Consider the following 115343-nt stretch of genomic DNA (forward strand, 5'->3'; position numbering starts at 1 on the left):
GTGATCTCATTGCCTTCCTTATCCGTGCCAATCGGATCATGCAAAGAAACGTCCTTTCGAGTTTTCTTCAATGAACGCAGATGCATAAGTATTTCGTTCTCAATACAACGAGCCGCAAACGTCGCGAGCTTCGTGCCTTTCCCGGTCTGAAAGCTCTCAATCGCTTTGATCAATCCAATTGTTCCAATCGAGATCAAATCCTCGAGATCCTCCCCGGTATTGTCGAATTTTTTGACTATGTGAGCGACTAATCGGAGATTGTGTTCAATAAGCAGGTTACGGGAACGCTGATTACCTTCTGCCATTAATTGCAAATGCTTGGTTTCTTCCTCCTCTTGAAGAGGCTGGGGAAACGCGTTGTTTTTGACATAAGAGACGAGCAATGAAAGCTGCTTAATGAAAAGCGCTATCGCTGAGAATAATCCAGGCATTGAACCGTACACCCCCACGTTGTATTTACTTAGTCAATAAGCTCGATTCAAGCCATTTTCTAAGCAAATTGAAGTCTGTTCTTTAGTGTATGTGGGTAATAGCCTATTCGTGCATGTACGCTTGAATCGAGACGGAATTCACATCATGCTTCATCCTCTTTATCTTTGTATCGCACTACTTACAGTAACCCTCACTCCATTAAATCCTCATCTGCAGCCTAAGTATGAATGCAAAGAAAAAACGACCAGCAAGCCCAAAAGGGAATGACGGTCGTCTCTCTTTGTTATTCGAATTTATTTCGACAGTTTATTCGATGCCTTGCTCTTTCGCCTTCGCGTTCACTTCTTCGATCATCTTATCGAGGCCCTTGGACTTATAGCCGTCAACGATTTTCTGCCATGATTTCTCTACGGAATCCTTAGACAACATTACATTCAGCAGGTCGTCGTGATCGAACACCGTGAAGCTGTCCTTAGTCGGAGTCGACATATACGTCAGGCGAATATCATATTCCGGCACTTTCGTATTGTTTAGAACCCAGTCGACGTACTCTACTGCATCTTGTCGGAGACCCTCGTCGCCAATGGACGGGTTGCTTAGGTCGTAACGGTCAGCTGTCTCATATGCAACCAAGTCTCTTAAAAATGCGATAGCGGGATACTTTTCGTTAAGAGATTTTGTTTCCAGCATGGTCTTCTTGTCGCCCTCTGCCTTGTAATCGACACCTTCGATACCGTAGGTGAGCAGCGTTTTCCCTTCGGGAGACAGGACGTAATCATAAAGAGCTAGAATACGCTCAAGCTTCTCTGGAGCGATTTTTCCGCTGAAATAGCTCTCCGACCAATACGTTTTGAAAATAGCGTGATGACGCTCTCCGTCAGCACCAGCCAGCGGTTTCAATACCTTCACGGTTTCCGAGACATTTTTGTCCGGATAGCTGTTGGCCCAGCGTTTGCGATAGATGTTCGCGTCAAGGTTAATAAATCCTCCACCCGAAAGCATGGCCGCGGATTTGCCCGAAGCGAATTTGTCGTACGCGATTTCCGGGCTGGTAAGCGCGATGTCCGGATCGATCAGATTTTTATCTTGCATATCCTTCATGTTCTGAAGGGCAGGCAATGCGTTCTTCGAGAATACGGCAGGAATGAACTTGCCGTCTTCCTTGATCCATTTAAAATCCGCACCGCTGCCGTCGCTTGTGGCAACCGGGTTGCCGTATAGCCAAAACAATCCACCCAGCATTTTCACTTGCGCCGAGGTTAATCCGGAAATTTTCTTGCCTTCGGGATCGGCTTTCACTATCGCTTCAAGCATCGCTTTGAATTCGTCCCAAGTCTCCGGCTCCTTCGTAATGCCGGCAGCCTGCGCCAAATCCCAACGGTAGTAGACCACGCGGTCGAGCGCGCTCCAGTCTACGCTTGGGAACATCCTTCTCGGAATTGTGTATTGCTTGCCATCGACAGCCAGTCCGGCAATATCCGGAGCTTCGAAGTATTTCGCGAGATTCGGATAGTTGGTGAGGTCCGGAAGAGGGGCGACGACGCCTTGCTCAACCCACTTCCGCTGATATTGCGTGCCGATCGCGTCAATCGCGAATACGTCCGGCAGCTGTCCCGACGCTGCCCACATTTGAATCTTTTGCCCATAGTCGTCCCAAGTCGTATTGACAGGTTTAATGGTAATATTGAATTTGTTCAAAATGTCCTGCACGATCGGATCATTCTCGATCTTTGCGACTTCCGCTTCTACGTCCCAGAAAGCAACGGAAATTTCCATCGGCTCCTCATACGGGTTACTCGCTTCTCCCGTACCCGAATTCGTCGTAGCGGGTTTATTGCTCTCGGACGGTTTCTCATTGCTGTTGCCGCTGCAAGCCGCGAGCAACCCCACGAACATGGCCATGCAGGCTACAATAATGCTGAAATTCTTCATTCTTTTCATCCTTGATTCCTCCCTTTTGTCATTGTGAAGCTTTTACTAGGATAGGACAAGCATCTATTTGAATTTCCTTATCCTTTAATGGAGCCTACTAATATCCCTTTGGCGAAGTGCTTCTGAAGGAAGGGATATACCATAATGATAGGCAAGCTGGAGATGACAATCGTCGCCATCTGCAAAGCAGGCGTATACACCTTGCTGGAGTTGCTGTCCGCCGCTTGCTGAGCCAGCGTATTCAGGAGCTGATTGCTCGTGATAAGCGTCTCCCTCAAGTAGATTTGGAGCGGCGTTTTGGCGGAATCGCTAATGAAGATGAGCGCATACCACCACTCGTTCCAACGCTCCACCGCGAAGAACAAGCCGAAGGTGGCAATGAACGGCGCGGAGATGGGAAGTATGATTTTGAGCAAAATGTACAGGTCGTTAGCGCCGTCCAGCTTCGCGGATTCCTCCAAGCTTTCCGGCAGCGTGCCGAAGTAATTTTTCATAATAATCAAGTAGAACGTGTTCAAGCCCGCAGGGATAATCATGACGAATATGCTGTTCACGAGCCCTAGCGATTTGATGACCAGATAGAACGGAATAAGCCCGCCATTGAAAAACATCGTGAACAGAATTAACGTCAGCATCGCGTTCCGGCCTGGCATCCCTTTCTTGGAGAGCGCATAAGCGCCGGCAACCGATATCGTCATGCTGAACAATACGCCGACCACGGTTACGATGACCGTGTTAATAGAGGAGCTCCAAAACTTCGCATCGGATAAAATAACCTCGTAAGCCGTCAAATCAAAGGACAGGGGCAGCAAATACAGGTTAAACTGGCTGATGACCTCGAATTTGGCGAATGAAATGATAAGGACGTTGTAGAACGGAAAAAACGTGATAAGGGACAGCAGTCCGAGCACAATATATACGATGAGGTCGAAGGCGCTTAGCCTTGCCCGCTTCTTCGCATGCGTTAGCTTCATCTGTCGAATTCCTCCAAGCCGTAGTTTAATAGAGTCCTTCCTCGCCCAATCGCTTCACGACCATGTTCGCCAAGACGAGCAGCACCAAGCTGATGACGGACTTGATAAGTCCGGCCGCCGTCATATAACCGAAGTCTCCGCCAACCTGGAATGACGTTCGGTAAATATAAGTGTCGATAACATCAGCAACGGAATAGACCGGCGAGCTGTACAAGTTGAAGATTTGGTCGAAGCTTGCGCCTTGCGTTAGAAGCTGACCGACATGAAGAATGAGTAGGATCGCAACCGTGCTTTTAATGCCCGGCCACGCGATGTGGAGCAGTCTTTTGAAGCGGTTAGCGCCGTCCATCTCGGCAGCTTCGTACAGTTCGGGATTAATGCCAGCCAGCGCGGCCAAGTAAATAATCGAATCCCAGCCGACTTCCCGCCACATGTGCGTGATATAAAGAAGAGGCCGGAACGACGAGCTATCCGTTAGCGGGGCAATGGACTCGAAACCGAGAGACATGATCGTCTGGTTCACGACGCCGTCGCGGCTGAGCATGATCGTTATAATCCCTGCGAGCACGACCCAAGAGATGAAATGAGGGAACGTAAGCACGGTCTGGAAAAACCGTTTGGCTTTATTTCTGGAAAATTCGTTTAATAGAATAGCCAAGACGATCGGCATCGGGAAATTGATGAGAAGCTTCATCATGCTGATAATAATCGTGTTTTTGAATGCCGTATGGAAATCGGCGTCGGACCAAATTTTTTGGAAATGCTCGAGTCCGATCCAAGGGCTTCCTAGAATGCCGCCGCTGTAATCGAATGTCTTGAACGCGAGCGTCACGCCGTACATCGGCGCATACGCGAACAGCGCGTACCAAATGAGGACCGGCAGAACCATCAGATAAAAGTATTTGTGCAGAAGCATCGTCTTCCAAAGCCTCTTCGTTGATCTAACGCTCGCCCCGCTCTGCATTAGAAGTCACTCCTTGCTTATCTAGTTTTGTGATTCCAGGATCCTTGTTCACTTTATTAGTATAGAAGGGACGCCGAATGCGGAGTATGGATATAATCAACCTTCTATGTGGACGCAATAATGAAAGTGCTTTCAGTCGTTTTCAATCACATAATCCGACATAGGCGTCATAGATAAATACATAGAGAAAATAAAGAAAGCCGGCGCCTCATGCGCCGACCTTCTACTCCCCTTGCTGATCCCTCCAAATTCGGTATTCCTCGGCATGCAGCGGCCCGCCTTCCTTCATGACCGTCCATAACGGATCGGTATCGCAGTCCATCGTCGCCATCATGTCGTCATGCCAAGCGTTCAGCAGATAGACGGCTTCCTTGCACACGTCGCGCCGCTCCCCCGACAGGTTTCGCTGCTCATGAGGATCGTCCTTCAGATTGAACAGCATTTCCTTCGGAAAGCCGTGATAGCCGTCGTGATACGACCGAATGTAGAGCCAATCTTGAAACCGGACGCTGCGCTGGCAGACATGGGCGCATTGCGTCAATACGAGATAGTCTCTGCCCCCATTGGATGCGCCGGTTATGGCGTCCGCATAGCTAATGCCGTCCCAGCGCTCCGGATGCTTCGCGCCAACCAGATCGGCAAGCGTCGGAGCTAAATCCAGATGGTAATGCAAGCCTTCGTTTCTCGCGCTTCGAGCGCCTCCCGGCCAGCGGAAGATCATCGGAATGCGGCAGGTTCCTTCGTCGGCTGTGCCATGCTCCGAATAAATGCCAAGCTCGCCCATGTTCTCTCCATGGTCCGCGCTGATCAGAATCGCCGTCTCCTCCAGGATGCCGAGCTGCTCCAGCTGCGATAATACTTGTCCGATATGGTCATCCATGTAGCGGATCGCGCAATCATAATTGTCGATAATTTGACGGATATCTTCGTAGGACTCGATCTGATGGCCGTGCCTGCTCCACTTTCCGTAATGCGATTTCGCCAGCTCGTTCATATTCGCGATACTGTGCTGTCCCTGCTTCTGCAGATGTGACCGGAATACCTCCTCTGTCAGCCACTCAGGCAGAGGCTCGCTCGCGAATGGATGGCCATATTCATCCGGCGTCCGATAAGGCGTATGGGGATCCCAGAAATTCAGATGCAGGAACCATTGGTCCGACCGTCCGTTATCCTCCAGCCACTTCAATGCGGCAGGCAGCACCTGATGCGCCGATTCCAAGCCATTCTCTCCGATGTTGTGCACCTCGTTGAAGCCTGCATTGAAGGTCCAAGCGGAATGCCGGTCGGCGAACGTACTGATCGTCGCCGTCTTATAGCCTGCTTCCCGCAATACGAAGGGAAGACTCTCCCGCTTCAATCTGTCCTCGAATCCCCTTGTCGCACCGTCCCGCCTCATATCAGCCGCGGTGCCGCCGTGGCCCGCAACGCCGGTATGAATGCCGAATCTACCCGACATCAGCGCGGTTCGAGAGGGCATGCAAGGCGCGTCTGAGCAATAATAATTGGTGAAGATGACACCTTCCTCCGCGATACGGTCAATGTTTGGCGACGTATTGCGATGGTAGCCATAGCTGCCCAGATGGTCGGGACGGAGTGAGTCTAGATCGAGATAAAGTATTCTCATGTCGCATCGATCTCCTTTTCGAATGGATAAAAGTCATCATGTCGGTTTAGATTCCCGCAAGAACAGAAGGCGTGGCGATCGCATGCCACAGGGAGACGCTAATCACGTTCGTATCGCTCTCCTCCCGCGCGTCGAATGTCAGGATCGGTTCCTCCAGCTCCTCCAATGCTTGAAGCTCGCCTCGCACGTATTGACCGATTCGATAGATGGCGGTATTGATCCGCTGCTGCAATCCCCCATTCGCAGGTCGAACACGTCGAAGCCGAATATTTTGTTTTCTTTCATCCACTGGGTCCGGTAAGCCTCCATGAATCGCGAAGCTCTTGCCTTTATTTCCGGCAGCAGCGACTCGGCGAATTTCCCGAGCTGCTCTTTATCGCCGCTGCGGTACGCTTCTCGGATAGCGATTCCCGCTGACGCCTTCATCTCCAGTAGACGGCATAACGCAGCCTGCGTCTCGAAGAGCGAACACCATTCCGGATTGCGTTCCGCAGCCGCTTCCAAGTACGCCGCGCTAAAGCCGTAATGCTCCTTATACGTTTCCGGCTGCACATGCTTGTCGAACAGCCCGTACAGTACGTCCTGATAAAGCAAATATTTGCTTGGGTTAACCTGATTACCCATGCTTCGGCCCGGTGATGGATTATCGGGCACGAGATTGGCGAGATCCAAGGAGATGAAATCTTGGTAGTTGCCGCCCGTGCAAGTCGCGAACCGCTCCTGCAGCATGCCTTCGTCTTCCGAGTTTTTATAGCAAAGCTCCGCCCACAGCTGCAAAGTCGGGAGAATTGCATAGAAGGAGCATTCCGCCCCATTGTCTCCCCAAGCCGTGACAAGCGTCTCGCGTATCCCGTTCGCGATGCAGCTCTCATGCGCCATTACTCCGATATGGCGGCTGAACGCATTGTTCGGGGCGAACCCCGTCCATTTCCAAGCGCCGCCAGCGAATACGATATGGTCACTCAACTGCTTATGCTTACTCATCATGCCGTCGTATTTTCCAGGCTCCTCGGAATAGTAATCCCAATAAACCAGCTTTAGATCATCCGGAATCCATGCTGCGATATCTTCCCTGATTGGGCTGTCCGGGTCATAATATTCGCCGCCGCTCGCTAGCCGGAAGAAATATCGCTCCACATCATCGGCTTGTACCCGTACGAGCGGGCTATCTCCATCACCCTGCCAAAGTGCTTGATCATTAGCGCCGAACGGTCATGATAGCCGTGCTTGTCCAAATATTTGCCGAGTCCCATCATATGCGCCTCGTCCATCCCGATGTTAATCGTCCGGCTGCTCAGATTGTCCGCCATCGTTCGGAACATCTCATTTATCAGTTCGTACGTCTTCTGCTCGTCGATCAGCAGAATATCGTTGCAATCCACGAGCTCCGAGTGCGCTGCCCACTTGAGCGCGGGTCCGAGATGCGCGAGCGTCTGTATGCAAGGAACCAGCTCCACGCCGAACATCGCCGCGTAACGGTCCATGCTCTTCCATTGCTCCGCCGTGTAGCGCCCTCTCAAATAGCCGAAGTAAGGATAAGCCTCAAGCTCGTATGTGTCTTCCGTATACAGCTGCACGGATGTATAGCCCATAAGCGCCAACCGCTGGATGATATTCTTGAATGCATCCATATGCAAGACAGCATTGCGGGAGCAATCGATCATAACGCCTAGACTGTCGTACCATGGCGTCTCTTTCACGCTAAACGGCTTGCCTTTCATTACTCCCTCCACGGTTAATCCGAAGGCCCGCATGAACTCGGGGCCGCCGCCGCAGGAGATGACGGCCGATTGACCGTCGTACCGAACGGTGATCCCGCTATCGCCTTCACTGAATTGCATGGCGATGCCTGCCTCCGACAGCGTGACGCCGAGGCAGCCAGCCGCTTCGGACAGCGCTTGATGTTGATTCTCCGTTAAGCCTGTTGCATAAATATCCATATCCTCCCACTCCCTGCTTCGTAGTTAACATTCTGGCTCTAACAGCTTGGCAATCCGGAAGGAAGAGGCATCCCGAAAAGCTTAAGAGTTGGCTTATGATAATCTTCCATCATGCATTCAGCCATATTATAATGAACATTTAGACATGCACAGTATAGATAAAATCGTTATTTTCGCTGTTATTTATTATGAAAGTGCTTTCTAGCTCGCGATTCTTGGTTTTGTCCATATTAATCTTATTTTTTTCTATACGAATCCGCGATGATGCTCGGGTACGATTGCTGTAAAGGAGGCGTTTCTGTGTATAAAGCAGTTATCGTCGATGATGAACGATGGATTGTGGAAGGTATTAAAGCCGGCGTGCGCTGGGAGAAATACGGCTTTCAGGTCGCGGGGGTGGCGGAGAACGGAAAAAAAGGGCTGGAGTTGATCGAGAAACTGCGGCCGGACTTCGTGCTGACCGATATTAAGATGCCGCTCGTTAACGGCCTTGAATTGATTAAGCGGGGCAAGGAAATCTCCCCAGGCACGGTATTCGCCGTGCTGAGCGGGCACGCGGAATTCGCTTACGCCCAAAAAGCGTTGAACTACGGGACCTTCGGCTATTGCCTGAAGCCGTTCGAGATTGATGAAATCGAAAGCATGCTGGCCAAGCTCTCGCAATCGTTGAAGCAGCGAAACGACTTGGAGCCGGAGCGTGATGCCCAAGAGCTCTACGAGGTATTATGCTCGGGAAACGAACAGTTGCTTGCAGAGAAGTTGACGTCTGCCGGCATGCCGGTAAGCGCAGCACTGCCCGTCACGTCGATCGTCGTGCAGGGCTACCTGCCCGCGCCGTACCGGGAAGACATCCAGCATATTCGCTTCCGCATGAACAAGAGGCGCTCGGGTCTGCTCGTCTACAGCCATCTGGCAGAGAGCCTCCTGAGCTCACTCTACTTATCAGGCAATGCTACGGAATACAGCATTGGCATTGGTCCTTCCTCCGCCGATCCTGCCGGTTTGGAAGCGTCGCTTGAGGCTGCCTCAGTGGCCTCGTATGGCTGCTTCTCGACAGGAAAAGGCGGCGTCTATCGGTCGATGGCACCTAAGGAATCGAAGGTTGACGATCTGCTGTCAGAGCTGGCCGGCGCCCTTGCCCAGAAGGACCGAATGCGGTTCGTCTCGGTCATGGAGTCCTGCAGGCCGTTGTTTCGCAGCAATGCGTTAACGATCAAGGACGCGTATCTAATCTTTAATACCGTGATGTTTCTCTTCACGAGGGAAGGCGTAAAGGAGCGCGCAAAATTTCTGGAAGGCTATGACCAGCTTTTTTACGACTATGGCCAATCCGATGCGATGATCGACTATTTGGTAAAACATACGCTTCATCATTTATCCGACGAGCTCCCCTCCCGGCTCGCCGGCGTGACGCATATTCGTATTAAGGAAGTCCTTACGTATATCCACCACCATTTTAATCAGGAAATTTCGATCCAGAGCTTGTCCGAAAAGTTTTATCTAAGCCCCACTTACTTGTCTCAGCTGTTCAAGAAAGAGGTCGGCGAAAACTTTGTGGAATATTTGTCCCGTCTGCGAATCCAGTACGCATGCAAACTGCTCGCCGAGACGGATATGACAGTGAGCCAAATCGGGGAAAAATGCGGCTTCAATGACTACTTCTACTTCACCCGCATCTTCAAAAGGTTGAACGGCATGACGCCAACGCAGTACAGGGAGGCGCGATGAGATCGTTTAAAAAGCTGTCCATACGGACGCAAGTGCTGGCAATCGGTGCGATCCTTCTTGCCGTCATCCCGCTTGTCAGTCTTATAGCCTTCCGGCAATCCAGCGAAGTAATCGTAAATCAGAACACGCAATACAACATGGAGCTGGTGTCCAATCTAAAGCAGCGGGTTTCCGATAATTACACCAAAATTTCAGGAATCATGGTCAATTTAGGCTATGACACGACCGTACAGGACTTTCTGGCGGAGAGTGATAATTTACGCACATACGAACTGTCGAAAAAAGTAAACAGTTTAATGAGCGTTATCAAAAGCACCAACCCTGATATCATTGACATTATTATCGTAAACGCAATGGGCAAGTACACCTCGTTGAACGGCAAAATCAGAATGGCGCAGAAGTTGATGAATCAAGTTAGCGAACGGGAAGCCAACGTCTATTACGGCGGTTTCGTCCATGATGATCCCTTGCTAGTCAATGATATGTTTCTCTTTGGCATGAACCTGTTCGCCTCGCGCGACACTTACCGGTATGGAGAAAAAATCGGCTTCATCACGGTCGTACTGGATGCCGAATCCATTCAATCGGAAATCGTTAAATTTCCAAGGCTGTCAGGCACAAGCATCTATCTCAGAACAAACGATGAGCTGGCCTTCGCGAATGCAGGCGGCTTAGCCCTCAATCTGGACGAAAAACGGCTTACCCTCTTTTCCGATTATGGAGAAAAAGCCGTCATTGGGAAAATCGGGGGGAAATCCTATGCGATACAATCGTTCGCTCTGCCGGAAATTAACGGCGATATCATATCGGCCGTTCCGATCGGCAATCTGATCAAAGAACTAGAGGGTTTGAAGCGAACGAGCTACGTGATGCTGATCGTTACTCTCACGCTTGTCACGATTCCGTATTCCGTTCTGATGATGAATATTTTAAGGCCGCTCGGTAAGCTGATTGCATTCATGAAACGGCTAAAGAGCGGCAATTTGGAGGTGCTGCATTCGAAGGTAGAGCTGGAGGGCTACGCCGAGATCGAGGTGATCTCGACGCAGTTCAACACAATGCTTAACCGGATCAACGATCTGACTCAGCAATTGCTGGAGACGACGGGCGATCTCTATCAGGCCGATATCGAGAGGCAGCGCGCGGAGATGTCGTTCCTGCAGAGTCAGATCAATCCGCATTTTCTCAGCAATACGCTCGATGCAATCAAAGGCATTGCCATCGTGAAGGGGAACCAAGACATTTATGAAATGACCGCTGCCTTAAGCCGGATGCTGCGCTACAGCATTAAGGGATCGAACGAAGTACGGCTGGAGGATGAACTGAAGATCGTCGCTTCCTATATTACGATTCATCAGGGCAGATTCCCGGGAAGAATCGAGTTCGTGCAATACACCTCGGAGGAGCTGCATGGCGTCATCATTCCCAAAATGATCATTCAACCTCTCATCGAGAATGCGATGACTCACGGCCTGGAGCCGCATGCCAGCGGCGGAAAAGTCGTCGTCCAAGCGGAGCTTCGGGAAGACGGCCACATGGAGATTAGCGTTACGGATGACGGTGTCGGCATGGAACCGGAACGTCTTGAGCAGCTCAGAATCACTCTTCGCTCTAGAGACCGCGAGGCCAATCAGCATATCGGCATCAAAAATGTGAACGACCGGATTCGCCTACATTACGGGGAAGGATATGGCATCGAAATCAATAGCTGGCTCGGCAGCGGCACCGTTGTTCGGATACGTCTGCCGCTCTCGTAGACTTCAACATTCGATCCCGGTGCATCATCCGAAATGAAAACAAGCAGGAAGGAGCGACTAGCAGCAGTCCTCCCCACAAGCGTAAAAAAAGCCGATCCCATCATGCGGGACGGCTTTTCCTAATTGAGCAGTATTCCGTGGATGTCCCTGCTCCAATATCTTGGAGGCTAACGCCGCAAGAACTTCAAGGCCGATTTGTCCATCGTCGTTAATATCTGCCTTCTTTCATTGCTGCCAATCCGGTCTTGTTGTATTTATTCGTGCTTTTAACGATGTAAAATATGGCGAAGACAAGTGACCGGTTCCCGGCCGACAACGAGCTTGCCTTCCCTGACATAACCTTCCTCCCGGCCGTCCAGCTCGCAGACGAGGCGTTCACGCCACAATTGTATACTGGCCGCATACGATTCCTCTCCCGCCAAATTTTTCAGCTCATCCGGATCAAGTGCCAGATCAAACAACTGCTCTTCTCCCGTTTGCGTAAACCAGATATATTTCTGGCGGCCGTCAGTCAAATATTGATGCGATAGTTCGCCGTAAGCATGCTCGCCGTGAATATACGGCCGCCAATTCCCGTCTTGAGCGCGCTCTTTGACGCGAAGCAGGCTCTCGCCGTCCAAAGCCTCTGGAATGTTCGCGCCCGCGCAGTCGAGCAAGGTTGGCATAATGTCACGCAGCTCCACGACCTCCTCTACGGTTACCCCTTGACGGACGCCAAGCTTACCGCCGGGATCGGCTACAATCAGCGGAACCTTCGCACTGCCTTCATAAGGCAGCGCCTTGCGGAACAGATGATGATCACCGAGCAGCTCCCCGTGATCGGAGGTGAAGATGATGATTGTTTGGTCTAGTACCCCGTTTTCTTCTATCGCGTTTATAAGCCTGCCCAACTGGTCGTCAATATGGGAGATGAGCGCATAGTAGGCGGACATCGCACGCCGCAGGCGCCGTCTCGGCACGACGCCTGACCGGGTCACGGGATCGAGACCGCCGCGAGCCGGATCGTCCTGCGCCGCCCATTCGCCGACGACCGGATCCGGGAAGTCCGCCTCGACATACCGGTCCCAATAAGCTTGAGGCGGATCAAATGGCGGATGGGGCCGAACGAATGAACTCCAAAGGAAGAAGGGCTTGCGCGGGTCGCGCCGGCGCATAAAGTCGATCGATTGCGTCACGACCCAGTTCGTCGGATGGAGCGACTCCGGCAGATGCCAAGGCCGGGCAACGGTGGAGGCGTTGCAGTCGAGACCAAGATCAATGAGATCCGTACCGGCCCCCGCGCGCTCCCTTAGCCAAGGCAAATAATCGTCGCAGCTGTCATGCGATTCCGTCACCGTGTTCGTATGCTTGAACCGGTTATGATGCAGGTAGCCATCGTGCAGCACAACGTTATGAAAGCCGCATAGGCTGCGTGCCGGATCGACGTGCATTTTGCCCACGCATTGCGTATGGTAGCCTGCCTTCGCCAGTTCGCCAGGCAACGTATGCTCGTAATTCCACGGCACCTTTTCCTCGTATCCAACGCGGCCGTGCGAACGCGGGCTCATCCCGGTAAACAGCGCCGCACGAGCCGGCACGCAGGTAGGCGTCGAAGAATATGCATTTCGGAACAGCATGCCCTTGCGCGCAAGTTGATCCAAATTCGGTGTCTCGACGACCGGATGATCGAGGATGCTTAGACAATCTCCTCTCATTTGATCGACGGTAATGAGCAGCAAATTCGGCCGCGAATCGCGCATGTCGCCACCTATCCCTTCCATTTTATCGTCATGCAAGCCGAATTCCGGCAGTCTTGCCGCGTCTTGCCTATCCGAGATCCGGAGCTTCGATTAGCTCGATTTCCGGCTTGTCCGTTCCGTGCAGTTCCAAAACAATGATCTCATTTGATCCTTCGCGAAGCAGCGGACCCGGCAGATACAGCGTTTTTTGCGGTCCCTTCTCCCAATAGCGGCCTAGATTGAAACCGTTGATCCAAACGACTCCTTTCACCCATCCATCAAGTCGCACGAACGTATCCGCAATATCGTCGACGATTAGCTCGCCTCTGAAGAACATCGGATGTTCAGCGGTCTCGGGTTGAGCGGGGAGAGGAGTGAACGGCAAAGCGTTCAAGTCGGCAAGCGGCAGCGGATAGATTTCCCAATCAAACAGAAATTGATTGTCGAGGCGCACGCCTTCGGTAATGCCCTTAGCATCTTTTAGGCGCGGTCCATAATTGACTCTTCCCATATTCTCGACAAGTATGTCGAGCGTCGCGCCTTCCGCCGGAATATCCACGACAAGCGGCTTTGGGTCCCAACGCTCAATCGTTCCGATGCAGCGGCCATCGAGGAACACCTGTGCCCGGTCGTGCACATCCTGCAGGTGAAGCTCCTGCGACTTGCGCGGACCGGATATCTGTGTACGGTAGAGGATAAAGCCGTAGTTCTGTCCGAGCTTCTCCATCGGCTCCGGGCAGCGCCGGCGTTCGGAAGCCGTCAGCGTATCGAGATGATCGAACAAGCCTGCCGCTTCCGTCATAACTACCGCTCCGTAGCGCTTCTTGCGAGAATGCTCCGGAAGACCCTCCGAAACATTGGCGCCGTGCTTGCGCAGCACCTCGCGCACCGCCATATACTTATCTGTCACATCTCCGCATTCGGACAGCGGCGCATCGTAATCGTAGCTGGTGACGGTGGGCTCATATTTCCCTTGGTCATTCGCACCGTTATAGAACCCGAAATTCGTTCCGCCATGGAACATATAAAAGTTGACTGAAGCGCCGGCAGCAAGCATCTGATCCAGCACATCCGCGACGTCTCCGCCGTCCCGTGTGTGGTGGGGCTTAAGCCAGTGATCGAACCAGCCGTTCCAATATTCCATGCAGAAGAGCGGCTCCTCCGGGCGGTACTCCCTAAACTTCGCGAACTCCTGCTCAGGCCTCGATCCGAAATTCACGGTTGCGAGAACGTCCGGCAGCGTTCCGCCCTGCAGCATTTGATCCGTCGGTCCGTCCGAGGTGAACAGCAGAACATCGATTCCCCGTACCTGCAGTCCATTCTTCAGATAAAGCAAATAGTCCTTGTCATTGCCGTAGCTGCCATATTCGTTCTCGATTTGCACGGCGATAATCGGTCCGCCGTGCGTGCCAAGAAGCGGCACAAGCTTTGGAATAAGCACGTCGTAATAGGCGTCTACCTTTCGCAAGTAGCTCTCGTCCATACAGCGCAACCGGATATCCGGATCGCTCAGCAGCCAGGCTGGCAATCCTCCGAATTCCCATTCCGCGCATATATACGGGCTTGGCCGAACGATAACGTGCAGGCCGAGCTCCCCTGCGAGGGAGATAAACCGTTCAATATCCGCCAATCCATCGAAGCGGAACGCTCCTTCCTTCTCCTCGTGCATATTCCAAGGAACGTACGTTTCCACCGTATTAAAACCACAAGCCTTTAGCTTCAGCAGCCGGTCCTTCCAATACTCCGGGACAACGCGGAAATAATGAATCGCCCCGGACAATAGCTGGATCGGTTCCCCGTCCAACAAAAATTGCGAGTCTTTCACTTCGAGTTTGGCCATGATAACCCCTCCATAACAGATTCCGTCTGCTTCATTATCCGTATTGCCTGCTTAGGTCACAATCGCCAAATGGTGCATTTTCTATACCATTTGTACCAATTCGTTCTCATTGATTATGGATGTGATAGTATAAAGGAACAACAAGGATGAAAGAGTGAGGCGCCATGCAAAACGTGATAGGCTTTCCGAATATGACTTCTACGCTGCAGGTGACCGGCATTCAAATTGGAACATTTCCGCCCGGCTGGGAATATCCGCGGCATCACCATCATTTGTACGAGCTCCTTTGCTGCTTGGGCGGCGAGGTAGAACAAGAGATAAATCGAACGACCGTCACGCTTAAGCTTGGGGACTTACTGTTGATTAACGCCGGAGAAAGACACAAGACCACCAATGCTTCCAGCATGGACTACGAGTTTTTTAATGTGCATTTCGATCTGGACGATCTGGACATCCGCAGCCTGCTCGGCACAGCTTCTTATCGACTCATATCTGCCTCGGAAGCAGCGCATTCCGGCCGGCTGAGTCGTTATATCGGGGAGATTCGCGAATTAACAGAGCAAATGCCAAGCGAGAAACCAAGCGATGACGGAGCGCGGCTGGAAGATAAGCTGCTCTTGCAAGCGAATATCTTGCTCATTATCCGCGAGGTGCTGGCGCTTATCCGCAATCAGGGCGAGGACAGAATGAATGCAAGCCATGTTACGCCGCTTGCGGCCGATGCGGCACATGCCATAGAAGAGAGGCTATCGCTTGGCCTTGCCGAGAATCTCTCGATTGCGCAAGTAGCGAAAGAACTGAACATGAGCCGCAGCCAATGCACCAAGCTATTCGTCAAGGTCTACGGTTTGTCGCCGCGGCAATACATAAGCCGTAGAAAACTTATGTTGGCGAAGGAACTGCTCGTTACTTCCTATTTGCCAATCTCCGAAATTGCCGAGCGGCTCGGTTTTCAGTCGGCCAGCCACTTCTCCCGGCAATTCCGGCGCTGGACCGGCCATTCTCCGACGGCGTTCAAGCCCAAGCACCAAGGAAACGCGCAAGAAAACCCGGATTTGACCTAATTGAGCCTTTCGTAAGGAAGGCAAAAAAGCGCCACCCTTTTCAAGGTGGCGCCTCTCTTATCACTTCTTAACCCTTTAAACGCATGGCAGCTATATCTGGATATCCGCCACTACTCGAAAACCGCAATTCCCAGTCGAACTATCAGGAGTGTTGGAGCTTCGAGCCGCTACCCGATAACGGTTGCAATAAGAGCGATGGCACAAGTATGAACCGCCTCTCATCGACCGATTCCCAGTCTCATGCGAATAACGCGGATTAACGTGCGAAGTTTGTCTGTGATAATCGGGACTGAACCAATCCGCGCACCACTCCCATACATTGCCTGACACGTTGTACAAGCCATAACCGTTTGGTTCGAATGACCGTACAGGAGCCGTTCCGACAAAACCGTCGCTTGCATTGTTTTTAACCGGAAACTTCCCCTGCCAGATGTTGCACATATGCTTGCCGTCTTGCTTTAGCAGATCGCCCCAAGGATAGGTTTTGCCCTTTAAACCGCCGCGTGCCGCATATTCCCATTCCGCTTCCGTCGGCAATCTTGTACCGGACCATTCACAGAAAGCCATTGCGTCATGCCATGAGACATGGACTACAGGGTGATCCAGCCGATTCTCGATGCTTGAATCAGGTCCCTCCGGATGATTCCAGCTTGCTCCCGCTACGACTAGCCACCATGGCACATGCTGTGGTACGTTCTTGACATTATTCATCGTTTCAACGGAGACAAGCAGGTGAAACACAAACGACCACCCGAATTGCTCTGCTTCCGTACGGTAGCCAGTTGCCTTCACGAAAGCTTGAAACTGAGCGTTCGTCACCGCGCACGTTGATATCTGGAACGAGCCGAGTTCGACGCTTCGAACAGGACCTTCCCCATCACTTGAAAACCCTTCGTTTGTAGTCGTTCCCATATCAAAGCTTCCAGCAGGGATGACGACCATGTCCAAATTCAAATCCAGACCCAATCCAGCATCGGTAGCTGATAAACTCTTTGTAGACAACAAGTCCACTGTCTCTATACGTTCCATGTCTACAAGCTGCCTATTTGCAGCACAACAAGGTTTCATTTGATCCATTTATACCTACTCTCCCGACAGTAATGAATTCAACCTTCATTCAGAATCATTCTTTTAATATAGGATAATTCCTGCTGCTCCTGCTGCAAGGAGGACAACAATCGGATAAAGCTTATACTTGAGCATTGCATACAAACAGCCGAAGCATATCAAAAGCGTAACGAATGTCGTCCACGTGAAGCCGGTCTCGTCCCCGCTCAGAAATCCATAATTGATGGCCGCATACACGATGAGCCCCGTAATAATCGGTCGAAAGCCATAAAAAACCGAACGAAGCCACTTGTTATTAACAAATCGAAAAAATACGGAGGCAAGTAAAATAACTGCGATGAGCGAGGGAAGAATCATACCTAACGTCGTCACCAACGCCCCAGCTAAGCCTGCCGTTTTATACCCGACTAAAGTCGCGCTATTCGTAGCAATCGGACCAGGAGTCATGCCGGCAAGCGAAATCGTTTCCTGCAATTCACTGCTCGTCATCCAGCCATTGGATTCGATTTCATATTGAATCATCGGAATTACGGCATACCCACCTCCAAATGAAACGGAACCGACCTTCAAGAAGGTAAAGAACAAGTCCCATAGCATCATTCCATCCCCCTTTCTTCAAATAAAATATTCAGGCTCCAGCAAAGTCTTCGTACTGCTCCCAGCTTTCTCCGTGTTTACGCTGAGGCCGACCAACTCCTTGCCCCTTACGATGACCAAACCTATGACTAATCCGAAAAGAATCACAAATAGCGGATTCTTGTGCAGCAAAAGCATGGCGAATAGCGCCGCGGCCATTACGCATGCTGTAGAAATGTCAAATACCGATATCTTGGCCATGCGATAGGCTGCCATTAAAATCATTGCAATGACAGCAGCATGAATGCCTCTAAGCGCAGCTTCCACCTTAGGTTCATTGCGCAAATAAAGATACGCATAGCTAAGTAAAATGACAATAAGAAATGTGGGCAGTGTCAGGCCTGCAATGGCAGCAATGGCACCTGTGATGCCCGCTTTCCGATAGCCGATGAGCGCAGCCGCATTCACGGCTACTCCTCCCGGGGCTATCCCTGCCATAGCGAGCATATCTGCCATTTCCACCTCTGTAAACCATTGGCGCTTTGCAACGATTTCCCGTTCTATCAGGGGCATCATCGCATAACCTCCGCCAAAACTAGCGGGAGCGATTTTGAAAAATGCGAAAAAAAGTTGACCCGATTGTCTAATTGTTGCAAGGAAAGTTTTCACTATGACCGCCCCTTTCCCATTCATCTTATCATCTTTAACCCATTTTGGTGTAAAGTTTTTTTTATGATAGAAATCAATTACATTTATTAATGCTTATTTTTAGCAATCCCATAACACCACCCTGTTTACTATTGAAGTAACTGCTGTCTAGGACAAAACACTATAAGATCTACAAGATGGGATTGGATTCTGGTCGCCATTATCATAAGTATCAACGCAGTATCTACGCCGCCTGCCACTGACTTGATCATGGCAAATTATATCTCTGATTGCCTACGGAAATGAGTAGCACATGCTTAGTTTCTTCCTCCAAAATACGCTATTCACACGAAAAAAGGCGCCTTCGCCATCCAACGGCAAAAGCACCTTCTTTTAATTTTTTAAATTTCGTCGTTTTTCGTTGTGACTCATATTGATTCATATTGATTCATATTGATTCATATTGCTTCATTGTGACTCATATTGATTCATATTATATTCGTTTTAAATCCTAATTCATTCACTCTTAAATCCTTACTCATTCACTACAACTACGCTTATACGCAGCTCATGCTCTTACTTCTTATCCACCTGAAGCAATCGCACGGTCTTTGTTGCGTACGTATCCTTTATCCGCTCCTCCGTAATGACATTCAGCTTGAGCAGACTCGCGATTTTGGACGTATCGGGCTTCGACAGCATCCGCCAGAGCTCGGGATCAGGCAGCGCTTCATACAGTTTATTCTCATCGAATTCCTTGCGCTCCTGTACCACAATCTTAACCTTGTGGCTGCCGATCTCCAGCTCTCCCGCCTCCTGCTCAGTCAAATAAGCTAATATTTGATTGCGCAGGTCAGAGAGCTCCTGCTCTATTTCTTTTTGCTTTTGTTTTTGCTGATAATATCTGCGTACAATCTTGTCCATGTCGATCACGCTCCTCTTCTACTACATGCATATGAAGAGAGCCGGCCATTTAGGACAGGACAACATCGCCAAATACGGTTAATAAATGTCTTTTCGCATGAAAACGGTAAAGGAAACGAGCAGCGAGCCCAGCATCCATACGGCCAGCACGGACAGCGAGAAGCCCAGCGTCATGCCGTCAATCGGAGGCGCCGAGCCGCTGACATAATCCATCAAGCCGAGATTGACCATGAACAAATATTTGGCCGACTCCCATGAGGACACCATGTTGCTTAGAATAGCTCCTGATATTAAACAAGCCAGCATTGTACCCATGCCTGCCGCGCTGCTCCGCATCAGAATGGACAGCATGAACGACAGCGTGCCGACAACGACGGAAATAAACCAAGCGAGCCCGAACTGCTGGATAATATATTGCCACTGGGATACGAGGCGCACGCCTGAAATATCCAGCTCCCCGCCTTGCGAGGAGAAGCCCGTCAATACGGGAGCCGCCCAGCCTTGGTTGCCGAACATGACGGCAGAAACGATGTACGAAAGGGAGCCAAATAAAAAAATAACGACCGAGACCGATAAAATAAGCGCGATATATTTGCTCAATAGAATTTTGAATCGGCTCACCGGACGGGTTAGAAGCAGCTTAATGGTGCCCATGCTTCGCTCGGACGACACGATGTCTACCGCGATAATCATGACGAGCAGCGGCAGGAACAGCTCCGCGGAGTTTTGCACGAACCCTCTAATAAAGGTTGGAGCACCCGGCTCCGAGGGATTCACGTCATTGTCCAAATAATACTGGGATTGCTTGATTTGAATCTGGATTTGCTCGCGCCACTGGCCCGCGCTGCTGAGCCGATTCTGCATATCGACGATTTGCTGCTGCAGCTCCGTGCGCCAGTCTACCGTGCCAAGACGCTCCCGAATGGATTCGGCTTCCTTCGCCTGTGCATAGGTGAACATCGACAGCAATACGACGATGATGATGGCAATGACCACGAAGCGGCGTTTCCCAACCAGCTTTGTCATTTCATTCTGAACCAGATTAATCAATCGACTCGCCTCCTGTCAGCTCAAGGAACAGATCCTCAAGCGCCGGCAGCTTGCGGTTCATCTCCAGCACGCTTACTCCGCCTTCAACCAGCCTTCGATTCCATACTCCAACCTCATGCTCATTATACGGCGTTGTGACCGTATCATCTGTTTCATTGATAATGGATGCAAGCTCTCGCAATATCGCTTTGCCCTGCCCAATCGGCGCCAGTCGCCAGACGAGCCGCTCTTCACTCGACAATAGCTGCTGCACCGAATCGACGCGAATGATTTCGCCTTTTGAAATAATCGCAACCCGGTCGCACATCAACTGAATCTCATGAAGCAAATGGCTCGATACGAGCACCGTTAGCCCTTCCTCTTCCGCCAAAAAACGGATAAAGGCGCGCATCTCCCGAATGCCGGAGGGATCGAGTCCATTCGTCGGCTCATCGAGAATGAGTACATCCGGCTTGCCCAGCAGCGCCTGAGCAATGCCAAGACGCTGCCGCATCCCTAGCGAATACGTGCTTACCTTGTCATTCATGCGATCCTGCATGCCGACCAGCCTCACAACCTCATCAATCCTAGCCTGCGTAATCCCGCTTATCATCACCGCGAAATGGCGCAGATTGTCCATGCCCGTTAAGAATGGATAGAGCTCCGGGTTCTCGACAATGCAGCCCAAATGCCTCATCGCCTTCGTAAAATGCTTCGCAATATCCAGTCCGCATATATGTATCGTGCCTGAGGTCGGCTTGATCAATCCGACCAGCATTCGAATCGTCGTCGTTTTCCCCGCGCCATTCGGCCCTAGAAAACCGAATACTTCTCCGCGTTTTAGCTCGAAGCTCAAATCCTTGATAATCGTCCGTTTGCCAATGACCTTCCGCAGCCCCTGCACCGATAATGTAATGTCGCTCATCGTCGTCCTCCTTCTCCGGCTCCGGCAATTAATGCGGCTACCCGTTCCGCCATTAGCGCGTATCCTTTTTCGTTCGGGTGGAAATGATCCGTAAACAAAAAGTCGTTTACATTCTGCTGGAACAGATCGTACGTAGGAACATAAACGGTTTTAGCATCCTTAGCCAGCAATTCAGCCGCTTTGAAATTCCAGCCTCGAACGACGCCGGACAACAGCTCCCCGTTCTCAAATTCGACGAATGGATTATATAAACCAAGCAAATACACCGTTGCTTCCGTATTCACTGCACGCACGCCATCGAGAATGGTCTGCAGCTGCAGAAGATAAGCATCCTCGAGGCCTGTAATACTCGCTTCTGAGACATCGGACAGCGTCTGCCCGCCCAGAAAGAGGTCATTGCCCCCAATGGTCATAAGGATAATATCCGCTTGTCCAAGCTGGCGTCCGATTTCCTTCTCCTTCATTTGCTCAGCGAGAAGCGGCGCGGTTAATCCTTTAATGCCCAAGTTGATCAATGATATTTCCTTGCCCGCTTCTTTAAGTCGATCGCTCACATAGCCGACATACCCTTTACCTTCAATATCGCCCGTGCCTCTCGTTAAGGAATCGCCCAACGCGACGATTTTCAGCACGCTGGTCTCGTCCGCCTGCTCCTCCTCAGCGGAAGACAAGGGAGCCGAGCTAGGCGTACCAAGCATATAATCCTTTAACGTCCAGCCTAATCCGAACAACCATAACAGACATGTTAATAGCGCAAAAACAGTTATAAAACGAACCCTTTTGCTGTGCATCCTCCATCATTCCCCGCTTTCCAATATGAACCTCTAGCTGCCAAACCAGTCGTTAACCTTCCGCTGCATCGTTTCCTTGTGCTGCTCGAACTGCTTTTTGCGGTGGCCGTTGGCACCCGAAGGATGCGGCATATCAAACAAGCAGCGTTCTCCGTTTAACCAGTCCTTTGAGACAAAGGCTTGTACAACCTCCGATACGGCTTTGCCGAGGGGAATGATTAGTGCATCCTTCACCTCCTGAAGCTCTGGCAGAAGGATGTTCTCGGCGTAAAGGTAGAGCAGCTCCGATTTCAGAATTGACGGGCTATGCCCGGTATAGTTTTTCCCCTGCTGGAACACCGGATAGCGAATGGCTGAGGTCGTATGCAGCAAATCTCTCCGTTCCTCGAACAACGCGCGGCAGCTCGTTATCCCCAGTTGATTCGAGAGGGCAATTCCATCAAGCATCTCGATTAGATTGCTTCTCATCGAGCCCGCAAAGCTCCCAAGCTTCTTAGCCCGCTGATCAATGCGTGCAAGCGGGACTCCGCTGAGCAGATCGTCGCGCGCGCTCCGTATCGCGATCTCCATCTGGGTGAAGCCAGGCGTAATGCCGATGATCATGACCTTCGCCTCGGCATTTACATATTCATACGGCACGTAATAAATGGACATATTCGGCTGCTCGTCAAGGAGCAGCTCCTCCACAAACAGCTGCTCCTTAGTCAAGCTGCCTCGAGGGAGCGACATGAGGAACGCTTTGTATTTTTCGATTTGAGTCATCTGCTCCCTCTCCCTTCCCTAACCTCGCCATTACATTTTAACCTCTACTAAATTATGGGCGCGTGCCGGATAATCGGTAATAATGCCGTCAATCTCGAATTTAAGCACTTCCCTTAAATTCCGCTCGCTGTTCACCGTCCACACCCATACCTCTCGGCCTTTTTTATGCGCGCGCTCAACAAATGCCTCGGTCAGCATCACCTGCTCAATCGTGTAGAAATCCACGTCAAGCAGGGAAAGATCACCCACCGCGAAATAAAGAATTTGCCCGATCTTGATATCTGGATTCAGTGATCTTATCTGCTGCAGCGTCTGCCGATCGAAGGATTGAATATAACAATCCTGGATCATATCGAATTGTTCAATCAACGTGACGACCGACTTAGCCAGCTCCTCGCCAGCGCCATATGGCTTCAAATCTATGATCAGCTTCGCTTTTCCCTGCACCTCCGCCAATACTTCAGCCAGCATCGGAATCCGGTCGATTTCATCGCCTTCTTCGCTGCCCGGTCCGATGCTTAGCCTTGCTACCTCATCATAGCTTAATTCGCTCACCTGCTTGGATACGCCAGCCATACGCCGCAAATTATAGTCGTGGTGAAGAACGACAACACCATCCTTCGTCAGCTGGACATCGATTTCAACGGCATCAATGCCCTGTTCAACCGAGCTTCTGACTGCTCGAAGCGAGTTCTCCGGCGCAGCCATGGAATCGCCGCGGTGCGCCGATAAGAGCACGCTCCATTTGACATAAACCAGATTATCATTCGCTGCATAGCTGACTACAAGTGCCAATGCCAAATATATCGCCGTTACGGTGAGGTATAAGACACGCGTACGGCTTCTTCTCTCTAAGTAGTCAAACAAACGCTTCTCTAGCGGTCCGAACCAACGGCTCTTATACAAGCGAAGCTGATCGAACGGTTTAACGCCAGGCTGACGATTGAACTGGTAATACAGTCTGGTGAGGAAAATCATATTAATGGGCACGAGCAGCAGCGTAAACATATAAGTAAGGACGGTCGAAAGCGTTAATGAATATTGATTCGTGATGACCTTCAACACATTGTTGTCAAGCCAAGAAGGCAAATACGCGATGGATGAGATGGTCATAAAGCCGAGTGAAAATACGAGCGCATTGAGCAAAAATAAATTAATGAAAATCGACAGCCTTTTGCCCTTCGTCAGCACCAGACTGCTTCTGATCGCCGCGCGAATGGATTTATTCTCGATCATAATGAAGTGAAGAACAAAAATCCAACGCAGCACGGTGTACAATCCAGCCAATAACAATGCGCCATACAACGCGAGCATCATCATTGATGAGCTCATAATGCGGCTATTGAAGAAGATGGGAACGTTAAACTGTGCGTAAAGGGAAGCTGAAAGCGGTGAATCGATGAACGGGAAAATAAACAGCAAGAACAACACGAGCTGGATAATACCGAATCCAAACAGCTTGGGGGTTTGCCGAAGCGTCGTTAGAATCGCGTCTGAGATGAGCACCTTTTTCCCAAAATAATGCTGCTGGGCGATCGTGATAATGACGCCGAATTCAATAAACAGCACGAGCATCGCCACGAAGCAAATGGCAATTAATCCGCCGACGCCAGCATAGCTGAGGCCGATTTTGTAAAACTCGCCGTTCAGCACCGAGCCCGAACCAACCACCCGTATTATCCGGTTAAATATAAATGAGATAATCGGGATAATGACAAAGCTGGTAAGCAGCATGAACAAATATTCGAATACCAAATGTTTTTTGTACGTGTCTCGGAAATCCCGAATACTTCGACCCAGCCGTTGAAGCATGGACATTCATCCTATTCGTTTAGTTGTCTAAGGCATAGAGGCAAACGGCATATCCAAATGTCTCCACTTCCTATTATAGCGATGACCCCACCCCCGCGTCGAATCGACGCCTGAAACAGTAAAAAGCACCCAGCTTCTTCGCAGTGAAGAAGCTGGATGCTTGATGCTTTACCTACTGTCATGACAGAGTTATGACGCTTTCCTCTAGGAAGCCGAGGAGGTGCAGTAGAAATGTGGTTCTCCGCTATTTCTAAGAAATCGAAAGCTGAATCAGCTTGTGAATGATGACTGCAGCCTGCGCCCGAGTCGCTGTATCCTTAGGAGCGAATAGGCTGTCGCCTACTCCTTGGATGATACCTGCTGCCTGCATAGCCTTTGCCGCATCCAAAGCATAAGCGTCGATGGCTGCTTCATCCGCAAATGCTGTACTCGGCGCCACGCTGCCAAGCTTCAGCTCCAGCTGCTGTGCTGCGCGAAAGGCCATGACCGCCATATCCTGTCTCGAAATCTTGTCATTCACGCCAAAGCTGCCATCCGCTTTGCCTTGCACGATCCCAAGCTTCTGAGCGGCAGCGATCGAGCTGTAATACCAGCTTCCCTGCTGCAGATCGCGAAGCGTGCTCGTTTCATTGGCGTCTGCAAGATCGAACGCATGCATGAGCATTTTCACAAATTCCGCTCTCGTCACATACAGTCCGGGCTTAAAGATTTCATTCCCAACTCCATTGATAATACCTCTAGCAGCAAGCGATTCGATACTGTCCTTCGCCCAGCTTACATGACCGATATCCGAAAAGGCTGCTTTCGCGTTTGAGATCGTATATTGGCTGAAATGGCTCGGAGCAAATACAACCTTGCCGGATGCCTTCTCGTATGCTCCGTTTTTAACAAGTTGGAGCTTGCCTTGCTCATCCATGTGATAAACGACGACAAAATTCGGATTCTCGCCAGCTGCCAGTACATAATTCAGCTCCACCTTTAGGCTGCCGCCGAAATCATCGATTTTCTTGCCGCCCACAAGCAGATTCAAATCATACACGGGCTGCGCGGCTGCCGTGCTATTGGCTTCCTCAGGTCGTGCAGCTGCTTCAATGATGCGAACCGACAGCTCGAGCTTTGCCGATTCGTTCGTCACGAGTGATTCGAACAGCTTCTTGTTGATCGTTATTTTGGCAAGGCCCAGCCGCACCTCGAACTGATCAATCGCTTTGACGATGCTGTCCTTTAAAGACTGTACAGGCATACTGACTGTAACTGTTTTGGCTGTTTGATTAGATATAACCTCAAGTAAAAGTGTATTTCCTACAACCGAGTCCGCAGCCTTAGCGATATCGGAGGCTTTGAAGTCAGCGAAGGCTTCCCCGTTTTTATCCGCTGATACGGTCAGCTTCACGTGCCCGGAGCCTACAGTTGTCGTCGGCTGCTCGGTTGAACCGCCGCTTGGCGTTTCCGTTGCCGCATTTTTGATCGTGTATGTCCATTCTCCAGCAACGCCAGAGCCATCCTTAGCCTGCACACTGACTTTCACCTTTCCCTGTGCAGCCGCAATCAGAAGCCCGCTCTCCGAGATCGTTGCGAGTGTCGTTGCCGAGCCGTCTTCGTTGTATACAGACCAAGTTACTGACTGATCCGTTGCAGCAGCAGGCGTAAATACGGGAGAAAGCTGAATATGCTGCCCGACGGACCATTCGTTGGACGGAGCGGAGATGCTTAGATCCACAGCCTTGATTGCATTCGTTCGAATATTCGGCTGAGACGGCGCTTCCATCCCCGAGCCTAAGAAAAAGCTCGTATGCGGCGGCTGGTTATAGCCTGTATTCTGCCAAGCGATACCCGTACGATAAATAGGATCATGCATCAAGGTAGGAATGCGGTGCTCGGTCACATGTGTCGTCGTATAGATCCGCAGCGCGCTGCTATCCTCCGTGCGCACGATGACCTCTTCTCGCCAGTCGCCAAGCAAGTCGGCTTGAAGCACCGGGTTGCCCTTTGTATCATTGTTTGAATAGGTTCCGGTGAACTTCTCGAGCGGAACAAGCGTATTATTCTCGTAATCCCACTTGTCGATTTTCGGAATGCCTACCCGCAACGTATCGCCCTGCCATTCATGATCCAGCAGCTCGCGGCTAAGATCGCCATCCCACCATATCGCGAAGTTGGAGCTCGGAATTTGATTGCCTATTTTTTCCCCTTGCGCGGTGAACAAGCCGCCGGTTGTGCTGTTCCATGCACCGTCGATAGCCCATCCTTCCTCACCCGCATAACGAGGATCAACATCCGCGGACAGTCCCCTGCCTGTATCAATTCCTGTTTGCAGTTGTCCCCGCAGCACTCTGCCCGTTCTAGCATCCTTGACATCAGCCGAGTATTTGACTGAGGTATCCTCCTGAACGGCAAAGAGCTCAAGACCTAACCGATTCGGATCCAAATCTCCCAGATGCATGGCGTCGCCATGACCGAGCCGGGAATTCCACAGCCCTTTCCCGTCATCGTCGATGGCCGTTGCACCCGTAATGATCTCGTCTTTGCCATCTGCGTCCACATCGGCGACACTAAGCTGATGATTGCCTTGACCTGCATAGCTTTCATTGCCTGGCGTTTTCGAATCGAACGTCCACAGCTTGGTCAGCTTGCCGTCCCTGTAGTTATATGCTACCAGCACCATTCGGGTATAATAGCCGCGCTGCATAATGACGCTCGGGCGTTCTCCATCCAAATACGCAATGGCTGCCAGAAACCGGTCAACGCGGTTGCCGTAGGCATCTCCCCAATCCGCGACATTGCCTCGTTCGGGCTCGTAGGCTTCCGTAGCCAGCGCTTTGCCCGTGGCACCTTCAAAGACAGTATGGTATTCAGGTCCTGTTAGAATATATCCGCCATCATTCCGGAAGTCCGCATTGGCATCGCCAATCACATGACCTTCTCCGTCAATCGTTCCATCCGCGGTTCGAAAGGTTACCTCCGCCTTGCCGTCACCATCCAGATCATAAACCATCACGTCGAGGTAATGGGCACCTGCACGGATGTTTTTGCCCAGATCGATACGCCAGAGCTGCGTGCCGTCCAATTCATAAGCGTCCACGTAAAAGTTGCCCGTGTAGCCGCTTTGGGAATTGTCTTTGGCATTGGTTGGATCCCATTTCAATACGATTTCATATTCGCCGTCTCCGTCCAAATCCGCGATGGACGCATCATTCGCGCGGTAGGAATATGCCTCCCCTTTAGGTGTCACGCCATCCGCAGGCTTCTGGATAGGCACATCCAGCGAGTTCGTATCCCATACGTCAACGGATTCCGATTGGCGCTGCTCGGTGCCGTCTACGACTGCCCGCACGAAATAAGTGGATGCTGAGCTTCCGCCCGCATCTTCGAAGTTCGTGCTCCCCGTAATTGGACTCGCATTGACTTTACCGCCGTCACGGTAAAGGTTAAAGCTGATCGAAGTCGGGTCCGTGCCGAGCAGCCTCCAGCCTACATACACATGACCAGCCTGCTGCACAGCCACTAAGCCGCGGTTCAAGCTTTCCATTTGCCGCGCAGCATGCTTGACGGGCACTGCAGTAACCGTCTCCCCGCTGGACTCGGTTATTTCTTCACCCTCATAGGCAAAAGCGCCCTTAATGACAAAGGTGTATGGCGTATCATTGGTTAAACCGCTAATCGCCGAGATATAACGTCCTTTTTCCACGGTGTCAACCAATACGAGAGATTGCTCATCGCTCTTGCGATAGATGCGTGCTTCAAGGTAGGCTGGATCCGCAGGCTCCTCCCACCCGAGCAGCACCTTGGCATCCCTGCCCTCCGCAGCAGGATAGTTCACGTTCGGTGACTTATCCAGCTTGTTGACCGTTACCTTGTACGTTTTGGCAATATCGCTATACGCATTGGATACTACGCTAACGTTGAAGCTCGTGGAGCTGCCGGTTAAAGCAACTGCCTGTGAAGCCCCGCTTTCCAGACTTGCAGCATCCACCTGGAGCGAAACGCCGCTCGGGTTGCTTGCTGCCGGGTTTACTTTTACCTCCGACACGTTATAAGGAACCTCAAGCGTATAGCTGCTCACCTTCGGGTCGAATGGCGGTTGAAGGCTCAGAGCGTTATCACCAGCTTGAATGTTCAGGCTATTCAAAGCCAAATCAAGTGCCGTGACCTTCACATTGGCCAAATGAAAAGCCCCGCCGGCATTTACAAAAAATCCGAAGCTGCTTATTCGCTCGCGCGCGCTGTAGAACGCATCCGGCCATACGACCGTCGAATCTGTCGTCATATCGGTAATGGATACCGAATATTTTTTTTGCGGCGCATTAAACACCATTTTGAACCGGTACCAATGGCTCGGATCATATTGCATTTGATTCTGGGCAGCGGCATTATGACGTTTAATGATACCAGCATCCAGCTGGTAGCGAAGCGCTGCCGCATTCGTCGCATTGACCTTGCCATCCATCACCCATAAAGTTCCGCCATTGTTCGATGGCATTCTGACATCGAATTCAATGACAGTCCCGCCGTCCTGTGCGGCAAATCGCTGCCCGAAATACGATGAACCGGTAGTTGCGTGGTGAATAGCCGCATATGTGGAGCCCGTCACCGTATCCGTCTGGAACTGTACAGTGGGAGCCGTTCCTTCCTTTGTCCAATTGTTGCCTACGCCTATCGCGAAGTCCTCATTCGTGTAGCTGCTGAAATCATCGGATATAAGCGCCGTATCCGCAGCTTGAACGGATGAAAGGTGAAGCGGCATTAGCAGTGACATAACCAGCATACAGCTGAGAAGCTTGGAAAAGAGACGCTTCCCATTCCTTTTACCTGTGTTTTGCATTTCGAAATGTACCTCCCTGGAAATCTGATTGTGCGTTCACGTTTCAAATTCGGTTGGTTCTTTTCAAGCCCGCTATTGCCTCCTCCCTTACGATGTAAGCGATACCATACCAATTATATGGAAATCTATGAAACAAACCATTTAAAAACTAGAGCAAACTGTTTAAAAAATAGAGTATTTTTCCATCCATACTTTATCGCTCTAATAAAAAGCACAAAAAGAAACGGCTTGGCCGTCCTCTGCAAGAGGAGGTATCCGTTTCTCGTAGAAAGAGAAGAATCCTTTATCGCATGAAACATATAAAGTCTTATAATTCAAAAAAACCCCGGCGATAAATCGCCGAGGCTTTCATAGGAGCCGCTTTACGGCTTCAAACTATTATTTTTAAGCGTATCATTTTTTTTCTGCAGCAGCTTGGCCGTGTATAGCGTGTTGTTCTCAATCAGGTAAGCTGGTGCGCCCGTTCCCGCATATAATGTGGCAATGCCAATGGCGGCCACGTTCGTTTTTATCGTATTCCCTCTTATGACTGCTTTGAGAACATCATGTTTCTCCGTTCGCTTCCAATAATCGTTGATACGGATTATTTCCATCTTATTCGAGGTTAGCTTCTCCGCTTCAATCGTATTGTTTTCCAGTAATACATTTTTGGCAGACTGGATGCTGATTGCCTGCGCGTTGCCAAGCAGCTCGAATTTCGAATTTTTGATCGTCACATCTAGCTTCGGATGATCGCCATGCAGCATTGTATTCAGTGTTTCCGGGGATTGAAAGCTGCAGCCGTCGAATACATATTTGCCTGCTAGGGTGAGATTAATCGAGCCAAACTTCCCGCTGCTAGCTGCACCTTCGAATACGCATTGGTTATAGGTAGCGGGCGGCAGCGATAATCCATAGTCCGTATTGAAACCGATTACCTTTAAGTTATCGAATACTGACCCCTCAGATGCTCCGCCAGAAACGACACGCAGCTTGCCTTTGCCGTTTATCGTTACGTTTTTTAGACGAATGGGCTTGCCCCATATCGAAAGCCCCGAGTCGCTTTTCTCATTATTATTAATCGTCACGTTCGACACGCTTACTCCGAACGCTTTGCTAGCGCTGATGCTAAACAACGAATCGGTAAATGTCATTCCGTCGATGGTAATATTCGGTCCGTTAATCGTCGTAGAGGAATCGTTCATTTTGTTGCCGATAAACACTGCGTCATGCGCAGCAACAATGCGTGTTCCATCGAAATGATTGTCTTTAATCGTCGCCCCAGTGAATGGCTCGGATATAGCGAGACCGATGACGCCTTTGGATGCAAAATGGTTCCCTTCTACAATCGCATCTTTACCATCATATAGAATGAGATCATAGGAGGCATTATCATAGAAATGATTATTTCGAATCGTCACGTTGCTGTTGCGGTTTCCATTTTCTCCGAAGCCCCCTTCGAGGTCTATGCCTGACTGGGGCATCGTGCCCTTTATATGGTGAAGCTTATTATTCTCTATGAGTACGCGGTCCGCTCCCCCGACAGTAATGCCTTGTCTGCGGTTATAGGCGAACTCTGAATTTTTCACTACGACATCCTTGCTCACAGACCGATTCCAAAACTCCACATAGGCATTTTTCTTGCTCGCTTGCTCGAACACGATGTGGAATTGCGTCGCTCCTGCGGGAATTTGAATCAAATCTCTAATTTTGACCTTTTTTAGCTTTTTAATAAAAGTACCATTCGATTTATAAAAAATAATATCGAACGTTTGGGGCAGCTTTATTGCATTGGTAAGCTCGAACATGGTTTCCGTTTTGAAAATAGCGTTTGCAAAAGTCAGCGGCTTTTTCGTGCGAATTTTCTTCGAATTAGAGATGTTTTTCCCTTTATCATCAATATCGCCGAATATGAAATGTCCTTCGTATAGGTCCTGGGCAAGCGTATTTTTTCCGCCAAGTATGAGTCCGTCACCCGTGAAATTAATCGCTTTGACACCGTCTATCGTAACGTTTTTAGCACCTTCAGTTAGAATGCCATACCCGCCTTCATGTGTGCCGGGCGTATAGCTGTGTTCTTTTTTGGAATAGTCATGCGTTTCTCTGTCTCCGGCATAAGTGCCGCCTCTCAACGTCACATGATCAATGCCATAACCCAAATACATAAGCGTATAGCTCTCTTTGGCGTTCGTTTCCTTCTGCAGCACCGCATCCATTGGAAGCTCGAATACCATATGGCTGACCATATTGATTCGGCTGGCTTTATCGATCAAATAGGTTCCTGGCGGAAGGGACGTTGTGGTTTTCCCGTTCTGAGCCGCCCATTGCAGCGCTTTATTAATCCCTTTTGTCGTTTCTACCGGATGAGTGCCGTCATTGTGAATGCCAAACTTGGAAAGCTCAATTAAATAATAGGCTTGCGATACGGGCACATCCTGCTCTGCGTTTGCCGTGATTGATGCAGAAGGCAGCAGCGACAGCGGAATGCTAAGCAGCAAGGTCAGCAATATTTTGATGATGTTCAAATCCAACCACCTCGTTTCAGTTAAAAAAGTCCACTTTGGGAAAATCGATGACTAATCCAATCTATTAAATATACCATCATCGAAATTCTTAATAAAGAACATTTTCGTCATTATCGTTCGTCACATTAAAAATAGTTCTAATTTCCCAGGCAATAAAGAGTGATTTTAATTCCAAGAAAAAAAGCTGCCCCGCAGCTAAAATAGCTAGGGACAGCTTTCCATTATTTTAATTCATGTAGTCTAATGATCGTTACTGCAGCCATTTCTCTTGTAACTAGTGCTTGTGGATTGAACATGCCCTGGTCGCCAGTCATTAATCCTTTTTGATAGGCTACGTTAACAAAAGGTACTGCCCATGCTGATACAGCATCTTTATCTTTAATCGCTGCTTGTGGTGCTTGGTCGTCAACCAAGTCCTTAAGTCGAACAAGAACAGCAGCCATCTCTTGTCTAGTAATCGGAGCATTAGGAGCAAATGTCGTACCGGTTACACCTGACATCAAGCCTTTCTCTTTTGCCGCCGCTACATAGCCATAGAACCAATTCTGCTTGGTTACATCCTCAAAGCCGGAATCAGTTTGTACTTGTTCAGCACCCGAATATTTCACAACAAGAGCTGCGAATTCAGCTCGAGTCAACTGTCGTTTAGGCTCGAATTTCGGATTAACTGTGCTTGTACCATTCATGAAACCAAGCTCCGTCGCTTTCGTTACAGCTGCTGTTGCCCAAGCAGAAATTTCCTTTTGATCAGAATATTCCGTTGGTGTCTGCCCAGGCAGTTGTCCGCCAGTTTCCTCTGAATCATTAGGTGCTCCAAGATCCTCACCTAAATTTGTCGTGTATTGCCAGCGCAATACGTCGCCATTCTTTAATGTGTATACGCCTGCGCTAACTTTAGGAAACACTCCGTTTACAGAATACATCCATCCGCTTCCGGTACCTTTATCAAATTCCGCAAGTCCACCGATTGCTTGCACATAAATCGTAGCACCAGTGCCTGTATATTTCAAAGACACGCCTTTTTGGTCTACTGCTTTTTTGAGAGCCGTAAATGCTGTGTCACCTTCTGTAATTGTGAAAGCATACGGCGCAACGAAATCCCCTTCATTTATGGAACGTTTCTCTACCGATAGCGTGATGCTTTGCGCAATCGGGAGACCGCCTCCACCACCCATTGATAAAGCAGATGTAGTATAGGCAAGGAACTCAGTAAAATGTTTTGTTTTAATGATTAGATCGCCATTTTGGCTATATGCGTAAACATCATCGGTTTGCACCGTTGAATCGGCATATTTTTTTATTGTCGTAAATACGCCCGCATGGTCAACGAAACCCGCCTCTTTACCGCCTTGGCCCTTGATCGTCAAAGTCACATGCTGGCTGAATTGGATATCTCCATTACCGCCTACTTGCAGGCGAGCATCTACGGAATCGATTTTCTTGTTGCTTGAAGCCAACACCGTATTTAATTTCGTATTTAAACCACTGTCTTCCATGCTCAACGCTTTTGGAAGCAATAGCTCTTTATTCCATATCGATGTGACGACAGTATTTGCTGGAATTTCAAGCCGTGTATTCCCACGTTCAGCTATGATTTTCGGCAAAGCAGCTGATTCGAATGTTAGTTTCACATGGTTTGTGAACTGCCCTGTACCTGAATCCGAAACAAGCACTGAGTTTTCATTCTCATTTATCGCAATTGTTTGATCATCACTGCTGCTAATGACTCGAGGAACAATAACAGAAATGGATTCACTGTCATTCCCTCCTACTAACGCAGTACCCAATGCTTTTAATGTAACAGCTCCACCTTTTGCCGTACCATTGAAAGAAATGGAAACTTTGTTTCCGTCTTTAACAAGTGAGCTTACTTGCAGCTCCGTACTGCCCGTGTTAATTTCCCAATTGGCGCTATCATCGGCAGCTGCTGTATATTCATCACCTACTAGAGTCACTTCAACGGACGGATTCGTTGCTCCGTTTACGATTTGAGCAGCCGTAGAAATGGCTGGCCATCTGCTGTAGTAAAAGCGCACAACATCATCATTTTCCAGTTCATATGCGGACGCCCCGATACTTGGAGCCACGCCATTCACTTCATACACCCAGCCGTCCCAGCCGCCAAGCGTGCCTGCTGCTTCTCCATTTATCGAAGAGACATAAGCACCGAAACTGCTGTCCACGATTTTATAGTTGATTTTTGGAACAGCTTGATCAAGGGCTTGTTTTAACAAATCCAATGCGGTTGCTGGTTTTTCTGTATTTTTGATCGTCACATTCTGAAGACTGAATATCGAACCAGAAATCCCATCAACTTGCAGCTTAGCTGCAATTGCTGGATTAGGCAGTTTCGTTTCAGCGAAACGGTACCATACGCTTTTCTGGTACTTGATGTCATTTAATGCAATGAGCGCTTGATTAGTAGCCATTGGATTATCTTCGGTATCCGATTCCATCCATTTAAAAGAGCCGTTCTGCAGTTGAAACGCAGAGTAGGAATCAAGTACGCTTTTACCTTCAGCCATCCATTCATTCGAGAGAAGGTCTTCGTCAATCGCCGTTAGACCCGAGACAACTGCCGACATACTGTTTGAATTATCTCCGTACATAACAAGCTCATTGTTTAATTGTTTCGTTTTCAAGAATGACTTTATTCTTGCAATGGATTGCTGGACGGCGCTGTCATTCTGGTAATTCCCGAGTGCAAGCAGCCCCATTCCTGACATGTCTGGATCTGAGACGGAGCCATAAAATGCAAAGCCGCCATCTGCAAGTTGTTGATTAAGCAAGAAGTCGATCGCTTTCTGTTTAGCATTTGTATTCCAATTGCCAACATCGCTTCCTAGCTTTTCTCCTGTCTCAAGGGCATGCATTGCCCACATGTGTTTGTTTGATGTGCCAAAGGCGCCAGTACTATCGTTTTGCTGAGCAGCCAGCTCCGCATAGAGATTACGATCCGTCTCCCATGCATGTGCCGGGTCTTCACCCATAGCAAGCAGCGAATAAATGTAACGAATATGATCAGTTCCTGGTTCATTAGGATCCAGCTTATACTCATCTGTTGGTTCTGTTGTTTTCCAGCTGGGAAGCTTCCAGACCCCATCATTCAAATTTTGACCTGCACCCCAAAGAGCAACGATATCCCACCAGGATTCTAATACTTCATTTTTAGTTTTGTAATAATCAACTGTTTTAGCAATCATCTCGTTAAGAGATGCATTCGCAGTATGATCAGCCGCCTTGCTTACTTGCGGTGACCATACACTAAAAATTAAAACAAAACTTAAAATGGCAGGCAAGCATTTACTCATAAACCTTTTTAATGTTAACAATGTTTTCTCTCCTTTTCAGTTCCGTTTTTTGACAACAAAAAAAACATCTTTCGCTTCTGGAAGGATGTTTGGGTTGTTATGTGCGTAAATAAGCATAGGTCTATGCCTAACGCCGAAGCACAAATAAACATCTCCCTCCCATCCTCGTGAGAATTATAGAGCGCTCTTATGGCAGGTCTCCTGGCTTCGCTTCATTGCTGTACGAGCTCCTTCCCGTCCAACCAGACAGTGGATAAATGAATCGTCAGCTCTGCGTTACAGTGGCGGGACCGCGTCGGATTTTAACCGAACTTCCCTATTAAGCTGCTTATGAATCTTCTTTTCATGGCAGCACCATACTAGCTATTCTATGAAATTATATGTTGTTGACTTGTGAATTGTATCAAAAAATTGATGATAAGACAAAGGTTCTGATACAATTTATTCATACTTTTATATGAAAAAGGAGAAACCCCACTTGTTCATCACCATCATTCTCTTCATCCTCGCCGGTCTTGCCGAAATCGGCGGTGGTTATATGGTTTGGCTATGGCTCCGCGAATCAAGGCCGCTTTGGTTCGGCGTTGTCGGGAGCCTCATACTTATCGCATACGGCATCATCCCCACTATGCAGAGCTTCCCATCCTTCGGACGGGTATATGCTGCCTACGGCGGTGTTTTTATTATACTGGCTGTTCTTTGGGGATGGCTTGTCGATAAAAAAACGCCGGATGCTTACGATTGGCTGGGAGCAGCAATCTGTATCATCGGCGTTTCCATTATGCTTTGGGCTCCTAGAAACTAAGCCCGTTTTATTTATTCCAATTTAAATCGACCAATCGATTTCCTCAATTCCTCGGCAAGCTCGCTAACCGATTGTGCCAGCTGCTCGGTTTCGATGGCAAGCTCGTGCTGGCGGTTCGTGCCCTCTGCCGATTGCGCAGCAAGGGAGGATGTGTCCTTGGCTACCATCGCCATCGTTTCAACCGATGCACTCACTTGCTCGCTGCCTGCCGCCATTTCCTCCGCAGATGCGGATACATCCTGCACCTGCGAGGATACGTGGCGAGATTCCTGCCAGATAAGATCAAAGGACTGCTTCAATTCATGTATGATGGTCATCCCTTGCTCCATTTCCTGTTCGCCGTTCCTTACAGCCGTTACCGCTTCGGAAGTAGAAGTCAGCACATGGTTGATCGTATCTGCGATATGGCGCGCATTTTCGGATGCCTGCTCCGCCAGTTTTCTGATTTCTCCTGCTACGACAGCAAATCCGCTTCCATACTCTCCCGCATGCGCTGCTTCAATAGCAGCGTTCAGAGCGAGCAGATTCGTCTGACTTGCAATAGCCGCAATCGTGCCGGCCATCTCTTGAATCTGCGCGGATTGTTCATTAAGCTGGCCGATCACTTGCGCTACTGAAGAGTTTGCTTCGCCAAGTCTCTCCATCTGGGCAACCGCTTGATCCGACTTTTCATTACCTACCTCAGCCGCATGCAGCATATCGCCTGCTGCCTCTGACATAATCGAAGAAGAAGCGGCGATTCTGCCGACGCTTGCCGCCATTTCTTCCATAGAGCGAGCGACCTCGGCAGCCCCATCCGCTTGATTCTCTGCCCCAGCTGCCATTTCATCAACGGAGGAGGCAAGCTGGAAGGACAGCTCTTTGCTCTGATGGGAGCCTTCACTGAGCGTAATGGCAAAGTCTGATACGGAAGCGGCGTTGCTTCTGATTGTCCGCATTAAGCTTTGCATATGCTCGATAAAACGATTGATTTCAAGACCCAGTATGGCAATTTCATCTGTGCCCTTGTTCGCGATTTGATAGGTCAAATCTGCTTCGCTGGAATTAAGGTTCACGGCTGCCCTAACGATTTCCCTAAGCTTTCTGCCTAACATGATTTGCGAGAGGAAAAATAATATAACGAGAACAACCGCTACTAATGATCCAAATTGAAGCAGTACCTTCATTCTCTCGGCAGCAATCCGCGCTTCTGCCTTCTCTTTGGACAATGCGACTCGAACGGCTCCCCAATGCTCGCCGTCAATGATAAGCGGGTAGGACACATCCCATGTCTCAACGGTCTTCCCATCTATGATCCGATCATACTTTTGCAAATATACGTCATCCGTATTTACATTCATGACCGCATTGTAACCTGTCTCATCATTAAATATGCGGTTCGCTCGATAGTTTTGGCTGAGAAACCCTTTTTCGCCCCAAGCGTCGGCAGATTGTTCCCCTTCTGGACTATAAATACCGTTGTGCGTGGAGATATAGCCAGCCCAGTTTGGATTATCCGAATAGGCGGCCGCCATGGCGTAAACTACGTTCTCCTCGTTCAAAAAGCTATCGATGATGCCTTGCCAGCGATTATCGGTATATTTATCATATGCGCTGTCATATTTCAGCTCATATTCGTGCAAAGGTATCGATTCACCATTATGTAGGATTACTTTTTTTGCTGCATAATCGGCGTCCTGCGCCCGCGTCTCAGCCGCCTCTTTGCTTTGCTCATTAACGGTCAGCTCATCATGAAAAAGATCATTTCGCAGCTGATCCCCCGCCCATTTCGTTCCGTCTTGCAATACAACCCCCGTGTTCAAATCTTGTTCCGTCAAATGCTCCAGCGTATGGGCGAGTGACAAGGAAAGATCACGCCCTTTATCGAGTAGTCTTTTCTCTACATCCGTTCGTATAGACTGCCATTCAAAAACCATAATAACGCTAACAATTAAGATTAAAGCAGCAGCCATCACCAGCATGAATTTATTCGTTAACGAGCTTTTTCCGAGCTTCATATGAAGCAACCCCCATTGCAGTTTTATCAATAGTAAACCAGATTAAGTATGCAGCGTGTGATTTAAATCACATTAGGAGAGGTTTCATTCCTTTTGTAAAATAAAGCGACAATTCCGTTCAATATTTTTACAATAATCCATTCACTCTTAAAGAATTAATAAGTTATTTTAAATGCAATGCATCAAAAAACACCCTAACCCACTTAGATTCGGTTTAAGGTTTTGGATTGTTGGCTCCTTCATAGTCGAATGGCGCGCAGACCACGAAGCATTAAGAAAACTGTATTTGTTTAGCTATTTTTGTTTAGCTGTATTTGATTACTGACCTTGCCCCGAATAGATGGACACGAAGAAAACCTCTATAATAAATCACGAAGGGGTTCAAATGGGACAAGGAAAGAAATACGACAAAGCATTTAAGGAGCAGGGCGTCCTGCGTATTATGGCTGAAGAATCAACCGATTCGGAAGCAGCCAAGGAGATAGGTGTGCATGATACAACGGTTAGAGACTGGGTTAAGGTTTATAAACAAGATGAGCTATATTGGAGACTACGATGCAGAAAGTGCAATAGAAACCTCACATGTGCTGCCGCCTGAGGGGCTACGTTGTACAAAGTACAACGAAAACCGGAAATTCCGTTGAAACAAACTAGAATCTGCTGATTTCATTGCAGAAACTGCAATGTAGAGGGGTGATGGCGTGCTAACTGGTCATTCTACTGCAGAAACTGCAACGTAGGGCGGGTGTTACTTGGGGGAGGGGGAGTTACTTAGTGTTGTTCGCGCTAAATTGGAACCACGCTGCAGAAACGCAACATAGCTCAGACGTTACTTGGGGGAGAGGAGTTACTTAGTGTTGTTCGCGCTAAATTGGAACCACGCTGCAGAAACGCAACATAGCTCAGACGTTACTTGGGGGAGGGGGAGTTACTTAGTGTTGTTCGCGCTAAATTGGAACCACGCTGCAGAAACGCAACATAGCTCAGACGTTACTTGGGTTTTGGAGTAACCTAGTATAGTCTGAGCTATCGCGGAAGTTACGCTGTAGAAAGTACAATAGAAACCTCACATGTACTGCCATCTGAGGGGCTGAGTTGTACAAAGTACAACGAAAACCAGAAATACCGTTGAAACAAACTAGTATCTGCTGATTTCATTGCAGAAACTGCAATGTAGAGTGGTTGTTGGCGATCTAAATGGTCATTCTACTGCAGAAACTGCAACGTAGGGCGGTATAGTTATTTAGACAAACAGTTGTAACTGAGGGTTTCTTGCTGTCTACGATTTCATGGCAGGCCATACACTCAGTCGGGCCATACCTGTGGTTTATTACATTAAACAGCGAAATACCCTCCGGGACCGCAAATCTTGCGATGCCGGAGGGTATTTTTGATGGGATTAAAAGAAATGTGAATGTATGATTTTAATCAAACATCCCTTAAATCCTTCGTAATTAGTCACGGTCGTCATCATCGTAATCATCATCATCATCTTGGACATCGTCATGGTCATCGTGATCGTTGTTATCGTCGTGGCTGTCATCGTCATCATTACGGTCATCATTACGGTCATCATCATAATCAATATCAAGCACTTTCCCGTTTGCAGCAGCAATGTCTACTTCAGCTCTGCCTGCAGCTGTTTTCAGCTTGACCTCGTACTTTTTAATACCGTCGTCCCAGTCCGTTTCCACTCGGATGATATCGCCATTCACCTTCTGCTGAGCCAGCTTGCCTGCCTGCTCTTTCGTAATCGACTTTGTCGCTGTACTTGTGCTTGTTGCGCTTGTTGTGCTTGTTGCGCTTGTTGCGCCAGTAGAGTTCGAGGCTGCCGCTTCGCTAGCAGCTGCATTGGCGGCAGCGTTAGCGTTCGGAGCAGCTGTCACACTTGCTGTATAATCATCGTCATCATTTTTGATGCTCAGTACCTTGCCTGAAACGGCCTCCACATGGACATCAACCTCCTGGAAGGTATCTTTGCGATCGATATCCACCTCATAGTATACCTTGTTACGTTTATGCTCCAGCTCAATATCTGTTACGCTGCCAGGTGCTGCTTTTAAGGCAATCTGCTTCGCTTTATCCTTGCTGATATACGAGCTAGCCGCTTCTGCGGCTACGACTGCACTCGTTCCTCCAAGTGCTACTACAAGTCCTAATCCGATAATCCAGCCTTTTTTATTCATCATCTTCAACATCTCCTTTAAGATTCTCTTGTTTGTGATCTGCAGGTGTCTTTGCTGCTATATCTATAACTTACACCTGAAATCTAAGAGAACCATTACAGAAACATTAGAGTTTGATGATAAACCTAATCTTCGTCGCTTTCATCGTCCCATGTGACGGATACGACCGCGCCAGATGCCGCATTCAGCTGAACGTCCGCCTCGCGACCATCATTCGTTTCAATTTCAACAAAAAAATACCATTTCCCGCCCTCGTTTTCCTTATCGATATCCTTAACCTTACCGGGGATTTTCTTGAGCGCCAGCTCGGATGCCCGCTGTTCGGAAATAATAATGGTTGGCATGGTTGTCGGCTTGACCGTCGTTGCGGGTACGGTAGGCTTTGGCGTTGATTCCGGCAACTGCGTCTCTGCGGGAGATGCCGCTGGTTTACCAGACGGAAATTCCGAGGGGTTCTGGGACGGTTCATCACTAACCACCTCGCTGTCCGTTGGCACAGGCGATGCCGTCCCTGGCGACGCACCAGGATCGCTAGAGCCGAACCGCTCCAGACTTCGAATGCCGGTGATCCCCGTAGGCTCAACCGTCAGCTCATATAAACCTTGCGTCGATTGGAGCTGTATGACATAACCCTCTCCCTGCTCCTTGCTGCCAACGATTTCTCCCTCATAATGCCCGAGCACCTCTTCTTCCGCCGCAGCCAGCGTCAGTCCATGGGAACGGTCAGCTCGTGACAAAGCGATAAATGTCGCCCATGCAAGGATAACGCCTATTGCTATTACAGCTGCAGCTACGCTTATTCGCCATTTACGATTGTGCATGGTGTCCCTCCACTTATTCCTATCCGTCTTGCGTTCTAGTATAAATGACGATTCTTACAATTTGCTGAGAACAATCGGCTGAACCTGCCGCTCTGTATGCTCGCGTCATTTGCATGACAGCACCATTGACATCCTTCATGGGATCCGAATCGTCGCCGTCGTCCCTTTGCCTTGGATACTTTCCAGTACGAGCTTTACCCCTATCGCATCTGCCAGCTCTTTCCCAAGCGATAGACCGAGCCCCGTACCGCCTACTGGCTCCTGATCTCTGCTGCGGGATTTATCCACGCGATAGAAACGTTCGAATACTTTCGAGAGCTCCTCTGCCGGAATGCCCACGCCGTGATCCTTTACGCGTAGATAACTGTCCTTGTCTGAACGCCCCAGTTCGATCTCGATCCTGTCATTGCTGTATTTGCGCGCATTGTCCAGCAAGATAAAGAGCACCTGCTTCAGCTTATCTTGATCTGTAATAACCGTCACACTGTCATTCCCCTGCAAGACCACATGAATCTCACGTCCATAAGCACTGCGAAAAAATGCTGCAGCCTGCTCGGCGAATGGCAGCAAATCAAGCGGCTCCCGTTCAATCTTCCACTCGCTGCGTGACATGGCAAGCAGCAGCAGCTGCTCCGTCAAGCCTTTCATCCGTACGGCCTCCGAATGAATCGCCTCGATCGATTCCTCGAGCAGCTCCGGCCGGTCGCGCAATCTTCGCTTAAGCAGACTGGCATAGCTTTCGATAATGGTAATCGGCGTCTTAAGCTCATGTGAAGCATTCGATACGAATTGCTCCTGTCTCATAAAGCTCTCTTCCAGCAATCCGATCATTTCATTGAAGGTTTCGCCCATCTCCACTAATTCATCACGTGATCTGCCTTCCTGCTTCAACCTCATAAATTGACCGCTGCGGGTAATTTGGCGCATCGTCCGCGTCATAGCCGAGATCGGGCGCATGACAATCCTGCCGAGCAACCCGCTGGAAATAAGCACGGGTACAAGCACCGCCGCCGATACGCTGACCAGAACAAGACGCAATATTTGAAGCAGCTCCATAAGCTCTTCCAGGCTCGCTGTCGCCTGTACATTGGCCACATCTCCATTTGCTCCAATGATCGGAATAGACACAAAGCTATAGCTTTTATCTTCTATTTTCAATTGCTTCTGCGTTTGCTCTGCAGAATAAACCGCTGTATGACTGCTCAAGTCTGTCTCTGATGCAGAGGTTACAAGTATGGCGCTGCCATTCTCGACCTCAGGCACCCATTGAAGCATGCCGTCCAGCGGCACATAAGCGCGAAGCAGCTCTGTCGTTGCAGCAGGTTGGTCAGCCTGACGCAATGAGGCGGCAGCCTGCTTCGTTTCCGCAGCAAGCTTATCCAGCTCGCGCTCCAGCATCATTTTCGAGAAAACCGTATATACCGTCGCATTGGCAATTACCAACAATACCGTAAACAACACCGACGAGTAGAGATGAATCTTGCTGCCCAGCTTCATGTCGCATCCTTAATACAATAGCCGATGCCGCGAACCGTATGGATGAGCTCGGCACCAAAGCCCTCGTCTACCTTTTTCCTGACATAGCGGATGTAAACATCCACGACATTGGTATTGCCCGCATAATCGTAGCCCCATACTTCAGCAAGCAGCTGGTCCCGGCTGAGCACCAGCTTTTTGTTGCGCAGCAAATAAGTGAGCAGATCGAACTCGCGCTGCGTTAACGCGATCGCTTGACCGGCACGCTCTACTTCGCGTGTACGTTCATTAAGCCTCAAATCGGATGCCGTCAACCACTCGCCTGCGTGCTGCTCCTCACTGGCGCGAGACGATCCTTTACGGAATGAGGCCCGAATTCTAGCGAGCAATTCCTCCATCTCGAACGGTTTCGTCATATAATCATTAGCACCAAGATCGAGACCGGTAACTTTGTCCGATAAGGTACTATTCGCTGTCAACATAATAATTGGTGTGTCACTGTCTACGGCTCGTATGCGCTGCAACAAATCCAGCCCGCTAATCCCCGGAAGCATCACATCTAATATAATAAGCGCAATGCCCCCTGCCTTATACTCGCCCCAGCCCTCTACGCCATCAGATGCCAGTCGCACCTCATAACCTTCGCTTTCGAGCTCAATCTGAAGCAGACGAGCTATCCGACGCTCGTCCTCTACGACCAATATCGCTTCATTCAATGGTTGTTCCCTCCCGGTATGCAGCTTCCTTCACTTAAGCATAACGAAAAGAACAACGTACGTCTAATCGGCAGAAACGATAATACGAAGATTATGTCTTAACAAAAAAACACCCTAAGCGATGAAAGATTCCGCTTAAGGTGTTTGGATGACTGTTATCGACTGCTATGAGTAGAAGTCTAAGGTATTTTAATCTGTGGCTGCTATCATTTGGAGCCCTTGCTGTTTCGATAAGTTCTTTTACTAAAAGCTAATAATTAGCTCAATCTGTGACTGCTATTACTAGCAGCCTTAGATATCTTGATGGTAGCTTTTAAAAGAAGACCCCATCTGTTATTTCAAAGACTCGCGAACCTCAAGCGTCCTTTTATTCCATTTCTCCGTTTCCGGAATAAGGCGGTTAATATCGGCGCCATCGAAAATAATTTCGTTCAAAATATTGTTCCAGTTGTATTCGGACCAAGCCGGAATCGTAACGCCAGGCTGGATCTTCGCGTTTTCCTTGGCGATTTTTACCGCTTCTTTATTTTTGCCTTCCCACATTGGCGTCTCATCGTAATATGCTGTCAATTCCGGATCGATGACCGAAGCATTCGCGCCTTGGTCGATTTTCCACTTCTGCGCTTCCTTCGAGAACTGGAAGCTGATCCAAAGGAAAGCTTCTTCCTTATGCTTCGAACCGCTAAGCAAGGCAAGCGGTCCGTAGATGCTGTACCCAGGCTGGCTTACTTTTCCTCTTGGGAAAGGCAGTACATCCCACTCGAATTTAGCGTCCTTCTTGAGGCCAGGCAGCACCCAGTCTCCGCCGATTGCAAAGCCGGTCTTGCCGTTAATGAATTCTCTTGTCACATCGCCTGTTTCAGCAGCTTTCGCATTGCTTTGCATTGAGCCGTCCTTCCAAACGAAGTCCGACAGCCAACGTACATCGTTCATAACGTCAGGCGTATTCAGCAAGCTTTGCGTCAAATCCTCATTCATATAATGGATGTTAGCCGCATGGCCATCCGCAATCGCTTTCGTGCTCAGCACGCGCATTTGGAACTCAGGCTGCGTAGTCAAGCCGTACTCTCCCGCTTCGGGATCCGTAATTTTTTTGGCAACATCACGGAAGTCGTCATACGTCCAATCGTTAGCAGGCATTTCCACGCCATGCTTGGCGAGAAGATCTTTGTTGACCAAAATCCACATCGGTACGTCTACAAAAGGAACGGCTAGCTTCTTATCCTTGTACGTCATCGTGTCGAAAAAGCCTTCAGGAAGCTGTACGTCTTGGAACGTCGGATCCTTGTCAATATAAGGCGTAAGATCCTCAACAAGGCCCGCTTGGTCGAAAGTAATCAAGTCGCTGTCGATCCAAGTTAAATCGGCAGGCGTTCCCGCCGCTTCTAGCGAAGCGATAATTTCCATAATCGGCTGGCTGTTAACCGGCACCTGCTCGATCGTAATCCAAGGGTATTTTTCATTGAATTTTTTGTAAAGCTCTGTGTAGGAATCCGACCAGGAAATTAGCTTCAATGTAACCGGCTCTTTGTTCTCTTCAGGCGCTGGCTGGTTATCCGTCGTTGCCGGCGGATCAGTTGCTTCAGCTGCATTGCTTGGAGCGTTGGTGCCTCCATTATTGCCTGAACAAGCGGTAAGAATAACCGAAAACATAAGTACGATACACAACATCCAAGTAAAGCCGCGTTTGTTTTTCATTCTTTTAACCTCCCAAAAGTTTTGTGTTACAAATACTCATCACATGAGTATTTAAAGCAAAACTCGCCTCGTAAGCATAAACCTAGTTTTGTGTTACAAATACTCGTCACGAGTATTTAAAGGAAAACTTGCTTCGTAAGCTTAAACTTAGTTTTGTGTTACAAATACTCATCACGAGTATTTAAAGCAAAACTTGCTTCGTAAGCTTAAACTTAGTTTTGTGGTACAAATACTCATCGCATGAGTATTTAAAGCAAAACTTGCTTCGTAAGCTTAAACTTAGTTTTGTGGTACAAATACTCATCGCATGAGTATTTAAAGCAAAACTTGCCTCGTAAGCATCTGCTCCGTCTTGCCTTCTGCTTTCGTAAGCGCTTACCGCTTCTCTGTCAAGCAAACGCTGCTCCATGAGCCTTCCCCTCGTGTTTCCATGCCGCTTCGAACTGATCGCCGCCGCATCACCTCCTCAGCATCCCGCATTCCCTACTCGACAATGCCCGTTCTCTCGATTCCGCTTACGAACCAGCGCTGCAGAAACATGAATACGAGAATCGGCGGAAGAATAATGAAGAATGCAGCCGCCATTTTGGTGCTTTCCGTAATCGGATTCACAATGGTGCGTGTGTTGCCTAGCAGTGATGGATTAAGCACTTCCTCCAGCATATCGAGGCGAATCGACAGCGGCGTAAAGCCTTTGCTCAGAAACATCGACGGCTCGTAATACATGTTCCAATACCAAATAAACGAGAAGAGAAAGACGACGAGGCAGGCCGATCTAGCAAGCGGAAGCATAATTCCAAAAAACAATCTTGCCGTCGATGCGCCGTCGAGCTTCGCCGCTTCCTCCAGGCTTGGCGGCTGCGCCTTGAAAAACTGCCGGAAAATCAGAATGAATAGCGCCCCTTTGAGCCCCTGCCCGAATAAGGCTGGAATAAGAAAAACAAATAACGAATTCAATAACCCAAGCTTGCTGAAAATGACATATAGCGGAATGATAATGACCTGCGGCGGAATCAAAAAGGTCAAAATGATAAGGGCGGTGAAAAGTCCCTTGAACGGCAGCGCCAGCCTAGCCAGCGCGTAGCCGGTCATGGCGCAGATGATGACCTGCACAAGCGAGCAGGTAACCGAGATTAACGCCGTATTGCGAAGCGCTTCCGGATATTGCAGCCCTTTGAGCGCTTTCGAAATGTTCTCCCAGGTAATTTCACGCGGAATCCACTTCACGGTCGGATCGAGCAAATCGCTCATGTTCTTGAACATCGTGCTGACCATGTACAGAATCGGCTGCAAATATAGGTAAGCAACGATGGACAGCAGCAAATAGATGACAAGCTTGGCGAGCAAGCCGTCGGAGAGGCTTCGGCCGAGCACAAGCATTTTCGTTTTTTGCGCCTTTCGGCTCCAAAGCACGCCTCTTATGCTGCGGCTTGCTTTGGACAGCTCTGACTTCATTGCGGTAATCATGAATGCGCCCTCCTAGTCTTGAGGCTCCGGCTGAACAGCCATAATACGATGGCGATCAGCGCGAAAATAATGCCAAAATAAATCCACGCGAGCGCACTGGCGTAACCATAGCCGGTATCGACCTTAAACATATTGTCTTTGATGTGCTTCAAAACCGGATTAAGCGGGAAGGTGAACAGATCGATAATCGTATACAGCACATTCAAGCTGATGAAAGGTACACATGCCGGCAGCGTTATTTTCCAAAAGCTGTCCCAAGGCGACGCGCCGTCGATGCGTACAGCCTCGTATATGGTCGGCGAAATCGTCTGAAAGCCTGCGATAAAAATAAGAATCTGCACGCCTGAATACCACAGAATAAGAATCGCTTTGCCAAGAACAGCCATGACCGTTTCCGCGAATTGCTTGCCGACATACTCCTCAACCAGCGGCAGCAAATTATACTGCTCGAGAAACGGAATATCGCCCGCGCCTTGCAGGAACAGCTCGGAGAGCACCTGCCCTGTCGCGAATATGACCGGCAAGAAAAACAATGCCCGATAAATGAATCTGCCCGGAAACTTTTGGTTGAGCATCAAGGCGATCAGCAGTGCGAATATGACGATAATGGGTACCATCAGCAGCATTTCCTGAATATACGTAATCAGCTCTATCGGGAAAACATTATCCTTGAGAAACGCGTCGCGGTAATTGCGCATGCCGATCCATTCATATCTGAAGCCGCCGACGGCCACTTGAACTTTGTTGAATGACATGAACAAGGACCAGCTGATCGGGATGAGCACGAACAAAGCAAACCCGATGATCCACGGCAGCATGAACAGCAGACCCATGCCGTAGCCCTTCCAGAGATAGAGGCGCGCAGCGCGTCCCTTAGCTTTTGCTTGCATTAGACGCCCGCCCCCTTCTCTACCGTGAATGTGTTCGTACCGTAATCGACAACGACGCGCGTGCCGTCCTCATAAACCGTTGCGAATCTAGTCTCCGACAGCTTCTCATGGTCTACGATCGTCTGTGAGAAAACAGGCGCAAGGGAATCAAAATCCGCATATTCCTTCAGAATGCGTGACGTCCATTTCTCGTATTTGCTGCTGAACAGGAAGCTCGCCGAGGTGTACTTGAGCGTTCTGGAATCCTCATGGGTCAGAAAGAAGGACGGTATCGCTCCGTACTCGATTGCTTTCAGGAACTCGGCCTCCACATCGTTCCTCAAATTCCCGTCTCCGAACGAATACGAGACATAGCCATGCAGCGCAATCGGATAAAAAGGTACCGTCTCGTCTACCATGAAATCGTAGCTGGATTCCGATGGAAGCCCGGCAATATAATCGGTTTGGCCGACTGTATAATCGTTGCCGCGGTAAACGCCTGCCGAGCCTAACGTCTTCTGCGCATAAGCAAGCAGACCGTCATACACGGCAATGGTATCCTCACGGGTGGCGATGCCTGACGGGTCATAATCGTGGAAGACCATTTCGCCCAAATAGTTGAACAGCATGCCGGATACGCCAATTTTCTTCAGCTTCTCAATCGTCTGATAAGCCATCGCAACGGTCCGCGCCGGCTTGCTGATGAACCAGCCCTCGTCGATAAACACCGTTTCATCGATGCCGCGTATGCCATTCGTCTTGCCGGATAAATCCGAGTTCTCCGAATCGATCCATACGAAGTCGTCCTCAAACAGCACATCGACGCCTTTCCCTTTCATCTCGGCTAAGAAATCCTTCGCTGCCGCTTCACCGCCAAGCGACTCCTCGATCGGAAAGCGGTCATACAAATCGTATTCCCCTTGGTTTTGCCAGCCGTAGTAGACGACCTTCATATTAGCGACGCCTTCCTTGCGAAGATCGTTGACGATGCGGGCCGCCTGTGCGAAGGTGGTTGCGGTCATATACTTGATTTTGCTAAAAGCTTCGGTATAGCTGCCTCCCATAATTTTCAGGTAGAGCGGCGTATGCTCCACTGGCTTCAGCTTTTCCTTCAGCTTGCCTGCTTCCGTCAAATAGTCGCGGTAGGCTGTCGCCATGCCCACATAATCGGCATCCTCATCGTTCAGAAATCGATATTCAATCTCCCTGTCCGTTTGCAGGCGTTGCTTCTGCACTGCCTTGAGCGGCGCCGCGAGCCGGCTCATCCGGTACAAATATTCCTCGCGGTAGATCTGATTGGTGTACACGTTGTAGAGCCCCGATTTGAGTCCAGGCGGCATCGCAGCGATGTTCGCGGAATCGCCACCCTTAGTCAGCACGGCCATAAAAGCATTACTGCCTCGCTTCATTCCGAACACCGGATACGCGATATTTTCCCGTCTCTCTCCCGAACGGCTCCAATTGCCCGTATTGGTTAATTCGAGGCCGTATACTTGATGGATATAACCTCTGGATACCCCGGCACGTTCACTATCGAAGCGAATCAGCCCGCCTGGGCCGTCCGGTACGAAGATATAGCCGTCTTCCTCTGTGGTTGCTGCGCCGAAATACGGGAGCAGGTCCACCGTAAAGACCGAATATTCCCCTTCTTCTTTAATGCCTGCACTTGGAATCCGTGCTTTTAGCCCCTGCGGCGTAAGCTCGTATTGAATCGTAAAGCCAAGCTGCTTTTCCGTGAACAGGTACGAAACCTGCAGCCCTTTTTCGTTTCTGACCAGCGTCGTTTGGACCTTGGGATCGCCAGCGTTAAGCACCTCGCGAATCGTCTGGTCCTTCCCTTGCGTCCTGACGTAGGTCAGCACGAACGGCGATTTCAGATTGGCCAGCAATACCCCCTTAACCGTTTCGCTGCTAAGCTGTTCCTCGGCAGGATTGCTGCTCCATCTGTAGCCGCTCCGTTTGTCTACCAAAGCAATTTGCGTGCTGGCAGGATGGATGTAAAGCGCGAAATCATCGTTTTCCAGCGCTTCGGCGAAGCCGTCCGTTTCCGGTTGCGGCTTCCAGGCTTCCCCTTCAAAGAGCGGAGAAATCGTGGCCGAGGGCTCCTCAATTCCAGCAAGCTCCAGTGCCTTGGCAGGCGACAGCTCGTTGCTCTGAAAAAGGACGATAACCGTTGCGATAAGAAGCAAAAGAAACACAGTTGCGGCAAGCTTTACCCGAAGGGAAGTGCGCTTGATGAGCTCAACCATAGAAGGTCACCTCCTTGTAAAGCTGATAGAAGAAATCGTATAAATTGTAAGACAGGCCAAACACGAGGAATGCAAACAGCCATATCGTGCCGATTGTGAACACGGTGATCGCGATATTTTTGAGCGTCTCCAAAAAGTCGAAGTTATGGATAACCTGCGTCATCACGATCAGCATGACGCCCATCCATAGAAACATGACCGTATTCAGCGAATCGACGATAACCCGCTCGTCAAGCGTGACCAAATTGGATAGGATCAAGGTCGGAATGGAGAAAAACAGGTAAGGTGCGAGCGCATACGTGCTGCCTTGGATAACCTCCCTGAATTTCCCCTCCCCATCCTTCACGCTGCATACAAGATAATTGGCAATAATCCAGGTCAGCCAAGGAACCACGAACAAGCCAAGGCTACCCCATATATTGATTTGCGACAGCTCCACGGGATGGAAGAGAAAGCCCGTAAGATAAATCGTTCCGACCTTCACAGCGATAACGGCCGCAAGAATAAAGGCAATGATCCAAGCGGATACCTTCGCTTCCTTCAGCTTGTAGAAGCCTTGATAGGGATGAAGCATGACGAACCATAAATTGCGGATATCGGCAAGCGGACGCTGCCATGCATCAGGCAAGGGACGGCGCTTGAACTGTTTGCGAATAGCCTTGCCGCCATAATTCAACAAGAGCAGAACCGCAGCGGCTGCCGCCGCCAGCCCAATCAAATGCTTCTGCAAATAGTCCAGCCGGATTTCCCAGAAAGCCTTGGAGTAGCCTTTCGTATCAAATGCCGTCTTTAGGAAAGACAAAGCAGCCTCATGATTGTTATCATGCAGATAGACTTTGCCAAGTCCTTGAAAGACCCCATTGTACATATCGTTGCGGGCGTAGACCCGGTCCCAATATGGCTCGCTTTGCTCGTATTTGCCTGCCAAATACAGCGTGAGTGCCTGCATCACGTCGCTACCGAACTCGGTCCGGACAAATTTATGGATAGTTCCCGTACGGCTGTCGGCTATCCATACGCCAAACTTGGAATCTACGCCAATGCTCGTCGGATATCCAAGTACGCCGTATTGCTGCGTTTCATTGTCGATGAAACCGAAGGCGAACAGCGCTTCCGCATTCTGGTCATAAATGTTCACGCGGCCAGATTCCATATCTACGTTGTACAAGAAACCGTTCGAATCGCTTGCGACATCAACAATGCCATGCCCGTTCACGAGTGTTTTGTTTTTAAAAGCGTCAACGCCCCCTGCATTCAGCTTGCGGATAGCGCCTTGCCCGAAGCCTGCCGCCGTAGCCGTAAAGATGAATCCGTCTGAATCCAGTGCGACATTCGAGATCGGCCGAGGAAGGCTGGCAAGCTCCTTGGCGAGCTGTTCTTTGTTAAGAATGAGCTTCTTCAGCCAGTTCAGCACCGTTTGCTGAGCCTTATTAGCGCCAAAGTAGCCCATAAATTCGCCTTCTCCGTTCATCCGCAGTAACCCCTGATAGGAGGAATTCAAGCTGATATACATGACGCCGCGGCGATCAACGACCAGCTTTACGGGTACAAAATGCTCCTGCTCCAGAAACGTCGACGCCGGCTTCTTGTAGTCGCGAACGAACTTGCCGTCTGCCCCGAATACGGCAATACGCTGATTCCCCGAGTCCGCTACGTAGATAAGTCCTTCCGGCGTTACGAACAAGCCTTCAGGCGCGCTAAGCATGCCCTCTCCCTCTTCTGCGCCGATGGAGAGCAGCAGCTCGCCTTCCGGACTCAGCACGGCGATTTTATTTGCTCCTTTGTCCGCCACATAAACCTTGTCGTCCGCTCCTACTTGCAGGTCAACCGGCTCAGTGAATCGCGGACCCTTCGTCTCCGCCGGCGCATATACCGGCTGAATGCGCAGCCAAGCCGCTTGATTGCTGTCATAGTACGTTGTCCGGTAAGGGAGCTCCGCATAAATCGCTTCCGGCGCGGCAAGCATGCAGGTCGCCGCAAGAAGCAGGAATAGTAGAAATCTCTTCATCGTTACGACTTCCTTTGCTTAATGGAATTACTTGATGCCGGAATGAACCATCGTCTCGAGCACTCTTCGCTGGAAGAGCAGGAATATAATTAGGTTGGGCACGAACATGAGCAGTCCAGCGGCTGCGGCAACATTCTGGCCCGCGACGCTGTTCTGAAGTCCGCTCAGCAGGCTGTTGACATAGAAGGCCAGCGTCCTCATCGTTTCCTCTTGCATGAACAGCGTGGAGGTTTCCACATCGCCCCATACGCCTTGAAAAGTGAAAATGGAGATCGTTGCTATGGCTGGCGTGGACAACGGCAATACGATCTTGGCGAATATGCCGAGATGGCTTGCGCCATCGATCTTCGCTGCCTCCAGCAGCTCGCCTGGAATTTGGGATATGAAGCCGACCAGCATGAACACCGCGATCGGAGAAGCCAGTGCCGGCAGGATATGGCCGAAATACGTATTGTTTATGCCTAGCCCGCTTATGATCAAATACCGCGGTATCCCGACCGTCTCCGGTGCGAACATCAAGGATAACGTAATGAGCGCAAGGATCAGCTGTTTGAAATGGAATTGATATTTGGCAAGCACGTACCCCGCCATCGTGCTCACGATAATGACAGCGCCAAGCGTCAAGCCCGCAACGATAAGGCTGTTGAACAAATACCGGGTGAACGGTACCGTTGCATTCGACGCATGGAGAATGAGCGATTCGAAATTGCGCATCGTCGGATTCTGAACGAGAAACCGCGGCGGGAACAGGAACAGCTCATTTTGCGGCTTGAACGCATGGTTGAGAATGAAGACGATCGGCAGGGACATGAACGCGGCAAGCGCGGTAAATACGGTCACCAGAATGACTTGAAACGGCGTTATGTTGCGAAATTTCCGAAGCATCGTTTACAGCTCCTCCTTTGATCCGAACAGCCGGTAAGCGAATCTCATGGCGAAATAGCTGAAGATAAGCAGCATAACCGAGACCGCGGAAGCGTAACCGAGCTCGAAACGGATAAAAGCGTAATCGTCGATATGGTTGATGATCAAATGCCCGGAGTAAGACGGCGTAATTGCCATCCCCGTAAGCTGGGTGGAAATGCCGCCCGCCTTCAGCGTGCCGACGATCGACATGACGGCGCTGAACAGCATCTGCGGCTTCATCGACGGAATCGTAATGTAGAACACTTCCTGCAGCCTGCTGGAAATGCCATCGATTCGGCCCGCCTCGTACAGCTCGCGGTTCACCGTCTGAAGTCCGGCCAGCATGGCTAGAAAGCCGACGCTGAAGCTTACCCATAGCGACACAATGATCATAATGTTGAGCAAATATTTCGGGTCCTGCAGCCAGATTACCGGGCTGTCGATCCAGCCCATTCCGAGCAGGAAGTTGTTGAAATAACCGACGCGGTCGCCGCTGAAGGCAGCGATCCATACGACCGACAAAGCAACTCCTCCCGCCATCGAAGGGGCATAGAAGGCAAGCGTGTAGTAGTCGCGAATACGAATCGGCAGCTGGTGAATGAGCCAGGCGAACACAAAAGCCAAAATATAGCCGCCAGGCCCAACGATCAGCGCGAACAGAAACGTATTCGGAATGGCCTTCGTCAGGAAAATGATATCCTGCGTGAATAAGCTGATATAATTGGCTACCCCAATAAAGCGCAGCGAGCCGAATCCGTCATAGGACGTAAAGCCGAGCGTCGCCGCCATAATGACCGGAATGACGATGAAGAGCAGGAAACAAATGAGGAACGGCGCAAGAAACAGATACACAAAGGCATCGCGCCGTATCTCTCGCCAGAATCGATTCCATTTCGCCCGCAACGCCGTCGCTTTCGGCTTCGGCCTCTCTAGGCTGGGAGCAAGCTGCGTATTCATTTCTGCAATTCCTCCCATTCGTAAGGTTTCGTAATTTGCGGAATATGAAGATCATCACCGGCCTTAATGCCGAAGTTGCCCTGCCTCCGGTCCATCTCCCGCTGCAGCGACAGTTGCGCCTGCTCCAGCGATTCCTGCGCCGGAATTCCCTCCATTACGGTTCGGTTCCATGCAAATTCCATCTCGCGCGTCAGGAAATAATAGCCGGGTACGTAAGGCATGTTTTTCGCCCACCTCGCCTGCTCCTGAAGCGCTGCCAAGTCCTCACTCGGCCAGGTTAGCGCTCTCATCGCATCGGTATTGGCCGTGTTCCATCGGAACTCGATGCCATAGAACGATTCGATGTCCTTCGCATACTGCGATTGCACATTCTCGGATGTCCACCACTCGAGGAAGGCCCATGCATCGTCCTTCCGCTCGCTTTTCTTCATCATCATCGCGGCGGAAATGCCCTGCGGCGACCAACGCGCCACTTCGCCATCGCTTTGCATCATGCCCGGAAGCGGCGCAATCTTCCAATGCCCCGTAATTTCCGGAGCTGCAACGAGCAGCTGTACATACGTATTGAAGTCCGAAATGCCGATCGGGATATCGCCGTCGCGGAAATGCTGGAAAAACGCCGGGATATCGATAGGCAGATTATATTTGCGGTAAAGCTCCGTCCAGCGGTTGAACGCCTGCTGGCCGGCATCGCTGGACAGCGTTCCCTTGAGCCCATCCGGCGTATAAGCCTCTGCCCCATTCTGGAAATAAAGAGTGGAGAAATCGCTTTTCGGATAGTTCATGGTCATCCCGTTTTCCTGAAGCGTCGGCAAGATGTCGAATACATCCTCCCATGTATCCGGCGCCTTTAACTGCAAGCCTTCCAAAATATCAGTCCGGTAAAAAAGCATTTGGAAGTTCTGCACCTCCGGCAGTCCATATATGCCTCCGTCATAGCTAAGCGAGCGGCTAACGCCAGGAATAAACCGATCAAAAACAGCTTCGAATCCAGGAAATCCGGAAAGCTCCTGCGCGGCATCCCTCATGGCAAAGTCGGCTGGCGTCGATTCGCCCACGCCAAGCGCAAGATCCGGCACATCCCCGGCTGCATTGCCGAGTATGAGCATATTGGGATTCGTCATCAGGTTAATATTGACTTCTATTCCGGTCCGCGGCGTGAAGTCCTGATCCACCATCTCGCGCAGCAGCTCCACGTAATCGCGTCCGCGCTGCACCCAAATGGTGAGCGCCTCCTTGCGGTTATGCTTGCGCGTATCGTAATCCATATAGAAGGAGCGTCCAAAGTCGGCAATTGAATAAGGAATGCGAGACAGCGTGCTTGCCGTCTTAAGCCCCGTCTCCGCTTCCGGCGTGCGCACGACGATATAATCGAGCAGCAGCGGCTGCTGCGTCAGCGTCGCCATCCAAGTTCCAATATTATTCTGAATCGTAGAGAAGTCATTGATTTTGTTCGGAATCTCGTTGACATCCTCGAGCATATCCTCAAGGATGGCGACGGAGCCCTTAATCGCTTCCGCCAAATCGGAATCCTTTTTGTTCAATCCGTTTATATAATTGCGGATATCCGTAAGCTGGTTCACAATGCCGGCCATCTTCTGCTCGACATCCGGTTCAAGCCTGCGCATATCCCATGTCCGCGTGGAATCGGTATTGGCATCAAAGCCCGATTTGCTGTAATTGCCCGTCAACAGCCGGATATGGCGATCGAATGCGGCAAGCTGGCCCAGCGTCTCCTTTAGTGCCAGATAGACTGGCTGGACCATCGAAGAATCGACTGTCATGCGAAGCGTGTGCGATCCCTTTTCGAGATAAAAGCGAAATGGCGTTTCTTCCTCATTGGCAAGCGTTCCGATGACGAATTCTTTCTCTGTCGGAATGCCGTAATGAAGCAGCTCTTGGAAAGGTATTTTCCCGTCGATCGAGATCGTCCGGTACGCCTCGAAGCCGTTTCGATAGTTTTGGAACGTTTTGAGATCGAGTTCATACCAGCCGTCAGCCGGCACATTCAGCTCCCATTCCACCCATTCACCCGGCAGACGCCATCTTTGCCCGCCAAGCACGTTATAGGTAATGCGTCCTTTCGGATCGGGCGAAATGTAAGGCTCCGACCAGAAATCCGTCTGGATGGCCAAGCTCGACTTCTGCTTGAACTGCTCCGCTTCAATGATGCTGGACCAGCCTAAATGCTCTGCGTCAGCTGGCAGCTCCGCTTCAGGCGGATGTAAGCGCTTGTAGTTTTCGTAACTCGGTATGTCTTCCTTCGGCTTGAAGGTTAGCACACGTAGCGCAACCGGCTCTCGCACGCCAACCAGCCGCAAGCGATGCTCGCCCTGCTCCAGGTGATAGAGCAGCGGCTCCGATGACGCGGATAGTACGCTTGCCGCTTTCATGCTCCACCCTGCCAGCTCTTGTTGGGGCGGTCTGATTTGCTGACCGATTTCATTGCGGTCATAAGGGAATTTCGAATCCTTCCATAGCCGCTCCAGCTCGATGCGTCCAGATTCGACGAAGGGATATTGCCCATCAATCTGAACGCCGCGTACGACGGAGGCATTCCCCCCCGCAAGCGGCTTGTAATCGACATGCAGCTCATACCAGCCGGACTTTGGTGCTAGGAACGCCCATTCGATCCAGCCCTGCTCATTCTCCCATCGGATAGCTCCTTGCTCCTCCGTATCCTTATGGAGAACCGCCTCGTCCGCCGCCGCTGCATACTCCGCCGCCTTGATCGCTATCGGCTTCAAGGCTTCATCGACCGCTGCTGCATCCGGATGCTCCAGCATCAGCTTCGCATAGGGCAGCTCCTCAGGCTTGCTCTCGAAGGATAACAGCTTCTCCGTGCTGACGGAGGTTGCATGCAGGACCGGCTCGCCTGCCGTTATCCAGCGCAAGCCTGCGAATAAGAGCGCCAGAGCCAGAGTCAAACGAAGCAAGGTGCTCAGCATCCTCATCCTCTTCATGCTTCCGTTCCTCCAGCAGCCAAGGATACTCCGGTTTCCTCATCGAAGAAGTGAACCTTGTTCATGTTGAAGCCGATGACCAGCTTTTCTTCCTTCTCATACACCGTTTCGGGCTCCGTTCTCCCGATCACTGTCTTCTCGCCAACCTTGACGTACACATAGGAGTCTGCGCCTGTTACTTCTGTCATCTCTACCAAGCAGCGCGAGAACTCATCTTCCTGCATGCCCTGCTCCTCGCGCTTCAACTGCACATGCTCCGGGCGTACGCCCATCACGCAATTGCGAAGCGAGCCCGGCTTTGCAGTGAAATGGCGATAGTACCGTTCAGGAACGAGCAGCTTTAACCGTTTGTTCAGGAAATAATAGCTTCCGTTCTCCCGCACGAGACTGCCTTCCAAAAAGTTCATTTGCGGGGAGCCGATAAATCCGGCTACAAACAGGTTGGCCGGCTCATCGTAGAGCTGGCGCGGCGGTGCAACCTGCTGAATGACGCCGTCCTTCATGACGACAATCCGCGTCCCCATCGTCATCGCTTCCACCTGATCATGCGTCACGTAAACCATCGTCCGCTTCAGGTCGCTTTGAAGCTTGATGATCTCTGCACGGGTTTGGGCGCGCAGCTTGGCATCGAGGTTGGACAGCGGCTCATCCATAAGGAACACCTGCGGTTCCCTGGCAATGGCGCGGCCAAGCGCCACACGCTGCTTTTGTCCGCCCGACAGCTGGCTCGGCTTGCGTTCCAGCAAATGGGAGATCTCTAATATTTTGGCGACGCGATTTACCCGCAGCTCGATTTCATGCTTCGCTGTTTTGCGAAGCTTAAGTCCGAGCGCGATATTCTCGTATACGGTCAGATTGGGATATAGGGCATAATTCTGAAATACCATTGCAATGTCCCGATCCTTAGGCGAGACATAATTCACGAACTTCTCATCAATGTACAGGTCGCCTTCGGTTATTTCCTCCAGGCCCGCGAGCATTCTCAGTGTTGTCGATTTGCCGCAGCCGGACGGACCGACAAGCACCAGAAACTCTCCTTCCTCAATCGAAAGGTGGAAATCGTTGACCGCCGGACGCGACTCCCCTTTATAGTGCTTGTAGACATGGCTGAACGTAATGCTTCCCACCCACACTCACCTCTCGTAACTTTTTTCTTCCTCTTGCTACCACTAATGTTAACGCATCGCGCTTGCGGCAAATATGAGGCGATATTTTCTTTTACAGTCAAAATTTAGCCTGTAAAGGCGGATTCTCATGATCTAACACCCTCTATAAGTAAGCGCTTACGGTTTAGCTCAATTTGCTTGTGCCGCCTATCATAAATAACGATCCCGACCTTGTTGTTCCAGCAATCACAAAAAAGGAGGAAAAGGCAGTCTTGCTCGCCTCCTCCTCTTATCTCTTCTAAACCTGCTGACTTGGTTCTACGGTATCCGCCCAAGAATGCTTGGGACGCCAGCCAAGCACGTCCTGCGCCAACCGGTTGCTCACAATAGCGGTCCGCCCTTCAAAGGAGCTGCGAAGATCCGCAACCTCCGGATAAAACTTCTCAAGCAGCCGTACGGTTTCCCAGTCGCTAAGCGTATCGCTGCTCGTAATATTGAGGCTGATCGCCCCGCGGTCCTCGACTTGCAAGGCCGCAATACATGCGCTCACCGCATCGCGTATATCGATATAGCTCCACATAATATTTTTAAACGCTTCCGGCTTACTGATTGAAAGACGCTTGTAATCGTCAGGCTTCGTTATCATGGAGAAGCGCAGCGAGATCGTCTGCTGCCCGTTTCTGCGGTCGAACATCTCAGCGGTCAGCTCATTCACTACCTTGGATAAACCGTAGCATTCCTGCGGCTGCTGAGGGTGTTCCTCATCGAGCGGCAAATAATCGGGATCGAAGGGCTGCGGCGCCCAAGCAAAGCCATAAGAGGATTCGCTTGAGCCCATGACGACCTTTCGAATGCCGAGAATCGAAGCCGCTTCCAAAATATGATAGCCCGCAATCGTATTGTTCGCGAAGATATACGGGGTAGTGTGAAAGAGCGGGGCAGGAATAGCCGCCAAATGAATGATGGCATCCGCACCATGAAGCGCAGCCACGACCTGTCCGAAATCACTCATCTCTACCTTTATCTGCTTGCAGCGCAGCTCATTCGATCGCTGGTTGTCCAGTGACACAACCTGGTAGCCCTGCTGCTGCAGCGATTGAATAACCGCGAATCCAAGCTTCCCGCTTCCGCCCGTTACTGCAATTGTTTTCATGCTGAATAACCCCTCCGTATATCGCTCATAGTTACGGACGTACCAAAGTGCCGTCCGCCTTGCGGTCTAGATGATAAGGATTATGATAGGCAGACCGGTTCCAGTCTTCGCCGACGAGAAGCCGTGCTTTCAGCTCATCCAGCTCTATGCCAAGTCCCGGCTTGTTGGAAGGATACAGGTATCCGCCCTTCCTTACGACATGCCCTTCGAAAGCATCCAGCTCCTCCGGCCTGAAGTGGTTGACCTCTTGAATCCCGAAATTCCAGACCGCCATATCCAAATGCACGGCGGCTGCTTGATTAACCGGATCGTTCTCCCCGCCTTCCTGCCAGGCTGTCCGTACGCCAAAAGCTTCGCATAGCGCAGCAATCTTACGGCACGCACTGATTCCGCCAGCCTTGGAGACGCGAACGCGGATGAAATCAATAAGACGTTCCTTAACAAGCTCCATCCACTCCTGCGGATTAACGAACAGCTCGCCTACCGCCTGCGGTGTCGCGCTTTGCTGACGCAGCTGCCGGTACCAGCCGATCTGCTCGGGAGCCAGCGCATCTTCCAGGAAAAACAAACCATACGGCTCGACGCGCTTCGCCAGCTGTATGGCATGAATCGGTGAGAGATGTTCATGCACATCATGCGTGAATTGGATGCCCATGCCGAATGCTACCCGAAGCTGCTCGAACATAGCCGGAATGGCATTTAAATAAGCATGCTCGTCAAATACTGGCCCACTCGTCCATGGACGCTCGGGAAGATTCGCTTTGCCCGCATCAATGAAGCCGCCTCCCCCGTAGCCGCCCATTTGAACGCGAATAACTGAATAACCTTCCTCCATATACCGCTGCACATCTTCCTTCAGTTCGCTGATATCCGAACCTCCAGCATGCCCGTAACAGGCAACTGCAGCACGGCTGGCTCCCCCTAGCAGCTGATAGATCGGCAATCCCGCTTCCTTGCCTTTAATATCCCATAAAGCCATATCGATGCCGCCGATTGCGGTATGCAGAATCGCACCGTTCCTCCAATAGCCGCTCATATACATCGTCTGCCATAAATCCTCAATATTAGCTGCGTCCTTGCCGATCAGCAGCGGCGCCAGCAATTGCTCGATAACCTGTACCACGGCCTCGGGATTGTAAACATCGGAAGCTGATCCGATCCCATAAAGCCCGTCTTGGTCCGTCTGAACTTTCACGATCGTCCAAGTACCGTTTTTACGCGTGCGTATGCAGGAAATCCCCGTTATTTTCGCCATGCCCTCACCATCCCTTTTTCGTATCACGTATAGTGTAAGCGAATGATGAAACGTTCCAAATGAGGCATCTTTAAACTTTCTGTCCTATTATTAGCCATTTCGTTACAAAGTCAGCTTCGCCTTCTCCCTCTCGTTGCGAATGATAGGCTCAGCCTATCGTTAGTTCCAAAACTCCTGAATCGTTTCGGACCAATGGAGTGTATTTCAATTTATTCCATTGATGAATTTTTTTACACGTATGACTCTCAGAGCCTGTTTGGTGACAAGTTGATGGCAGCCAAAACAATTCAAAAAACGCTTAAATCAGAGCTCGGTTTACCAACAGCCATAGGAATCGGACAGAACTATTTTCAGAGTATGAGCTGTCTTGATTGCATAAGTAAGCATAGTGAAGAGACTGGATATATCGCTGAGGTCACATACGAAACATTCCCTGACCTAATGTGGAAATTTCCAATTCGTGACTGCTGGGGAGTAGGACGACAAATGGAACGTAATCTTAACCGATTAGGAATTTATACGATTGGTGATTTAGCAACTGCCAATCTTCCCTAGATGAAAGCGAAATTTGGTGTCATTGGAGAACAACTCGTTCTTCATGCACGCGGAATTGATTTAACTAATCCCTATTTCAAACCTGAATTAGATCAAAATTCCATCACTCAGAAAGGTGTTGGGAGCGGCATTACTTTAATGCGTAATTACGAGGGTGAAGATATCCGTTGCTGGGAAGGAATCTTTCAATATCCCGCTTCAATCGATCATAAACATCCAGATTAAGCATTAAAGAGGTTTTACTATTTGATTAAAATTAATAGAATAAGGTAATTGAAGTGTTGCAAGGCGCGACAGCACTCAATGCAAAAGAGGCCTACTCTAAAATGTAGGGCTCTTTTTGTTATGTACAGTTATACGAAGGATAACCATTAAACTTCTGAAATCTCATCCTGCATTCTTATTAACCTCCAAGATATAAGGTAAATATAAGAGAAGGAGGGATATTTAATGTGTGGTCGGTTTACAATACGGAATCCAGGTCAACATCCTGGATTCCGTTTTCAATTCATTCTTCCATGAAAAATCCCTCTCGGTATTCATTCTGAGGAGGATTATCTCATAGGCAGTGAAGGGGACGTAGACGGGGAGGACTTAACGCTTACTGATTGTCCTCCGACACAAAATGGCATCTTGTTATAAACTGCCGTTGTTGTTCCTACACCGTACAAATTGCTTAATAATCCCATTCCGTCAAATCTTGCATTAGGTTTCTCGCAAAATTGAGCTGTTCATCTGTGTATTTATCCAAAAACTTCATAAAGCGCTCTTCAATTTCAAGATGGATTCGGTTGTGAATAAGATGAACTTTTTGGCCTTTTGGAGTCAAGCTATAATAAACTTCTTTTTTATTATCGTTAATCTGCTGTCTTTTTACCAGTTCAAGCTTCAACAGCTTTTTACTAATTCTTGTGATGGAGCCTTTCGTTAATCCGGTTTTTTCGGAAATGGAGGTTACATTGATCGGGGAGAAATCTCCGATACATGCAATTAGGTGAATATCCGACAGAGTCAGATTGCTCTTTTCGCCAAACTCCTTTTCGAAATTTTGCATCTCTTCGCGCATTCGGACTGCGAACTTGCTATCCCTCATTTCCTGTTGGCTAACAAGATGTATAAAGTTTTTGAATATCCACTGTTTAGATAGATCCGTTGGCTGCATCCGTTTCGTCCCCTCTATGCATGACTCTCCTCTCCATTATACATTATTGTTTCGCATAAAACATTCAGGGCGCCTTGATTTCGGAGTCCTCGTCGACAAGATAATCCCGCAAATGGTGACAAGGGCGCCAATTAGCTGAGCCGTACCTATTCTTTCGCCCGATAAGGCAGATATAGCCATTGTTGAGATGGGAACGATATTAAAGAACAAAGACGTTTTATTAGTGCCGATACGTGATATACCTTGATTCCACCATAAATAAGCTAGTACAGAGCAGAATAAAGCCATAAAGATCACGGCTAGCCATGCTTCCATGACCTTAGCTGAAGTGGCTTCCCCCGTCGTAATTGAAGAGTAAGGCAGAAAGAACAATGCACCTACTGCCATTGTTATGGCAGTTGTTGCAAGAGGTGAACCGTTGCCGACATATTTTTTACCGAGGATTCCATACAAAGACCAGAGTGCAGTTGCAAGCAATACGTATAAGTCACCTTTCGAGATTAATCCCAGTTCAGTCAGCAAACCATTCGTAAGCACTAATAACACTCCCAAGAAAGAGATCACGATTCCTCCAAGTTGACGAAAGTTAATTTTCTCCTTCAATATGAAAACAGACAGGCAAATCGTAAGCATCGGATTGGTAGCCGTTATTAATGATGTATTGATGGGGCTTGTAGCCTCTAACCCTTTAAACAAGAAAATATTCATTAAAAAGATCCCGACGATCCCCATTAGGAGATAAATCAGAGCATAGGGTTTGATCAATGACCAAGTGGGTCGCTCCTTTACCCAGTACAAAGCGAGAATGACCACACCAGCTATAATAAATCGCCAAGCTGCCACTTGTGTCGGGCTCATCACTTCTACAGCAATCTTTCCGGCGTTAAAGTTTGCTCCCCAAAAAATGGCTGATAATGTGAGAGTAATGTAAACGACAGGAACTTTCTTCATAATGACTCCCCCAATTAAAAAGCTTCTGCCCGGAAAGCTTTGTTAAAATGCTTCCGGGCAGAATATTGTTTCCCCAAAAACAATATAGGCAAAGAAAGGTTCAGCCTCTGCTGATTTGCTCAATTCCTTGCTCCATTCGGTTAATTAAATCGGCTTCGGTTGCAGAGATTGCCCATGCAATATATCCGTCCGGTCGAATCAATGCAGTGTGAACATTTTCCCAGCCTATGGCTTGTTCAGCCAAAGTTGCACTTACGAATTTGAAATGTTGGTGCTGCAGATTACTAACGATGTCTTTTGTAATATTATCCGAAGCTAGATTCAATAATATATACTTACCATCACGGAATAGCTCATAACTGCTGAAGACATCGCCATTCTGTGAAAGTAATTTTATCTCTGCAAATCGGCTGCCATTTAGAAGATGTGACGATACATTCTCTTGTTCGTTGTAATGAACATCCATGGCCGCAATTTGACAGGCTAAGCGATAGTTTGCATCCGGACTTTGTAACAAATCCGAAATCATTCTGCGAAGGTGAATCATTGTAGGTGAAAAATCGGTGCCGAACAATAGGGTTTGTACTCTTGTATTTCGAAGTAATGCCGTATTAACGGGGAAGCGTTCCGTATGGTAACTGTCCAGCAACACCTCGGGAGCCCATCCTTTCACTTCGGCAGCTAGTTTCCATCCAAGATTCATTGCTTCTTGCAAGCCCACATTCATTCCTTGTCCGCCGGCTGGGAAATGAATATGAGCGGCGTCCCCCGCAAGGAACAGTCTTCCTTCCCTATAGCGCTCCGCTTGACGGGTTGCATTGCCGAAACGAGTCATCCAGTTGGGATCGGAAATCCCGTAGTCATCCCCTAACATGCGGATCATACCCGAGCGCAATTCTTCCAAAGTAACGGGCTCGTCCTTCGGTATTGAATTTCTTTCCGGATCGATAAAGACGACACGGTGCAACTCCTTCGAGACGGGGACAATCATAATCATTCCTTTTTCATTAAAGCTGGAAACGACGCTCGTTTTCGGCGGATTTTTAAATACGACATCCCCTTGAACCGCAGTAAGTGTTGCATCCGTTCCGTTAAAGGCAATGTTGGCCTGCTTTCGTACAATACTGCCTGCTCCGTCGGCGCCAACCGCATAAGCTGCCGTTAATGTAATTTGACCGCTAGCTCCGGAAGCAATAACTTCGACAGAATCGGAGCTCTGAGTTACCGATAATACTTCCATTCCGCGGCGAATATCGGCGCCAAGTTCCTTCGCTCTCTGTTCTAGCACCTTTTCCGTTTCCGACTGGGCGATAAACAAGGAATAATTAGAGGAAGAGTCGATGACTGTAAAGTCCAACCGAGTTTCCAAACCTGCAAAATGGCCTGTAGGGAGAGGTTTGCCAATCTTCAACAATTCCGATTTCAATCCCCGCAAGTCCAACATCTCTAATGTACGGGGATGGATGCTAAGTGCCCGCGAGTAAGGCGTAGTGGCTTCTAGTTTTTCCAATACGCAAACCTTAACCTCAGCCAATGCCAGTTCCTCAGCCAACATCATTCCAACGGGTCCTCCACCAATTACAATAACGTCATAATTCATTCTTATTTGCTCCTCTCTTAGTGTGAAATGGATACGATAGCATCGACTTCAACTAACCATTCCTCAAAGCCAAGCGCCTGAACGCCTATAAAGGTGCTTGCCGTAAGCGGCCACTGGTCGCCGAATACTTCAAAGCCTGCTCTAAAGATCGAATCAACCAACTCGGGCTTATGGTTCACGACATGAATTTTCATTTGTACGATATTCTCCGGCCCGGTCGCAATTGCTTCCAATGCGAGCTTTACGTTAGTAAACACTTGCTTTGCCTGCAGCCCGTAGTCCCCCTCTCCGATAAGCTCTCCTTTTTCATTTAACGCGACTTGCCCGGAAATAAAGGCTAGCTGAGAAACAGGAGCAACGACGATTTGCGATATCAGACTCGTCACTGTACTCGTAAGGGTATCGGGATTTATTTTCTTCATATGAAATCCTCCAATTTATCGTTATAGCAAATAAGTTAAATCCTGTTCCACCGTAAACTGCCTAACCATAAAATGCTGATTATCCGTCTGTTGCCAGACATAATGATGAATGGCTTGCTCCTCTCCCTTAACCATCCGATATATGAGCGAACAAATGTCTCCATATTCGGATATTCCTAAAAATTCGATTTTATTCAGACCGGGAAGTGACAACTTCTGTTTTTTCAATTGGAGAACTTTATGAAGAAGTTGCTCTCTAGAAATAAGGATAAGCTGTCCCTTGAGATCGGTTCGCACGCTTTCGAATTCAGAAGCATAAATACCTTCAAGCATTCGTACATCGAGTTGAATGCTCGCAGTAAAATAATCCTTCATCCTAAACGTAACATTCTTGTTTATCATTTTCATTTATTCTCCCAGAGAGCGATCGAGTACTTTAGAGCGCATATCTCGAAGTACCCAGGTTAAGGAATCATCGGGAATCAGATATCCCCCCACTCCGTCTGTAAACAAGATGTCATAGATACGGCGGCAAGCAGCATCCAATGCCTCATTGCCCGTATCTTCCTCTATGGGCGATGGAAGGAGGAGCGTAATGGTATCCGGTTCTTGGGAGATAATTTCAATTCGAAATTCCCCTTCAGGTACCGTGCCTGATCCAAAATACTCATCCAATCCTGCTTTTGGATCACTCATTAAGCGCTGGCGGGCAGCTTGATCTCGTTGAAGCAATCGGTAATGACCGGTAAAAATATCATGTTGATCCATTAGGGGTTATTCCTCCTGTAGCTTTGTCGCATCGCCAAGAGTTGTACTTTCAGCTTCTGAGGCATGATCCAGACGAACAACTCGGCACTCTGCCATAGATCCATTTGATTAATGACCGTATCGGCCTTTTCCGGTTCCTCTGAATAAGGCGGAATAACGTAGTATAGGGTGTCTCTCCTTTGTCTCCGAATGTCAAGCTTAACATTTCCGGGCACTTCTACCCCTATTTGCGCCAGCGCTCGATGCGGATCCGTTTCAATCATTTCAGCAAACAAAGGGTCTCTCCATGCGAGTTCGGTAATTTTCCGTTCAAGACTGCTATTCATGGTTTTAATTAGTCCTTTCCGACAATTGTTATTAGCTATTTTGAATAGCTTCGTAACCGATAACATTTGGCTTCAATTCGCCGATCACCTTTACGGGCTCATGAACGGATTTATCGAAAGTTAAGCTTAAGAAGCCGGGAGTGGAATAATGTCCCGCATGATCGATCAGGAATTTACCGGGAATGATTTGTTTGAGATCGATGTCCGCATACACGATACCTTCCTCGTTATGCTCTAGCGTATTGCTGATCACATGACCGTTCGGCCCGATGATCTTCGCGAAGCCGTATCCAATCTTCATATAATTTCTTTGGTACTCGGTTTCTCCGAGCATATCTCTCATTTCTTCTGTCCAAATCTGGGAAGTCAACAGACAGAAGGTTTGATTAGATATCGCGTAGTACTTCGTTGCAATTTCGCACACCTCGATGCTGAACAAATGGCCATCATATGGCAATCCTGTTGGCCAGGAGGCAACATGCACTTGTTCATTCATAGAAGCCATTGCCGAGAGATTTAGTGGGATGAGGTGCTCCCAACATTGCAACCCGCCGAGATTCCCATACTCCGTCTCGAACACGGACATCATGCTTCCATCGCCGTCGCCCCAGATCATCTTCTCCGCATTCGTTGCTTTTAATTTACGGTGTTTACCGATTAAGTCACCTTTAGGATTAAACCATAACTGCGTCAGGTATAAGGAACCGCGGTCTTTCTCGGTGACCGATACGCAGAAATAAACCTTGTTGCGTTTGGCCGCTTCAGATAACTTCCGAATAGATTTGCTTGGGATTTCAACGGAGTTCTCGAACAGCCTAATGTAATGCTTCATTCCATAGTCGGCATTGCCAAGCCATATCCACCAAGGGTATCCCGGTACGAACGCTTCCGGAAAAGCAATAACCTTAGCACCGTTAGCTGCGGCCTCATCCACGAGCCTGCACGTTTTATCAATCGTCGCATCCAGATCCAAATAGACGGCGGCAGCTTGAACGGCAGCTGCTTTGAAAGTTTGATTCATTTTTGAACAGCTCCTATTCTTTAGTTTTTTAGTTCACTATAAGTGAACGTTATACACTATTAGTGATCTGAGCCCATTATAATTTAACTTTGTTTCTCATGCAAGGAAAAGTTACATAAAAAAAAGACACTGCGGTCGATGAGCGCAGCGTCTTTTTTCCCTATGTCAGTTGATTGGTTATTTGATTAGCTTTTTCCTTGAGCTTGAGTACATTTATTGAGGATGGACTAGTATCGATTTCGCCAGTAAATCCGATGAGACAAAGTGCGGCAACCATGTTTCCCGTGTAGTCAAAAATCGGACTTGCTACTGACATGCTCCCAGGTATTCCGCCAAACAGCGTATTGCGAAAGGAAACTCGTTCCTCTCGAATCGTCTGCAATTCCTGCTTCACCATCTCCTCGTCAAGTTGATAGTTGTCGATCTCCCGTTGTATTAATGGCTGAACCTGCGAGAACGGAAGAAAAGCGGCAAAACACTTACCAAGGGCCGTCATCAACAATGGAAAGCGATAGCCGGCTTGAATTTCGACCTGTATCGGTTTATCGCTTCTTTCATATTCAGCAATTATCGGCCCTTCCTCGCTCCAGATGGCAAGCGCTACGGAATGATTGATTTGTTTGCTGAATTCTCGGATATGAGGTTTGGCGATTTTGACAACATCGAATTGTTGGAGCGCGACCAAGCCTAACTCGATTAAGGATGGCCCCATGGCGTAAGTCGAGTCTTTTTTATTCTGAATAAGAGCGCCGACTCTTGTAAAACTAACCAGGTATTTATGAATTTTATTCTTCGGCATATCCATTCTTTTGGACACTTCCGATACGGACAAGGGGGCTTTCGCCTCTTTAAAACATTTTAGTATAGAAAAAGCGATCTCTAGAGATTGGATTCCCTGAGAGGAGGAAATTAATCGATTTGGAGCTTCCATCTCTTTCATGCATTCACCCTGCCTTAAAGTAGTGTTCTAACCCATACATTTGTTGATGTTGTCTAAATAGTAATAGATTTGATATTTTTTCGCAAGGAAGGGACAAGGACGTTTATCTAGGCAACGCGCGGTGCTTTTCACCCCTCCCCTTTATTTGTGAACTAAGTTGACATCTGTTCTGAAAATAGTTGCAAAATTGATAAACGTCGTTATAATTATGTTAAAAACATTCACATATAGTGAACATACACACTAATGGTGAACAATAATAGGAGGGTGAACGTACTATGTTTTACGATGCAGAGATTTCAGAGAATCCATCGGTTGTCCTCATTCATGGTTCTTGGTTAGGGGGATGGAGTTGGAGAGAAGTCGCCAATCAATTGGCTGCCAAAGGGTATCGTGTTCTGGCTCCGACTTTAACTGGGCTTGGCGAACGCAAACATTTGCTGACTGGGGACATTAATTTATCCGTGCATATCGAGGATATTGTAAATCTTATATTGTTCGAGAACATTACGAACGTTGTGCTGGTCGGTCACAGCTATGGAGCAATGGTTGCTGCGGGAGCAGCAGATCGTTTGTTCGGTCGAGTCAGTTGCGATATCGTAATTGTAGACGGTTTTATTACCGAATCAGGCGAGTCTGTCGTAGACCATTATCCAGAAGTATATTCCCTCATGCAGCATTTCTTGTCATGGAACCCCTCCTTAGTTGAGCCGCCGCCTGTAGAGACATTTGGATTAAACGATACCGAAATCTCTGCAGCCATTACTCCCTTCCTAACCAGAATGCCGCTATCAACACATATGGAGAAACTCAACTACTCCTTGGAAAAACAAGCACAAATGTCTCGTTCTTATATTTGTTGCATGGAATTCCCAATGTTTCATCAAACGGCTTCTGAAGCAGCCGAACAAGGTTGGCGCAGTTTTGAAATTAGCGCAGGTCATCTGGCTCCAATTACTCATCCGAAACAAATTGCTGAATTAATCATTGCATCGATCCAATCATAACTTTATTTTCTCTGTTTTTTTACATGTAAGAAGAAACGCCTGACGGCGTCCATACTATAGACGCCATCGTTTCAGCGAAAAGTATAGAGAAGGGATGAATACAATCATATCCTTACCTATACGTCAAAATAAACCGCTGGGCTACTCACCCAGCGGTCCATATTAGTTTTGGCCGCGCAGCCTTGAAAGGAGCTCCAATCGCTGCTCCGCTAGCCCACCCGCATTATAATCCGCATATTCGAACGGCTCTGCGAATCTGACGTTCCCAGCCTCTTCAATTCCGTAATCCCGTTCAAGTGCCGGAAGCATTTCTTTCGATACTTGGAAGAACGTCGACCACCCTTCCAATATATACTGTCGCTTGCCTCCCCAATCATGCGGCACCGGTTTCGTCATCCCCTGCTCGAACGGGGCAAACTCATAGAACTGAGTAGCATGAGAGTGACATGCAAGCAGCTTCATCTCCAGCACTTGATCGATATCGATGACAATGTCCGCCTTATACGATGCGCGCATGGAGTAATCCGGCATCAGCAGATACAGCGGCGGCTCATCCAAGCAAGGCGTTTCAGGAACGATATTCGGCACTTTGGCTACGAATGCGGAAGCATCGGCGACGACCCGCCCCGCATATCGATTATCCGTATGCGTTCCACCTTCCGGATGAAAGGCAATAACGATATCCGCCTTCCATGAACGAATTCTCTGAATGACTGCTTCCCTTAGTTCCAACGTTGGAAGAAGCGCTCCGTCATGGTTGTCAAGGATCTCATATTCGGCAACGCCTAAGTGCTTAGCCGCTTCCATCGCTTCGGCAGCTCTTCGCTTGGCAAGCGCTTCGCCTGACATCTCATAGTGTCCAGCATCCCCGTTGGTCAAGGAGAGATATTTCACCTGATGGCCTCTTCCGGTCAACAATGCCGTCGTGCCCCCAGCGTAAATTTCGGGCTCATCCGGATGAGCCGCGATAACTATGACTCGAAGGACGTCCTTCACACGATCACCTCTTCCGTCAACTTCTCAATAAACACGCGAACCCGCCCTACTGTCGAACCTGAGTTGTAAGACGCGAGCTCGAACGGCTCAGCGTACTGAAAACGGCCCGCCTCCAACTCCCCGTACAATTCCACGAGTGCTGGTGTCATCTCTTTCGAAACGTGAAGAAAATCCGATAGGTCTCGCAGCAGCCACTCCCGTCTATCCTTCCAAACCGCGGGTACCTCATCAAGCCTTCCTTTCGTCCAAGGCTGATATTCGAAAAACTGCGACTCATGCGCGCCGCAGCCAAGCAGCTTGCTCTCTAGTGCTTCGTCGATTCCGACGACAATATCCGCGCTGTATTTCTTCTTCATGGAATAGTCCGGCATAAGCAAATAAAGCGGCGATTTGCGTAAGTATCTCGTATCCGGAACAACATTCGGAACAAACGCTACGAACGCCGCCGCATCGCTTACCGCCTTGCCTGCATACCGGTTGTCCGCATGGGCGCCCCCTTCCGGATGGAATGTAATGACGACATCCGCCTCCCATTCCCTAATCCGTTTAATAATGGCATTGCGCAGCCCAAGCGTCGGCAGCAGTGATCCGTCCCGGTTGTCGAGAATTTCGTAATTAGCAATGCCTAAGGCGGCTTGCGCTTTCAAAGCCTCCTCCGCTCTACGAAGCACAAGCTCCTCCCCCGATAATCGAAAATGGCCTCCGTCTCCGTTAGTAAGCGACAGAAACTTCACCCGATGGCCGCGCCTTGCAAGCAGAGCTGACGTGCCTCCGGCATACTTCTCACCCTCGTCTGGATGCGCGAATATAACAATCACATTTAACGATTCACTCATTCATAATAGCTCCCTTCAGATTCGAACGGTAATCGCTCGGCGTAACGCCTACTTCTTTTTTGAACACGGTAAAAAATGTGCTTCTTGATTGGAACCCCGATTGTGCAGCAATCTCGGCAATCGTCTTGTTGGTTTGGACGAGCAAATATTTGACGAGCTGAATGCGCTCATTCAGGATATAACCCGCAACCGTAATCCCAGTCCGCTCCTTGAATAGTGTGCGGGCATAATTGACGGATAGTGATACATGATTCGCCATTTCATCGATCGTTAACATGGGATTGTGAATGTTAAGCCTCAAATATTGAAGCATTTCCTCCACTCGCTCGTCTCTTCTGTCACCCGCGCGGCACTCATACAAGTTGCCTATAATAACTTCAGTATCTTCCTTCAGCTTATCCATCGCTTCATCCAGCGTGTTAAATCGATCCAGCTCCGAGCGAATGCCGTTCATACTAGAGGAATTCATTACTTTGCCAAATGCCTTGTACAAGTGATAGATCAGGAATGTCAGTTGCAGCTTACACTCGTCATAAGACATTTGGCGCAGCCTGTTCCCAGCTTCGTCCAGCAAGTGCTTCGCCTTATCGGTCTGTCCAAGCCGAATGGAGTCAATGAGCCCTGGTGGAATTGCGTTATCCGGTAATGGTATCGAGCTTCTTGCTTCGTTTTCGTAATCTGATTCTTGGTAAATACGGCTTTTTCCATCGATAAAGCTAAGCGTTGCAAGCTGAAAAGCCTTGTCGTAGACAGCTTTCATGTCGCAGTCCCGCTTCTGGAGCTCACTTAATCCAACGGTCAGATTTAGCTTCAGCCACTTGTGCACACGGTCATTAATTTCTTCGAAGCAGTGAGGCAGCTCCTTCTTATACCCTTCAGCACTGACTCCGATAATAAAGACGAGGTGATTACCACCAAAATCAATGCTTTCTACCTTCCATGCCTTGTGGTCAAAGGTCTCGCAGGCGATATTGACGATCGTGCCCTTAAGCGTTTTGCGAGAGGAGAAATCATATTTCTCGGATAACGCCATATAGGAATCGATTCTGCATACAGCAACAACGATGCTGGTGTAATCCAGAATCGTACTAGATTCTTGAAGCCGCTTGCGGGCCGGGCCTTCCAGCTTGCCCTCATTGACCCACTCGCGCAGGTCATCTTCCTTCTGCCTAAGCCGTCCATCCTGAACCGACTGGCTTAACTGCTCAATCCTCTCCGAGAGAATTCCGAAGCCTTGCTGAATTTGATGAACCTCGTTCTTCGGCAGCAGCCTTCTTCTCCAGCCGCTGTCCGCAGCCATTTCGACCATGCTGGATATTTGCCTTGCCAACTGGCTGACGGGACGATGATAGCTTCTCGCATTCCAAAACAAGATCACGATAAGCGATAGCAATAACCCGAGAAACGAATACAAAATTTTGTGCTTGAAAGATTCCACATTGCGGAACCAGTCGTCCATTCTTGCCGAGTAATATATCGTCCAGTCTTCAACGCCTGCCAGATCATAGGAGACGATCCACTGGCTGTCTTGGACGCTTGTTCGGAATGTTTCTTTGCGCTGTTTCTTGCCCTGCTCACTCAGCTGATGGAGCAGTCCCACGTCGGATTGGCCAATAATGGGCTCACCATTGCCATCTGCCACATGAATGAATACGCCGCTATCCTTGTTTAGCTGCAGCATCGACTTCTGAATGGCATCGCTGTTCAACCGAATAACCAGAAAGCTCTTCGAACGGTCTTTCTCAAGTCCGAACGGCAGCAGGATAGCAAGACCTTTGTGTCCTTGGAACAGCAGCTTTGTCATACGGAAATAATTCGGGGATTCTCCTTGCACGAACTCTTCCATGCCATCAATCAGCATTTCATACGCCGGAAGCATCCCCGTATCGTAATCAAATACGCGTCCCAGATTGGCATTGTACACAACAACGGATTCGATGAAAGGCTCATTAACGAGCCTTTTCTTTAGTAATTGCACCATGCCGTTGAGCACGAAAGGATCTTCTTCCCGCAATTGTACCCATGTCCTGATTTCCGGCTCTTCGTATAGGCTTAGCGTTACCCGCTTTAGGCGGTCGAACGTAAAGACGAGATTTTCTTTCGTTTGTTCCAGCTTATAACGGTCATTTCGCTCAAGCTCCTGCGAAGCATACTTGGAATACTGGTTCGATAAATAGAAGGAGAAGGGAATAACGGTCATGCTGAACAAAATCACCAATATAAGAAATACGTGCAAATAAGCCTCAGCTTGGATGTATTTACGCATGTGTTCCTCCCCTCTCCCTCTGTTCCACTATGACGCTACTTGTTCAGGAAATCGTCGATTTGTTTTTGCCCTTCTTCCTGAATTTTTTTGAGCGCAGGGCCGGCCTTCTCGGCAAACTCCTTCCAATACGTATCCAGATCAACCGCACCGTTGTATATCGGCAGCAAATACTGATTTTCCAACGCGTAAAATTGGGACAGCTCGTTCTGAACGGCACTGGTATCAAAGTTAAAGCCTGTCAGCACATCGACCGTAAAGTTGTCCGCATTCATAATAAACCGATTTAGCTCGATAGCGGAGGGCTCTTGGCTGGCGTCGAGCCGGTCGAATTTCGGATTCCAAATCCAGTCATACGGGAACCATGGGTATTTGTCCGGCGTCAACATCCTATACTGCTGATCCCCTGCATCTTCCCAGTTCACGCCCTTGATTCCATACGCAAGCAGGTCATAATTTTCTTGAGAGGCGTTAGCCCAATCTAGAAATTGAATCGCTTCTTTTTTGTGTTTGCTCGATTTCGGAACGGTCATGAAATTCCACTGCTTGAACGTTGACGAATTTTTACCCGGCGTCGGATCGAATAGTGTGTACGATTCAAGATCCGAACCTGGCAAGTTAGAGAGCAGCTTCTTGGCCAGATCAGCTTTTAAGCCAAAATCCGTCGCTAAGTAAACTGCCGTAGGATGAGTCGTCACCCAGTTATCGGGGTCCTTGATCGCCATCACGTCTGGATTAATAATTTTGTCGCGATAAAGATTGCGTGCATTCTCGATCGCGCTCCAAATCACCGGGCTAGGATCGTCCAGCATATTGCGAATAATCGGCGAATTCGGAGCCCTATAGAGGATGAAATCAGTCAACATCGGCGTCATCATAACATCTGTTCCTTGCGCTAATCGGAAATGCACCTCGGACATTGGAATTTGCGTTTGCGGCGTCATTGGTGTGATGTCAGGGAACTGCTGCTGTACCTTTCTAGCGAACGAAATAATATCATCATAAGATTGCATAGGCGGCAAATCGAGCTTCTCTCTTAAGTCTTTGCGAATATAATAGGTCGTCGGTTTGTAGAACGAATTTCCGAGCGGGATCGCGAGCACTTGGCCGTTAATTTTGTTTGCGTCCCACATTTGCTGCGGGCGCGCCGCCACTATATTTTTGCCGTATTCGTTTAGCAACTCCTCTAGCGGCTCATAATAACCTGCTGACGCCATGCTGTCTAGATGCATCCAAGGGGCTTCGAACATCAGGTCGACCGGCTCACCGCTCGTAAGCATAATCTGCGTTTTCTGATGAATGTCCGACCAGGAGGAGAAGATGACGTCGAGCTTTACATTGAGCGTACCCTTAATTCTATTCTCGATTTCCGCGATAACCTTATCCATATCGGCAGGACGATCGCCTGGCATCACAATCTTCAGCGTCACGGGATCTGAAGAAGCCTTCTGTTCATGATTTCCGTTACCGGGCTCTTCCCCCGTATTACGCGAGCAAGCGGTAATGAGCAAAGTGATGATAAGAAGCAGAGCACTTAGTTTGGGCCATTTTGTCATATCGTTAACCTCCACTGGTTTTATCCCAACATCTATTAACCTTTTACCGAACCAATCGTTAATCCTTTTACGAAGTACTTCTGAATGTAGGGGTACAGGAATACGATTGGACCAATCGTCAAGCAAACCGTCGCGAGCCGTACACCTTGATTTGGCAATCCCCCTCCATAAGAGCCGGGGCTGCCTTGAATGTATGACAAGATATTGAGATTGGAAATGAGCTGCCTAATCATGAGCTGAAGCGGCTGCAGTTTGTAATTGTCGACAAACAGCAATGCCAGCCACCAGTCGTTCCAATAAAAAATCGCATAAAACAAACTGATCGTCGCGATCGCCGGCACTGAAATCGGCCACATGATGCGAAAGAAAATCCGATAATCCCCCGCTCCGTCCATGACTGCCGATTCGTAGATTTCGAAGGGCAGCGTACGGAAGAATGAGACTAAGATGAACGTGTAGAATGGGTTAATCAGCGATGGCAGGATCATAGACCATATGCTGTCCTTGAGTCCCAACCACATCGAAATCACAATATAGAAGCCGACAAGCCCGGTACCGAACAGAATCGTAAAATAAGTAAAAAACGCCAACTGGTTTTTGAACTTGATTTTCGGATGGGCCAGCACGTATGCGAACATGGAGGTAATGAGTACAGCTAACACAGTACCTACGATCGTCACGAATAACGTCACACCGTAGCTATAATAGATTTGATTGCCCGTTAGCAAATATCGGTAAGCATCGAGAGACCATTTGCTCGGCAAGAGACTAAAGCCGTTCAGACCGAGTACGCTTTCGGAAGCGAACGAGTTCACAATAACAAGCCAAAAGGGAATAAAAGAAAATAAAGCGAACGACATAACTGTCACATATACAGCGGTCATGACTAATTTGTCGGAGGCGCCTATTTTTTTGATAGTATTTAGCATGGCGATTAGCCCTCCTTCCTTTCTAGAAGATGCTCGATTCCTTGTCGATCTTCCGTACGATGAGGTTAAATACGCAGATCGTAACCAAGCCTAGCACGGATTGGTATAGCCCGATAGACGAGGACATACCGAAATTACCCAACTGACGTAAAGCGCGGTATGCATACGTATCGATTACGTCCGTCGTCTCGTATAGGACGCCATTGTCTCCAACGAGTCCGAAGATCATGCCGAAATCCCCGTAAAAGATACGTCCAATTGCTAGCAATGTAAGCACAATAATCGTCGGGCGAAGAAGCGGCAGCGTAATATGCCTAATGCGCTGCAGCCTCGTTGCTCCGTCTATTTGGGCGCTCTCATAATACTCCGGCGAAATGCTTGTAATGGCAGCCAAATAGATAACAGCCTGGTAGCCTGCCGTCTTCCATACACTAATGATCGTTAATATGGCCGGCCAATAGTGAGGCAGGCTGTACCAAGATACCGCATCCATGCCTAGCTCCTTCAACGAACGGTTTATTAAGCCATCCGAGGTGTTAAGCAGAGAGAACAGCATCATGCTTACGACCATCCAAGATACGAAAAATGGAAGAAACGCCATCGATTGCGCGACTCTCTTGAAGACGACTTGCCTAATCTCATTAAGAAAAATGGCTAGAATAACTGAGATGACAAGACCGAACGCAATGAACAATGCATTAAGAAACAGAGTATTGAACGTCACTCGCAGCCAGTCGCTTCCACCGAAGAAAAACTTGAAATTATCGAGCCCCGTCCAAGGGCTCCCCCAAATCCCGTCAAAGTAATTGTAATTTTTGAACGCAATGACATGACCGAACATTGGTAAATAAAAGAAAATAATAAGCACCAGCAAGCCCGGAACCGCCAACGAATACAAGACGCGATTGCGCATAATTTCTCGAAACACCATTTTAGTTTCACCCCCTTCATAACGTTATGATAACGTCATGTTGGGGTCACAATATAGTTCCCGATTCAATGATTCGGTTCAGATTTCATGGATTCCAGAGAAATTCGTACATTTCGAGTCACTATTAATAACATAAAACTAACATCAAAATTCATATCCTGCAATTTAAACTTAATGAAGTACCTTTCCCGAAACTCTCAAAGAAGATTTCAAAGCTGTAATGAAGAGAATTAACACCACTAAAAGAACAGAGATTGCAGCTAGATCAAATCCGATAACATACATTGTTTTCGATATATTAAAACATCGTGGAAAGTCTGTAATGATTATGCCGCTCCTCGAACGAAAGCAGCTGCTAGATGAGGTGACTGTTAATCAACCACATTTAAACAAATTATTTTATATACAAGAAAAAGGAATTGAGCTCTTCGAAAAAATCAAACAATTTGAACTTGAAGGTATGATCGGGAAGTCCAAAGATTCACGGTATTACTCAACGGACGGGCAACCTAGTGTTCGTCCAAAAGACGTATGGCTGGTATATAGCAATCCCTACTGATGATTGTAAAATTCAGAAATGTTGGTCTGATGGAATTTGGAGCTTCACTTGATCATAAACAGGCTTTTTATCAGATTGCAAAAACAATCATAACCAAGGAAATCAAAGATGTCGTATGGGCAAAGCGATTGATTCGATGCAATGTAAAGCATAGAGGGTTTTTGAGGAGCGGGAATTTTATGACACCGATATTTGTAGATTTATCCTATAGTTGCTTGATTCCTCTTAGCGGAGCTTTACCTTACACTCAGACCGCGCAAATGAAATTCCACTACTGTGCTCATAATAGATAAATCTATTCAATAATCAGTTTTATGCAGTAAATCAAACTAGACTAGCGCGGCTGTACTGAAGCGCTAGTCTCGCTTTAGAATTAGTGCGAACTCGTGGAGCATAAAAATAAAGATGTCCTCACAGCCATTTACAAAAAGCCTGTCCATCGCGATGCCTTTTTATCGAAACTAAATTTCGAGGGAGACGGACAAGCGGATTTGGAGCATCATGGCGGTACGGACAAAGCAGTCTGCGTATATCCTATCGAGCATTATGCCTATTGGGAGAGCGAGCTCGGAGCCCAGCTTAGTCCTGGAGCTTTTGGCGAGAATCTTACGACAAAGGGCATGCTTGAATCTCAATTATGCATAGGAGACATATTCCGATTGGGTGAAGCGATCGTACAAGTGAGTCAGCCTAGGCAGCCCTGCTTCAAGCTTTCTATTAAATTTAATATGCCCACTCTCCCGCTTTTGGTTCAAACGACAGGCTTCACCGGTTATTATTTCCGTGTGCTTCAGGAAGGTTTAGTACCGAGCCAAGCAGAGCTTTCCTTAATCGAACGTAACCCAGACGCCTCCCTTACGGTCTCATTCGCCAACCGCATCATGCACATGGACAAGCAAAATAACGAAGCCATTGATCAACTGCTTGCAAACCCCGCGCTATCCGCAAGCTGGAGAAAAACATTTACAAAGCGCAGAGCTGGACAGCTTACGGACAGCTCGGCCAGACTGAACGGCAAATGATGGGCAGTCCGCATCAGCTTAGCTCAAGAAATCCCGTATTCTCAATAATCGTCTGCACTTGCAGGTCAAGCTTCAGCTTAGGATAAAACGCCGTACGCCAATCCCTCAGCTCTGACCGAGGAATTTTACTGCGGAAGTATTGCCCTGTCCCTAGAATATCTGCCCCGCTGCCTTGAAGCTTGGCAAACATGTGATTGAACTGATGAGTGAGTCCCTCGTTAAGCTCTTTCATGATCATGTCGCTTGTAGGATGGTCCTTTGTTTCCAATATAACGACCTTTAGCTTGAGCCTGCACCTCAGAATCGGAGTCTGGCCATCCATTTGACTATGCACCTCAAGCGAATTGCCGATAACAAGGACGCTGGCGTGATGCATAACTTCTATTTTCCCTTGTGTACTCTCGCGTTGAAAAGCGTTAAAGAGCAGCGTCTCCTCCGAATTAATCTGATTGACCATTTTGCCTTTCCTAATAATGGCGGAGCCGATGTGCTGAATGACCGTGGTATCTCCCGATCGAATGATCGGAACCGCTACGTCGCGCGTATACGAATGAATGCTGCGGTAAACCTCCCAAACCCTCGTCAGCGCAATTTGCGGATTCCAGCCTGCGTTTTTTTCGAAAAAATCATATAACGTCGTTCCTTTGGGACCCATTTTCTTTTTGGCCAAAGTAAAAAATTGATCCATATCCTCATCGCAGATCGTTACAAGCGTCTTGGGGGAAACGTCTCTGCCTCTCATGAAGTCGGAAATGGTATCCTCTAAGCCTGCTTCTGCATATTTTTTATCCAGCACGATGACCTTGACATGAAGCAAATCGACACGATCCTCCAGATTAGCGCTAATATCATCCACGGCATGATTGATTGTGCTGCCTTTTCCCTTCACGATTTTGATCTGTGTCGAGTTCTGCATCGGCTCGGGAATTTGCAAATAGATTAAGTATTCGCCGTCATGCTTGGATATGCCCATTACGACTGGCAATACGCGATGGTTAATATCGATATTGTCCCAGCAGCCGCTGAGGATAACAACCATCATTGCAGCGGCAAGCAGCTTAAGCACCTTCATCTTTTATCATCCTTTTAGCACGAATTCCGAGCAGCCAGATGGAGCATGGAATGCCGACCAACACAAAAAAACGCAGCATGGTATTCCACATAATAAGCGATTGAATCTCCTCCCAATTGGTAATGAACAGGCAGCCTATGAAATTAGCAGCGGCAATCGTTATGACGAAATAACTAGGCTTCACCTTTGGCAAGCAGCGATGCAAAATCTGGCTGAGCTTCCACAGCACCATCGAAATAAACAGCATCGTGAAGGTGACTAGACAAAGCAGTAAAAACATCGTAATCCGGTCAAACATCAGCCAGTTGATATGTATCGTGCTCATGAGCACAATAAAGGGAAATTTAAATGTCGATGCTGTCGCTTGCCCGAACGTAAAGAGCGGGACATACACAGCAATGAAATAAAAAGGAACTAGCGCAGCCATCGTGAATAATACATTCTTGGGACGATAAGTCACATAAGGCTGTATGAAGCCGAGAAACAGGAAACTCCCGGCGAATGCGGAGAAGCTATGCCAATAGGGGGGCTTGGCTAGAAAAGAAAATTTTTCGTCCATGATCGGGAAAAAGTAGCGAAAGTCCACATTTTGAAATGAGATGCAGATCGTGAACAAAATGACCGGCAGAAATAATATAGCGAGTAAAACGCCTGTTCGAAGGATGGACTCGACGCCATTAAGCGCAATATAACCTGAAATGGTGATGATTAGTGCCATAATGGCCCATAAAGGCGTATTGGCAAGAAAGACGAGCGTAATCACCTCTGAGAAAGCGCGTATCGTGATTATATTGGTAATGAATAGGAAAAAAACAAGCGGCAGAAGAAATAATAAAGCTGCCCACTTTCCTACCGACGCATAAATACTAATCATATCCTGCTTCGGGAAATAGCCTAGTCCTTTCATATAGAGCCAAACCATAACCCAATTGAGCACGAGACCTATAACGATGGCTAGCCAATGCCCCTCAGTCGTACTGGCAATAATATCACCGGAGTAGAAGAAAAAGATAAACCCAAGCTGAGTTAATCCATACATCAGAATGACGTGCAAGCTTTTATCCATTATTCGATTCACCCTTATTCATGCTTATATTCAGATAGGAAATACCGAAGGTGTTCAAGCTTGATAGATAAGCGCATATCAGTACCAGCCCCGCGAGCAAGCCCAGCACACCATACATCGCGGACATAATCACGATTAAATATTTAAATAAACGAACCGCGAGCGAGTTTTGAAAACCGACCACTGTCGAGTTCGATATCGTCGTAGCCGCCAAAATAATAATCAATAAATTGCTGACCAGCTTGGCCGTCACGACCGCTTGGCCGAGAATAATACCTCCTACCATGGTGATCGTTGGACCGATGCTTTTGGGCAATCTCGTGCTCGCTTCGATAATAAGCTCCAGAATAATAAGCATGAATATCATCTCAACGATAGCCGGATAAGGCACGCCCTCACGGCTTTGTGCAATCGTTAATGCCAGCTCGATCCGAAGCACCTCCGGGTTTACCGCTACAAGCGCAACATAGAGTCCTGGTGCAATCAGCGTCGTGAGCACCCCAATTACGCGGAGAAGCCGAATGACGATCATGAGGGGGAGCGGATAATTACGATCATTTTCCAGCGAGAACATATCCCAGATCAGGTTAGGCAAAATAAGACCGAACGGCATGCGGTCAATAAACAGGACGACCCGGCCCTTAATCAAAGCGCCTGCAACCTCCTCCGGCAATTCCGTCGTGTTGAATTTGGGAACGGATGACCATGCGGATAGTCCAAGCGCTTTCGTTAGGTTTTGCAGGTTATTAATTTCTTTGTCGCTGCTGCTTTCAATTTGTTTAATAATATTAGCCACCAGCTTGGAATCCGCGTGGCTCTCATCATAGAGCAGGGAAAGCTTTTTATGGCACAAAGTGCCTGCCAAGAAGCTTCTCACCTTGACATGGCGAGAAACGATTTGTTTTCTAACCATGCCGATGTTCGTGTCGATATCCTCGATAAACGAGCTAATCGCCCCTTGGAGCAAGTTCTCGTTCGTAGGTGATTCGATTGCTCGATTCAGCAGGCTCGGATAGGCTGTAGCCACAACTAATTTGCGCTCACTCTCAAAAAGGACGATCAATTTACCGTCCATGATCATCGTGATTGCTTCGCTCAGGTCCATTTCCCTTACTTCACCGACGGCCTCCATCATGGATAAAGCATCGTCACGATCCGAGTTCCAATTCTCCATATTGGCGTGAAGCGTTTCTTTCGTTCTAGTCCAATCAATGAGCGAGATAAAACCCATTAAGATGACGTTGGCTCTGCCGATCTTCTCCTGCTGGAAGAAAAAATCATCATTGTCGCCAAGTGAATCTCTTATTTTCTGTATGAATGAATCCATGCTCCGTTTCTCCTTATCCCCCTATTTTTCCTCTTACGATTGTCCCCCTCTGCGTGCTTTATATACGCCAAAGAAGCGTTCCCTCGCGAAGGAACGCTTCTTTGGCCATTTGCTATTAGGAATGGAGGTCCGATGATTGGCGATTACCCCATTTATGCGGAATGATTAACGATGCATAATATGACCCTCGAACAACTAAAGCTGAGCTGCAATTACTGAGCTTGTGACAAAACAAATACTTGAAACTCGCCGACATCGCTGAAAATACGCTCCGGCTCGATTCGATAATGCTTGTCCTGCACAATCGACATCCACTGTGCAGCGAAGGTACGCATGCCAGCTTCTTGGCCAGCCAGCATATCATCATTGCTGTCGCCAACGAATATCGTATGTTCACTCGACCAGCCGAGCTTGTCCAGTATGCGGTGAATGCCTTCCGCGGACGGCTTGCGCTTCTCGACGTCGTCGCCGGTAATGATATGGTCGAACTCGGTTTCCCAGCGCAGCTTTTCAAGTGAAATATCCAGTGTTCTCCGCGACTTCCCTGTAAACAAGGCTAAGCCAATACCTGCTTCCCGGAGTGTGCGCAGCAGCTCCGCAATTGCCGAGCTGCGTTCTACCAGCTCATCGTGATGCTGCTCGTAATCGGACAGAAATTCGTTAACCGCAGTCGCGACCTGCTCGCGATTGCGAAGATGCGTCTCAATAATTTGCAGCTCTGTCGGTCCCGCCACGGCATAGATATCCTCAATCGATACTTCACGGCTGTCATGCCGGCGGAATACGCCTGCAACAGCCATATACATAACAGGCCAGGTGTCCGCCAGCGTTCCGTCAAAATCAAAGATGATGTGCTTAATCTTGCTCATGCAATAGCCCCTCCCCGTCAGTTCTTTCTAGTATATACAAGAAGAAACGGCTTCGCCATCCTCTGCAAGAGGAAGGAACCCGTTTCTCGTAGAAATAGGAGAATGCTTTATCGCTTGAAACCTATAAGGTACTCTATTTTGAAAAAAAGGCGTTCCGGCTAGAGGCTCTGCAAATGAATGCTTTGCAGCTGCCCCCGTTCGGCACGCCTTTTCATTTGGTTCGAACGTCTGCTTATTGGTGGGTGGTCGGATGATTCGCGGTAAGCGGTATTTCATTGCTGAACAGCCTTGCAATATCGCCAGTTAAGCGCAAATAGAAATCCGACGATACGGCGACGCCGTCAGCATCGAGGGTAAGGAAATATTGATTGTTCGGGATCATGGAGCTGTTTGCCGCCGCTTTGGCAATGGCTGTCGCTTCGTCATATTCGTCAAACATGGCAATATAGCCTGTATTGACCCCTAGGCTTTTCAGATTGTAAGCCTGCCGCCACATGAAATCCCCGTGCAGCCTAGGAATTTCGTTGATCGGCCCGTTTTTCATATTCTTCCAAGCAAATCCAGGCCAGATGACAGGCTGATAGACGATGCCGTTCGCTTGCGTAAAAGCAAAATCCGGCTGCCATTGGTTCGTTTTGTAGTGATCCGCTCCTGCTAATTGACTAAATCTGCCGACAAACCACGGAGACAGCATATCCAGCGATTTGTATACGTCTAGGAAACCGGGCTTCGAGTCTTCATTCCCGTTGCGCCAGTGAGTAGGAACGCCGCCAATGACGTAATAACCTTGGTTTTTGAACCATGCAATGAGCTCAGCCGATTCGGCCGCCGTACCGGGACGATCAGTAAAGCCGATTCCCCAGATGCATATGACGGGCTTACCGTCCTGCTTCGCGTATGCGGATGATCCAGTCAAATTCATCGCGCCTACCACATTGTTCGTGAAGTCGGTCTTGACGTTGTTCACCCATTGGGTTGGGCTCAGGTCCGTAATATCATACATGACATAAAATTTCCGCCCGTACGACTCCGCTGCGTTCTTCACCTTCACGGCAACGCTGTCGCGGTTTTGCCTCCAGGTGTTCGGAGCGCTGCTTGCATCCGCGCCGAATCGTTGCAGCGCGGCGCCGCTAATGTTGTACGACTGCATCCATTCGAAATGCTTGTTGACCGTTTCCTGATCATACGAGGAGAACAGCTTGGCAGGCTGTCCATTGCCCAGATTGCCGAGATTCGTTTGATACAGCTTCGTGTATTCGCTAATATCCGGATACATCTCGACGTTCACGTTCGAATTCGGAGATAAAGTGTTGTTATTTTTGGACCAATGCGTCCAGTTGTTGAGCGGCGATCCGTCCCCTCCAGCTGTGAACCAGCCTTGATAGCCGGCGAAAATTTTGCCGACCACATCGCCGCCAGCAGCAGGTGCTGTGAACTTGAACCAATTGACGTTAAAGAGATTTCCTGTTCCGCCTGTAAATTTCAAGTACAGCTGATGTACCCCGCTTATCGTATTTACCGAACAGTTCTTCGTCGTCCAAGACTGCCATCCGCCTGTACCCGTTACGGCGCAGGTTCCCGCCAACGTTCCCGTGGCACTGTCTAGCCGAATTTCAATATTGCCGCCGCTCGTTTGGCTTGCTACGCGCAGGGAAACAGATGATGCTCCGCTGCCGAAATTGACGTTGTTGAACGCGATATAGTCGCCATTGTCTACGTAAGCAACGTTTTGCCCGCCCTCGCTGGAGGATTCCAGTTGGATGCCGAATTGGCTGTTGTAGCTGGAAGCTGCGGTTTGAACAAAGGCCGAAATGGCAGTTGGTGTAGCCGTTGGCGCAACAGTTGGTGTTGGTGTTGGAGATGGCACAGGCGTCGATGAAGGCCCATATACCTCCAGCTCCGAAATTTGGCCGCCTGTCGCGCCGGTATTCGCCGTCACGTTTACTTTCCAATACCGCGCGCTTGTGCTTGCGAAATTAATCGTAACCGTGTTCGAGCCTGCGCTGAAGACGTAGTCTGCCGAGGCAGCGACTGTTGTATAGCTCGCATCGTCACCGCTTTTTTGAATCGATAGCGTCTGCGTGCGCGAGCCCCAAGCTGCCGGCAGCTTAAGCACGACCTGATTGACCGTCTCGCTGCTGCCAAGATCGACTCTCAATCCATTCGGGTAGCTGCTTGCTGCCCCTTCCCAATAAGTAGCCTGATTCCCATCCGTTGCGTTGGCAGCCGTATAAACCTGCGTGTGACTGCTTGCCGTGACGGGCTTATTAAGAGCTAAGTTTGAAGCGGCGGAAACCTGGGATGGCGAGAATGACAGCTGCGTGGAAATGATTACGAAAGCGAGGGAGATAATGAGCCATACACTTTTTCTGCTTTTTGCGAGCATGCTTTTCCTCCTTTAATTGTTGTTGCAATCGCGAAGCAAACCATTATTGACGATCCTACCACCTCCTATCTCTTTTTTTGAAGTGATTACACCGAGAAGCAGTAAGTATTCAGCCTGTTTAGAGGCTCTTTGAAATGGCTCTTTGAAGTGACTCGTTGATTGAAAAAGAGCCTGATCCCGGGGGACCAGGCTCGCGGATAAAGGCTGCTGGTTACACATACGATGCAGGAGTACGGCGGCTTCTTTGCAAGTCGAGTCAGGCTGCCTTTCGGCTGCAGCCTGCCATTCGCTGCTTGGAACAGCTTAGCCTCCACCAGCACCGTTCTTGCCGTGATGCTCATGCCTTAGGCAATCAATCTGCCCAATAGCCAGCTTTTAATAATGTATTCGCTTTCATTTTATTCAAAAAGAGAAGCCTTCCTTCATTGCTTCAGGTCGGCTTCTCTCGTAGGTGAATGATTATTTTTTGGTTGCTAGGAATGCGTCAATTTGTTTTTGCGTTTCGGCAATAATGACATCCAGTCCGTTTTTCTTCTGTGTCTCGATATAATCCGCTACCGCCTTCTCTACATCCTTCGCGACGCCGAATTCAATCGGTCTGTTCAGCTCGTCGCTTGCGGTGTCGCGTTTGGCGATCTCGTTCTTCATATTGTCCTCTGCGATAAACAAACCGTCGATCGGAGAGTTCACATTGTTCGGCTTGCTTGCGAATTCAGCTTCCTTCACCCAGAAATCAGGTCCGTACGTCATCGTCGGACGCATGAATTGCGGTTTCCAGAATGCCCATTGGCCGCCCCATTCCATGTAGTTGCTCGTCGTCGTTTCCATGCCTTCCGGATACTCCGCCGTTTCGCCGTTCAGCACATACGTTTTGCCTTCAATCCCGTATTGCACAAGGTCATAAAGCGTTTTGTCGGTTTCGATCATATCCAGAAGGCGAAGCACGCGCTCCGGATTTTTGGAATTGCGGTTGATCGCAACGACGTTAGCGAGCGCCGTACGGTTAACAAAGCGTTTGTCTGGATACAGCTCAGCCGACTCCATTTTGAAAGCTGGATCGGAGAAGCCTGGATTCGCGCTTACCCATTCATGGGACGTGACCGTAAACAGCTTTTTGCCGTTTCTCCACTCTGCCGCTTCGTCCGACTTATCGATCATCGCGTCTCTATTGATCAAATTATCGTCATACCACACCTTTGCCAGCTTTGCCGCCTCTAGATAGAAAGGCTGCTGTTCAACCGCTTGAACCGTAATTTTGTCGTCAGCCAAGTAGAAGCCGAGGCCGTGGAAATTAAGGTCTACCCACTCGTCGCGAATCATAATGAGCGATAAGGGCGGCGTCCGAGAAATTCTTTCGTTCGGGTATGCTTTCTTCAGCTCACGCAGCAAGCGGTCAACGTCCTCGATCGTCTTAATCGAGCCAGCCGGTATATCAAGGCCAGCTTTCTCAACAAGGTCGGAGCGCCAGCCGGTGAACTTGCGCTCGTTCATCTTCATCGTCCAAGGAAGGCCAACGATGTTGCCGTTAACAGTAGCAGCTGCAAGTGTACCCTGCTCCTCGTATTTTTTCATAAGATTAGGCGCAAATTCCGGAAGCAGATCGTTCAGCGCCATGTACGAGCCTTTGGCAGCCATCTGCTTGTACGACAGCCAATCGCCGTCGAAGTTCATGTCCCAGTTATCGCCTGAAGCAGCCATAACGAGCATTTTTTCCTTGAAATCACCGAACGGGATAAAGTTGATGTCGAACTTCACGTTCAAGCCCTTCGCCTTTACATATTCGCTGACCTTGGACCATACCTCGTCCGTAGCCGCTTTTTTATCCCCGCCGAAATAGAACTTGAGCGTCACCTCATCCTCCAGCTTTTCGCCGGATTCCCCGGAAGGCGCGTTCGTTGCTTTGCCGTTGCTTGGCGCATTCCCGTTGTTCGAGCTGCATGCAGCCAGTATCACGGTAAGCAGCATTACAGCAGCCAGCAGTAACGGCAGCTTCGCTTTTCTTTTTTTCATCTGAATCTCTCCCCTTAGCTTGTGATTTATATACTACACGGCTGAAGCCGACATAGTCATCCTTTTACGGCGCCAACCATTAAACCCTTTACGAAAAAACGCTGAACGAACGGATACAAGAAAATAATCGGCCCGATCGTGATGACCGTAAGCGCCATCTTAATCGATTCGGACGGAATTTGCGCCGAAATGCGCTGCATCGCCGAAGCATTGCTTGAGCTCTTGAGAAACTCCACATTGGAGATGAGCGTTCGCAGCAGCAGCTGCAGCGGCTGCAGCTCTTGCTTGTCGACGAACATGAGGCCAAGGAACCAGTCATTCCAATAGCTTAGGGCAACGAACAAGCCAACCGTGGCAAGCACGGGCAATGAGAGAGGCAGGATCAGGCTGTAGAAGATTTTGAAGTCGCCTGCGCCGTCCATTTTGGCCGATTCGTTCATATCCTCCGGGATCGACAGCATGAAATTGCGAATGAGGAACATGTTGAACGCATTGGCCAGCATCGGCAATATGAGCGCCCATAACGTATCTTTCAGATCCAGGTATCTGACGCAAATGATGTACCAAGGGACAAGCCCTCCGTTAAAAAGCATCGTAATGATGACATAGATGGACAATATGTTTCTATACTTGAATGACCTTCTCGCCATCACGTATGCGCCCATGCTAGTTACGAACAATGACAGCACCGTGCCGACTATCGTGACGAATAAGCTAACGCCGTAAGCGTCGATAATTCGGGTGGAGCCGAGAAACAGAATCCGGTAGGAATCGAACGTTACCGTCTTCGGCCAGAGCAAGTAGCCATAGTCCATAATGTCCTTCTCCGTGCTGAGCGAGCCTGAAATAACCATTATAAATGGGAACAGGCAGGACAGGCTGAACAGGGAGATGGCAATCATGATGACCATTTGCGAGATGGAAACTTTTTTGGCAAGCATATAGGTGAACCTCCCTTGATGTGAAAAGACGTTTTAGAAAATCGCCGAATCCTTGTCGATTTTGCGGGCCGCGTAATTACTGCCGATTATGAGCACGAAAGCGATAATCGACTGCTGGAAGCCAGCGGCGGATGCCATGCCGATATCTCCCGATTTGCGCAAGCTGCGATAAACGAATGTATCAATGACGTCGGTTGTCGGGAACAAGAGAGACGCATCTCCGACCATCGCGTAGAACATGCCGAAGTCCGCATTCATGATTCGCCCGACCGCAAGCAGCGTCAGTATAATAATCGTCGGCCTTAGCATCGGAATGCTGATGTAGCGAATCTGCTGCCAACGCGTGGCGCCGTCAATCGAAGCCGCCTCGTAATAAGAATTGTCGATGGAGGTTAGTGCTGCCAAATAGATAATCGTGCCGTAGCCGGTAACCTTCCACCTCACTGCAATTGTCAGGATGAGCGGCCACAAGCCCGCTTCGCTGTAGAAGTCGATAGGCTGCATGCCGATGTTCTCAAGCAATCTGTTAATGGCGCCGCTCTCGAAGTTCATTAGGTTATAAGCGAAGACGCCAACCACGATCCAAGAGATGAAGAATGGCAGAAACGTAAGCGACTGCGTGACCCTTTTGAAATATTTGTTCCGAATCTCGTTAAGCAGCAAGGCGAACCCTACCTCGAACAGCAGGCCTACGATAATGAACAACGCGTTCAACAGGATCGTATTTCGAATCGCCCGGAATGCGGTGGAGGAAGAGAACAAGTACTCAAAGTTATAGAACAGCGGATCCATCCAATCGCTTCCGAATATGCCTTTGGCGAAGTCGAAGTTTTTGAATGCGATGACCAGCCCTGCGAGCGGCAAGTAATTAAATAGAAAAAGGAGCGTCGCGACGGGCAGGAACATTAGCAGCAAGGTGCGGTTTCGAAGCAATTCCCGAATGACTCCATTTGATTTCATATCGATTTCCCTTTCCCATATGTGATACTTTTATTCTAAAGTAGCGACATTTGGCTTGCTATGAGTCATTCTTATCCTTTGTTGTTTTGTATTATCCTCCTCTTTTCTTCCCGCACTAATAGAGAAAAAGAGCCTCCTTCCAGCAGGTGATTCTGCTAGTAGGAAGCTCTTTGCTATATGTTTCGGTTTCAAGAGCGCACCGCTTCGAGCTCAAGGCTTACGTCTCAACCGCTCCCGAAGCTCCAATGTTTTTTTGTTCCAGGCCTCGGTTTCGGGAATGATGCGGTTCACGTCATGACCTTGAAATACGATATCGTTAACGACATTGATCCAGTTGTATTCGGAGAAGCCCGGAATGGTTGCGCCTGGCAGCACCAGACCGTTATCCTTCGTCATCTTGACCGCTTCGATGTTCTTTCCCTGCCATAGCGGTACTTGATCGATATAGGCCGTCAATTCCGGATCGATGACCGAAGCATTGGCCCCCTTCTCGATCTTCCATTTCTGCGCCTCCATCTCGAATTGAAAGCTAATCCATTTATAGGCTTCCTCCTTATGCTGGGAGCCGCTCAGCAGCGCAAGCGGTCCATTGATATGGAAGGAATACTGATTAACCTTTCCTCTCGGGAAAGGCAGAATATCCCATTCAAACGTCGCTTCCTTCTGCAGCCTTGGCAGCAGCCAGTCGCCGCCGATCTCGAAGGCTGTTTTGCCATTGGCAAATTGCCTCACGACTTCGCCGTTTGCTGCGGCAGCCTCCCAAGACAGCATGGAGCCATCCTTTGTGACGAATTCCTGCAGCCAGCGCACATCATCCAATATATTCGGCGTATGCAGCAAGCTCTGGGTCAACCGTTCATTCAAATACGCCAAATTGGGAGCATGGCCATCAGCCGCTGATTTCATCGGCAGCAGGCGCATGACGAAGTCGCTGTTTGTCGTCAGGCCGTACTCTCCAGCTGACGGGTCCGTTACACGTCTCGCAATATCCCTAAAGTCATCGAAGGTCCAATCATTGGGAGGCATGTCAATGCCATGCCTCGCGAGCAGATCCTTATTGACGATAATCCACATCGGCACGTCAACGAACGGTACCGCCAGCCTCCGGCCATTAAAGACCATCGTATCGAAATAGCCGTCAGGCAGCACTTTGTTTTGGAAGGAACGGTCTTTATCCATATAGGGCTTCAAATTTTCCAGCAAGCCGCTTTCCTCGTACCGCAGAAGGTCACCAACGACCCATGTGAGATCAGCTGGCGTTCCCGCTGCCTGAAGCGCAATAATGCGGTCCATGATCGTGTCGTCTCCGCCGTCAATCTGAATCGGCTCGATCGTAATCCAAGGATATTTCGCGTTGAATTTATCATACAGCTCCTGATAAGTATCATCCGCCCAGGTAAGGAGCTTAAGCGTTACAGGAGCTTTAGTCTGATCTTGCTCAGCCTTCTTCGCCTTGTTCCCGTTCTCCACGTTCTTCATCGTGCATGAGGTGAGAACGAGCATAACCATCAGGAGTATACTTAGAACAAATGTAAAAGTACGTTTGTTTATCAAGGTAATGCCTCCTTTGATCCTTATGCTTTGCCCATTCCGATCGTATCCGGCTCCTGACCATCCTTTAGAATCGGATGCCTTAGCGTAATTTTGGTGCCTGCCCCGGGCGCTGTCTCGATCTTCAGTTTATAGGCTTCCCCAAAATACAGCTTCAAACGGTCGTTCACGTTGCGCAGTCCGACGCCTCTGCGCGATTGGCTGAATGCCGCGGTTGGCTCCTCCAGCTTCTCCAGCTCTTCCAGAACGGAATCCGGTATGCCTTTGCCGTTGTCCGCGAGTTCAATCACGATGTCCTCCTGCTCGACCCTGGACGTAATCATGATTTTGCCTTTGTCGAAATCGTCCCTTACGCTGTGCTGGATCGCATTCTCTATCAGCGGCTGCAGAAGCAGCCGCAAGAATGGCAAATCCATCGAAGCATCCTCACAGGCGTACAAGATGCGGACAGCCTTGCCCATCCTCGCCTGCTCAATCAGCACGTATGCTTTTACCTGCTCAATTTCCCTTCGCAGCGTCGTAATCTCCTTGCCTTGGTTTAAGCTGAGCCGAAGCAGGTTGCCGAGCGCGGATACCATCTCGCTAATGTCGCTTCGTCCGTGGTTTTCCGCTTTCCACCGAATGGACTCCAGCGTATTGTATAGAAAATGAGGGTTTATCTGATGGCTGAGCACTTGAAACTCCAGCACTTTCTTGTTGCGCTCCGAGAGCGCTGCCTCCTTGATTAGCCCCTCGATTCGCTGCACGAGACTGCTTACCCCACGGTACAGCCAGCCAACCTCATCCTTTCGCGACGACCAGGGCAGCAGGTAATGCAGATTGTCCGCCTCGAGTCTCCTCATTAAACGAACCAGATGCGCGATTGGCTGCGTGTAATAAGCGGTAATGTAAAAGACCACGCTAATGCAGCAAACGAGATAAACCACAAGAAAAATAACGAGCATGCGATTGATCTCATCTATCGTTCCAGTCAGCTCGTGCAGCGGAGTAAGGCTGACGATCGTCCATGGATGGTTCGCCATCTTCAGATAGGTAGCGAGATAGGTTTGTCCTTCGACCGCAATGGAAGTAGACCCCTCGTCACCTGACTTTATGTAAGAAATGAGCGCAGCGGACGGGAATTCCTTCCCTGTCCATTCATTTGCCGTGGAATCATAATGAACCACGCCATGCTCATTGATGAGCAGCAGCTTTTGGTCCTTCAACTGGTCCGATGGAGAGAAGTAGCGTTTCAGGTAATCCTCGGACAAATCGGTTGCGATGATTCCTCTCAGCTTCTGATCATATAAACCCGAGAATCGTTTCACATACGATAGCAGCGGCTTCCCGTATTTCCCCTGCTTCGGCATCGTTAAATACCAAGTCGGGCTCACCGTCGATTTGGAGCGCTGAAACCAATATTGGTCCCCGATCCGTATCGATTCGTCGATTGTCCTCATATAGGACGGATAATTCGTCGGTATGATCGGATAGACCTTGACCCTGAACGCATCGATGACCGGCGTCGCTTGATAGAGAGCGGTCAGGAGGCTGACTGTAAACGCTTCCTCTTCTGCGCGGTCTAAAGGCTCCCTCTCCAGCAGCTCCTGAAGCTCCTTATTACCAATCACTTCATTGATCTGCTCATTAAGCTTGCCCAGGTAGATTTCGAAGTTTTTTCGTGCCTGCAGCAAATAGCTCATCGACATCTTTGTATTCGTATTGGAGATGCCTTCTATGGACTTAATATGCGCGTAATAGGCAAATAGCAGGAATGGCACAATGATTATCATAAAGAAAATAAGAATCATCCGATTGCGGAAGGATGAAGCGAGCCGAAAGGAAACTTTATTCATCTGCATGCACCTGCTTTCCGGTATTCCCACTCGCTTAAATAAGCTTGTCCTCGATTTTAACCTTCAATCCGCTGTTGATGCAATATGTATTTCTAACTTGCTTAGTCGCTTCTTTACGTCTTTAATCACATTCTCCACGATACGATAATAATTCACATTAAAGTTTCTGTTTGTCTCATTGAAGCGCTTCGGGCGATTCTTTACACTAATGGCGTACGATCAAACCTTCCACGGAAAAGAGGAACAACGATGACTGCATCGAAGCGGGTGGTTCATGTCATTTCCCATACCCATTGGGATCGGGAATGGTATATGCCTTACGAAGCCCATCATGTGAAGCTGGTTGAAACGATGGACACGCTGCTGGATACATTCGAGAACGATCCTGAATTCCGCAGCTTTTATCTCGACGGACAAACGATTATTTTGGACGATTATTTGCAGGTATACCCGGAGAAGCGCGAGATCATCGCACGGCTATGCGATGAAGGCAAGCTTTCCCTGGGTCCTTGGTATATTTTGCAGGATGAGTTCCTAACGAGCAGCGAAGCAAATGTCCGCAATCTGCAGATCGGACATAACGATGCCCGCAAGTTCGGACCTATCTCAAAGCTTGGTTATTTCCCTGATTCCTTTGGCAATATGGGGCAAGCGGCGCAGCTGCTCCGCCAAGCCGGCATAGATACCGCCGTGTTCGGCAGAGGCGTCAAAGCGACCGGGTTCAATAATCGTGTCGAGGATACCGCCGGGCTTGAATCTCCCTACTCCGAGCTAATCTGGCAGGCGCCAGACGGCTCAAGCGTCCTAGGGATTCTATTTGCCAATTGGTATAACAACGGCATGGAAATTCCCGTTGATCCGGCACTCGCAAAGCCTTATTGGGAGCATCGGTTGGCCAGAGCGGAGCAATACGCGTCCACTCCGCATCTCCTGCTCATGAACGGCTGCGATCATCAGCCGATTCAGACCAATTTGTCCGAGGCGCTGCGCGTCGCCCGCGAGCTTTTCCCGGATTATGAATTCATCCATTCTAATTTCGACGACTACAAGAAAGCACTGCATGCGGATAAGCCATCCAGCCTCAGCCTGACGCAAGGCGAGCTTCGGGGCCAGAAAACCGATGGCTGGTATTCTCTCGTCAACACGGCATCCGCAAGGGTTTATATCAAGCAGCTTAATCAGCGGAACCAGACGCTTCTGGAGAAGATCGCCGAGCCGCTGTCCACGTTCGCCTATCAGCTCGGCAAAGCATATCCGCACGGACTTCTGCAATACGCTTGGAAAACGTTGATGCAGAACCATCCGCATGACAGCATTTGCGGCTGCAGCGTAGACGAAGTATACCAGGAAATGAAGACTCGTTTTGCCAAAAGCATGGAGGTTGGCAAAGCGCTTATCAGCGAGAGCGCCAATTTTATTGCCAGCAAGGTAGATACGACTCCCTTCGCTTCATTCGGACCCGATGCTGCGCCTTTAATCGTATTCAACACCAGCGGGTATGAAGGCTCTTCCGTCGTAACCGCCGAGGTTGAGTGGTCGCACCGTTACTTCGATCAAAGCGAGAATCCTGTCGCCATCGCTCAACAGGTGGGCGACCGCACGTTCGCTGAAGGCTTTTTAGTCGATTCGGACGGGAACCGCGTGGCGTTCAGCGCCGAGGATCTCGGCGTCCGCTTCGGCTATGATTTGCCGAAGGACAAATTCCGTCAGCCATACATGGCCCGCGCGCTCCGCTTAACCTTCGAGACCGGGGCATTGCCTTCGATGGGCTACGGCAGCTTCGCTTGGATTCCGAGCCGCGCTGGAGACAGTATGGAATCTACGGCTAAAGAAACGCTCATTACCGGAGATCGGACACTTGAGAACCAACATCTTCGGCTTTCGGTCGAGGCGGACGGCAGTTATTCGCTTTATGACAAAAACAGCCAGCAGCTCTTCCTTGATCTCGGCCACTATGAGAATGTAGGCGATATCGGCAATGAATATATTTTCAAACAGCCAATCTCTGATGTCGCGTTGACAACCAAAGGTAGCAGAGCCGAAATCCGAATCGTGGAGGATACCCCCTTCCGAGCAGCGATTGAAATCGTACATCGCCTTGCCATACCGGCGGAGGCGGATAATCGGCTCGCCGGCGAGATTCGCACCATGGTCGAGTTCCGCGAGCGGAAGGCCGCTAGATCGGAAGAGCTTGTCCCGTTGGTCATCGTAACGCGCCTCAGCCTGGAGCGCGAAGGGAAAGGCGTACATGCGCATGCGCGTATCGAGAATCAGTCCAAGGACCATAGGCTTCGGGTTCTGCTTCCGACCGATATTATGTCGGACACGCATTTTGCCGATTCAATCTTCGAGGTTGCGCAAAGAAAAAACATTCCCGAGAAAGAATGGGAAAATCCTAGCAATTGCCAGCATATGCAAGCGTTCATCGACGTGCATGACGACCACCGCGGTTTCACGGTCGCAGGCAAAGGCTTGAATGAATACGAGGTGCTGCAGGATGGCAGAAACACCGTTGCCTTGACGCTGCTGCGCGCAGTAGGCGAGCTTGGCGATTGGGGCGTCTTCCATACGCCGGAAGCGCAGTGCCTCGGTACGAACGAAGCCGAATGGCTGCTGCTTCCTTATGCTGGCGAAGCTGAACGGTTCGAGGCATACCGCGAAGCGTACCGCTACCCGGTTCCTCTTACCGTCATCGGTGCCAGCGTACATGAGGGAGAGCTTCCCCCCGTACATGATTTCCTGAAGTGGAACGGCGATCAGCTCGCCTTCTCCAGCCTAAAGGTCAACGAGGAGCGAGGAGACAGCATGGCTCGGTGGTATAATCTGGGCAGCTCCGACATTCATCTTGCTCTGCATCCGGATGCCTCAACTGGCGCGTATATAAGCACCATTATGGAGGACAATAGCCAAGATTTGGTTAGCAACACGATTGAAGTCGCTCCTTACAAGATCATTACGATCGGGCTGCCGAGCACTACGAAATAACACGGATAAGTGAACCTCTGAAAATATACGAAAGGCAGCTCATTACGATCGAGCTGTCAAGCATTTCGAAACAATACCATTAAGTGAATCTCTACAGATAAACGAAAGGCAGCTTCCCTAGGTTAAGCACAATCTACCTGGAAGCTGCCTCTTGTTGTACCTGCTTGATTGGATAAGGATGTTGTTTACTCTTCCGCAATACCTCTTTGTCTCCGATATTCCTTAGGCGTACAGCCTACCTGTTTCTTGAACAGCTTAGAGAAATGCACCGGGTCCTTGTACCCCACCTGATAAGAAATTTGATACACCTTATGCTGAATGTCGCCTAGCATGTCCTTTGCCTTCTCGATTCTAATTTCCGTCAAATACTCCAAAAACGTTTTTCGTTTTTCTTTCTTAAACAGCTTGCTTAACCAAACCGGCGTAACATGTACGGCCTGCGCTACGCTTTGGAGCGTCAAGCTCTCGGCATAATCACGGTGCAGGATTTTCTCCGCTTCGGTGACGATCTGGCTTGGCGTTGCAGACAGCTTGCGGAAGTCTGCGGCGATTGCATGCAGGAACATCTCCGTTTGCTCTCGAAGCGACTGCAGCGTATCGAATTGCTCGAGCTGCTCCCACACGGCAATCGGATTGCTGCCCCACGCCTTATTCGGAATGCCTGCAGAAGCCGCACGGCGGAATACTTCAAACAGCCACTCGAATATTTTTTGCTGAATGTCTCTCAGCTGGCACAGCCGCCAAGCTTGGACCATCTCGACGAATCGCTCCATCGCCGCCGTGATGTCCTCATCGGAGCCGTATTTCACAAGGTCTAGCACCTCATCGGGCTCGCTCAGCGACAGATCACCACCATCACCCTCATAGTACAGTCCCTGCTCGGTAAATAGACGGTTCCCTCCATATACCGCTTTCTGCTCCAGCACGTTTAACGCTTCGGCGAACATCTCATGCAAATGCTCGAACGTACAGGGGGTCGTGCGCATCCCCGCACTCGCCTTCACCTTAACGAATTCATTAATTCTTTGAATACATAGCTGTGCCATGCCCTGGCTCTGCTGTGCATGCTCAATACGCGGGCAGCCGAATATGACAACCCAGCGGCCGCTGCTATCCGTACAAAGGACGAAGGGATTAGGGTTCTCCTCCTCCAGCGTTTGATTCACCACATTGCCGATCCCGAACAGGATCAGATCCTTTTCCCGAGTCTGACGGTTTTCAATCGCCTTCAAATCATCCGCTTCGATGACAGCCAACGTCAGCTGCTGCTCGGCGATCCATTCCAAATCCAGCGTTTGCAGGCGATGCCGTCTTCTTGCTCCGCGATAGGGATCATAGTCCTGCTCGATCATTTCTCTGAGTAGCTCGTCACGCATCTTCGGGATCGCATATTTGACTTGGCTCAGCAGCAGCTGCTCGTTGTGCTGATCGAGCTGACGTTTCTGAATACGGTCGATCATGGTGCAGACGATCTGGTCCAGCTCCTTCAGATTTATCGGCTTCAGGATATAATCCAGCACGCCGATTTGCATCGCTTGCTTCACCAGTTCGAAATCGTCATAGCCGCTGACGACAATGGACTCCGGCTTATAATCCTGAACGGGTACCAACCCCCGAAGAAATTCAAGCCCGGACATCCGGTTCATTTTGATATCGGTCACGATGAGATCGGGTCTCTTATCAAGCGCAAGCATAAGCGCCGTATCCCCGTCGTCGGCAGTCAACACCTCATCGATCCCGTAAGAATCCCAAGGAAAGCGGTTTCGTAAACCTTCGCGAATCTCGAATTCATCATCTACGATAAGTACTCGCAGCATCCTTCCACCCCGCCTCTATTGCATATTCATGAGCCGTGCTCTGCTTGCTGCTGCATATCTCCATACTACCTGACTCTATTTTGGATTGCACGGGGGTAAAAGCAAACTTTATGGGTTTGTTTTAAATAAATAGAAGCCTTCACCCCGGGAACCCCGAAAAGGTGAAAGCTTCTTCTTAAAACAGTTTCAACAGCGGCTCGTATACGCCGTACAGCAGCAGGTAGAACGCTGCGCCGAGCGCTGAACCTATATAGGCGCCATTGAGGCGTATGCGCTGCAGATCCGTTTCGACCTTGCTTTCAATAAAGTAAACGAGCTTCTGCTCGGTAAAGCCTTCAAGCGTTTTGCGCACAATAACTCCGATTATGGCATGCTCCGTCTCGATCATTTTATTGACGAATTTCTGGACATATTGCTCCAGCCAGCCCTTCGTCTCCTCATTGGCTTTGAACCAGTCCCAATACGAAGCAATGAAGTCGTTGATCAGCCCTTTAATATCAGAAGGGTTAACCGTATGTTTTTCTTGAACGGCCAGCTGCAGACTTGGCTCATGAATGAGCAGCTGCTTGATATTCCCAAGTAAAGCTTCAATCGTAGGAAGCAATGAGATTTTGTCGATCATCTCATCCCGCCATTCACTGACCGCGGCAGCCACATCCTCCCGATTCTGCAAATTGTCGGCTAGCTGATAGACCATGCTCTCAAGAAGCACGCGCAGCTCATGCTGCGGATTCCGCAGATCATCGATCAACAGCTGCAAATCCTCGAACAATACGTTTGTTGCATCGTCGAGATTAAGCGCGTTGGTCGATTCAGCAATCTCCACGGCCATCTTTTTGAGCCACTTCGAGAAGATGCTTCCTTGATTAACAAACTTCTCCTTCTCTTTCCCAAGCAGCTCGCGGATGATGGGCTTCATTCGCTCATCTGCCGCGCGTTCCGCCGCCAGCTCAACGATCTGGCTGAGCCATACTTGGAAATTGCCTTTATCCATGGCCCATTTGAGCGCCTTGCCCGCATATGGAGACAGATTGACCTTGCCAAAGCTGCTCCGCGCTTTCTCGTCAATAATGACTGAGATTCCTTTCATATCGAGCTTGGCGATCAAGGTGGATACCACTCTCCACCCCTGCTCCGACAGCATGCCAGGCGGTCTGCGGTCTATCCAAGCAATGCCGATTTCGACAAGCGAAATTTGCTTAACCTTCTCCTTGAGCAGATCCTTGCTCAGCAGCTGCTGCTCGACCATATTCGCAACGCCTTCAATCAGCTTGTCGCGATTTTTTGGAATGATAGCCGTATGGGGAATCCATTTCCAGCCAAAGGGATGGCGGAACAGCACCGTTACCGCGAATAAATCAGCCAATGCGCCTACAAGACCCGCTTCCGTTGTATAGAGAAGCATTCGCGTCCACCAGCTATCCGGGAAGATGTACAAGCAGCAAGCGGCAATGACGAATAAGATGGCCAAAATAACCAAGCTGCGATTTGCTTTTTTTCTCATTGCCATTTATGCATGCCCCCCGATCCAAAACGTTGCAAGATGCAGCACGACGCCGATAAGCGCGCCAACTCCGATACCATTGATCCGAATATATTGCAGATCCTTGCCCGCTTTCTCCTTCACGAGCGAAATAAGCTCATCCTCGGAGAAATCGTTCAGCTTGTCGGTAACGAGCTTCCCGATATAAGAATGCTTCTGCTCCATCCACTTCAGCACCGTTGTTTTCACGTACTGATCAATGCGCTCAAGCAGCTCGCCATTGCTTCCCAGGTAGCTGACTCCTTCACGGACCTTATCCTTGATCCAAGGGTAACGCGCAAGCTGTCCCTCGGCATTGTCGGCTGCAGCATTTCGAAGCGCCTCGAGTCCGCGCTGGATATATACATCCAGCTTAATATCAGACTTCACAGCTGCCAGCAGGCTGAGCTTGCCCGCTTCAATCCGCTCCCTCAACTGCTCGTCGGTGCGAAGACGAACTACGAATTGTGCAATGAATGCTTTGATCTGTCTGCGCTGAGGATGAACCTCGTCATGGAATTTCTCCAAGAAGGAAACGAGCCAATCCTGCAGTCTTCCGCTAATATTGGCAGCCTCCAGCCCAGCCGTGAAATCAATAAGCTTCCGCCTGAATTTATCGCCTTCGTAAGACTTGATCGCCGATTTCACAATTTGATCCACGACGGATCCAAATGCGGCCGATTTCACGATTTTAATCAATTCAGGGATCATGAATTCAATAATACGGTCATCATAGCCGTTTCGGATCGTCCAATCTCCGACATCAGCGGCAATGTTCGACACGGGTATCGAATCGGCATGCTCAAGCAGAAAGGTTTGCACGGTTTTGGCCAGCTCCTGCAAATCGATGGTCGTGATCACATCATTCGCAACCTGCTGCAAAATATCGTTGACCCCTTCTTCGCCGCCATGCTCCCTCAAATACGTCACCAACACCTCGGCAATATTGTACTCATCGAGCCGTTCCTTAATATTCGGGATGGTTAGCAGATCGTTCTGGACCATCTTGACGAGCTCTCCGATCAGCCGCTCCCGGTTGCGCGCAATGATATTCGTACCCATCCACGACGGCCATTTGATCCGCAGCGGGTTTCCGAACAACGCACTAACCGCGAATGAATCGGCAAGCCCGCCAATCGTAGCCGCGCTAAACAATGAAAACAACAGCCCGCCTACAAATGAATCATGGAACGGAAAAGCGATAAATATGCCGATAGCAGAAAAAAGCAGTGCCAAATCCGCCTTTTTCTTTATGCTGAAATTGTTCATGGCTATGCTCCATTCCTGGTGATCTTTACCTTATTAATTATCCCATAACTTAGGGGTGTGAAACAATGTGGTGCTGGACTTTACTTGAAAGGCATGGCCATTCGTTTGTGTACGCGTTTAGGCAGGCTGGAACATATACTGATTATTGGCGGTAATAAGTGTAAGGAGGTGATGAAAATAGTGATTTTTGCGTTTCTTTTTATCCTCATTGCTATACTTAACATTTTTTTCCCTAAATTCGGATGGTTTATGAGATACGGATGGATGGTGAAAGGAAGATCCGAGCCCAGCGATGCGTACATTCTCATGACTCGCATTAGCAGCGTTATTGTGCTGATCGTCTTTCTCTTTGTTTTTATGCCCCTTCTCTTTAACTAGCCGCCACATAGGCGGTTTTTTATTGGGCTTGGAGTGTGAAAAGCAAATAACCTTGAAGGACTGCAAGCCCTTCAAGGTAATAGAATTAAATACTGTAACGATATATCCTGATAACATTGGGCAATGCCGCCATACATCGAGACTGTACTTCAACATTATAAGTGTCATAAAAATCTTACAAACCAGCATTTTACAATAAATAAAAAGATTGATCTTTTTCTTCTATGTTGCTCAATAATAGCGGCCAATTACGGAATCAGAGTAACATATTTATTTGTCTGCCTCATTTATTTTGTTTCTATACATTACCTTATTTACATTATGCCTTACAGTATTATGACCGGCTTTAGTACCTTTACCAATAGCTATAAGCATAACATCTAAATACCTTTCAGAAATATTTAAAATTGCTTTTAATTTTTTAGAATCATAGCCTGACATAGAAATTGTTTCAAAACCAGCTTCATTTGCTAGCAAAATTAATGACATTGACGCAAGACTTACATCTCTAGTTAATTCTAGCTTTAGATCTTCATTTGTTTTATTCTCATAATAATTTATTGCTGCATTCGCAAGATAATCTCTTAGCGATCCATCAAAAAAACCTGCTTGAAAGCCTTCTTCATGTATTTTAATAATATTATCTTTATCAAACGCTTGATAATCACCCAACATAACAATTAAAGTTGAAGCTTCTACCACTTGTTGTTGATGAAAGGCTATAGGTAGCAATAAACTTCTTAATTCTGGATCATCAATAATTAAGTATCGCGTTGCTTGAATATTATTTCCGTTTGGTGACTTACTCGCACTTTCAATTAGTGAGATTAAAATTTCTGAACTTATTTTATAACTTGAATCATAATGTCTAACTGAACGTCTTTTTTCCAAAATATTTTTCACACTCATCATATCAACTCCAAATTTTTTATTAATTGCACCTTTGATTATAGTAAGCAATAATAAATATGAAAATAACGCACAAAAATGTGGTATAGCCACTTTTAAGTATCTATTCAGGAGGAACAGCACATGGTTAACTATAATACTGGAATCAACATTTTTATGAACATTGCAGGAGGGAAATGGAAATGTTTAATACTCTTTTTCTTGAGTCAAAAATCAGTAAGGACAAAAGAGTTTTATGAATTAATACCTGGAATTACACAAAAAGTCTTAACAGATCAATTGAAACAGTTAGAAAGAGATGGACTTGTACGAAGAGTAATATTTAAAGAAGTACCACCAAAAGTAGAATACAGCTTAACAGATCTAGGAAAATCATTTTTACCAGTATTAAACACCATGTGTGAATGGGGTAATAAGTATGCAACGATACAAGGTATAGATAAAGATCACCAACTTTATTGTGATCATAATAAAAGCTGAATTTCACCCCATGGTCCTAGCCCTGCTCCAGCGCTTTCGTTAAGATTGCGGCAACCTCTGATGGCTTTACCAGCTTTAAGTTCAACTGCTCCACGTGAGGAAATTCCACCCAGAGGTCGTTAATGTCTGAGGCGATATGCACTTCAAGCTTTTGGCCCTTTTCTTCACGCTGTCATGCAAAATACAATGTTCATAGGGGCATTAATGATAGGTATTTCTACTAGCGTAGTATTTATCATAGTAGTATCTGATATAATACTAATATGATTATCACACGGAAGGAATAAGTGATATGTTTGAGAAAATGGATAAATTACGTGAGCAGGTCGATCATCGGCGTCCGTTAAAACCTGACTTAATGAAGACGATTGCCCAAAAATTCAGGGAAGAGTGGACTTACCATTCAAATGCAATTGAAGGTAATACCTTTACTTATCAAGAAACATCTTTTTTTCTTAGAGAAGGTTTAACAGTAAAGGGAAAATCACTACGGGAACACCTTGAAATAGTTAACCATGCGGAAGCGATAGATTTTGTACAAGAAGGGGTAAATGAACGGGAACTGACCGAGCGTTTGATCAAAGACCTCCACGCCATTTTGTTCCAAGGGGTACGAAATATAGACTTCTCTCCAGGGGAGTATAAGAAGCACGACAATCATGTACTAACCTTATCAGGTAACATCCACCATTATACCTCTGCAATTCAGGTCCCACTTGAAATGGATAATTTAATAAAGTGGTATGATTCTGAAAAGACTCAAATGCACCCCATACAATTGGCCGCATTATTCCATCACAAACTTGCAGCAATTCACCCGTTCACTGATGGCAATGGAAGAGTGAGCAGGCTTGTTATGAATGTCATTCTCATGAAAAATGGATACCCTCCCGCAATAATACGGAATGAGAACCGACAGGATTATTACAGCGCACTGGAGAAAGCGTACCACGGTTCTCCTCAATCTATTATTGACTTAATAGCCACAGAAATGAGACACAGCCTTGAATTAATGCTTTCAGTATAGTTACATTTTTAAATTTCTTACACTATAGTTAGTGTAAATAGCCACCCTATAAAGGAGGGCACTGAAGAACTTGTTCTTTTCTTCGCTGGCCTCCCCAACAACAAAAAGAAGACATCTGTATCCCATTTCGGGAACCGGTGTCTTCTTTATTAATCATTACCTCTCATTTCCATCAGATCACGCAATCCCTCCCATCAGCTTCTGGATTGCTGCAGCACAATGACTTAGCCTTCCCCCTCACTATGGAACATAAAAAACAGCCCGCACATTAACGTGCAGGCCATCTATCCGCAAATCCACTATTCTCTTATCGTCACGACATACTCGCTGCCAGCTGCCGCCTGCCAAACCGCAAACCCATCTTCATATTGGAGACTGCTCAGCTCCCGACCATCCTTCAAGACCAGCAACTCTCCACACGCAAACAGAACACATCTATTCGAAGCTGTCGCACGAATGCGCGCTTCTGCAAGCTTGCCGCCTGACCAGCGGATATCCACTTCGAAGCCGCCACGGGCACGCAGACCCGTGATCTCGCCGTCTTTCCATGCGGACGGCATAGCCGGCAGCAGATGGATATAGCCAGCATGGCTTTGCAGTAGCATCTCCGATATGCCCGCCGTACCGCCGAAATTGCCGTCGATCTGGAAAGGAGGGTGGTTGTCGAACAGATTGGGCAGCGTCGAGTGGCCGAGCAGCGCCTGCACATTCTCATACGCCTTCTCGCCATCCTGAAGCCTTGCCCAGAAGTTAATAATCCAAGCACGGCTCCAACCTGTATGGCCACCGCCGCTCTCCAATCTTCGCTCAAGCGTTACTCTGGCTGCCGCCGCCCATTCCGGCGTACCCTTCACTGTAAACTGCTTGCCGGGGTGAAGCGCGAATAGATGTGAAATATGCCGATGGCCAGGTTCTGCCTCCTCGTAATCCTCCATCCACTCTTGAATCTGTCCATGCTTGCCGATTGCAGGCTTTGGCAGGCGCGCACGTATCCTCTCCCAGCGGTTCTGCTCAGCTGCTTCCAACCCGAGTATTTTCGCAGCTTCGAAGCAAGCCGTGAACAGCTCATACAGAATCTGGCTGTCCATGGAAGCGCCAATACATAACGTGCCTGATTCGCCATTTGGCAGCCTATACGTGTTCTCCGGCGAAACAGACGGATTCAGCACGAGCAAGCCCTCTTCCGTTTCTGTCAGAAACTCCTCGAAAAATTGTGCCGATTCCTGAAGGACCGGATAGCTCTTTTCCAAAAAAGCCAGATCTAGCCCATACTCGTAATGCTCCCATAAATGCAGGCATAGCCATGCCGCTCCAAGCGTCCAATAGGAAGCTGGCAAATAGATGTCCTGGGGTGCCGTATCTCCCCAAATATCCGTATTGTGATGAGCGACAAAGCCGCCGCTATTGTACATGGTCTTGGCGGTAATCCGGCCCGGCTCCCGCATCCGTTCAATGAGCTCGAACAGCGGTTCATGGCATTCCGCCATATTGCCTGCTTCGGCTGGCCAATAGTTCATCTGCGCATTAATATTTATCGTATATTTGCTATCCCATGGCGGAAGCATTTTCTCATTCCATATGCCTTGCAGATTAGCTGGCAACGAGCCAGATCGGCTGCTAGATATGAGCAAATAGCGACCGTATTGATAGTACAAAGCCACAAGCCCGCTATCCGCATGGCCCTCCTGAACAAGCCTTAACCGCTCATCCGTTGGCAGGCCTTCAACAGCAGCCGTTGATGCATCCGTTAATTGCAGGCTTACTCGACTCGACATACGGACGAAATCGTCGATATGGTTTTTTTTCAACGTTTCATAGCTGAGCTGTGCAGCCTTCGAGCCCGTTTCAATCACATAAGCCTCAGGGTCAGCATGTCGAAATGAGGTGGCAGCCGTTAGGATCAGCGTCACGCTGTCAGCTCCCTCGACGACAAGATGCTCACCGATGATCGAGATAGAACCTCCTTCAACATGCGCACGCAGCGCCATTCGGAAATCGGAGCCGCCCGAGCCGCCGCATATGCCCCTCATGACAATCGTGTTAGCATCGGCCTTCACCAATTCATCGTAATAACGATTGTTTCCCCGAAGCAAACGTGCCGTAAAGCTGATGCCTCCGGGTTTATCCGATGTCAATCTTGTAACGAGCGCCTCATCCGGAAAGCTAGCAAAATGTTCCCGACGAAAAACCGTTTCGCCTATACGAAACGCAACCGAAGCTATGCCCTTGTTAACATCCAAGTCACGCACATATTCACTCGTTTTCCCGTTATCCTCATAACGAAAAGATAGCTGCAAATCGCCAAGCGGCATATAATGGCGCTGCGTCTCGGGCACGCCTGACAAAGCCATCGCGGACAAATCATGCGCCTCGCGCAGCCTTCCTTCTCTGAGCAGCCTTTGAATTTGCTCCAAATGCGGCAAGGCATCCGGATTATTGCGATCTCGCGGTCCGCCGTACCATACACTGTCTTCATTCAGCGCAATGCGCTCCTGCTTCGCATGACCGAATATCATGCCGCCCAGCTTCCCGTTTCCGATCGGCAGAGCCTCTTCCCAGATTTCAGCAGACTGCTTGTACCATAACCGACTTTCCCTTTGTATTGTCATTCTCATATCCCCTTCCATGAATCTAGCTTTTCTTTGCCCTGGCAATCTATTACTATGAGGGTATACCTACTAAAACCACCGGACGGCGGTGCACGACCATGATGAGAAGTAACGAACAGCATGCTTTATCCGAATTGCTTCAATCCCTGCAGCTTCAATTGATTATCGCCCATAAAACGCAAGTATCCATGAACTGGGCTGAAACCGATTCAACGCCCGAGTATAATAAGCTGTATTACATTTGCGATGGAGAAGGTTGGATTCGCATCGGCAGCGTCGATTATTATCCAAAGCCCGGTCAGCTTTTTCTGACCCCTGCTCATACCCGTATATCCTTTTCAGCTCGCAATAATCGTCCATATTTGAAATACTGGTGCCACTTCAGCATATTGGCTGGCCCCTTTGACCTGTTTCAGTGGATTGGCGTCCCTTTATGCCTGGATATCGATGATCACTCCCGCATGACAAGCCTATTTCAAGAGCTGATTGCCTGGCATGAACAGTCGACGATTGTAGCTCGGTTGCGCGAGAAAGCCATCCTTCTGGAGATCGTTAGCCGCTACCTCGAATCGGTGCCGATTCAAGTGCTCCAGCATCGTTCAGAGGAAATGAGCCGTTTAAATATTATTCAGCAGTTTGTGGACAGCCGCCTCCATCTGAACATCAGCATCGATCAAATGGCAGAAGCACTCCATCTGCATCCGAATTATTTCAGCGCGTATTTCAAAAAGCATTTTGGCATTCCGCCGCTCAAATACGTTAACCGCAAACGAACCGAACGCGCAAAACAGCTCCTTACGACCACTTCGCTCAGCATCAAGGACATAGCTGAGCAATGCGGCTTCAAGGAAACGAATCACTTCACCAAATTTTTTCGTAAGGAAACCAGTCTTACCCCTACGGAATATCGCTCGGCTTACTCCCCGACGGCGCCGAAATCGTCACTGCCTTTATTATAAAAGCGCATTCATTAACTGACGATGGAAGAAACTAAGCTTTAATGGGATGAAAATAAGGTTTGCCATAAGATTCATTCCCAAATGGAAACAGAGGCAGTCATGGACGAATAAAAGTCCTAGACTGCCTCTGTTTCTCATACGTATGATTTCTTGCTCTTCACACAAAAAAGTCATCATCGACTTGATACCTGTTCATGCCTTCCATTGCATCTGCACGATTTAAATAATTGTACCTACTACACGGTCTTCATAACTAATCCGCGAAGTCCCTGGGTCCCGACATCTTCGTCAATTAACGCATACTTAACCGTTTTTGCAAATCATATTACTTTTTTTCAACCATTAATATCTTTGCTCCCATAAAAAAAGAAAAGCCAGCCACACTAGCGGCCGGCATTTCCTGATAGTTGTTAAGCCTATTATTGCTTCATGCTTACCTTCATGATCATTGCTGCTCGTTAAATGAAGAAATGATCGACCAGTCCGCATCGGTAAGCTGATTAATTTGCCAAATCGCAACGCCGCGCAGACCCATGTCTTGCGCCAAGCGCATCTTCGCTTGGATACTCTCCGAATTCTCATACCATAGCAAATGCGTTCCTCTCGTATCCGTAAACGTTATGCGATTAAGGAAATATGGCAGTTGCATGGTCGAGACAGTTCCCTCAGTCGCAATTCTGCTTTCGACGGCCGCAATGGATGGGGAGCGGAAAAACTCAACCGTTCCGTCTGCAGCCGTCGTCCATTGGTTCGCTTGCTTGGAAATGCCAAGCAGCAGCTTATCCGCCGGTATGTACCCAAGCGCGTTACGTACGGCGTCGCCTACTAGCGTAAGCGGCGCAGAGGGCAAGCCGCTCTCCTCGTGAGTGAACTCATACGCCATCAGCACCACCGTGTCAGCGAGCTCACCAAGCGTTTTATAATCATAACCGGCATAATAATAGGAAGGCGGAACAACTACCGTAAGCTTTGTCGTATCGCTTAACGCAATTTTCACTTCTCGAATGAGCTCAGTGAATGGCTCTTTCAAAGAAGCCGGGACGAGCCCTTCCAAATCAATGGCAACCCGATCAAACCCATATTGCGGATCATGGAGTACATCTGCCAATGCATTCACGAATGCTGTGCGCGCTTCCGCGTCTACAACGAATTCGCCCAGCTTGTTCAGCGTTGTATTGCCAAATACCATAAGCGTCTTCTCGGAGCCGCCCGCATCCGCAGCGGCAAGCAGCTGCTTCCAATCGCTAGGAGGCGCAAACGCAAGTGACGCCTTGCCTGCTCCCTCATAGCTCAGCTTGGCCCAATCGAAGATAATCTCGCCGGCATCGGCAAAACGTTCCGTATTTTTATAAGGTCCAGACGGTGCATAAAAGGCGGAAATTTCTAATTGCTTGCCTTTGCTGCGAAAGCTGATCAACCGATCGACAGTAGCAGCCGCTTCACGCCTCGTCAACGATTTTCCAGGAAGAAATCTGCCCTTATCATCGCCTTGCATAATGGAATCGGCGTACGTCCGCAGCACGTATGGCGCAAGCTTGCTATCGATTTGCGACCGGTCTGCGTAATTAGCCTGCTTGTCTGCTGCCTTCCAGTCCGTATCCAGCCATTGCTGCTTCTCTTCGGCAGACTTTCCTTGCAGCAAAGCGAATCCGGTCAACGCTGCAACCTCTTCACGCTTAATCGCCTGTGCAGGAACAAACTTGCCGTCCTGAATCAGCAAATCCAACCATCCAGCATCATAAGCCTGTTTGATGTCCCCGTAGGACCAGCGATCCTTCGCTACATCCTTAATGGCGGCTGTTCTTTCCTTCTCTGCCTGCGGCTTGACCGACTGCGCGAGCAGCTTAACAAACGCCTCTCTCGTAAGGGCCGTATCCGGCTGATAGGTTCCATTCTCATAGCCGGTCACCACGCCCATCGCGACTAACCGATAGATAGATTCCGCCGCCCAATCCTGCTCCTTCACATCGCGAAACGGCTTCAATTGCGCCTCGTATGCGAATGCCTGCATGGAAGTCCCTATTAATAATACGACTAGTAATCCGATTAAAATGGCTGTTTTTCCCCTAAGCTTCAACGCATTCCACTCCTCATTAGAGCAAATCTAGCACTCTATTCATTTGGTCGATAGTATAATAGCTCATTTCCCATCGAAAGTCCAACTGAACCATATAATGGAGAGGCTGCTGCAATAATCCGCTATGGAGGTCCAATACATCTATGATTCTACCTTTTTGACTAATTCTGCGGCTTCCATCAGCATAACGCCGCTCAGCTGTACGCTTAATTGAACAGGCAGCTCAGGCTGCTTCTCCCAGGATGGACCGCATAATCCATAATGCGGCTCTAAGCCTTTTGCAACAAAAACGGCAGCATTTGCTTCTATAATATCCGCAATCATATTCATTTCAGGCGCTTCACGCTGCAGCTCCACCAAATATCGGATCAATATGCCTTTGAACAAGCCCGTATCGTCGATGCCCTCATCCGGTAATATAAGCTGATTAGGCTTCGCGAATCGGTCAAAGCAAGCCGCTGCGGTACGCTTAGCATCCTCCAGATACTGCTGCTCTCCCGTGCAGCGGTACAGCTCCACCCCTGCGCCGATAAATACCCCTTGGCAATAGGTGAACTCCCAATCGTAGTCGATTTGCATATCGCCATTGCGGTTCATTCCATCCCAAACGAAGCCCGTCTGCGGATCAACGAGATAGTCCAAGTTCCACTTATAGATACGAACCGCCCAGTCAAGATCGGCCTCGTTCCCGAAGGATTGATAAAGCCTTGCGGCTAATATGGCAGCTGGCGCATTGGCCGGCGTGTTTTTATAATCCTTTTGTCCCTTGTTCCAGCCCATGCCGCCGCCCATCTGGTCGCTCCAAGCGGTTTGGATATCTGCCCATAGCTCAAGGACGCTGCTCTTGTATTTCTCATCAAGGGTGATTGAATAGATTCTAAGCAGGGCTAGCGCGAGCCACTCCATGTCATCGTAATAATGGTGGAGAAAGGTCCCGCCATTGCTAGCAAGAATACCCTCGTAAATCGCCTCAATTCGAGCTTGATATTTCCGGTCGCCAGTGCGGTTCAGCCCATCGACAAAAACATCGATAACATGTGCCTGCCACCAATAATAGTAATTTTCATTCGGCTGGCTCGCTTCCTTCGGATACCATTGGTTCATTATCTTTGCCTCTTCGTTCCAGTAATGGCTGAACAAAGCATCCTGTACGAAGTCAACTGTACTGTTCGTGCTCATCGCTCGTTCTCCGCCATTTTTTCCAGCAGCATGATTCCGCTGAGCTGCACGCTGAGCGTTACCGTCTCGCCAGGCTTTTCCGTCCAATTGTGGTTAAACAGCGCCTCGCCCTGCGACTTCCCATTCAGCCATAGCTGCTCGGCATTGCGCAGAAGCAGCTGCAAGGCACCTGTATCCCCGGTTTCCTTCACCAGCTCAGCAGCATATCGGATGAGGATGCCTTTGAACAACCCGCCGTCGCCTGTCTCCTCATCCGGCAGCACGCTTGTTGCCGGATCGGCAAGCTCTGCAACGGCTGCGCGGAAGGAACGGCTTGCATCCTGCAGGTAGCTTTGTTCGCCAGTTGCACGGAAAAGCTCAACACCAGCTCCGATATACACGCCTTGGCAGTACGTGAATTTCCATTCTTTATCAACGGCGCCGTCACCGTTTCGATTCATCCCGTCCCATACGAAGCCAGTCTCCGGATCTACTAATTTTTCCTTTTGCCATTTGTAGATTTTCAATGCCCACGCCAAGTCATCGTCAGCCTTGAACTCCAGGTACAGCTTGGCGGCTAATATGACTGCTGGCGCGTTCGCAGGGGTATTCTTATAATCTAGCTGGGATTTCTGCCAAGCGATTCCGCCCCCCATATGCTCGTTCCAGCCCGTTTTGATATCCGCCCACAGCTCCAATGCTGCTGCCTTATATTTTTCTTCCCCAGTTGCTTTATAAGCGCGAAGCCATGCAAGCGCCATCCATTCCATATCATCGTAAAGCTCGTTTGGCAATGCCCCTCCGTTCCGCTCAACAATGCCGATATAGAATTGGGCCAATCTGTCCGCATAATGAGGGGCCCCCGTCCTAACTAGCCCGTCAACCAATACATCGACCGCATGGGCCATCCACCAATAATGAAAAATCGTGTTGCATATGCCGTTAGGACATGGCGTTTCAATATTGTACATCTTTATTTCGCCATTCCAGAAAAACTGCTCCAGGGCTGACTGTGATTCATCGGCCCGCTTCTCCCATACTCCGATTGCCATCTGGCTCATGTAACTTCTCCCCCTAGGTCATGATCAATCTCGCTAGTTGATTATCCTTTAATGCCGCTGAATGCGATGCCTTGAACAAAGTAACGCTGCAAGAGCAGAAATAAGATCAAGATCGGCAGTATGGCAACCAGCGCGCCTGCCATCATCGGGCCGAAATCCGTTTGAAAATTGTAGGAAAATGCCTGCAGGCCCATTTGGATCGTCGCTTTCGCGGGATCATTCAGTACGATCATCGGCCAAAGAAAGCTGTTCCAGCCTGCTTGAAACGTAAAGATGCCTAGTGTTGCAAGCGCTGGCTTCGTTAGCGGCAAATATATTTTCCAGAAAATCATAAATTCCCCGCAGCCTTCGATCCGCGCCATCTCCAGCATGTCTGTCGGTAAGGTAAGAAAAAACTGCCGCATAAAGAAGACGGCAAACGTTCCGGAAGCGCCCGGGAGAATAATCCCCCAGAAGGAATTCATGAGCCCATGTCCTCCTGAACCGAGCAGATCATTGCCGCCAAAGAGCGGCAAATGCTGCAAGACGTACACGCTCGGAATCATCGTCACGATGCCAGGGATCATCATCGCCGCCAGCAAAACACGAAATAAAGGCTGGCTCAGCTTGAATTTCAGCTTAGCGAATGCGTAACCGGCGAGCGATCCCAGAAACAGGTTAAACAATACGCCTGCCGCGGCCAGGACGAACGAGTTCCAGAAGTACAAACCGAATGGCACCGTCGTAAATGCTTTCTTGTAATGCTCGAACGTAATGTCGGTCGGCAGCCACTGGATTGGCATCGCGAATATTTGTTCATCCGGCTTGATCGAGGTAAGCACGCTCCAGTAAAAAGGCAAAAACATGACGATGGCAATTAAAGCGCATCCGACATAATAGATCGTCTTCTTAAACCCCTTGCTGAGAGGAGTATCTCCAATCGTTCCCATTTGCAGCTCTCCTCCCTATATAACGGATTCTTCCGCTTTTGTTATTCTCATATTAATGATGGAGAAAATAAGAATCGCGACGGCTAGTACGAACGCCTGAGCTGATGCATAGCCCATTTGCAGCTGGTTGAATCCTTGCTGGTAGATCAAATAAACCGGTGTTTTGGTCACATTGGCAGGCCCGCCCTGCGTAAGCACGAATGCTTGATCAAACAATTGCAGCGCCCCGATAATGGATAAGGTGCTGACCAGAAAGGTCGTCGGCCTTAGCTGCGGCCAAGTAATAAACCGGAAGCAGTCCACCTTGGTTGCTCCGTCAAGCCTTGCGGATTCATACAAATAATCAGGCACCCCTTGCAAGCCTGCAAGGTAGATGATCATATTGGAGCCAACCGATTGCCAGAGCGTCACCATAATAATGGACAGCATCGCGGTCTCCGTCTGGGCAACCCAAGCTGGACCTGTAATGCCCACATAGGACAGCAGTCCGTTAACCAAACCAAACTCGGGATGCAGCAGCCAAATCCATACGGTTGCCGCCGCTACAGATGATGTTAAGGTTGGCAAATAATTCAGCGTGCGGAACAGCTTAATGCCTCGCCAAGCTCGGTTCATCAGAATGCCTAAGGCGAGCGAAATGATAATATTGAACGGTACGAATATGACCGCATATAGAAAGACGTTTTTGAACGTTACCCATAATAATTGGTCGTCGAGCAGACGGCGGTAATTATCAAAGCCTACCCAGTCCTTGCGGCTCAATACATCGTAATTGGTGAAGCTCAAATAAAGCGCCATAAAGACCGGAATAACCGTAAACACAAGAAACAGCAGCATCGTCGGAGTGATGAACAAGTAAGCGGTCCTTGCCTGATGACGCTCCAGCTTTCTTACGGAAGCCATAAAAACTCTCCCTTCACTTGGAGAAAGGGAGGAGTTCCTACCTTTCTGATTGACGAACGTAAGTTTTATTTCACTTCCTGGTTATCCAGCAGCAGCTTGTCGCCTTGATCCTGTGCTTTCTTAAGCGTGTCCTCGATGCTTTGCTTGTTCTGCTGGAATAGCTGCAAATTCGGTGTGAGGGCATCGCCCTCCATAACCGAGTATCCTGGATGGTTCGGGCGTACCTTCGCGAATTCAAGCGTTTCCATAAACGGCTGCCAGAATGGGTCATCCTTGAAGAACGGATCCTCCAGCGCAGGCTTGTAGCCTGGAATGTTCAAGCTTGTTTTGGCCCACAGAAGCGCATTGTCTTTATTCGCAAGCCACCATTTAATAAACTCCCATGACTCTTCCTTATGTTTCGCTCCTTCGGGAATCACGAGTCCAAAGCCGCCCATTACGCTTGCTTTGTCGCCATTTGGTCCCGCTGGAGGAGGAACGATTCCGAAATCTAAGTCCTTGCCGTATTTTTTATAAGTGCTTAACATCCAAGGCCCCGTATACTGCATAGCCAGTTTGCCGGTTACGAATGCATCCTGTCCTTCTCCCAGCCCTTGCTCAAAGCCTACTTTGTATACTTTGTCTTGATTCAACATACGGTCCCAATATTGAAGAACTTGTTTTCCTTGATCGTTGTTGAAATTCGTTTTTCCATCCTCAGTAAGCATTTGTCCGCCCGCTTGCTGCAAATACATATTGAATAAACCGACATCGCCAAGCGAGAAGCCTGCTACTTCAAGCTTATTTCCATTCCATTTCGTTAGCTTAGCAGCAGCGTCTGCAAGCTCATCCCATGTTTTTGGCGGCTCCACACCAGCTTCAGCAAGCAGCTTTTTGTTATAGAAGAGAGCGCGCGCATCGACCGTAAGCGGCAGACCGTATAGGTTGTCGTTCAGGGAAAGTTCCTTCAGCGATTCCTCATAATAATCATCGCGCGAGATGCCGTCACGCTCTAAGTATTCATTAATCGGATGCAGCACGTTTTTGGGTGCATAAAGGGAAGTCCGCCAGCGGTCCCAGAACAGAATGTCCGGTGAGCCTCCAGACGTTGCAGCCGTTAGAAATTTCGTAATCATGTCCTGCTGGAGGACATACTTGACATGTATTTTGGTTTGCGATTTATTGAAGGCATCGACCATGGTCTCGAATTGTGCTTGACCCTCGCCGCCCCAATCGCCCCAGAAGGTTAATTCCACTGCCTTTGCGTTTGTTTTGTTGCCGCCCTCCGCATTCGTAGAACCGTCTGTGTTATTCTGGTTTGCGTTGTTACCCGAGCATCCTGCAAGAAGCCCTATGACGAGCAGCATCGCTGTCCCTGTCATTAACCATTTTTTCGTTTTCATTGCCGTGCCTCCCTTTTCGTATTTATGTTTATGCTGCGAAAGAGGTTATCCCCGACAAACCGTAACCGCTTTCATAAATTGAGTATATTAGTATGTAGTGTGTATGTCAATATGAATTTAATTCGACATTTTACAAGCTAATATATCATTTTAGTTCTGTTCTATTGCAAAAAAAATACCCCTGACCATCAAGGGTACTCTTGGCGTGCTATGGCAGTTGAATCTCCGATAATTAAATCCGCTTCCAGCATCACCTTATTAGGTACGGCTTGCCCCTGCATAATGCGCAGCACATGGCCGACTGCCAAACGTCCCATCTCTTCTTCGTTTTGTCGAATATGCGTAAAAGCATAACCCCCGCCAAGTCCCGTAGGCGGACTGTCGAAGCAAATGATGGATATGTCCTCGGGGATGCGCAGACCTGACCGCTCCACTGCCGCTTTCGCAAGCAGCGCAATATTATATTCAATCGCGAACAGAGCCGTAATATCCGGGTGGCGCTTCAAATGCGCCATCAGCCTTTGAACATCCTCTTCGATGTTGTTTTCGTTAAAGGAATTGGGCAGCGTAGAAGTCAGGTCGCTTACCCACAAATCTTTATCTACGGCGATGCCATGCTCGGCAAACGCCTGGATAAAGCCCTCAACGCGGTCCTCAACGGCTGTCGTATCCGTCGGCGGCGGCGATAGAAAGGATATATGGCGATGTCCCAGCTCGAACAGAAATGCCGTCGCTTTCCTTGCCGCTGCGGCATTGTCCGTGCTGATCGAGGCTGCTGATACGCCTTTTAGATGACGGTCGATCAACACCAGCGGAAATCGGCTAATGACCAGCTTTAATATTTCCTCATTGAAATATTCGCCCTGTGCCGGAAATACGATCAAGCCGTCCACGCCCAAATGAAGCAGCTTCTGTATCGAAAGCTCTTCATTGGCTGGAATGCCAAAGGATCTCCGCAGCACGAGAAAGCAATCATGATCTCTGGAAGCCTCTTCCATGCCATATATCAATCCCGTACCATAGCTGTTGCCGAAATCAGTAATGACTAGCCCAATTGTCGTCATATCCGCTGTGAACGCCGAGGCCGGCGCCTGTGATGCCGCAGGCATCGGACCAAAGTCCGTTTCAGGATCGGCAACAAATGAGCCTCTCCCCGGCTTTCTCACGATCAATCGTTCATTCGTAAGCAGCTCCAACGCCTTCTTGCTCGTGATTCGGCTCACTTTATAAGCTTCAGCCAATTCCTTCTCCGAAGGGATTCGCTCGCCGACTCCATATACGTTCGTTACAATTTGTTTTTTAACGGATTCGAATATTTTTTCGTACATCGGTTTAGATGAAGTTTCGTTCATAGCGAGCCCCTCTTCCATTCCTGCCTATAAGTCGAATGCTAATAATATATCATGTTATATCATTTAAACGGCTTTTGCAATCGAATTCATCCAGAAACAGCAAACAAGCTAGCCGGAGCGTCCGGCCAGCTTGTTTCGCAAAGAAGGTCAAGTCGTTTTTTTCGTATCCTGACGGTAATCCATGGGAAGCCTGCCATACCTCTTTTTGAACATATCACTGAAATGTCTTGCGTTGTTATACCCGACCTTTTCTGCGATCTCATAGACCATGAGATCGGTCAGGCTGAGCATATCCGCAGCATGTCTCATTCGCACCTCAGTCACGTACTGCTTAAAGTTTTGCTTCGTATGTTTTTTGAAGAAGCTGCTGAAGTAGTAGGGGTTCATGAACGCCATGCTCGCCATAGATTCCAGCGTAATCTCTTCTCGGTAATGTTCATTGATATATTGCTTGATCTTGGCAAGCACGATCTTATCCTTATTGCCGGAATCACTGTCCAGCTCGTTATAGGTTTTCTCGAACAAACCGATTATTTCATCGCTCATTCGATCAAACGTTTCAAACCCAGCGAGGAGCTGCTGCAGCTCCCGTTTGTCCAAAGCGCGCTCCGAAAGGTGTACGCCTGACTTCGAGAGCTCTTGGATAATAAAGGACACGGAGGAGAAGCAGGTCGAATCGGCAAGCGAACGGTTTCCGAACGTTTCGTTCTTTATCATCTGAAGCCACACGGTCAGCGAAACCTGAACCTCCGGCCACCTCTTTGCCGTAATACTGCGGATGACATCCCATTGAGCATCATACAGCTGTTTATCGAAGGCATGCACCTTGCTCTGCGGTGCATAGCTTAACACGCGGTTCAGTCCGACGAAATACTTCATTTCCATGGC

General features: G+C 48.9%; 89 protein-coding genes, 2 pseudogenes and 1 riboswitch (1 of these 92 running past the window's edge). Of the genes and pseudogenes, 15 read left to right on the plus strand and 76 right to left on the minus strand.

The genetic code is table 11. The annotated features are described in order from the left end of the window. The 7 genes and pseudogenes from AB4Z29_RS14430 to AB4Z29_RS14460 form a co-directional block, all read right to left on the minus strand. On the minus strand, positions 1 to 431 hold a 431-nt coding region (locus tag AB4Z29_RS14430), incomplete at its 3' end, for a sigma-70 family RNA polymerase sigma factor (protein WP_441943742.1). A 307-nt stretch (positions 432 to 738) separates the two neighbouring features. Continuing rightward, entirely contained in the window at positions 739 to 2373 is a 1635-nt protein-coding gene (locus AB4Z29_RS14435; RefSeq protein WP_441943743.1) for an extracellular solute-binding protein, read from the minus strand. Between the two features lie 68 nt (positions 2374 to 2441). Continuing rightward, positions 2442 to 3338: a carbohydrate ABC transporter permease gene (locus AB4Z29_RS14440; RefSeq protein ID WP_441943744.1), complete on the minus strand. Its 897-nt coding sequence runs from the start codon at positions 3336 to 3338 to the stop codon at positions 2442 to 2444. A gap of 25 nt (positions 3339 to 3363) precedes the next feature. Next, a complete protein-coding gene (locus tag AB4Z29_RS14445; RefSeq protein WP_441943745.1) occupies positions 3364 to 4302 on the minus strand; it encodes an ABC transporter permease in 939 nt (312 codons plus the stop codon). 223 nt (positions 4303 to 4525) lie between these two features. After that, entirely contained in the window at positions 4526 to 5926 is a 1401-nt protein-coding gene (locus AB4Z29_RS14450) for a sulfatase family protein (protein WP_441943746.1), read from the minus strand. Between the two features lie 46 nt (positions 5927 to 5972). Further along, positions 5973 to 6913: pseudogene (locus AB4Z29_RS14455) on the minus strand (hypothetical protein). Between the two features lie 125 nt (positions 6914 to 7038). After that, complete coding sequence (locus AB4Z29_RS14460) at positions 7039 to 7866, minus strand: family 20 glycosylhydrolase (protein ID WP_441943747.1); 828 nt, start codon at positions 7864 to 7866, stop codon at positions 7039 to 7041. A 300-nt stretch (positions 7867 to 8166) separates the two neighbouring features. Here AB4Z29_RS14460 and AB4Z29_RS14465 point away from each other — a divergent pair, with 300 nt between their 5' ends. Continuing rightward, complete coding sequence (locus tag AB4Z29_RS14465; RefSeq protein WP_441943748.1) at positions 8167 to 9594, plus strand: response regulator transcription factor; 1428 nt, start codon at positions 8167 to 8169, stop codon at positions 9592 to 9594. Then, entirely contained in the window at positions 9591 to 11351 is a 1761-nt protein-coding gene (locus AB4Z29_RS14470; RefSeq protein WP_441943749.1) for a sensor histidine kinase, read from the plus strand. Before AB4Z29_RS14465 ends, AB4Z29_RS14470 begins: the two co-directional genes overlap by 4 nt. A gap of 266 nt (positions 11352 to 11617) precedes the next feature. On the opposite strand, the gene AB4Z29_RS14475 is transcribed toward AB4Z29_RS14470, so the two are convergent. Together AB4Z29_RS14475 and AB4Z29_RS14480 are read right to left on the minus strand one after the other, a co-directional pair. Continuing rightward, complete coding sequence (locus AB4Z29_RS14475) at positions 11618 to 13090, minus strand: arylsulfatase (RefSeq protein ID WP_441943750.1); 1473 nt, start codon at positions 13088 to 13090, stop codon at positions 11618 to 11620. Positions 13091 to 13157: 67 nt separating this feature from the next. After that, positions 13158 to 14909 carry a glycoside hydrolase family 35 protein gene (locus tag AB4Z29_RS14480; RefSeq protein ID WP_441943751.1) on the minus strand — a complete coding sequence of 584 codons (1752 nt, stop codon included), beginning with the start codon at positions 14907 to 14909 and terminating at the stop codon, positions 13158 to 13160. Between the two features lie 164 nt (positions 14910 to 15073). On the opposite strand from AB4Z29_RS14480, the gene AB4Z29_RS14485 reads away from it, so the two are divergent. Next, on the plus strand, positions 15074 to 15973 hold the full coding sequence (locus tag AB4Z29_RS14485; protein ID WP_441943752.1) for a helix-turn-helix domain-containing protein: 900 nt from the start codon (positions 15074 to 15076) through the stop codon (positions 15971 to 15973). A 90-nt stretch (positions 15974 to 16063) separates the two neighbouring features. Here the strand turns inward: AB4Z29_RS14485 and AB4Z29_RS14490 are convergent, their stop codons facing one another. The 12 genes from AB4Z29_RS14490 to AB4Z29_RS14545 form a co-directional block, all read right to left on the minus strand. Continuing rightward, positions 16064 to 17050 (minus strand): formylglycine-generating enzyme family protein, encoded by a 987-nt coding sequence (locus AB4Z29_RS14490; RefSeq protein ID WP_441943753.1) that lies wholly within the window; start codon positions 17048 to 17050, stop codon positions 16064 to 16066. Positions 17051 to 17104: 54 nt separating this feature from the next. Then, on the minus strand, positions 17105 to 17641 hold the full coding sequence (locus tag AB4Z29_RS14495; RefSeq protein ID WP_441943754.1) for a chromate transporter: 537 nt from the start codon (positions 17639 to 17641) through the stop codon (positions 17105 to 17107). Positions 17642 to 17656: 15 nt separating this feature from the next. Further along, complete coding sequence (locus tag AB4Z29_RS14500; RefSeq protein ID WP_441943755.1) at positions 17657 to 18310, minus strand: chromate transporter; 654 nt, start codon at positions 18308 to 18310, stop codon at positions 17657 to 17659. A 531-nt stretch (positions 18311 to 18841) separates the two neighbouring features. Next, positions 18842 to 19189, minus strand: coding sequence for a hypothetical protein (locus AB4Z29_RS14505; RefSeq protein ID WP_441943756.1), 348 nt, complete (start codon positions 19187 to 19189; stop codon positions 18842 to 18844). A gap of 78 nt (positions 19190 to 19267) precedes the next feature. Next, positions 19268 to 20239: an ABC transporter permease gene (locus AB4Z29_RS14510; RefSeq protein WP_441943757.1), complete on the minus strand. Its 972-nt coding sequence runs from the start codon at positions 20237 to 20239 to the stop codon at positions 19268 to 19270. Next, the gene (locus AB4Z29_RS14515) at positions 20232 to 21143 is read right to left on the minus strand and encodes an ABC transporter ATP-binding protein (protein WP_441943758.1); all 912 of its coding nucleotides are present in this window, start codon (positions 21141 to 21143) and stop codon (positions 20232 to 20234) included. Before AB4Z29_RS14515 ends, AB4Z29_RS14510 begins: the two co-directional genes overlap by 8 nt. After that, entirely contained in the window at positions 21140 to 21934 is a 795-nt protein-coding gene (locus tag AB4Z29_RS14520) for a GDSL-type esterase/lipase family protein (RefSeq protein ID WP_441943759.1), read from the minus strand. The genes AB4Z29_RS14515 and AB4Z29_RS14520 overlap by 4 nt, the downstream gene beginning before the upstream one ends. A 33-nt stretch (positions 21935 to 21967) precedes the next feature. Further along, positions 21968 to 22696: a uracil-DNA glycosylase family protein gene (locus tag AB4Z29_RS14525; protein WP_441943760.1), complete on the minus strand. Its 729-nt coding sequence runs from the start codon at positions 22694 to 22696 to the stop codon at positions 21968 to 21970. Positions 22697 to 22726: 30 nt separating this feature from the next. After that, positions 22727 to 24508, minus strand: coding sequence for a glycerophosphoryl diester phosphodiesterase membrane domain-containing protein (locus AB4Z29_RS14530; RefSeq protein ID WP_441943761.1), 1782 nt, complete (start codon positions 24506 to 24508; stop codon positions 22727 to 22729). A gap of 250 nt (positions 24509 to 24758) precedes the next feature. Continuing rightward, positions 24759 to 29330: a rhamnogalacturonan lyase family protein gene (locus AB4Z29_RS14535; RefSeq protein WP_441943762.1), complete on the minus strand. Its 4572-nt coding sequence runs from the start codon at positions 29328 to 29330 to the stop codon at positions 24759 to 24761. A gap of 362 nt (positions 29331 to 29692) precedes the next feature. After that, the gene (locus tag AB4Z29_RS14540; protein ID WP_441943763.1) at positions 29693 to 31834 is read right to left on the minus strand and encodes a right-handed parallel beta-helix repeat-containing protein; all 2142 of its coding nucleotides are present in this window, start codon (positions 31832 to 31834) and stop codon (positions 29693 to 29695) included. A 221-nt stretch (positions 31835 to 32055) separates the two neighbouring features. Beyond that, the gene (locus tag AB4Z29_RS14545; RefSeq protein WP_441943764.1) at positions 32056 to 35166 is read right to left on the minus strand and encodes a DUF4430 domain-containing protein; all 3111 of its coding nucleotides are present in this window, start codon (positions 35164 to 35166) and stop codon (positions 32056 to 32058) included. Between the two features lie 153 nt (positions 35167 to 35319). After that, positions 35320 to 35519: riboswitch (cobalamin riboswitch) on the minus strand. An 83-nt stretch (positions 35520 to 35602) separates the two neighbouring features. Here AB4Z29_RS14545 and AB4Z29_RS14550 point away from each other — a divergent pair. Next, the gene (locus tag AB4Z29_RS14550) at positions 35603 to 35950 is read left to right on the plus strand and encodes a YnfA family protein (protein ID WP_441943765.1); all 348 of its coding nucleotides are present in this window, start codon (positions 35603 to 35605) and stop codon (positions 35948 to 35950) included. An 11-nt stretch (positions 35951 to 35961) separates the two neighbouring features. On the opposite strand, the gene AB4Z29_RS14555 is transcribed toward AB4Z29_RS14550, so the two are convergent. Continuing rightward, positions 35962 to 37947 carry a methyl-accepting chemotaxis protein gene (locus AB4Z29_RS14555; protein WP_441943766.1) on the minus strand — a complete coding sequence of 662 codons (1986 nt, stop codon included), beginning with the start codon at positions 37945 to 37947 and terminating at the stop codon, positions 35962 to 35964. Positions 37948 to 38332: 385 nt separating this feature from the next. Here AB4Z29_RS14555 and AB4Z29_RS14560 point away from each other — a divergent pair, with 385 nt between their 5' ends. Beyond that, positions 38333 to 38545: a transposase gene (locus AB4Z29_RS14560; RefSeq protein WP_441943767.1), complete on the plus strand. Its 213-nt coding sequence runs from the start codon at positions 38333 to 38335 to the stop codon at positions 38543 to 38545. 856 nt (positions 38546 to 39401) lie between these two features. On the opposite strand, the gene AB4Z29_RS14565 is transcribed toward AB4Z29_RS14560, so the two are convergent. From AB4Z29_RS14565 to AB4Z29_RS14640, 16 genes are all read right to left on the minus strand, one after another. After that, positions 39402 to 40136, minus strand: coding sequence for a PepSY domain-containing protein (locus AB4Z29_RS14565; RefSeq protein ID WP_441943768.1), 735 nt, complete (start codon positions 40134 to 40136; stop codon positions 39402 to 39404). 122 nt (positions 40137 to 40258) lie between these two features. Next, positions 40259 to 40954, minus strand: a complete 696-nt coding sequence (locus AB4Z29_RS14570; RefSeq protein ID WP_441943769.1) for a PepSY domain-containing protein — start codon at positions 40952 to 40954, stop codon at positions 40259 to 40261. 135 nt (positions 40955 to 41089) lie between these two features. Beyond that, complete coding sequence (locus AB4Z29_RS14575; RefSeq protein ID WP_441943770.1) at positions 41090 to 42451, minus strand: sensor histidine kinase; 1362 nt, start codon at positions 42449 to 42451, stop codon at positions 41090 to 41092. Continuing rightward, complete coding sequence (locus AB4Z29_RS14580) at positions 42448 to 43146, minus strand: response regulator transcription factor (protein WP_441943771.1); 699 nt, start codon at positions 43144 to 43146, stop codon at positions 42448 to 42450. Before AB4Z29_RS14580 ends, AB4Z29_RS14575 begins: the two co-directional genes overlap by 4 nt. Positions 43147 to 43479: 333 nt before the next feature. Beyond that, on the minus strand, positions 43480 to 44844 hold the full coding sequence (locus AB4Z29_RS14585) for an ABC transporter substrate-binding protein (protein WP_441943772.1): 1365 nt from the start codon (positions 44842 to 44844) through the stop codon (positions 43480 to 43482). A 181-nt stretch (positions 44845 to 45025) separates the two neighbouring features. After that, positions 45026 to 45253, minus strand: a complete 228-nt coding sequence (locus AB4Z29_RS14590; RefSeq protein ID WP_441943773.1) for a hypothetical protein — start codon at positions 45251 to 45253, stop codon at positions 45026 to 45028. Positions 45254 to 45327: 74 nt separating this feature from the next. Beyond that, entirely contained in the window at positions 45328 to 46311 is a 984-nt protein-coding gene (locus tag AB4Z29_RS14595; protein WP_441943774.1) for a carbohydrate ABC transporter permease, read from the minus strand. Beyond that, entirely contained in the window at positions 46308 to 47201 is an 894-nt protein-coding gene (locus AB4Z29_RS14600; RefSeq protein ID WP_441943775.1) for a carbohydrate ABC transporter permease, read from the minus strand. Before AB4Z29_RS14600 ends, AB4Z29_RS14595 begins: the two co-directional genes overlap by 4 nt. Next, positions 47201 to 49429, minus strand: a complete 2229-nt coding sequence (locus AB4Z29_RS14605) for a DUF5696 domain-containing protein (RefSeq protein WP_441943776.1) — start codon at positions 49427 to 49429, stop codon at positions 47201 to 47203. Before AB4Z29_RS14605 ends, AB4Z29_RS14600 begins: the two co-directional genes overlap by 1 nt. Then, positions 49422 to 51437 (minus strand): YIP1 family protein, encoded by a 2016-nt coding sequence (locus tag AB4Z29_RS14610; RefSeq protein WP_441943777.1) that lies wholly within the window; start codon positions 51435 to 51437, stop codon positions 49422 to 49424. The genes AB4Z29_RS14605 and AB4Z29_RS14610 overlap by 8 nt, the downstream gene beginning before the upstream one ends. Positions 51438 to 51464: 27 nt before the next feature. Then, the gene (locus AB4Z29_RS14615; protein ID WP_441943778.1) at positions 51465 to 52322 is read right to left on the minus strand and encodes a carbohydrate ABC transporter permease; all 858 of its coding nucleotides are present in this window, start codon (positions 52320 to 52322) and stop codon (positions 51465 to 51467) included. Between the two features lie 3 nt (positions 52323 to 52325). Beyond that, complete coding sequence (locus AB4Z29_RS14620; RefSeq protein ID WP_441943779.1) at positions 52326 to 53300, minus strand: carbohydrate ABC transporter permease; 975 nt, start codon at positions 53298 to 53300, stop codon at positions 52326 to 52328. Further along, the gene (locus tag AB4Z29_RS14625) at positions 53297 to 56263 is read right to left on the minus strand and encodes an extracellular solute-binding protein (RefSeq protein ID WP_441943780.1); all 2967 of its coding nucleotides are present in this window, start codon (positions 56261 to 56263) and stop codon (positions 53297 to 53299) included. Before AB4Z29_RS14625 ends, AB4Z29_RS14620 begins: the two co-directional genes overlap by 4 nt. Further along, on the minus strand, positions 56260 to 57390 hold the full coding sequence (locus AB4Z29_RS14630; RefSeq protein ID WP_441943781.1) for an ABC transporter ATP-binding protein: 1131 nt from the start codon (positions 57388 to 57390) through the stop codon (positions 56260 to 56262). Before AB4Z29_RS14630 ends, AB4Z29_RS14625 begins: the two co-directional genes overlap by 4 nt. 277 nt (positions 57391 to 57667) lie before the next feature. Beyond that, positions 57668 to 58522 carry an NAD-dependent epimerase/dehydratase family protein gene (locus AB4Z29_RS14635; protein ID WP_441943782.1) on the minus strand — a complete coding sequence of 285 codons (855 nt, stop codon included), beginning with the start codon at positions 58520 to 58522 and terminating at the stop codon, positions 57668 to 57670. A gap of 31 nt (positions 58523 to 58553) precedes the next feature. Then, positions 58554 to 59777: an enolase C-terminal domain-like protein gene (locus AB4Z29_RS14640; protein WP_441943783.1), complete on the minus strand. Its 1224-nt coding sequence runs from the start codon at positions 59775 to 59777 to the stop codon at positions 58554 to 58556. A gap of 174 nt (positions 59778 to 59951) precedes the next feature. On the opposite strand from AB4Z29_RS14640, the gene AB4Z29_RS14645 reads away from it, so the two are divergent. Both AB4Z29_RS14645 and AB4Z29_RS14650 read left to right on the plus strand, forming a co-directional pair. After that, positions 59952 to 60332, plus strand: coding sequence for a Y-family DNA polymerase (locus AB4Z29_RS14645; protein ID WP_441943949.1), 381 nt, complete (start codon positions 59952 to 59954; stop codon positions 60330 to 60332). Then, a complete protein-coding gene (locus tag AB4Z29_RS14650; protein WP_441943784.1) occupies positions 60333 to 60557 on the plus strand; it encodes a hypothetical protein in 225 nt (74 codons plus the stop codon). Between the two features lie 451 nt (positions 60558 to 61008). On the opposite strand, the gene AB4Z29_RS14655 is transcribed toward AB4Z29_RS14650, so the two are convergent. The 9 genes from AB4Z29_RS14655 to AB4Z29_RS14695 all read right to left on the minus strand — a co-directional run bounded on the left by AB4Z29_RS14655 (position 61009) and on the right by AB4Z29_RS14695 (position 67522). Next, complete coding sequence (locus tag AB4Z29_RS14655; protein WP_441943785.1) at positions 61009 to 61398, minus strand: MarR family transcriptional regulator; 390 nt, start codon at positions 61396 to 61398, stop codon at positions 61009 to 61011. Positions 61399 to 61530: 132 nt separating this feature from the next. Continuing rightward, positions 61531 to 62445 (minus strand): DMT family transporter, encoded by a 915-nt coding sequence (locus AB4Z29_RS14660; RefSeq protein WP_441943786.1) that lies wholly within the window; start codon positions 62443 to 62445, stop codon positions 61531 to 61533. 100 nt (positions 62446 to 62545) lie between these two features. Then, entirely contained in the window at positions 62546 to 64045 is a 1500-nt protein-coding gene (locus tag AB4Z29_RS14665; RefSeq protein ID WP_441943787.1) for a monooxygenase, read from the minus strand. Between the two features lie 17 nt (positions 64046 to 64062). After that, a complete protein-coding gene (locus AB4Z29_RS14670) occupies positions 64063 to 64467 on the minus strand; it encodes a RidA family protein (protein WP_441943788.1) in 405 nt (134 codons plus the stop codon). A gap of 21 nt (positions 64468 to 64488) precedes the next feature. After that, the gene (locus AB4Z29_RS14675) at positions 64489 to 64869 is read right to left on the minus strand and encodes a hypothetical protein (protein WP_441943789.1); all 381 of its coding nucleotides are present in this window, start codon (positions 64867 to 64869) and stop codon (positions 64489 to 64491) included. A 6-nt stretch (positions 64870 to 64875) separates the two neighbouring features. Further along, positions 64876 to 65235: a hypothetical protein gene (locus AB4Z29_RS14680; RefSeq protein ID WP_441943790.1), complete on the minus strand. Its 360-nt coding sequence runs from the start codon at positions 65233 to 65235 to the stop codon at positions 64876 to 64878. Then, the gene (locus tag AB4Z29_RS14685; protein WP_046233181.1) at positions 65235 to 65561 is read right to left on the minus strand and encodes a nitrile hydratase; all 327 of its coding nucleotides are present in this window, start codon (positions 65559 to 65561) and stop codon (positions 65235 to 65237) included. Before AB4Z29_RS14685 ends, AB4Z29_RS14680 begins: the two co-directional genes overlap by 1 nt. 31 nt (positions 65562 to 65592) lie before the next feature. Then, the gene (locus AB4Z29_RS14690) at positions 65593 to 66582 is read right to left on the minus strand and encodes a carbon-nitrogen hydrolase family protein (RefSeq protein WP_441943791.1); all 990 of its coding nucleotides are present in this window, start codon (positions 66580 to 66582) and stop codon (positions 65593 to 65595) included. A 160-nt stretch (positions 66583 to 66742) separates the two neighbouring features. Continuing rightward, complete coding sequence (locus AB4Z29_RS14695; protein WP_441943792.1) at positions 66743 to 67522, minus strand: IclR family transcriptional regulator; 780 nt, start codon at positions 67520 to 67522, stop codon at positions 66743 to 66745. A 278-nt stretch (positions 67523 to 67800) separates the two neighbouring features. Here AB4Z29_RS14695 and AB4Z29_RS14700 point away from each other — a divergent pair, with 278 nt between their 5' ends. Continuing rightward, positions 67801 to 68529, plus strand: a complete 729-nt coding sequence (locus AB4Z29_RS14700; RefSeq protein ID WP_441943793.1) for an alpha/beta fold hydrolase — start codon at positions 67801 to 67803, stop codon at positions 68527 to 68529. 162 nt (positions 68530 to 68691) lie between these two features. Here AB4Z29_RS14700 and AB4Z29_RS14705 read toward each other — a convergent pair whose 3' ends face one another. Genes AB4Z29_RS14705 through AB4Z29_RS14730 form a run of 6 tightly spaced genes read right to left on the minus strand, consistent with a single transcriptional unit; the run spans position 68692 to position 76040 of the window. Next, the gene (locus tag AB4Z29_RS14705) at positions 68692 to 69525 is read right to left on the minus strand and encodes a PIG-L deacetylase family protein (RefSeq protein ID WP_441943794.1); all 834 of its coding nucleotides are present in this window, start codon (positions 69523 to 69525) and stop codon (positions 68692 to 68694) included. After that, positions 69522 to 70361, minus strand: a complete 840-nt coding sequence (locus tag AB4Z29_RS14710) for a PIG-L deacetylase family protein (protein WP_441943795.1) — start codon at positions 70359 to 70361, stop codon at positions 69522 to 69524. The genes AB4Z29_RS14705 and AB4Z29_RS14710 overlap by 4 nt, the downstream gene beginning before the upstream one ends. Continuing rightward, positions 70354 to 72627, minus strand: a complete 2274-nt coding sequence (locus AB4Z29_RS14715; RefSeq protein ID WP_441943796.1) for a helix-turn-helix domain-containing protein — start codon at positions 72625 to 72627, stop codon at positions 70354 to 70356. The genes AB4Z29_RS14710 and AB4Z29_RS14715 overlap by 8 nt, the downstream gene beginning before the upstream one ends. 35 nt (positions 72628 to 72662) lie before the next feature. After that, a complete protein-coding gene (locus AB4Z29_RS14720; protein ID WP_441943797.1) occupies positions 72663 to 74180 on the minus strand; it encodes an extracellular solute-binding protein in 1518 nt (505 codons plus the stop codon). 35 nt (positions 74181 to 74215) lie between these two features. After that, positions 74216 to 75109, minus strand: coding sequence for a carbohydrate ABC transporter permease (locus tag AB4Z29_RS14725; RefSeq protein ID WP_441943798.1), 894 nt, complete (start codon positions 75107 to 75109; stop codon positions 74216 to 74218). A 22-nt stretch (positions 75110 to 75131) separates the two neighbouring features. Then, on the minus strand, positions 75132 to 76040 hold the full coding sequence (locus tag AB4Z29_RS14730) for an ABC transporter permease (RefSeq protein WP_441943799.1): 909 nt from the start codon (positions 76038 to 76040) through the stop codon (positions 75132 to 75134). Between the two features lie 217 nt (positions 76041 to 76257). On the opposite strand from AB4Z29_RS14730, the pseudogene AB4Z29_RS14735 reads away from it, so the two are divergent. Together AB4Z29_RS14735 and AB4Z29_RS14740 are read left to right on the plus strand one after the other, a co-directional pair. Then, positions 76258 to 76599 (plus strand): annotated as a pseudogene (locus AB4Z29_RS14735) (ATP-dependent DNA ligase); the annotation flags it as partial. 386 nt (positions 76600 to 76985) lie between these two features. Next, a complete protein-coding gene (locus AB4Z29_RS14740; RefSeq protein ID WP_441943800.1) occupies positions 76986 to 77621 on the plus strand; it encodes an MOSC domain-containing protein in 636 nt (211 codons plus the stop codon). A 13-nt stretch (positions 77622 to 77634) separates the two neighbouring features. Here the strand turns inward: AB4Z29_RS14740 and AB4Z29_RS14745 are convergent, their stop codons facing one another. The 10 genes from AB4Z29_RS14745 to AB4Z29_RS14790 form a co-directional block, all read right to left on the minus strand. Beyond that, positions 77635 to 78693, minus strand: coding sequence for a Ger(x)C family spore germination protein (locus AB4Z29_RS14745; protein WP_441943801.1), 1059 nt, complete (start codon positions 78691 to 78693; stop codon positions 77635 to 77637). Beyond that, complete coding sequence (locus tag AB4Z29_RS14750) at positions 78680 to 79759, minus strand: GerAB/ArcD/ProY family transporter (RefSeq protein WP_441943802.1); 1080 nt, start codon at positions 79757 to 79759, stop codon at positions 78680 to 78682. Before AB4Z29_RS14750 ends, AB4Z29_RS14745 begins: the two co-directional genes overlap by 14 nt. Next, a complete protein-coding gene (locus tag AB4Z29_RS14755; RefSeq protein ID WP_441943803.1) occupies positions 79752 to 81086 on the minus strand; it encodes a spore germination protein in 1335 nt (444 codons plus the stop codon). The genes AB4Z29_RS14750 and AB4Z29_RS14755 overlap by 8 nt, the downstream gene beginning before the upstream one ends. A 212-nt stretch (positions 81087 to 81298) precedes the next feature. After that, a complete protein-coding gene (locus tag AB4Z29_RS14760; protein ID WP_441943804.1) occupies positions 81299 to 81955 on the minus strand; it encodes an HAD family hydrolase in 657 nt (218 codons plus the stop codon). Between the two features lie 232 nt (positions 81956 to 82187). Continuing rightward, positions 82188 to 84341: a carbohydrate-binding protein gene (locus tag AB4Z29_RS14765; RefSeq protein ID WP_441943805.1), complete on the minus strand. Its 2154-nt coding sequence runs from the start codon at positions 84339 to 84341 to the stop codon at positions 82188 to 82190. Between the two features lie 459 nt (positions 84342 to 84800). Continuing rightward, positions 84801 to 86351, minus strand: coding sequence for an extracellular solute-binding protein (locus AB4Z29_RS14770; protein ID WP_441943806.1), 1551 nt, complete (start codon positions 86349 to 86351; stop codon positions 84801 to 84803). Between the two features lie 56 nt (positions 86352 to 86407). Further along, the gene (locus AB4Z29_RS14775) at positions 86408 to 87292 is read right to left on the minus strand and encodes a carbohydrate ABC transporter permease (protein ID WP_441943807.1); all 885 of its coding nucleotides are present in this window, start codon (positions 87290 to 87292) and stop codon (positions 86408 to 86410) included. Between the two features lie 33 nt (positions 87293 to 87325). Then, positions 87326 to 88252: an ABC transporter permease gene (locus tag AB4Z29_RS14780; protein ID WP_441943808.1), complete on the minus strand. Its 927-nt coding sequence runs from the start codon at positions 88250 to 88252 to the stop codon at positions 87326 to 87328. Between the two features lie 210 nt (positions 88253 to 88462). Continuing rightward, the gene (locus tag AB4Z29_RS14785) at positions 88463 to 89806 is read right to left on the minus strand and encodes an ABC transporter substrate-binding protein (protein WP_441943809.1); all 1344 of its coding nucleotides are present in this window, start codon (positions 89804 to 89806) and stop codon (positions 88463 to 88465) included. 20 nt (positions 89807 to 89826) lie between these two features. After that, positions 89827 to 91638, minus strand: a complete 1812-nt coding sequence (locus AB4Z29_RS14790; RefSeq protein WP_441943810.1) for a sensor histidine kinase — start codon at positions 91636 to 91638, stop codon at positions 89827 to 89829. Positions 91639 to 91887: 249 nt separating this feature from the next. Between AB4Z29_RS14790 and AB4Z29_RS14795 the strand changes: the two genes are divergently transcribed. Beyond that, positions 91888 to 94623 (plus strand): alpha-mannosidase, encoded by a 2736-nt coding sequence (locus AB4Z29_RS14795; RefSeq protein ID WP_441943811.1) that lies wholly within the window; start codon positions 91888 to 91890, stop codon positions 94621 to 94623. A gap of 185 nt (positions 94624 to 94808) precedes the next feature. Here AB4Z29_RS14795 and AB4Z29_RS14800 read toward each other — a convergent pair whose 3' ends face one another. From AB4Z29_RS14800 to AB4Z29_RS14810, 3 genes are all read right to left on the minus strand, one after another. Next, positions 94809 to 96440: a response regulator transcription factor gene (locus tag AB4Z29_RS14800; protein ID WP_441943812.1), complete on the minus strand. Its 1632-nt coding sequence runs from the start codon at positions 96438 to 96440 to the stop codon at positions 94809 to 94811. Positions 96441 to 96615: 175 nt separating this feature from the next. After that, entirely contained in the window at positions 96616 to 97950 is a 1335-nt protein-coding gene (locus AB4Z29_RS14805; protein ID WP_441943813.1) for a DUF445 domain-containing protein, read from the minus strand. After that, positions 97951 to 99231 (minus strand): DUF445 domain-containing protein, encoded by a 1281-nt coding sequence (locus AB4Z29_RS14810; protein WP_441943814.1) that lies wholly within the window; start codon positions 99229 to 99231, stop codon positions 97951 to 97953. A 171-nt stretch (positions 99232 to 99402) separates the two neighbouring features. Here AB4Z29_RS14810 and AB4Z29_RS14815 point away from each other — a divergent pair, with 171 nt between their 5' ends. Then, entirely contained in the window at positions 99403 to 99609 is a 207-nt protein-coding gene (locus AB4Z29_RS14815) for a DUF6199 family natural product biosynthesis protein (protein ID WP_441943815.1), read from the plus strand. A gap of 270 nt (positions 99610 to 99879) precedes the next feature. Here the strand turns inward: AB4Z29_RS14815 and AB4Z29_RS14820 are convergent, their stop codons facing one another. Further along, complete coding sequence (locus AB4Z29_RS14820; RefSeq protein ID WP_441943816.1) at positions 99880 to 100611, minus strand: nitroreductase family protein; 732 nt, start codon at positions 100609 to 100611, stop codon at positions 99880 to 99882. A 30-nt stretch (positions 100612 to 100641) separates the two neighbouring features. On the opposite strand from AB4Z29_RS14820, the gene AB4Z29_RS14825 reads away from it, so the two are divergent. Further along, positions 100642 to 100998: a winged helix-turn-helix transcriptional regulator gene (locus AB4Z29_RS14825; RefSeq protein ID WP_441943817.1), complete on the plus strand. Its 357-nt coding sequence runs from the start codon at positions 100642 to 100644 to the stop codon at positions 100996 to 100998. 292 nt (positions 100999 to 101290) lie between these two features. Then, positions 101291 to 102025, plus strand: coding sequence for a Fic family protein (locus AB4Z29_RS14830; protein ID WP_441943818.1), 735 nt, complete (start codon positions 101291 to 101293; stop codon positions 102023 to 102025). A gap of 299 nt (positions 102026 to 102324) precedes the next feature. Here AB4Z29_RS14830 and AB4Z29_RS14835 read toward each other — a convergent pair whose 3' ends face one another. Continuing rightward, positions 102325 to 104634, minus strand: a complete 2310-nt coding sequence (locus tag AB4Z29_RS14835; RefSeq protein ID WP_441943819.1) for a glycoside hydrolase family 95 protein — start codon at positions 104632 to 104634, stop codon at positions 102325 to 102327. A gap of 98 nt (positions 104635 to 104732) precedes the next feature. Here AB4Z29_RS14835 and AB4Z29_RS14840 point away from each other — a divergent pair, with 98 nt between their 5' ends. After that, positions 104733 to 105593 carry an AraC family transcriptional regulator gene (locus AB4Z29_RS14840; RefSeq protein WP_441943820.1) on the plus strand — a complete coding sequence of 287 codons (861 nt, stop codon included), beginning with the start codon at positions 104733 to 104735 and terminating at the stop codon, positions 105591 to 105593. Between the two features lie 445 nt (positions 105594 to 106038). Here AB4Z29_RS14840 and AB4Z29_RS14845 read toward each other — a convergent pair whose 3' ends face one another. The 8 genes from AB4Z29_RS14845 to AB4Z29_RS14880 form a co-directional block, all read right to left on the minus strand. After that, entirely contained in the window at positions 106039 to 107670 is a 1632-nt protein-coding gene (locus AB4Z29_RS14845; RefSeq protein WP_441943821.1) for a glycosyl hydrolase family 18 protein, read from the minus strand. A 141-nt stretch (positions 107671 to 107811) separates the two neighbouring features. After that, positions 107812 to 108849 (minus strand): glycoside hydrolase family 76 protein, encoded by a 1038-nt coding sequence (locus AB4Z29_RS14850; RefSeq protein WP_441943822.1) that lies wholly within the window; start codon positions 108847 to 108849, stop codon positions 107812 to 107814. Next, complete coding sequence (locus AB4Z29_RS14855) at positions 108846 to 109889, minus strand: glycoside hydrolase family 76 protein (protein WP_441943823.1); 1044 nt, start codon at positions 109887 to 109889, stop codon at positions 108846 to 108848. The genes AB4Z29_RS14850 and AB4Z29_RS14855 overlap by 4 nt, the downstream gene beginning before the upstream one ends. A gap of 41 nt (positions 109890 to 109930) precedes the next feature. Next, positions 109931 to 110818 (minus strand): carbohydrate ABC transporter permease, encoded by an 888-nt coding sequence (locus tag AB4Z29_RS14860; protein WP_441943824.1) that lies wholly within the window; start codon positions 110816 to 110818, stop codon positions 109931 to 109933. 15 nt (positions 110819 to 110833) lie between these two features. Further along, a complete protein-coding gene (locus AB4Z29_RS14865; protein WP_441943825.1) occupies positions 110834 to 111721 on the minus strand; it encodes a carbohydrate ABC transporter permease in 888 nt (295 codons plus the stop codon). Between the two features lie 65 nt (positions 111722 to 111786). Then, positions 111787 to 113103 carry an ABC transporter substrate-binding protein gene (locus AB4Z29_RS14870; RefSeq protein ID WP_441943826.1) on the minus strand — a complete coding sequence of 439 codons (1317 nt, stop codon included), beginning with the start codon at positions 113101 to 113103 and terminating at the stop codon, positions 111787 to 111789. A gap of 188 nt (positions 113104 to 113291) precedes the next feature. After that, positions 113292 to 114455 carry a GntR family transcriptional regulator gene (locus tag AB4Z29_RS14875; protein WP_441943827.1) on the minus strand — a complete coding sequence of 388 codons (1164 nt, stop codon included), beginning with the start codon at positions 114453 to 114455 and terminating at the stop codon, positions 113292 to 113294. A gap of 147 nt (positions 114456 to 114602) precedes the next feature. Further along, positions 114603 to 115343: the end of a response regulator gene (locus AB4Z29_RS14880; protein WP_441943828.1), read on the minus strand. 855 nt of this gene lie beyond the right edge of the window; the window shows 741 of its 1596 coding nt (coding positions 856-1596); its start codon lies off the right edge, out of view; its stop codon occupies positions 114603 to 114605.

It is taken from the genome of Paenibacillus sp. 2TAB23, from assembly GCF_052115165.1.
Lineage (GTDB): Bacteria > Bacillota > Bacilli > Paenibacillales > Paenibacillaceae > Pristimantibacillus.

Excerpts from the sequence above, each read along its gene's own strand:
- AB4Z29_RS14435 (WP_441943743.1), bottom strand. The coding sequence starts at position 2,373 with ATGAAAAGAATGAAGAATTTCAGCATTATTGTAGCCTGCATGGCCATG.
- AB4Z29_RS14440 (WP_441943744.1), bottom strand. The coding sequence starts at position 3,338 with ATGAAGCTAACGCATGCGAAGAAGCGGGCAAGGCTAAGCGCCTTCGAC.
- AB4Z29_RS14445 (WP_441943745.1), bottom strand. The coding sequence starts at position 4,302 with ATGCAGAGCGGGGCGAGCGTTAGATCAACGAAGAGGCTTTGGAAGACG.
- AB4Z29_RS14450 (WP_441943746.1), bottom strand. The coding sequence starts at position 5,926 with ATGAGAATACTTTATCTCGATCTAGACTCACTCCGTCCCGACCATCTG.
- AB4Z29_RS14460 (WP_441943747.1), bottom strand. The coding sequence starts at position 7,866 with ATGGATATTTATGCAACAGGCTTAACGGAGAATCAACATCAAGCGCTG.
- AB4Z29_RS14470 (WP_441943749.1), top strand. The coding sequence starts at position 9,591 with ATGAGATCGTTTAAAAAGCTGTCCATACGGACGCAAGTGCTGGCAATC.
- AB4Z29_RS14475 (WP_441943750.1), bottom strand. The coding sequence starts at position 13,090 with ATGCGCGATTCGCGGCCGAATTTGCTGCTCATTACCGTCGATCAAATG.
- AB4Z29_RS14480 (WP_441943751.1), bottom strand. The coding sequence starts at position 14,909 with ATGGCCAAACTCGAAGTGAAAGACTCGCAATTTTTGTTGGACGGGGAA.
- AB4Z29_RS14485 (WP_441943752.1), top strand. The coding sequence starts at position 15,074 with ATGCAAAACGTGATAGGCTTTCCGAATATGACTTCTACGCTGCAGGTG.
- AB4Z29_RS14490 (WP_441943753.1), bottom strand. The coding sequence starts at position 17,050 with ATGGATCAAATGAAACCTTGTTGTGCTGCAAATAGGCAGCTTGTAGAC.
- AB4Z29_RS14495 (WP_441943754.1), bottom strand. The coding sequence starts at position 17,641 with ATGATGCTATGGGACTTGTTCTTTACCTTCTTGAAGGTCGGTTCCGTT.
- AB4Z29_RS14500 (WP_441943755.1), bottom strand. The coding sequence starts at position 18,310 with ATGAATGGGAAAGGGGCGGTCATAGTGAAAACTTTCCTTGCAACAATT.
- AB4Z29_RS14505 (WP_441943756.1), bottom strand. The coding sequence starts at position 19,189 with ATGGACAAGATTGTACGCAGATATTATCAGCAAAAACAAAAGCAAAAA.
- AB4Z29_RS14515 (WP_441943758.1), bottom strand. The coding sequence starts at position 21,143 with ATGAGCGACATTACATTATCGGTGCAGGGGCTGCGGAAGGTCATTGGC.
- AB4Z29_RS14520 (WP_441943759.1), bottom strand. The coding sequence starts at position 21,934 with ATGCACAGCAAAAGGGTTCGTTTTATAACTGTTTTTGCGCTATTAACA.
- AB4Z29_RS14525 (WP_441943760.1), bottom strand. The coding sequence starts at position 22,696 with ATGACTCAAATCGAAAAATACAAAGCGTTCCTCATGTCGCTCCCTCGA.
- AB4Z29_RS14530 (WP_441943761.1), bottom strand. The coding sequence starts at position 24,508 with ATGCTTCAACGGCTGGGTCGAAGTATTCGGGATTTCCGAGACACGTAC.
- AB4Z29_RS14535 (WP_441943762.1), bottom strand. The coding sequence starts at position 29,330 with ATGCAAAACACAGGTAAAAGGAATGGGAAGCGTCTCTTTTCCAAGCTT.
- AB4Z29_RS14550 (WP_441943765.1), top strand. The coding sequence starts at position 35,603 with ATGAAAAAGGAGAAACCCCACTTGTTCATCACCATCATTCTCTTCATC.
- AB4Z29_RS14555 (WP_441943766.1), bottom strand. The coding sequence starts at position 37,947 with ATGAAGCTCGGAAAAAGCTCGTTAACGAATAAATTCATGCTGGTGATG.
- AB4Z29_RS14560 (WP_441943767.1), top strand. The coding sequence starts at position 38,333 with ATGGGACAAGGAAAGAAATACGACAAAGCATTTAAGGAGCAGGGCGTC.
- AB4Z29_RS14565 (WP_441943768.1), bottom strand. The coding sequence starts at position 40,136 with ATGATGAATAAAAAAGGCTGGATTATCGGATTAGGACTTGTAGTAGCA.
- AB4Z29_RS14570 (WP_441943769.1), bottom strand. The coding sequence starts at position 40,954 with ATGCACAATCGTAAATGGCGAATAAGCGTAGCTGCAGCTGTAATAGCA.
- AB4Z29_RS14575 (WP_441943770.1), bottom strand. The coding sequence starts at position 42,451 with ATGAAGCTGGGCAGCAAGATTCATCTCTACTCGTCGGTGTTGTTTACG.
- AB4Z29_RS14585 (WP_441943772.1), bottom strand. The coding sequence starts at position 44,844 with ATGAAAAACAAACGCGGCTTTACTTGGATGTTGTGTATCGTACTTATG.
- AB4Z29_RS14590 (WP_441943773.1), bottom strand. The coding sequence starts at position 45,253 with ATGGAGCAGCGTTTGCTTGACAGAGAAGCGGTAAGCGCTTACGAAAGC.
- AB4Z29_RS14595 (WP_441943774.1), bottom strand. The coding sequence starts at position 46,311 with ATGATTACCGCAATGAAGTCAGAGCTGTCCAAAGCAAGCCGCAGCATA.
- AB4Z29_RS14600 (WP_441943775.1), bottom strand. The coding sequence starts at position 47,201 with ATGCAAGCAAAAGCTAAGGGACGCGCTGCGCGCCTCTATCTCTGGAAG.
- AB4Z29_RS14605 (WP_441943776.1), bottom strand. The coding sequence starts at position 49,429 with ATGGTTGAGCTCATCAAGCGCACTTCCCTTCGGGTAAAGCTTGCCGCA.
- AB4Z29_RS14610 (WP_441943777.1), bottom strand. The coding sequence starts at position 51,437 with ATGAAGAGATTTCTACTATTCCTGCTTCTTGCGGCGACCTGCATGCTT.
- AB4Z29_RS14615 (WP_441943778.1), bottom strand. The coding sequence starts at position 52,322 with ATGCTTCGGAAATTTCGCAACATAACGCCGTTTCAAGTCATTCTGGTG.
- AB4Z29_RS14620 (WP_441943779.1), bottom strand. The coding sequence starts at position 53,300 with ATGAATACGCAGCTTGCTCCCAGCCTAGAGAGGCCGAAGCCGAAAGCG.
- AB4Z29_RS14625 (WP_441943780.1), bottom strand. The coding sequence starts at position 56,263 with ATGAAGAGGATGAGGATGCTGAGCACCTTGCTTCGTTTGACTCTGGCT.
- AB4Z29_RS14635 (WP_441943782.1), bottom strand. The coding sequence starts at position 58,522 with ATGAAAACAATTGCAGTAACGGGCGGAAGCGGGAAGCTTGGATTCGCG.
- AB4Z29_RS14640 (WP_441943783.1), bottom strand. The coding sequence starts at position 59,777 with ATGGCGAAAATAACGGGGATTTCCTGCATACGCACGCGTAAAAACGGT.
- AB4Z29_RS14650 (WP_441943784.1), top strand. The coding sequence starts at position 60,333 with ATGAAAGCGAAATTTGGTGTCATTGGAGAACAACTCGTTCTTCATGCA.
- AB4Z29_RS14655 (WP_441943785.1), bottom strand. The coding sequence starts at position 61,398 with ATGCGCGAAGAGATGCAAAATTTCGAAAAGGAGTTTGGCGAAAAGAGC.
- AB4Z29_RS14660 (WP_441943786.1), bottom strand. The coding sequence starts at position 62,445 with ATGAAGAAAGTTCCTGTCGTTTACATTACTCTCACATTATCAGCCATT.
- AB4Z29_RS14665 (WP_441943787.1), bottom strand. The coding sequence starts at position 64,045 with ATGAATTATGACGTTATTGTAATTGGTGGAGGACCCGTTGGAATGATG.
- AB4Z29_RS14670 (WP_441943788.1), bottom strand. The coding sequence starts at position 64,467 with ATGAAGAAAATAAATCCCGATACCCTTACGAGTACAGTGACGAGTCTG.
- AB4Z29_RS14675 (WP_441943789.1), bottom strand. The coding sequence starts at position 64,869 with ATGATAAACAAGAATGTTACGTTTAGGATGAAGGATTATTTTACTGCG.
- AB4Z29_RS14680 (WP_441943790.1), bottom strand. The coding sequence starts at position 65,235 with ATGGATCAACATGATATTTTTACCGGTCATTACCGATTGCTTCAACGA.
- AB4Z29_RS14685 (WP_046233181.1), bottom strand. The coding sequence starts at position 65,561 with ATGAATAGCAGTCTTGAACGGAAAATTACCGAACTCGCATGGAGAGAC.
- AB4Z29_RS14690 (WP_441943791.1), bottom strand. The coding sequence starts at position 66,582 with ATGAATCAAACTTTCAAAGCAGCTGCCGTTCAAGCTGCCGCCGTCTAT.
- AB4Z29_RS14695 (WP_441943792.1), bottom strand. The coding sequence starts at position 67,522 with ATGAAAGAGATGGAAGCTCCAAATCGATTAATTTCCTCCTCTCAGGGA.
- AB4Z29_RS14700 (WP_441943793.1), top strand. The coding sequence starts at position 67,801 with ATGTTTTACGATGCAGAGATTTCAGAGAATCCATCGGTTGTCCTCATT.
- AB4Z29_RS14710 (WP_441943795.1), bottom strand. The coding sequence starts at position 70,361 with ATGAGTGAATCGTTAAATGTGATTGTTATATTCGCGCATCCAGACGAG.
- AB4Z29_RS14715 (WP_441943796.1), bottom strand. The coding sequence starts at position 72,627 with ATGCGTAAATACATCCAAGCTGAGGCTTATTTGCACGTATTTCTTATA.
- AB4Z29_RS14720 (WP_441943797.1), bottom strand. The coding sequence starts at position 74,180 with ATGACAAAATGGCCCAAACTAAGTGCTCTGCTTCTTATCATCACTTTG.
- AB4Z29_RS14725 (WP_441943798.1), bottom strand. The coding sequence starts at position 75,109 with ATGCTAAATACTATCAAAAAAATAGGCGCCTCCGACAAATTAGTCATG.
- AB4Z29_RS14730 (WP_441943799.1), bottom strand. The coding sequence starts at position 76,040 with ATGGTGTTTCGAGAAATTATGCGCAATCGCGTCTTGTATTCGTTGGCG.
- AB4Z29_RS14745 (WP_441943801.1), bottom strand. The coding sequence starts at position 78,693 with ATGAAGGTGCTTAAGCTGCTTGCCGCTGCAATGATGGTTGTTATCCTC.
- AB4Z29_RS14750 (WP_441943802.1), bottom strand. The coding sequence starts at position 79,759 with ATGGATAAAAGCTTGCACGTCATTCTGATGTATGGATTAACTCAGCTT.
- AB4Z29_RS14755 (WP_441943803.1), bottom strand. The coding sequence starts at position 81,086 with ATGGATTCATTCATACAGAAAATAAGAGATTCACTTGGCGACAATGAT.
- AB4Z29_RS14760 (WP_441943804.1), bottom strand. The coding sequence starts at position 81,955 with ATGAGCAAGATTAAGCACATCATCTTTGATTTTGACGGAACGCTGGCG.
- AB4Z29_RS14765 (WP_441943805.1), bottom strand. The coding sequence starts at position 84,341 with ATGCTCGCAAAAAGCAGAAAAAGTGTATGGCTCATTATCTCCCTCGCT.
- AB4Z29_RS14770 (WP_441943806.1), bottom strand. The coding sequence starts at position 86,351 with ATGAAAAAAAGAAAAGCGAAGCTGCCGTTACTGCTGGCTGCTGTAATG.
- AB4Z29_RS14775 (WP_441943807.1), bottom strand. The coding sequence starts at position 87,292 with ATGCTTGCCAAAAAAGTTTCCATCTCGCAAATGGTCATCATGATTGCC.
- AB4Z29_RS14780 (WP_441943808.1), bottom strand. The coding sequence starts at position 88,252 with ATGAAATCAAATGGAGTCATTCGGGAATTGCTTCGAAACCGCACCTTG.
- AB4Z29_RS14790 (WP_441943810.1), bottom strand. The coding sequence starts at position 91,638 with ATGAATAAAGTTTCCTTTCGGCTCGCTTCATCCTTCCGCAATCGGATG.
- AB4Z29_RS14795 (WP_441943811.1), top strand. The coding sequence starts at position 91,888 with ATGACTGCATCGAAGCGGGTGGTTCATGTCATTTCCCATACCCATTGG.
- AB4Z29_RS14800 (WP_441943812.1), bottom strand. The coding sequence starts at position 96,440 with ATGCTGCGAGTACTTATCGTAGATGATGAATTCGAGATTCGCGAAGGT.
- AB4Z29_RS14805 (WP_441943813.1), bottom strand. The coding sequence starts at position 97,950 with ATGGCAATGAGAAAAAAAGCAAATCGCAGCTTGGTTATTTTGGCCATC.
- AB4Z29_RS14810 (WP_441943814.1), bottom strand. The coding sequence starts at position 99,231 with ATGAACAATTTCAGCATAAAGAAAAAGGCGGATTTGGCACTGCTTTTT.
- AB4Z29_RS14815 (WP_441943815.1), top strand. The coding sequence starts at position 99,403 with ATGAAAATAGTGATTTTTGCGTTTCTTTTTATCCTCATTGCTATACTT.
- AB4Z29_RS14825 (WP_441943817.1), top strand. The coding sequence starts at position 100,642 with ATGGTTAACTATAATACTGGAATCAACATTTTTATGAACATTGCAGGA.
- AB4Z29_RS14830 (WP_441943818.1), top strand. The coding sequence starts at position 101,291 with ATGTTTGAGAAAATGGATAAATTACGTGAGCAGGTCGATCATCGGCGT.
- AB4Z29_RS14835 (WP_441943819.1), bottom strand. The coding sequence starts at position 104,634 with ATGACAATACAAAGGGAAAGTCGGTTATGGTACAAGCAGTCTGCTGAA.
- AB4Z29_RS14840 (WP_441943820.1), top strand. The coding sequence starts at position 104,733 with ATGATGAGAAGTAACGAACAGCATGCTTTATCCGAATTGCTTCAATCC.
- AB4Z29_RS14850 (WP_441943822.1), bottom strand. The coding sequence starts at position 108,849 with ATGAGCACGAACAGTACAGTTGACTTCGTACAGGATGCTTTGTTCAGC.
- AB4Z29_RS14855 (WP_441943823.1), bottom strand. The coding sequence starts at position 109,889 with ATGAGCCAGATGGCAATCGGAGTATGGGAGAAGCGGGCCGATGAATCA.
- AB4Z29_RS14860 (WP_441943824.1), bottom strand. The coding sequence starts at position 110,818 with ATGGGAACGATTGGAGATACTCCTCTCAGCAAGGGGTTTAAGAAGACG.
- AB4Z29_RS14865 (WP_441943825.1), bottom strand. The coding sequence starts at position 111,721 with ATGGCTTCCGTAAGAAAGCTGGAGCGTCATCAGGCAAGGACCGCTTAC.
- AB4Z29_RS14870 (WP_441943826.1), bottom strand. The coding sequence starts at position 113,103 with ATGAAAACGAAAAAATGGTTAATGACAGGGACAGCGATGCTGCTCGTC.
- AB4Z29_RS14875 (WP_441943827.1), bottom strand. The coding sequence starts at position 114,455 with ATGAACGAAACTTCATCTAAACCGATGTACGAAAAAATATTCGAATCC.